Source organism: Chitinophaga sp. CCNWYY40 (genome assembly GCF_037483205.1).
Lineage (GTDB): Bacteria > Bacteroidota > Bacteroidia > Chitinophagales > Chitinophagaceae > Chitinophaga > Chitinophaga ginsengisegetis.
On record NZ_JBBHLF010000003.1, the window covers coordinates 346,029 to 461,371 of the forward strand.

Below are 115,343 nucleotides of genomic sequence, written 5' to 3' on the forward strand. Positions count from 1 at the left end.
CTGGAAGTACATCCCGGATGACAAAAACCGGTTTGCCGTGGCAGAATACCTGGGTAATACCGATAGTCTTATTATCCTGCAGGTACTGAGCAGAAGACGCCTGCTCAGCAATGCCATGAAACCACACCTGGTAGGTATCAACTTTATTACTAAAAAAGTGGCATTTGATCTTGAGGGAGATGAAGATGAAGACGAATACCGCATACTCCCTACCAGCATCAAACGTAAAAGCGATGGCACCTTCCTGGTAATGGGGCCTTATTGCGATAAGGATGCGAACCCGGTAAAGTCCGCCAGCAAAGGGCTTGCTGTTTATGAAATGAATACAGCAGGGAAAACTCTCTCCAGAAAATACAACAGCTGGGAAACTGATTTTGCCAAATACCTTCACACTTCCGGCAAAGGAAAAATAGATGAAATAGGTTATCTCTGTATTCATAACCTCATTCTCACAGCAGATGGTAAACTAACGGTAGTAGGCGAAGGCTATAAAAGGCAGGTTAGCGCCGGCGGTACAGCCCTGAAGGCATTAAGCATTGCAGCGGGAGGAGTTGATGCATTTAATGCTACAAAAATCACCATCACCGATATGGTGGTCATGACATTTGATGAACATTTTAATGTAACCGGCGCCCAGATATTTAATAAAACGAATAACGCCGCCGCTACCCCACCAGGTATAGATTATGTAAGTCAGCATATGATTGCACTGGCGCTCAAAAGCACTGGCGCTTTTGATTATGATTTTACTACCAGTGATGAAGATAACGAAACGTTCTCTATCTGTTACAGTGACTATGAAAGAACCGGTGATTACAAGGGCCAAACGTTCAATACCATCCATTATAACGGCAGTAAATTCAAGCAGGATAAGATCAAGTTAAAATCCAACGCCAGCAAGCTGAAAGTATTCCCCGCAAAGCCTGGATCTGTAATGATCCTGGAATATTTTAAGAAAGAAAAACGTATTGATGTGCACCTGGAAAAGATCAGTTAACAATACATTCATCTTAATGAAAAAGCAGCGAAGGTTTCTTCGCTGCTTTTTCATTATAGCAAGACCAGTTCTGCTGAATTGTTTGGCAAATACCCGCACCTGTTTTATCTTCCCTTAAATTTTTAATTTTCATGAAAAAGATTGTAGCAGTTCTCCTGTCAGTATTTGCTTACAGCGTTTGTTTTTCCCAGGAAGATGGAACATGGGTTGAGCCCAGCAAAGAAAGCCAGGCTTATCACGAATACCGCCTGAAAATAAGCAGACCTCCGGATGGATTGGGAAAAGTACTGGCCCTGATTGCCAAAGCCGGTCATGATGAAGACGAGAACACTTCTTTGCCCCAAAAGGAATACATGGCGTTATCTATGCGGGAAAAGCTTACTTATCACCTGATCCACGCAGAATCGTATAGCCAGAACTGTGATGCCATGCCACCGGTTCCGGATGAGCATAAAAAGATTTTCGCACAATTGCCGGACGCCTTCGGGGAATACAGCTGGAGCCAGCGTCAGCAGAATTTCATGAAGGCTAACCGCGACTCCGTCATTGCGTTAATGAGCGCTTCCATCCAGCGTAGTAACCGGGTTGGCGTTAACTATAAAAAGGCGATCATCGACATCAATGGCCGGGAAATGATTCCCTTGCTGATCAGCACCTATAACAGGGATCATAAGGATCATGATATCCTCACCCTGCTGATGATATTAATGAAGAATAATGAGTATGCGCCCTTCCTCTCCTCTGCTTCCTACAAAAAGCTGTACGCCGATGAAGGAACCAGTTACCAGGCATTCTTAAATTTCAATACCGCCAATGAAGCGTTGATCATTGAACGGGCTACTGCATTTTACAATGGGCTTCCTAAAAAAGGTTAGTATTGGGTTGCTGGTGCTGAGTGGCTATGCCAGCTCCGCGCAAACGCCGGGCGGATACGTATTGGTACCCGCCGGCACCTACCGCATAGGTGGGCCACAACATACGCTTAACCCGGAAAGACAAGCGAGGGTAGATAGTTTTAATATAGCCGTATATGAAACCACTAACCGGCAGTTTGCCGCGTTTGTGGCGGCCACCGGTTATATAACCGATGCAGAGCAACGGCACGATGCGCTGGTATTTGTACCGGGATTGCGGGAGTTTGAATGGAACAATGACTCCACCGCCTGCTGGCGTTTCCCCAATGGGGTGAGTGCCGGTGGCATTGAAAACAAAATGGAGCACCCGGTTACCTGTATCAGCTATAAAGACGCGCAGGCTTATTGCCACTGGGCAGGCGTAAGACTTCCAACGCTGGAAGAATGGGAAATTGCTTCACGTGCCGGCGCCCGCACCACTTATTTTTTTGGAGATAAAAAAGCGCTCATCGGCCGCTATGCCAATATCTGGCATGGGAAAGACCACCTGCAGGCTGATAGTTCAGACGGATATATGTATACAGCGCCTGTTGGCAGTTTCCAACCCAATGCCTGGGGGTTGTATGATATGTATGGCAACGTTTTTGAATTCTGTTCCGGTCATATAAAGCCCGGTGAAAGCCCAACCCTGGCCCATGCCCGCGGCGGCTCATGGTGGTGCAGCCAGCGCTCCTGTTCCTTCTTCAACTCCGTAGATATTGGGCGTGTTCACCAGCGGGCTTCTTTCAGCAACCAGGGTTTCCGGACGGTAAAATAATTATGGCTTCACTTCTACCGGCAAATCTGTTTTGATGGCTTTGGCCGTCATGCTTTGCAGCAATACAGCCGGTTTAAAAGGCACCTGCCACTCATTTCTATTCAGCTTTACGTCTTCACAGCCGGTGAGCCGGAAAGCAGGCCGTGGTGCGCCCTGTGGCAAATAGTCTTTCATCCAGGAAATACGGTTACGGGTAAACGATAAGTTGCCTGTGCTGCGGGCTGTTAACACCGGGTAATCGTAAACCCTGAATTCATTATCTTCTATGCGGATGTTATGATGCACCATATAGCCTTTCAACAGCTGGTGGTTTTCCGGCGCTATGGCAATCACATAATTATTATCGGGCGCCAGGTTATACCCGCAGCCTTCGAAGGTGTTGCCGGTGATCAGCACATCCTGTACCGGGCCGGATTCAAACCAGCTGGCGGCATCATCGGCGATGAGGATGGCGTGCATACCTGTTCTGTAAAACCGGTTATGTTCTATCACTACTTTTTTACGGGTGGTTACCAGCAGTCCTCTTGTATTCACGGCTTCAAACAGGCAATTCCGTATCGTCAGCGACGGTGTCCAGGTGATGTTTTCGAGGCAGTCGCCGGCAACAATCCCTTCCGGCAGATCCGTGCTGAGCGTCACTTCCATTTCCCTTTCACTGAGCATGCGCGCGGCGGCGATCCGTCCGTTTGCATATCCCTGTAACGTGGCAGCATGTACGAAACTGATACTGTCGCCCGCAAAGAAAGCCTGGAACCCATATGTCTGATGATGCATAAACCGCAGTTTCAGTACCCGTGGCGCCACTTTCTCCGCAATTACCAGGTGAGTGCCGTGTACATTCACCGGGTCGTCGTGCAGGCCCTTGAAATGCGAATCTGTAATGGTGATGTTTCCTTTGCAGCCGGAGAAGTGCATGCCATCTGCAAAAGCGGCCATTATGCGACCACTCTTTTCGCCTGGCATGATCTGTATATGGCTGTAGTGAAGATCTTCGGAGAACTGGGATACAATGCCGAGGCCATGCATGTAACGCATGTTGATATGCTCCAGCTGTACATTGCGGCAATGCTGAATAAAGGCGCCTACCTGGTCACGGATGCCATCCCTTATCGTAAGCACGTTGCCAGGCCCGCCTTTGAAGCCGGAGAAATCGCCGGTAAACTGTACGGTATTGGGAGCAATAGTGGTGGCCGTACTTTTTTTAAATGGCGCCCAGGAGGAATAAGTGTATACACCTTTGGCGGTATCCGCCAGCACTGCATGGAATATTTTCATGCCCCATTTGGGACCATACCATTCGAGGCGCTGATTAATAATAGCATACTTTGAAGCGGGGTGTACAGCCGCAACAACCATTTGCGGCGTAACCGTTTTCAGCGTCATTTCCGACATGGAAGGGCGTTCCATATCCACGGTCACATGGCGCATGGTGATGTTCTCACACTGGTCAAAAACCCAGGTGGTCATCTTTCCATGAAAAACAAACTCCGCTCCATTCCCTTCAATGGTAAGGTCTTTGAAGTTTTCAAAAAACAACCCGATGGTTTTTGTTTTCTCCGGCACTTCTGTTTCGCTGGAAGTGTTGGAAATAAAATATACTTTCTTCACGGCGCTGTCGGGGTAAAAATCATAACGGCCGGGCGCAAACTCCAATATGGCGCCGGGTTTGTTCTTACACGCTGCAATTGCCTGCTGTACCCGCGTAGTGGCATCTGTGAAGGTATTGGGTGCAAGACCAAAACTATTTACGTGTATCCGTTCCTGTGCGGCAGCGGTGAAAGTAAAAACGATTCCTGTGCAGGTAAATATCTTTCTGAAAATATTCATTTGCTGATGATGATAAAAATTCTTTACGTGGAATGATGATGATACTGTTTTGCTGCAAACGCATACTATTTTAAAGCCATTTTCTGCGCTGCTGCAGGCAAGAGGAAAGCTACTAAATATGCCGGTTATGAGGTAAATAATTTTCTGCTGCGCCAAACAAAAGTGGCGGAAAGGTGTTCATAAGGGAAAGGCATAATTATGAAAAAAGTATTGCTGTTTCTTTACTGCCTGCTTCCTTTGCCGATAAATGCACAGCAACAGGTGTTAATTAACAATGTGCAGCTGTTCAACGGGAAGGACAATAAAACCGAAACCGTTAATGTACTGATCACCGGCAATGTGATCACCCGCATTTCCAAAGATCCGGTTGCTACCAATAAAAGCATGATGGTGACCATCATCGACGGGCAACAGCGGTTCCTGATGCCGGGCATGATAGATGCCCACTGGCACAGCTTCATGTGCGCCAATACCATGACGGATATGATGATGGGCGAACAGAGCTTCCTGTTTATCCGGGCGGCCAGAGAATCGGAACAAACCCTGCTGAGAGGCTTTACCGCTGTAAGGGATCTGGCCGGGCCGGTATTTGGCATTAAGCGCGCTATTGACCAGGGTCTGCAGCCTGGTCCCCGGATTTATGCCAGCGGCGCCATGATTTCCCAGACTGCGGGACATGGCGATTTCCGTTTACCTACAGATCCTCCCCGTATGTCGGCCCGGGAAATATCCAGACCGGAAGCGCTGGGCGTAGGCATTATTGCCGACGGCAGTGATGAAGTGCTGGTAGCCACCCGTGAACAGCTGCGGCATGGCGCATCACAAATAAAACTCGCAGCAGGCGGCGGAGTTGCCTCTCTTTATGATCCGCTGGAAGCGACCCAGTATTCCGTGGAGGAAATGAAAGCGGCGGTGCAGGCGGCGGCCGACTGGGGCACCTATGTTACTGTGCACGCCTATACGACAGCAGCCATTAAGCGGGCCGTTGCTGCCGGTGTGAAGTGTATTGACCACGGGCACCTGATGGATGAGGAATGTGTGAAACTCCTGGCCGATAAAGGCATCTGGCTCAGCATGCAGCCGTTTGGTGGTCCCAACAGCAATACCTACAGCGATCCCAAACAGGCGGCAGACAGCAAAATGGTAGGAGAAGGTACGGATCACATCTACCAGTGGGCAAAAAAATATAAAGTAAAGCTGGCCTGGGGAACAGACATGCTTTTTAACCCTGCGGCAACAAAAAACCAGAATCAACAGGTAATCCGCATGAAAAACTGGTTCAGCAACTTCGAAATCCTTAAAATGATCACCAGTGATAATGCACAACTGCTGGCATTGTCCGGTCCGCGGAATCCTTACCCCGGTAAGCTTGGCGTACTGGAAGAAGGCGCGCTGGCAGATATGTTGCTGGTAGACGGCGACGTATTGAAAAACCTGGAGCTATTGGGCGATCCGGAGAAAAACCTCCTGCTTATCATTAAAGACGGGAAAATATTTAAGAACACCATTCCCCGTCCATGATATCAGAACAGGAACCAGATCATGGCCACTGCCGCGGCAGTCATCAGTAATAGTGTGAGTCCGCCGAGGATATTGGACAACTTTGAATTGGTATACTCTTTCATGATCTTTTTATTGTTGCCGATATGCATGATCATCGCAATCAATACCGGCGCCGTAAGGCCATAGGCAATGGCGGTATACAACAGCGCTTTAATGGGGCTCACCCCGAGAAAGTCGAGCGATAAACCTACGAGCAGGGAAAAGATAATAGATACATAAAACGGTTTGGCCTGGGAGAACTTCTTATCCAGCCCCGCCTTCCACCCGAGCGTTTCCGCGAGCATATACGACTGTGAACCCGCCAGCACCGGGATGGCCAGCAACCCCGTTCCTAATACACCCGTTGCAAAAATCAGGTAGGTAAGTTTTCCTGCCAGCGGTTCCAGCGCTTTGGCGGCCTGATCTACCGTATCTATCTCTCTCATACCAGCCGGAAATAATACGCTACCCGCAGTGAGGATGATGAAGAACATCACGATATTGGAAAACAACATCCCCGTGTTTACATCTGTCTTCATTTCACTCAGCACCCTTTTATCCACCACAATCCCTTTGCCGTTATGCGCCTGGTCTTCCGCTTCCATAGTCGTTTGCCAGAAAAAGAGATACGGTGAAATGGTAGTACCCAGTATTGCAACAATGATAGAGAAGAAATCTTTGTTATATTGAATGGTGGGGATGAAAGTATGTTTTGCTATATCGCCCCAGTTTTGTTTTATCATAAAGGGCACCACTATGTATAACAGCAGCGACATACAAAGCCATTTCAGGATCATGGCAATTTTTTTGTAAGAAAACCGGATGATCACATACATCATCACGGCGGTGATTCCCACACAAAAAACGGATACCGGTATTGCCGGGAAGACCATATGGCACACCGCTCCCATACCCTGGATATCCGCGCCTATATTCAGCGTAATAGCCGGAAAACTGAATAACAGCATGATGTAAAGTACCGGCCTGGGATAATTCTTTTTTAAGGTAACCGTTAAGCCCTCGCAGGTAACGAGCCCGATGCGGGCGCACATGCCCTGGATAGCCGCCATCAGCGGAAAAGTGAGCAACGACGTCCATAAAGTGGCCAACCCGAACTGTGCGCCTGCCTGCGAATAGGTAGCAATACCAGACGGATCGTCATCGCTGGCGCCGGTAATTAAGCCGGGACCCAGCTTTTTAAAAAACGAGATGGGTTTATTAGGGGCGTCCTGTTTATCCATGAACCTTGTCATTAATGGGTATATGGTAAGTTAATGGAAATCCGGGATATATAGCTTCCGGCGTCATCCATTGTTTTTACCAATCATGATGATCTGATAATACTATTTATTTAATTGATGACTTCATCCGACCTTTGCCCAGTTATAAAACATTTTCATATGGTCATTAACCGCTTAGATCATTTGGTGCTGACAGTAAAAGATATATCAGCCACCTGTCGTTTTTATGAAACAGTACTGGGCATGGAAGTGATCACCATTGGTGATGACCGTAAGGCACTGCGTTTCGGACACCAGAAAATAAACCTGCATGAAAAAGGCCGGGAAATAGATCCTAAAGCGCTTACTCCCACTATGGGATCGGCGGATCTGTGTTTTATTGCGGATACTGCAGTGGAGGAAATTTTAGTTGAGTTAACCGCGCTGAAAATAAATATCCTGGAAGGCGGGATTGTAGAAAGAACCGGCGCTACCGGCAAGATCCGCTCCATCTACTTCAGGGATCCCGACGGCAACCTGCTGGAGGTAAGTAATTATATTTCAAAATAAACATTCCGGGTAATATTGTTTTTATGCAAAAAACGGTATATTTTTATGCAGCTAATGAGAATCATCCTGTTTTGTTCAGCTTTGACCCGCTGTAACCGGACATGGACCCTATAACCAAAATTTGAACATGCTATAACTGACTTGTTTTTGCTAATCACGACGCTTAATTATTTTATCTAAATCTGTACTGTAGGCCCAACGACTGTAGCATAGCCAACTACATACTGGTTTTTATTAACCTTTTACACAGCAGATGTTGCGATGGACCCCGGTCCGTCCAGAGGTGGTATTTCTATCAACAACAAAATCTTTAATAATGTTACAAGCCTTTATGGGCTTATCTATTCTGTATATATACTTTAAACCAAAATCTGTATAACTATGAATAAAGCAGGCGTCTGCACCTTTCAAGACCCGATTACTTATTAGACCAAAATCTGACGCGTAGTCGCCTGCCCGCAACATTTTCTTATATATCTAAACCAAATTGAAACCGTATGAAAAAAGGTTTACTACTATGGCTTTTGCTGGCCATTGGTGTGGTGCATTCCTATGCCCAGACCCGAACGATTACTGGTAAGGTAACAGATGCACAGGACGGACAGGATCTGCCCGGTGTATCTGTAATTATCAAAGGCACCAAAACAGGTGTTGTATCAGGCGCCGATGGTAAGTTTTCCATCCAGGCGGATGCCAATACCATCTTATTATTCTCTTTTGTTGGCTATGAAACGAAAGAAGAGAAACCCGGTAACCGCCAAAACATCACTGTTGCTTTATCTGGCAGCAATAAAGTATTGAGTGAAATACTTGTAACCGGTTATGGAGAACTAAAAAGAAAAGATGTGACTTCCTCTGTGAGTCATGTGTCAGCCGGACTTGTTAATAACCGCCCTGCCACCAGCTTCGACCAGGCGTTAACAGGCCGTGCTGCCGGTGTAAACATCAGTACCAACTCCGGTGTGCTGGGTGATAACGTAAACATCCGCATCAGAGGTGTTAACTCCATTACCAACAGCTCTCAGCCATTGGTAATAGTAGACGGTATCCCGGTAAACTCTCTCAGTAACCTGAACGTTTTTAACAGTGGTAATGGTACGCGCTATAACCCGCTTGCAGACATCAACCCCAACGACATTGAATCGGTGGATGTGCTGAAGGATGCCGCTGCCAGTGCTTTGTACGGTTCCCGCGCTGCTGCCGGCGTAATTATCATTACTACCAAAAGAGGTAAAAACGGTACTATCAATGTAAACTATAACGGGTATGTGGGCGTGAGCAATGCGGTGAGATTACCTAAACTGCTGAATGGCGACGACTTCACTATTATCCAGAATGAGAAAGCAAAGAACGCTACTAAAACAGGCGGTGTTACTCCCATCCTGGCAAAAGATATCGATGTAAACGGCGATGGTAAACCAGACAGAACTGACTGGCTGGATGAAGTGTTCCGCACCGGTGTTATCCAGAATCACCAGTTATCACTTACCGGTGGTACGGAGAAAGCAAAATTTTATGCGTCCGGTGAATATGCTGATCAGCAGGGCATGGTGCTTGTGAACCGTTTACGCAGGGGTAGCATCCGTATGAACCTGGATGTTACGCCTAAAAAATGGCTGAAATCAGGTATCTCTTTATACAGTTCCAAATCACTGAACAACGGCGTATTGTCTGACGGATACCTCGCAGGCTCCACCTTCTCCGCTTACAACGCCATGCCAAATGTACCGGTGTATGACAAAAATGGTAACCTGTATATCAAGTCCAGCAACGGGGATCTGGCGGATGGTAATAACATCACTACCAATAAACTGAACCGCTTCTTCCACCCGCTGTCCAACTTACAATTCGGAAGAAATGATAATACTGCCACCCGCGTATTATCCAGCGCTTACGTGGAAATTGAGCCGATCGCCGGTTTGAAAATAACTTCCCGGTTTGGCGTTGACCTGGTGCAGAACTTTGAAGACCAATACAGCGGCCCGTTACAGGCAGGTTTGGGATTGGGCAACAATGGCCTGGTACAGGAAAATCTCTTCAGACAAAACCTGTGGAACTGGTCTAACTTCGCCACCTACACAAAAGCAATTAACAACCTGCATTTCATCAGCGCTACCATAGGTCAGGAATCCCAACATACAGAACAGAAACAATTATACACCGGACAGGGTAACCTGGCAGATTCTTATTTTAAAGAAATCTATGACGGTTTATTTGCCGGTTCTGATAACAGCTATACCGGTGGCGGCAGGGTTGCCAACTCGTTTGAGTCTTACTTCGGTAAAGTAGGTTATAACTACGGATCAAAATACTATTTTGATGCGACCCTGAGAGCGGATGCTTATTCCGACTTTGGTTCCAATAACCGTCGTGGTTATTTCCCTGGTGTATCTGTAGGATGGAGAATTTCTGAAGAAGGCTTCTTTAAAGATAATATTTCTGTGATCAACGATCTGAAGTTCAGGGCCAGCTATGGTATGGTGGGTAACTCCAACATCCGGGCATACGCATTCCGTTCCCTGTATGGCGGCGGACAGTATGGTGATGTCAACGGATTTGGCGTTGCACAGATCGGTGACCCTAACCTCCAATGGGAAAAATCAAAGAAACTGGATATAGGCGTGGACGTTACCCTGCTGAAAAACAGGATCACTTTTGTGGCAGATTACTTCCACAGTAATATCGACCACCTGATCCTGGATGCGCCCATACTGGCTACCGTTGGTACTCCCTGGGATCCTGTTACAGGTGCGGTGGGTTCCATCCTCACTACCAACATTGGTACCATGTGGAACAAAGGACTGGAACTGACCTTAAATACCCAGAACATTTCCACCAGGGACTTTACCTGGAATTCCAGCATCAACTTCACCATTATTAAAAACAGGGTGACTGCTACTGCCGACGGATCTGATATCATCAAAGGAAACAACCGGGTTAGCGTTGGCAAAACCCTCGGCGTGTTCAAACTCATCGAATGGGGTGGCGTAAACCCGGATAATGGTAATCCAATGTACTACAACGCCAAAGGCGAACTGGTGATGTACAACTTAGATCCCAATGTACCTACTGCCAGAAAATGGACCTCTCCTGACGGCACCAAACCAATGAGCGCTGTTACTGCCTCTGATGCGCAATACCAGGAAAAATCCGGCTACCCTACCTGGTATGGCGGTTTCAATAACACCTTCAGCTACAAAGGCATTGACCTGAGCATCCTGCTGCAGTACAGCGGTGGCAACTATGTATACAATTCTACCAGGGCTGCCCTGATGAGCAACTATTTCCAGAACAACCTGGAAGATATCAAAAACAGATGGACTCCTGAAAATAAAAACACGGATGTTCCCAAACTGGTACTCTCCGATGCTCCAACCAACCAGGCATCTACCCGCTGGATGGAAAAAGGCGATTTCCTGAGAGCGCGTGAAATCAGCCTCGGTTATACTTTCCCTGGTATCAAGGAAAAAATCGGTTTGAACAGCCTGCGTTTATATGCCCTCGTGCAGAATGCCTTTATCATTACCAAATATAAAGGCGCCGATCCTGAAATCAATACCAACCGTGACAGCAATATCAACTACGGAACAGATAACAGGGGTATGCCTTTACCAAGAATATTCATGCTGGGCTTAAATGTTGGATTCTAATTGTTAGCGATTAAAAAACTGAATTATGGAATTAAAATATAAACCGAACTCCCGGAAAAAAACAAGCATTGGTTTGGCCATCGGCGCAGTAGCGATCGCATCTACGATGCTGTTTTCCTGCTCCAAAGTAAATGACCAGATCCCCTTTTCCAAACTAACGCCGGATGAGGCATTCAGCACACCGGAAAGGATTGAAAAGTCGGCCATTGGTATGTATGATGCCCTGCAGAATGGAGAGTTCCTGGGTGGCCGCGTACTGATCTACTCGGACGTAAGATCGGTGGATGTAAATATCTCCTCCTACTTTGGCAACGTACCTACCTTCAATATGCTTTCCAACAACGTGTATGCGTTCAACTGCTGGTCAGGTGGATACCGGACTATTTTTGAAAGCAATTATTTTTCACAGAACCTCAAGGATCATGAAAGCGTAGTTGGCGCAGAAGTGGCAGCAGGCTATTACGCAGAGGCCAAATTTATCCGTGCGCTCACGTACTTCTTCCTGGTAAATACCTACGCACAAACCTATACTTTCCAGCCAGATGCCGGGCATATGGGCGTACCCCTGATACTCACTGCTGCAAAGGATGGTGGCGAAGCCATTGATCCGAAGAATAAAGTTCCCCGCAACACCGTGAAGGAAGTTTATGACCAGATGATAAAAGACCTCACTGAAGCCGCAGCCGTATTGCCTGTAAGCACCGGGGATGATTACAATGACCGCAGCCGTGCTACCAAAGGCGCCGCCCATGCACTGCTGTCCCGGATCTACCTGTATGAAGGCAACTGGGCCAAAGCCCGTGACTATGCAGATAGCGTGCTCCTGTCGTCCTATGGATATGACCTGGATGCCACTCCTGCTGATGTATGGTCTTCCGGAAATTACCAGGCTTCCCTGGAACGCATTTTTTCCGTAGCCATGAGCTCCGGCGATAACCCCAATACCAATAACGCCATCGGCCAGCATTACGGCAGTTCAGGCAGGGGAGATATCACCATCAGCCAGACCTACCTGACGCTCCCCAATTTCGATCGTTTCACCGATCTGCGGGCGAAACCACTGTTTACTTATGCCATCAGTGGCGGCGATACCACCGCATTTTATACCAAGAAGTTTTTTGGCGCCAGCACCGTAGATGCCTGGGTACCTGTTGTACGCCTGGCAGAAATTATGCTCACCAAGGCAGAAGCATTAGCGAGGTTAACTCCCGGCGCTGCTAACCCGGAAGCCATCACCCTGCTGAATGCCATCAGAACAAGAGCGAAGGCAAAAGTACTGGCGCCGTTAACGCAGGCGGAGCTAATCAACGATATCCTTCTGGAACGCAGAATAGAACTGGCTTTCGAAGGGCATGGCGAATTCGACTTCCTGAGAACACACCGTGCAATCCCCGCGCACGGCGGTATTGACGCACAGGAGTGGAATGACGATGCCGTAGTTTTCCCACTGCCAAATGCAGAAGTGGAACGTAATCCAAACATGAAACAGAATCCTGGTTACTAAGCCGCAACGCTTATTCATAACAAAGGGGCTGGCCAGTAATCTGGCCAGCCCCTTTGTCTTCTTTCTAAAAAAATTATTGTAAGATAATTTTCCTTACTGCTTTCCCAAACCGTTCTACTACATAAATATTTCCTTCTTTATCTGTGCAAATACCATTGATGTTGTTGTAAGTAGCCTGGTTTAATGTTCCGTCGTCGTTGCCTGCTATAGGATTGCTGCCACCTTTCCAACCGGTGATCCGCGTAACCTGGTCGTTGGCGATTAACCGGATGGCATTGTTATCTGCCACATATATTTCGCCGGTTACCGCATTGCGGGCCAGGCCGGTAATGCCACTGAACTGTGCCCCGGTAAGCGAGCCATCGTTATAGCCGAACTGGTTGCCGGCATACAGCGTTTTAACGCCGCCTGCAATTTTGGAAACAAACGGGTTGTCCCAGTCGCCACCGAAAAACAAAGCTCCACTGTTATCCACTACCATTGTACCCGGTGCGCTCTGGTATACACTTGGCGCCAGCGCACTGGCATTGCCGGCACCATCGAGGCGGTATACACCGGAGTATTGCGCGCCTATGTAAACCGTACCATTTTTATCGATGCCCAAACCAATGGGCGTAAATGATACACGGGCGATTGTTGCTACAGCACCGGCCGGTGTAATTTTGCGGATGCTTCTATTGTTCTGATCACATACGTAGAGGTTATCCTGCGCGTCCATTACGCAGGCTACCGGGTAATTGAATGCCGCGGCCGTTCCGTTGCCATCTGCATTCCCGGTGGAGCCATCTGTTTTCCCTGCGAAAATGCTCACGGTTCCGGTGGTGGTTACTTTCTTTATCACGTTCAGATCAAGTACGAATATATTGCCGCGGGAATCTACTGCTACACCTTTCGGTTCGGTAAAAACAGTTTGCGACGGACCACCCACAATGGTGATCACGCCTGCCCTGCGGAATACCGGACCTGTGGCATCCAGTGCGCCCACTTTTACTTTCAGCGCGCCGGTGCTTACCCCAACGGGCACCACTACACGAAGCGTGCTGTCCGTGGCCGTAGTTACCGATACCACTACTCCATTAAAGCTAACAATGTTCTCCGCCGCATTGGCGCTGAAACCGAGTCCTTTCACGATCACCTCCGTACCTGCGAGACCGTTATCCGGTATCAGCTGTAAAATGCCCAGCGACTGCTCTTTAAACAACGGTCCTTCCGTCTGCTGTCCGTTTACAACGAGCTGCATTTTCCCGGCGCCTGCTCCGGCAGGTACTTTTACGCTTATACTTTTATCGGCGGCTGCAGTAACAACGCCGGTGTGCCCGTTGAAGGACACCGTTACCTCATCGGTGAAGGTGCTGAAGTAATCGCCTGCGATGTCCACTGTAGCGCCAGCCGGCGCGCTCAATGGCGTTACCGTTCTGATCACTGGTTTGGGCAGCACGGTAAATACCTGGCCAATTGTTTTCTGCCCGTTGATGCTTACTGCTACCGGTCCTGTAGCTACGCCTTCCGGCGCTGTTACCACCAGCTTACCGGCGGTGGCGCTTATTACCGTAGCTGCTTTACCATTAAAGGTTACGTTGTTGCCGGTAGCCAGCGTATTAAAGCCTTCCCCGTTAATGGTTACCGCCGTACCGCTACCACCCTTCAGCGGCTTGATGCTGCTGATAAACTGGAACGTAAAATCGGGGCCACTCACTTCTTTTCCATCTACCATTACCACTACCTTACCGGTACCTGCGCCTTCCGGCACAGCTGCTACCAGCAATGTATCAGACGCACCGGTGATCAGCGCTTCCTTTCCGTTGATGGTTACCTTTGCCGGCGCTTCCATGCTGCTGAAGCCGGCGCCACGGATAGAAATATTCGTACCTGCGGGACCGTTAGCCGGACTGATACCATGTAAACTCAAAGCCTGGTAAGTGTAGGCACCCAGTTCCATTTTACGGTCGCCGGATTTTACGGAAAGCGGACCCGTACTGCCATTGTCCGGCGCCAGTACTATCAGCACAGAATCGCGTGCATCCAGTACCCTGGCCTCCGTGCCGTTAAAGCTTACCAGTACTTCTTTATTAAGTCCTTGCCCCTGCAGGGTAACAATGGTACCTGCATTTCCACTATTGGGCCAGAACGTTTTTACATTCATGGCCACCGTGTTATTATCTCTATCTTTCTTGCAGCCTGCTGCCAGTAACAACATTACCGACAGCAGGTATAAAGCATATTTCATTGTCAGATGATTAACATTGATTAAAAAGAGTACCGTAATCCCAGCTGCACCTGTGCCCTGGAGTTGAGGAAATCAACTGAGTATGGCTTGCCCGGGTTTTCGAAGGTATACACCGGGTATCCGCCCGGGTTTTGCCCTGCCGGGAATACCGGTGTTAAGCCGGTGCTGGCAGTGGAGTTAAATGTATTGGGAGAGAAATATACCTTGCCCCAGTTGCTGTTGACCAGGTGCGTTAGATTCACTACGTCTGCAGTAAAAGTGATGAACTGCTTTCCGCCGAAATGATACTCCTGTGCAAAGTGCAGATCGGCCTGCACATTCCACGGCGTGCGGCCGGCATTACGCTCTGTGAACTGCCCGCGGCGGCTGCGCAGGTATTTATCCCCATCTATATGAGCATTAAAAGCAGCCGCCTGCTGTTCCGCAGAAATGCCTTTATCGCGGAAGTAGTTGATCGCTTCATCTACATACGGAATGTACAATAAGCTCACCTGCTGTGGTAATCCCTGGATGCTGTTGTTCACCACACCATAGGTAAACGGGCTGCCGGATTGCGCAGTAGCAAATATTGTAATAGTACTCACCCAGCTGTTGCTCCATGCTTTATGATAAGTAACGTTGCCGACTATACGGTGACGTACATCAAAGTTGGACCATGCCAATCCCGGGTTGTTGGGACTCAGCGCCTGGTTCAACTGCCAGTTGCTTTCCATAGAGTTGCGGATACCGTTGGAGATATCTTTGGAACCTCCATAAGTATAAGCCAGTGACGCCTGGATACCTGAAGGGAAGCTGCGGTTCACGCTACCGGTAAAGCTGTAGCGGTAGCCTTTCTTTGTATTGCTTAACAGGTAGGCGTTGGAAAAATGCGGATCTGTGGTGCCGCTGTAAATGGGTTGCTGCCGGTCTTTATCATAAGGGTAATATTTCGGATCATCTTTGATGTTCACCTGCTGAAACAGCACATCCTTCAGTGTTTTGGTGTACATCGCTTCCACCGTGTATTTAAATCCTGCCGGGCTCACATAATCCAATCCTACGCTGCTGCGCCATACCTGCGGCATCACGAAGTTATTGTCAATCACATCTACCTGTGTTTTGCCTGCATTCCGGTTATTCATCTGTGCGCCGTTCTGCTCAATGAACTGTGCAATACCGTTGGGATTTGGTTGCAGCGGATCGCTGCCGGGTACAAATACTTTTGTATCTGCCTTCTGATCAAAGGAGCCGTAGTTGATGCCATTATTATAATATGCGTAGGCGATCCAGGCGAAAGGAATGCGGCCGGTGAACAGGCCGGTACCACCGCGGAGGATAAGGCTTTGATCGTTTTTCCAGTCGTAGCGGAAGCCGAGCCGTGGCGACAGTTGCACTTTACCCAGGTAGCCGTTGTTGATACGGTTAAGCGGCGTATAGGCGTAGGTGTTACCAAAAGATCCATCGGTGTATGCGTTCTGTGTTTTATCGCTCAGTGCAGGTTTCTCCGGCAGCCAGGTATAATCGGCGCGTATACCGGGGATCACTTTCAGTTTGTCTGTTACCTGTATTTCATCCTGTGCGTATACGCTATGCATGTATACATTAAACTGTGCTTCCGGATGTGCGAGGATATATTCGCGGCTGTTGTTGGTATAGTTGTAACTACCGCGAACGCGGTAAGGATTGTTGTTCAGATAGTCTTCAATGCTGAGGTAATCCACTCTCCCGTTCCAGCTGTTAACAAAGCCATAGTCGATATGATACAGTTCATTGTGCGTACCAAGTAACACGGTATGTTTTCCTTTTCTGAAGGTAAGGTTATCAGAGATTTCGATGGTACGTTGTTTCATATCAAAGATGCTCGCCTCACGATCGGTACCGAGGTAGATGGTGGTACCGGGTGTGCGGCCGGCGATCTGCACCTGTGGCAGCGATGGATCTGAACCGGGGTTACGCTTGTCGTGTACCAGGCTGAAACCGGCGATGAAGCTGTTGGACCAGCGGTTGTTGAACCTCGACTTTATTTCCATCACGGTAGAACTCTGGTTATTGACCTGTTGATAGGCCATGCTGCTGAACCGGAAATCCTGTTGATCCCGGTCCATGTTCATAGCTTTCGACAGAATGGTATTATTGCGGAAGGAGAGCTGGTGTTTATCGTTGATGTTCCAGTCGATGCGGTTAAAGAATTTTTGCGAGCGGGAGTACGCCGTATAATTACCGGCGGTACCCGGATCGAAGGCGTTGCCATAGCGGCTCAGCGTGGCGTTGCGGATATCGTCTGCATCTTTCACGGTGAGGATCTGCGCCGTTTCCGGTTGACCCACCAGCAGCTGCGCAGGGTCCTGGCGGGAGGTTATTTCTTCATTGGTAAAAAAGAACAGTTTATTTTTTATGATAGGGAATCCGATCCGGGCACCTGCCTGGTAATCATAGAAGTCGCTGTTTATTTTGCCGTTGGGACCTTTGCCGGTGAGGGCAGCATTACGGCCAAAGCCATACACCGAGCCGGTTACCGTATTGGTACCACTGCGTGTAACAGCATTGATACTACCGCCGGTGAAGTTCCCGATCTTCACATCGAAGGGGGCCAGGTATACCTGCATGTCTTCAATAGCATCCAGCGATACCGCGTTGGTGCGGGTACTGGATCCGGGCATACCGGAGCTGCCGGTGATGCCTCCTGCGGAGGGGCTGAAGCCAATGGCATCGTTATTAATGGCGCCATCGATGGTTACGTTGTTATAGCGGAAGTTGGTACCGGCAAAGGAATTATCGCGGCTGCTCTGCGGAACCATTTTGGTCATGTCCTGCAGGCTGCGGGAGATGGTGGGCATGTTTGCCAGTTGTGTGCGGCTGATGTTTTGTCCTGCGCCGGTGGTATTGGCGGAAGCGGCTTTTTTTGTGCCTTTGATGGTTACCGCAGCAAGATCTTTACCGGCAACAGCCATTACCACGTTGAGTTGCAGGGGTTCACCGAGGCGAACGTTCAGTTGTTCCCTTTTCTGCGGCTGCATGCCCATCATGGTAATGCTTACGGAGTAAGGGCCGCCGATACGCAGGCCCGGCAAATAGTAGCGGCCATCGGCGGTGGTGATTACGCCATACTTTGTACCGGAGGGCTCATGTATGGCCAGTACGGTAACACCGATAAGCGGTTCATTTTTATCGTTGGTGATCTTTCCGCTCAGCGTACCGTTTGTTTCCTGCGCGTATAACAGGCGGCTGGTTGCCAGCAGCACGGTGAGCAAATAAGCTATGTATAAAATTTTCTTCATCACTACTGATTTTCTTTTAATACCTGGTCTATGATGTGGAGTACCCCGTTGCCGGCCATGAGATTTTCTCTTTTCACCTCTGCCGGTACTTTGTTGCCGGCTCCCTTTATGGTGATGCCTATGTATTTCACACCTGTATCATCTTTTACGAGTGAAATGCCTACGTTATTACCGTTTTGCATCGCTTGTTCCGTTTGATCGGAACTGCCGGTGGTAAGGATATAATCGTAGATAAATTTCCGGCCTGCAAACAGGTGGTATTCCAACAGATCGCGTAATGTTTTTGCATCTGTTTTATTGATACTGTCTACAGAAGGAAATCCTGCGTTGCGGAATGCCGAATTGGAAGGCGCAAAAAAAGTATAGGTGGCACTACCGGAGATCCCTGTTTTCATACCTGCCTGTTGCAATGCTACGTTTAGAAAAGTAAGACTGGTATCTGTAGCAATCGCATCTGACAGCGTTTGATATACCAATGGTTGCAACACATTATCAAGTACCTGTATCATACCGTTACTGGCGGGCAGGTTGTACGCGAGGACGGGGCTGCCATTAATCGTCAGTACGGTATCTTCGCCTTTGATCCAGTGTGTAACAAACATTTTTGCGCCGGTAATCGCCGATATTTCCTGATTAAACTGATAAGGCAGTTTATTCAACTCCCAGGTACCGTTTATAATGTGATAGGACACCAGGTTATTGAGAATGACTGCACTTTGGGTTAGTACCTGTTGGTTAGTTGCATACCCGGCTTTTGCAAATGCGTTGTTATCCGGCACCATCACCGTATAAGGCCCCGCTTGCGCCAGCATGTTACGGTAACCGGTTCTGCCCAATGCGGTATTAAAGGAAGAGAAGTTAAATTTATTATCGTCGATGATGTAGGTGAGGCGATTGATTTCATCCGGACCTGCTGTGTTATCTTTATCCTTTGTACAGGCTGACAATAACAGTATCAGCAAACCTGTATAAGTGAATTTTTTCATTTGGCTGCTTTTAAAAATTATTGTTTAAAGAGATCTCCTACTTCGTGAACAACACCATTGATCACTCTTATATCCCTGCTCTTTAAACTGATGTAAGGATAGTTGGTGCCTATTCTTCTGACGCCGGGCTGACCGTTGTTGTTAATAAACGATAAACTGATCCGTGTTGGCGGGTTGTTATAAGGCTGTCCTTTAAAAAGCATTAGTCCACTGAGTTGGGCAGCATTCAGCGTAAGGTCGTTGCTAAAGAAAACCGGTCCTACGCGGGCCTCTATACCACTCAGCTGGGAGGCGTTGAATATTTCCGGTCCGCATGCCATCAGAATGGAATCCATAGCAGTTACCGGCTGTTGCCAATACATATTTTCATCATAGTCGGGAGAAGGCAACGGCCAGGAACGGAGGCAGTATTGCAGGATATCATCTGCATTATGAAAACCATTTTTTATAAACGCATCGTTGTTGGGTGCGAACAGGGTGAACTGTGCCAGCGATGATGATGATTTCAGCAGTGGCAGTGAACTATTCATCCAGATGGACTGGTACAGGCTATCGTTCACAAGTAATGCAGCTACATACAGGCTGAAACGCGGCTGACTTTGCAGGTACTCCCACATGGACTGCTGTGGTTTGCTGATCAGGTGATCAATGGGATATATTACGCCATTGGTACCTTCCAGTTGTTGTCCCCATTTGCTGAGGGCCACACCATTGACTATCAGGCTATCGCCGGATTTTGCCAGGAACTGGAAATCCACGTAATCATTGTACCAGTTTTCCCTGTCGGCGAAAGAACGGGATGACAGTGTTGCTGCCGGCGTACTGCCTTTTACGGCGGTAATATTTTCCGGCAACAGGCGGGCGGGCATTATGTAGTAGGATAATAATTCATCCAATACGGCCACATCTGCCGCCTTTATTTTTTCCAGTGTCCAGCCTGCTTCGTCAAAAGCTTTATCCGTGGGTACAATGAGGGTATAAAAGCCTGCACCATCCTGGTTTACTTTCTGATCCATACCCGAACGCTGCCATGCTTCACGGAAACGGGTAAACGAAGAAGCAGCCAGTTGTTGTTGCCATGTTTTATCCGGACCTGATTCATGCGGCACAGGTTCACCTACCGGTTCCGGTTCTATGTCCTGTTTGCTGCAGGCCGCAAAAGCCAGGAGCAGTAATAAGAGCAAAGATATTTTTGATGTCATCTGTTTCGTTTTTATTGCTTCATTAAATCCGGGTTCAGGAAAAGGTCATCTATTACATGTACGATGCCGTTGCTACATTTATGATCTGCATTTGCGAGACCGTTCAGGTAGTTTACATTGGAGGGGCCGTCCTCGTTCGGGTACCAGTCGGCCGCTTTCTTTTTTAAAACACTTATAAAAGAAATTTCCTGACCGTAATAACTATTATACGAATACCCGAGTGCAATGCCATACCCTCCTGCTTTGATGGCTCCCTCACCCAGTGTAGCACTACCTGCAAGCAGATAACCATCTGTAGAAAAGACGTGCATAGGTCTCATTTCTACCGGGTAAATAGCAAAGGTGATGGCCTTATAATCAGCAGGATTCATGCTGGCAATCTTTTCAGCTGTGAGTCCGTATTTCAGGAAGGCGCTATTGGCCGGTGCGAAAACCGTTAATGGTTTATTTGTTTTAAGACCGTCCCATAAATTGAATTGTTTCATGGCAGCAGCAAATAAAGTTAAGCTGGTATCTGCGGCGATATAGTCCTGTACGGTGCCCCGGGTGAGCTTCAGCGGCTTGGCAAGGATATGCAGCACCCCATTGGCTAAAGCGATATTTCTTTTACTTTCCTTGAGGATCAGCGCACCATTTACAAACATGTCCAGGTCTGGCGAGATAGTGGCTGCTTTCAGGGTAGATACATATATTTCGTCTCCGGAAAGGGTAAGATACCTGTTATCTATTTGCTGTGGGAAGGTGGTGGTAAAGTAGCGGTTACGGATCATATGATAACGGAGCATAGACCGCAGACTATCCACCTCCATTTTAGCGACATCTCCCGGACCTGTAATACCCATTTTATTGAATGCCGCATTATCCGGCGCAAAAAAGGTAAAGGGGCCGCCCTGATTCAGCGTATCCAGCAGGCCTGTTCTTTTCAGGGCAGCAGTTAAGATGCTCAGGTCATAATTATTTTCAATAAATGCACCCATTGCGCGCGGCGTGGTTGTTCTGTCAATGGGCGGAATGAGATTATCTTTCCGGCAGCCCGTTACGAGCGCCAGCAGCAGCGATACTGCCATGAACTGTTTTATGATAGAAATATTCAGCATATCGAAATAATAAAGACGTTAATAAACCGGCGGTGCAAACTTGCGCTGGATGGTAGTTACATACATCCTGCGGTTGATATACTCCACCGTATTGACCGTAGCAAATGAGCGGGGATTATTGGTACCGGAATGGATACTCACTACCAGCCCTGTACGCAGATCACATTTTATCCTGAAAGGCAGATAGGCATTTCTGCCGGATTCACCATAATCGCCCATGATCACGGCAGCATAAACACCTACCGGTATAAAAGCCGGGTAGCCCAGGTTTTCCGGGGTAAAACCGGGGGCGTAAAATCCGAACTGCTGGCTCATGTTGCCTGTGAAGATTTTATTGCTGCTGGTATCCGCAAATAAAGGGAAGCTGTAATAAGGCGTTACTTTAGGTTCCAGGGAATAAATGATCTGTCCTACCGGTATGCCCTTGTAACCCGGCAGCGCCACGGGAGCGCCATTTGCCGCCAGTTTATTGAGCGAGTAGTAAACGTTCATGGTGTCGCTTAGCTTGGTGTTGGACAGGTCCTCATTTGGCACTGCATCGGGCGCTTTCGTATAAAAATTGGCTGCGCTGAGGTTATAGAAGTTTACATATACCATAGAATCAGCGAAGGGTTGTTTCGGAAATGTTTCCTTACGCAGGTACATAAACGGTTGCTGGCTGGTATATTCTTTTATCAGTGCATGCATCGTATATACTTCCCCCGCACTCAGGTCTATCGTGGTGTCAATCAACGTAACACCCCGTTCCATTTTATCCAGTTCAAAGTAGGGTGTGTTGTTCAGTGGCCGGGTACGGAAAACAATATGATGCTTACCTGAGGGCACCTGCGCCCAGCTCGAAAGGTCATATCCATTCACAATGGGAGCTGCCAGCACTCTTTTAGTACCCGGATATTCTTTTTGCCACAGTACATTACTGGCGGCATCGGGATAAGGTCTTGCCCAGTCGCTGCGCCGCTCCAGGAAGTCGCCTGTGATAGCAGCGCTGACAGGTACCCCGGCATCATCCATTACGGGATCTACCAGGAAGGTGAGAAATGGTTGCGGCGCATCTTTGTTATCAAGATTGGTAGTAAATTCAAGGCAGTTGAATACCCGCAGGTAGGCGGGATTATCCAATACCACATAGTCCGTTTTGCGACAGCCGCTGAAGAACAGTGCGGCCAGTAGTAGTGGCAGTAAAAAGTATTTATTATTCATAAGACTACTCAATTGTTATGTTTCACAATAATCATCCGGGCTTTTTCTGTAGCATTGGCGGCGGTGCTACCCAGCAGCACTACCGTATATATGCCTGGTTCGCTCTGTGGTAATTCCGGTGTTTTATATAATTCCGGGCGGGCAATAAAATCACGGCTTTTCAGCGGCGTGATGTTGCGCAGCCAATCGCCGGGGGCAATACCGGGCCTGGAGGCGTAGGCCATTACCGGTTGCGAAAAATTGACCATCTGCATCACATAGGGAAGATCGGTTACTGCTTTTGCGAAATAAATATGTTGATACGCCAATGCGGAAACCGCACTAAATGGCTGTCCGTTACCCTGTGTAAAAGCGACCTCTTCCAGGTCCGGGCAGAAATTCATGAAGCGGATCCAGAAAGGATACACAGCTTTCAGTATACTGTAGGTACCATCATCCGTAGCAGTACCGTCATAGTATTTTCCACTGAGGTTATTGGCGGAAAAAGTAATTGCGGCGCTGCCATCTTTACGGGTATACAGCCAGGCTGTAAAATTATCAGCGGGTTGCATGGCCAGATTACTTTCGGCTAATACCTGACCGTTTTCATCCAGTGCTTTTACTATATGCGTACCCGTTATATACCGACTGTAGGTGGTTTGTTGGGTAAAGGCTAATGTACTGCCCATCGGCTGCCCGTCTACCTGCCAGGTAATCTTTTTCCCTGCGGCTACATTCACACCCTGTAAACGGGCGTAAGTGATATTCAACGGTTCAGGAATATCTGCAATAATACGGAAGGTGTTATTTTCTGATTTGTAGGTTTCCCCATTAGGGTTACCGGTTGGGATGTTAGCCTCGTAGGTACTTGATACTACGATGGTATAAATACCTCCGGGCTGAAATGTTTTCAGTGGTGCGTAGGTAAGCCAGGTATCTTTATTACCGCCGATGCCGGGTGTACCGTTTATATCCATCAGGGTGCCGGTAGCCGGGTTGAAAAGATTATAAATGGTTCCGCCGGCCGGTACTTCTTTTCCTTCGTTATTCAATACTTTGAACTGGTAGGTACCATAGGGTATTTCCACATAATCAGAATATTTGCCGGGGGCGATGTTGCTGAGGCCGGGCACACCGGTGCCGTCGGCCAGCGTGAGCGACATAGGCCCGGTACGGAAAATACCCGGAGGAATACTTCCGGTAATCGTGGAACTGAGATTCAGCAAACGGACCTTAAATACAGCCGGATCTGCCGCCGGTGATATACCCCGTGGGATCACGAATAAAGAGTCCTGAAAACCGTCCGGATTGGGTCTGAAACGTACAAAGTAATAATCGTTCGGATGTGCATCATCCTCTTTTGCGCGGAAGGGCCGGGGCGCCGGCACCGCATTTTTAACAGACAGACTGCTGAACATTATACTATCTACCCAGCCGCTGGCTTTCACCTGCTCCCGGGGAATACTATATGTTAACCCTAAACGGCCTGTTTCCGGGAAATATGCGGTACCGCGTGTTTCATTAAGGCCATAATTTCCTTCTTTATCGGGCTGCAGGTAGCTGGTGAGGCGTTGTCCGTTCACCGACAATTCCGTGGCGCCTACCAGGTTAACCACGCGGATGCCGGAGGCGCTCATCGGGTATTGCACCACGCGGTTATCATAGCTGTAGTCGAGCTTTTTGCTGCAAGCGCTCATCATTACCGCCACCGCTATGAGTATATAAGTAATTTTCATTTTCATCATTCAAATTTTTACAGGTTAAAAGTCAATCCCAGCATAAATTCTGTTCCGCGGTAAAAACTTCTGCGTACATATTTCTTTCCGTAAAAATTCCCTCCTGTACCTGGGTTGGCGTATACTTCTTCCACTGGCCTGTCGAGTATATTTTTTGCATATCCTTTTAAGGTGAGGCGTTTCAGCAATTTTTGCGAGCCCACGAAATCCAGTACGGGATTAGGCCGGGAGTAGAGATCCGGCGTACCATCGAGGTTTACCTGGATGAGGCGCTCTCCTACCATGTTAAAAGTGGCCGTGAAATCGGTGCCTGATTTCGTGTTGTTGTAGTTCAGGAATACATTCACAGAATACGGCGCCTGTTCAAACAGCGGGCTGTTGGCCGGTGCGCGGCGATCAATAGCACGGGAAGATTCCAGGCGCTCTTTTGTTTTTTTGATTTCACTTTGCGCCAGCAGCAGGTTAGATCCCAGGAAAAGGTTTTTCATGGGCGCCCACAGCAGACCGAGGTTTTTTACTACTTCCAGCTCTATTCCATACACGCGTCCTTTGTTGGGATCGTTCTGAAACTCTATCGCAGGGAATTCGGGGAACCGTGCTTCCAGTCCGGACGAATTTTGTTTAAACACCTTTGTTAACTGGTTATCTATCTCCTTATAAAAAACCGAAGCAGACAATACCTCACCCGGTGCGGGGAACCATTCCCAGCGGAAATCGTAGTTAGTGGTTTGCTGGTTTTTCAGGTTGGGATTACCTACCACCAATGCAAACTGGAAAGGGTCAAAATCAAATACGTTGGTGAGTTCCCTCAGCTCCGGCCGGGCCAGCGTAGTGTTGTAGCCCAACCGGAAGTTCATATTCTTATTCAGTGTATAGGTAAGGTTAGCAGAGTAGTAAGGTTCGTAATCTGTTTTGTAGATAGAATTTGGTTCGGTATATACCAGGTTTATTTTGTTACCGCCGGCATCTGTAGCAGTAATAGAGGGATCCAGGAATACATTGGATGTATCTACTGCGGCTTGTATATCCGTCATTTCAAACCGTACCCCACCGGTGAGGCGCAGCTGTTCTGTCAGATGCAGGTCCAGCATACCATAAAACGCGCGGGTTTCATAGTAGCCTTTATAGTTATTAGGCGACTTCTGGATGTTGTACAGGAAGCCGCCACTGCGGGGGGCGCCTTCTTCATTATAGGAAGCAGGCGGACGGATACCAATACGATCGTAACCTACCAGCTGATCCAGCTGACCATTTACTTCATACAGCGGCAGTGCGCCGCCGGCAGAATAATTGGAACCCGGAAGATAGAGTACATTCTCTGAAAAACGCCTTCTCCGGTGCAGGTAGTTCACACCTGTTTTAAACTCCTGTTTTTTACCGAGGACTTTAAAAGGCAGTGTGATATCTGCTTTATAGTTGTAATTATTTTCCTTTAACTGGCGGAAACGGCGTCCGTTGGGATCAGCCTGGATGATACCGTAGGGGCCATATCCGTTTACATAACCTGATACCAGGGAATACAAGCCAGGTGAAGCCACAATGGGCGGCGTAGTGCCCGGTATATCTACTGCGCCGGGATGACTGGTACCGCCATTTACGCGATAGTCCGCCAGGTTTACAAAGCGATAGTCCGGATCATCCTGCGCCGACGAAGAGGTAGCGAGGTTGTAGCTCAGCTTTGGCGCGTATTCTTTTTTTGTGAACTTATGCTCCCCCTGGAGGTTGAAGGTGTTGAGTGTGCGATAGCTTTGGCGTAAGGAATACACGAGGTTATACACCTTTCCGGGCAGGCCGGTATATTCGTAGGCGCCGTGCAGGTTGCTGGCGCGTGTTTCCGCACCACGGCTACCCAGGTACTGCATACTTATTTCGTGCTGGGGGCTGAAGCGGTATGTGAGTCCACCCAAAAATCCATAGTTGAGTGTTTGTGTGCCGGTGTTTTCCTTATAATTTAAATACTTCCCAAGATTGATGTTGTTGGGGGTAATGTAGTTAGGGATTACACGGGGACTGTACAATGCGCTGTTGCCTGTTAACACGCCCTGGTATACGCTGTACTGGGTGAGCTGGCCGTCGTAAATATCGTTGGTGCGGTTATAATAATTGGCGCCGGCTATTAATCCTACCTGGTGTTTCTTAAATACCGTATAGCTGTTACCGTAAGTAACCGCATAGATCTGGTTCAGCGGCGCCGATTTATATTTTGTAGTGAGCACGGGATCGAAGCCGTGCATGATACCGCTGATGCGGTTGGCTTCCGCCAGCAGGGCCGGATCGTTGCGGCTGTTGGCGATTTTGCGCTGGATATCGCCCAGGCCGTTAGGGTACTGGTTGGACAGCTCCCGGAATTCCGGTGATAATCCTTTTGATTTTACCTTTTGCCCGAGAAAGCCCATGTCGCTGTTATAGAAGCTGTTCACTTTGCTGCCGGTTTGCGAGTTCATGCCGGTTTGCGCCGTGATGGTGAGCATTTCCCTGTCGGGCACCGACTTTGTTTTGAGCTCCACGATACCGGCAGCGGCATCGGCAGGTTTATCGGAGGTAGTGGTTTTGTAGATGGTGATATTGTCCAGCAGGCCGGCGGGCACCAGATCGAGTGGGATAGCGCTCCTGTCGGGATCGGAAGAGGCCAGGCGGATGCCGTTGAGCTGCCCGATCACGGAGCGGTCGCCGAGGCCGCGGATGGCTACATACTTATCGTCGGTAACCGTTACGCCCGATACACGTTGCAGGGCCTGGGTAGTGGTAATGCTGGCTGTTTTTTCGATGTTTTGTGCAGAGATCCCATCGGAGATCATGGCGGAGTTTTTACGGTCGTTGAGCAGCATTACTTCCGTGTTGGAGCGGCGGCGGGCATCTACCGTTACGCCGCTTAGTGTTTTGCTGTCGGGTTTCAGTTGCACCGATAACACCGGCGCGCTGCCGGCTTTGATCATTTTGGTAGCGTAGCCTACATAATAGATCACCAGTACATCGGTGGTATCTTTTACTTCCACCGAAAAGCGGCCGGATTCATCGGCCATCACTACACTGCCGGTACTTTGCGCCATGATTTCCGCGCGGGCGATGGGGGTGTTTTTTGTTGCGTCTGTAATGATCCCGCTGATGGTACGTTTCCGGGGTGCTGTTGATTGTTTGATAATGATTTTTCGTACCACTACTTTCCTGCCATCTACCGCTTCAAATTCCAACCCGGTATTTTGTAATAACCAGGTGATCACTTCCGCTACGGTTTTATTATTGAGATCGGCCGTATATTTTTTTTCCACCGCCTTCATATCGGCAGGATTGTAGAAGAAGGTAATGCCGCCCTTCTGCTGCACTGTCATGAAACATTTTGCGATGGGCTCATTCCTGAAACTGATGCTGATCTTTTTCTGCAGGAAGCTTTCCTGTGCCATTGCCGGCAAAGTAAAGCATAGCAGGACCCACATACATCCGTGTAAAATTTTTTCCTTCATTCGTTTGCGATTTAAAAAAGAAGATCCGTTACCAGCAGCTGTACGCCGATGGTTGTTAGCATTCCCGTTATGTTTGATGCTACTTAATTACGATGATGCCATTTTTGTTTTTGTGAATAGTTAGCCGGTACGACAGGGATATCACTTTCAGGATATCGTTCATGGTGTCGGTTTCCTCGAATGCGCCGGTGAATTTCAGGTCGCTGATAGCCGGCGCGGCTTTTATTTTTACGCCGTACAGCAGTTCTATTTCCCTGAAAACATCGTTCAGCGCTGATTCATTGAACAACAGCTTTTTGCTGGTCCAGCCGGTGTTTACTTCCGTTTGTTTATAGATATAGATGGTTTCCTTGTCGTATACCAGCTCCTCGTTTTCCGTGAGCTGCTGTACCGCCGCCCCGGCGGTGACCGCTACCCTACCCGTTTTCACGCTTACCTTTGGCTTTTCGATGCTGCTACTATCGGCCACTACGAAACTGGTACCCAATACCTTTACGCTTAAATGCGGACCGGTGATGATGAAAGGCGCTGTTTGCGGGGTGACTTCGAAGAATGCTTCCCCATTGACCGTGATGTTTCTTTGTTTGCCACGAAAGTACCGGGGATAAATAAGCGTGGTACCTCCATTGAGAATAGCTACCGAGCTATCCGGCAGGATTACCTTTTTTACCTGGTACTTCAACGCCGTAATGCTTTGCATGGGAACAGGATCCAGCCAGTTCTGCAACGCCAGCCGGTAGGTATAGGTAGCCCCGGTGGCTATGAGGATTAAGGCTGTAGCCGCATACCGCCATACCCTGATGCGTGGCGGCGCGATTTCCCTTTTCAGGTTATTCCACACCTCAAGGCGTTGCTCCTCCACATCAGCGGGCACCTGCTTTTCCTCCCAGGCTTTATCGAGGTAGGTGTTCAGCAACGTGGCTTCCCTGTGGGTGGCATTGCCCGACAGGTAATTACTGACCAATCTTTTAAACTGTGTGATATTCATCCGGAACATTCTTCTATAGATATGTTCCTTTGGAGGAGGTGTTTGTCCCGAAGAAGTACGTTAAGGAATTATTAACTCATTATTTCCGCGAGGATCAGGGCAGCTGCGATATGGTGCCGGAGCGCCTTCAATGCTATGTGCAGCTGGTTTCTTACTGTTTTTTCGGAGAGATTTAATTTCCCGGCGATTTCTGTGATGGATAGATGATGCCGGCGACTCAGCAGGAAGATTTCCCGCGTTTTTTCCGGTAAGGTGGTTAACTGGTTATCTATTTCTTTAAATACATCGGCGGTTTCCATCTTTTCCCAGATATCGTTTAACACCGGCATGATATATTCCTGCACACGGTCCAGCTCCTCCGGCCGGTTCATGATTTCCTTTAGCTTCTTGATAGACTGGAAGCGGACAGCCTGGTGGAGATAGTTTTCGAGGGGGCTGCTCAGATTCAGCTTTTCTTTCCGCGACCACAGGGAGATGTATACGCCCTGCACCACATCCTTTGCGTCGTCTTTATTGCCGAGGATTTTGAGGGCGAAGGCGTAGAGCGCCGGCCAGTGTTGATTGAAACACCTTTCGAATGCTTTTGTGTCACCGGTACGGATAAGCGCTATATCATCATGAGCATGCAGCATGGCATTGGTTTGAGCAACGGGGCGAAATTAGGGGATTTTGTTGGGGAGGTGGTTTAAGGTATTGTTATGTTTTTTGTTGGTGGGTGGGTTGCGGTGGTGTGGTATATTTTTTCCCTTTCTTTAACTTTTATATGAGATGCCTTACAGAAATATCTTCTTGCTGCCTGCATTCCTATGGGAAAGCAGAAAACCATCATAAAAGAGCAGGCGCAGTTTAAGTTTCAACGATTATGAAGAAAGCAAAATTCGCATTAATGACGGTGGGCATGATGTTCATAAGTGGCGGCGCCTTAGCGTACAGGGCCATGCGAGCAAACCTGGTTGGCTGGACTAATGGCGACGAAGCCGCGCAATGTAACCTGCCGACAACGATTTACAATACACAGCTGGCTGCCATCGGAGTCGCCGGTAAGGTTTAGTATTTCGGCGTTGCCGTATCCGTGCGCTACGACCTATACGGACCCGGGGTGAGTATTTTTATACCTTCAATGATTTGCGAGGGTATTTTTACTTTATGCGTGGAGATTGCAGGGGCTGTTGGTAAATTCAGTACATGATTAGAGCTAGGATTCTATTGTTGATTGTTGCGATGGCTGGAGTTACCGCCGGATTGCCGACGTATTATTATATGCCGGCGTATGAAGGAGGCGCGTGTACGGTGCGGACGATTATGCATAGGAGTGTGGTGGCTGATACGACGGTGTCTGGGAAGAAGGTGTTGCTGGCGAAGGAGCCTGGGGTTTGTAGGGTGTATGTTATTATTGGAGAGTAAATTTTATTGTTATGAAAAAAGCAAGAGTTGCGATTGGAGCGGTTAGCGCTGGCGGGATTCTCGCGTGTCTACTGAGTTGGCCTAGTAATCTGAAGAAATGTCCAGAAATTTCAACAACCATTCTCAACCCTAAGAATACTAGAACAATACCTAACCAGAAATCAGTACCAACTATATATCCACCACAAGCCGATGAGGAACAAGTTTGGTTAGCCTTAGAAATCAAACAATCTTATTCTATCAAATAAATTAGGCAGGTCTATCCCTATATATAAAAAATTTTAAAAAATGGTACAGGAATATCAGATACCTGATAAATTTAGTCAGACCGAACCCAAATTATAGGGTTGTCATACGTAACATTAAGTTTCAAGGATTAGTCTATTTATCAGATATCGCCTTAACGCTATTTCCACAGTTGTCCATTCAAATAATAGATTTTCATTAAAAAGATCTCCCTTTTCACTTGGGAACAACAGTTAGAGCTAAATCACTCGGCACCTTTCCTACCCTATCTAGATATTCTTTCCAAGTTTACCGCAGAGTTCCTTTCAATGAACAATTAGTAATGGTCTTAGATCATACTAGACTTATTGATCCCTAAACCCAAAAGACTCAATTACATTTCTGCATACAGTAAAGATACTTAAAATGCAATTCTATCATAATATAGTTTTTAAGGGAGTACGAAAATAAAAAATATAACAATAACATTGATCCTGTCATACTTCTCATCTTACTTTCCGTCAAAAAATTTATTTAGTAAGTGTAAAAATGTTCATAAGTAATCCAATAATAAACTGCGCAGTTTCATTATATGAATCCACCATTCAACTATGCGCTAAATGTCACCCTAGCAGTACAAGTAGTAGTTGGAATCTGAAATGCCGAAGAGTATAAAGTGGTAATCCAACCTCCCACAGTTACCGGCGTTAATTGTAAAAATTTCCCTACAACACATCCGACATGGGGTTGACCATCAATTATCGTTTGACCTAATGAATAAAATTGTCTTACTTGCCTATTGGCTTTAAATGCCAACGCACCACCGATAATTGTAAAAACAGCTATAGTAGCTAATGCAAACTTTGCTCTTCTCATAATAATAAATATTTTCAAATGAAAAAATCTCTTGTAAGCGCGCCTACTAGTTCAAATTGAAATAATAGTATGATCAGCCACAATTGCGGTAATAACTATATACGTTAATACAAAACACAAGTCTTGAACTGATGTAGATTAGAAGTCATCTCCTAATTTATACAAACCAGGAGATGACCCTTTACTATTGGGAAAACCTAGCAGGACATGCTTTTTCAGAGTCCTTATAGATATTTCATCCTAATTAACCATTATTTGTAACTCTAGCAGTACAAGTAGTGGCACCAACACTAACTGTAGAAGAATACAGTGTTGTAATAAAACCACCGGCCTGTACAGGTGTCAGTTGCAAGGTCTTGTCAATAACACAACCGCTTGCAGGTTGACCATCAATTATGGTCTGACCGAGTGAATAAAAGTGGTTTACTTGCCTATTAGCTTTAAATGCCAATGCACCACCGATAACTGCTAAAACGGCAACAGCTGTTAATGCGAATTTTGCTTTTTTCATAATGATAGATGCTTTTTGAATCAAAAAGCTAAACTTAATTTTTGTAAATATGCCTACTCGTTTATAATGGTTTTCGGCTTCGCCATTTTTGATAGATTTCTTACTTATAAGAACGCTATCTATGTTGCGCAACAATTTACTTCCCACTTATTGATTTTATCTGATCATATTTTACATTTCCTACAAATGCAGCATTTAGTTTCTTATCACTATTATAGATAGCTAAATATGGAATATTCTTTGCTTTATAATACTCTCCAAACTTAAATTTAAAATCGACGCCAATTGTTATATTGGGATATTTCCCAAGATGATAAGCATCAATAAATCTTCTGATGTCCAAAATATGATATGGAGAAATTAGATAAAATTGTATATTCTCCATGTGCCGCATATTAGAAACTATCTCAATCATTTCTAGTTGGCAGTATTCACAATAAGGTCCAAAGTAAAATAGAACCGTTGGCTTACCAGATGGGATTGACGCAATGTTAATAATGGTACTACTATCTGGAAGCAATAGTTCAATATTGGGTAATAATTCTCCTTCATGTCCAGTTATAAATTCCTTGATGTACTCTTTTGATTTGTTTTCACCTAATAATGGATAGTCGACGATTGAATTAGCTCCTATATATATTAGAAGACCTGAAATAAGACTTACTAAAATGACAAAAAATCTCTTTCTTTTCATACAACCTCATTACAGATTAAAAAATCGGGTGCTAAACAGCGGTAAGTTCCTTGTTAGAATCTCCAACCTTAGTACCTTTTCCGGTATCTTCCAGAGAAGACCCTTTAGCAGCTTTCACAAGGAACTCCACCAGCAAGAATGTAAAAGACAATGACACTAATATGGGGAATAACTGGAACCTAAGTGCTATCGGTGAAGCAAAGACGCTGAATCCAAAATTCACTACCCATAAAGAAACCACAAGCGCTAATCCATTCTTCAATTGCGGGGATTGCTTATGCCCTTGCAATAGTATAAAACTGATTATGCTAAGAACAAACACAACATTCATTGTCCCAGTCAATATAGGGTAGAAATCAAGTGTATTAACCTTGAAGTTCTTAAAGTGACAAGATATCTTATTGCTTTTATAGTTGAACCATATTTTAGCAGTTTCATTTACGCTATCAATTCCAGTACTATATTGATTTAAAAATTCAACTGGTGGTGCGTAATACTTCACTGCGTTTGGGATAAGATAGTATTGAGCAAACTCCCTCGGATATGATTTAATTAAAAATGAACCATACTCTTTCATTAGTGGAGCTACAGTAGACCATTTTCTTAAAGCGGTAGCCGTTGAATCATTTTTAAACTGATTCTCCATATACTGCGAAAGAGGTGAACTAGGATCCCACATATATACCGTGCTCGCAATCAGCGCTTCTGCAGGATGAGTTCTTATATCTCGACTTGAATCAAAATAATTACGGACCATTTTATCCAATCGTTCCAATTCAGGGGGAACTTTCTTTCTCTGAGCACTATCAACATACCTATAGGCGTACAACGCGTTATTTGCCATCTGCCAACCCGTAAAGGGCGTAAACTGCTTATGACCTGTTATTTCTTTATATTTTTTGCTCGTTGTTTGCACAAATAACGCAATTAATATGAGACTAATGCCAAATCCGATAAGATTCATCATTACTTTACGTCTAGCTAACAACAAGGCTATCCCGCCTATTATAGGATAAAATAACGCATTGTACCTTACTGTAAATGCCATAAAAAGTATCAACGCATTAACAACAATTAAACCCCTTGTTGGTTTATTCATTATCCATATCAATAGCGTGAACCATATTAGGCTAAGGCCTAAGAAGAAAGCATCGCTGGATATATAGTTAGCCAGATAAAGATATACAGGATTAATTATCATGAATGAGAATAAAAGTATCCTCGTTAATCTTGCCGAGCTATAAAAATAAAATAGCGTAAAAACTAATGCTAAAGTACTGCCCTCAAGTAGCAAATACTGAAAAGCAACGACTGCCGTATCAGAATGCGTAAAGACGCTGATTAATCGAAGAAATTTGGAATAACCAATTGGATACGTATTCACAACAAAATTATGATATGCCGACTCTAAATAAATATATGAATCGCCATTTATGAATCCGGCAAAAGGATAAAAAAACTTGAAAACAACAAATTGTAAAAGAATGACGAAAACACCAATTGCTAAAAATAATCTATTTTCTTTAGACCCCAATAGATACTCCTTAAACCCTGTTATAGGGAAATAGCCCTTCTTAATATTTTCTTGGTTATCAGCTTTCCTATCCGATATAGTTATTGCTTCTTGGTTATTTAGAGCCATAAATTCTGTATATCAATATATATTAATTACTTAAAAAAGTATTTCTTTATATAATCTATCTTTTATTTACGTGACGGCGCAACACAGGGTTACAACTGTTCTTCTTAATGAAAATCACAAAGAATAAACAATTACTCGCGTAATAACAGAGAATTGGGATCACGCTAAGTATTATCTTTCCGAAGCTCCATCCTTAACGAAAGAGATTCTGAAACAAACAAACTATCCTTAATGCACTAGTGCCACCTTCATGCGGAATTGATGTTGACATGGTTTAAGAGATTTTGAGGGTTCTCAATCTATTCTATGCGGACATACAATAGCAAGTGAATTAAATCACCATTAGACGAGTGTATATATTAATGGTCCAACTCACTCGTTAGATCAAAATTAAATTTCCTTACTGCAATCTCCACACAGCGTGGTTCTTTTTTTAAAAAAACTATTGGACATAACAAATGAAATCATTCACTGCTATTTGAATGCATTTAAAAGGTTGAATTTACAAGCTATCGACATTTGCTATATGAAGCAGTTAACAATTTCATTACTTGCAATTTTGTTAGCCTTAGAGGCATTAGCTCAGACATCTAATAGAGTTAACATTAATGGGCAGATAATTGATGCTGCAACACGTCAACCATTACAGGGAGCTACAATAAACTGCTTACTCGCAAAGGATTCTACCCAAAAAATCCTGACATTTAGTAACAAAAATGGGCTTTTCCTTTTGGACAGCCTTCCAACCGACAATTACTTCTTAAATATTACTTTCCTTGGTTATCAATCACTGGTATATCCAATAAGAGTACCACCTGGAAATATCATTATTAACTTAGGATCAATTGAAATAAAAAGCACTGGTCTTACTCTAGCAGAAGTAGAGGTTATTCAAACAAAAGTACCAATTAGATTTACAAAGGACACTATTGAATTTAATGCCAGCTTTTTTAAAACAAAGGTCAACGCCGTAGTTGAAGATTTATTAAAAAAAATACCAGGTATTCAGATCGACAATGATGGCACCATCCGTGCAAATGGAAAAATCATACAGAACATAATGATAGATGGACGTCAACTTTTCAGCGGTGGTAGCCCCAACACAATTAGCAAAAACTTACAAGCAGATTTAATAGATAAAGTCCAATTAATTGAGAGCACTCACGATCAAGAAAAAAAACACGGAATAAACGATAATCAGGCAGAAAATATCATCAATATAACAATCAAGAAAAGCAAGTACAATTTATTATCCGGAGAACTAACTACTTCTTATGGAACTTCTGACAGATTTGTAAACAAAATCAATCTAAGCCGATTTAATAAAAATCAACAGTTAATGTTATTAGGGGACGGAAACAATGTCAATGGAGTATTTGACACTAAAAACCTGGGAAGTAGGGGGATTCAACGAAACTATAATGGAGGAGGAAGTTATAGCAATGAAATAAGTGAAAAAGTAATAATTGGTATAAACTATCTAGTAAGCAACAATAAAGGTATAGAGCGACGCTCAAGTATAAGGAATACAATTATTAACGACTCGAGTCTTCTCTATAACCAGCAAACAAATAATCAAACCACCAACTCTAGTCATGACGGATCTTTTCAAATTGACTATAAAATTGATTCTCTACAAAGCATTACCGCTTCTCAACAGATATCTTTCACACAAGCAGGCAATCAATTCTCAAATAATTACGAGTCAAGTGGAGAGCATTCTCGGAAAATAAATACTGGTGAAATAAACAATAGAGACAAAACTCAATCCTTAAATATGTCAAGTAGCTTGAGATATGATAAAAAGTTCAAAAAAAAAAATAGACTATTGAGCATTACAATCGCGTATAGCAAGGGTTCTGGTGGGGACAATGGGGTTAATATGTCAAACAATATGTATTTTCCTAGTAATTCGGAAATCGTATCTGATACCGTCAATCAGAATGCCGTAAGAAACATTGATAACCAGCATTTTTTTTCCATGATAAACTATACTGAGCCAATCACAACTAACGGATCCTTAGAATTGTCATTCGTGGAGGATTATGCTTACAACACCTCCAATATAGGTATATTTAACTTTAATAAAGCAAGTGGATCATATGATATTCCAAACGATAGCTTGAGCAATAGATTTAAGAACACTCCAACTCAACATTATGCAAAACTAAGTTGGATACATCAAAAAGAAAAATTTGACTATTCCATTTCTTTGGCCTCTCTGCTATTTATCATGAAAAATAGCGATGTTACGTTAAACAACTATTACACAACTCAGTCAAATACTTTACTGCCAGAAGCTAGCTTAAGCTATCTTTTGGACGGAAATAAACGATTACGCTTTTCTTATCGGAAGAACCAAGATTTTCCCCAAATTTCTCAATTACAACCTATTCGAGATAACACTAATCCATTACATTCAAAAATAGGCAACCAATCTCTAAATCCAACACGTACACACAATATAGATCTATCATATAATGTATTTAACATTTCATCTCTTCGAAGTTTTTCTCTTAGCTTTAATGGTAGAATTCTACGCGATCAGATTATAAATGCTTCATGGTACGACTCTTTTGGGAGGGAAACGGAACAACCCATAAATATGAATGGAAGCTATATCTTTAATATTAGCATAGATAATGTAATCCCTCTAAAACAAAGACAAAATTCACTCAATTTTAATACAAGAGGGATTATAAGCCGTTCTATGAATTATACAAACGGAACGAAAACATTCCATAAAGACTTCTCACTGAATCAATCAATTGGATTTCATTATGAATACAAAGAGCTATTCAAATATACTTTTTCAAGCAGTCTGAATTACAACAAAGTAAGCTACTCTAGTGAACAAATTAGCAGTTTTCGGTATTTTAACGGCTCCATTTTTTTCACAGGAGATATTAATCTTCCATATGGCATAACCATTTCAACCAATATCAACTACCTATGGGCTACAGGAAGAATGGAAGGCTATAACTCAAATCCTTTCATGCTTCACGCATCTATTTCCAAATCCTTGTTCTCTCATCAGCAAGCAAGTATCAAGTTACAAGGATTTGATCTATTGAGGCAAAATATCAACACAACCCGTATCATACAAGATAACTATATAGAAGACATTAAGACAAACTCCTTACAACGTTTCTTTATAATTGGCTTCTCCTTTTTCCTAGGCAAAAGATAAATCGCTTATTCATAATGCTTATTAAATTCGAATTAACCAGTATTCTGCGTGTAAACTGCAGGGAGCATTCGTAAATTCAATTAATAAATAGAGTCAGAATACGATGCATCTCGGAATGCACAATCAAAGCTTCATTCAAAAACAATTTTCCGATTATTCATAGAAACCTAAAACCTGATAATAAACAAGACTGGCTAAATAGTCTCATCTAAACAGACTCACTAATCTATTATTACATCTTTCAAATACATTCCTCGTGCTTCAAGTCACAAATGGGCGTAATTAGATGATTCTTTGTAAATAAAAAATACTGATTGGAAGAAACTCTTCTAGCTTACTGGGGATTTAGTAAATGCTAATATTGTTGTTTATAACTAAACAATATCTAATACATAGCTACCAATAATTGTCCATACTATACAGGACATATAAGTAAGTATTAAGCTATAAGCAATTACTAACAAAGTATCACTTCCACTTTCAAAATGGTAAACAATATTACTTAATATTCAACCTAAATTACAAAAAATAAAATTTTATGAAAAAGGCTAAAATCATACTGACCGTTATTGTTGTTTTAGGCACTATCGGTGGATCACTCGCATTTAAAGCGTCTAGAACGTATAATATCTTCTATTCATTCGGCACAACTATTAGAGCTGGAGAAGAACTACAAGGCTGTGTATTAAGTATTGCCTTGAGGCTAACGGCTGTCCCTGTGGGTGGGTTCATAACAACACTTTACTCATCCGCATTCACTGAACAAACAAATACGTGTACCGCAAGAGTAACAACATCTATGTAAATAAATACAGAAAATAATGAACTCAATCAATTTCAACCTCAAAGCACATTCTAAATCTGCTCAGATTCCAATTATTGGCTATCTGATGATGATAAACAAACCCTTCAGCCTATTTATTCTCAACAAAATAATACTAAATTATCGCAGATAACTGATATGCGTTTACGATTTCATCAAACTGTATAAACATATAAAATCGAAATTCATAAAGCGATCCGATTTCATATGTCTTAGCTAATATGCTGTTTACTAAATGATAAGAATTCTTAGCATTGACAAATCAAGTTTGCCATCAACTTAATAGTACTCCGCGTCAGATGCAGTTAAACAAAATGAGTCAGCTGCTTCCTAGATGACTGTCTCAACTGATATGAAGGTCCGCAGCCTGGAGAATATTTTAATCACGTCAACGAACAACACGAAACATCCTAAAAACAAATCTTTCTTTCAAAATGACGACTCTATACTAAAATCCGTTTACTTGGTATTAAGAGATATTTCACAATATAGGCGATGCGCACTGGAAAATAAAGGCATGATACCAAAACACCTCCTAACCATTTTTGAAAAAAGGGACAAAAACTTAAATTGAATCCTGATTTCGACACTTACACCTTTATTGCGGTTGCATCAGAAATTGCTTCGAAACATAGCCACCCATTCTCTCACTTGAATGCTTCTTATCTACCGAAATATTGAATCAATCAATAATCCTTTCCCTGGAGATTTAATCTTATAATCCAGCTTATATCCACTATCCCTCTCCTCTGAAATTCCTTTGGTCATCCAAACAGGTGCAGGAGTTCCTTTTAAATAATGATTAAAAAACTGAAATAATCTAATACTAAAATCGTCCGCAGATTTACCGCCTATTCCATGATTACCGTCAGAGTATTCTAACAACCATACTTTCTTCCCTAATCGCCGCAGTGCCGTAAATAGCTCTAATGCCTGAGAAAAAGAACAAATACCGTCATTCGTAGTATGCATTAATAACAATGGTGTAGTCACCTTGTCAGCTCTAAAAATGGGAGAATTCTTAATATATGATTCCGTTTTTTCCCATAATGTGCCACCCATTCTTCCTTGACCAATCTCAAAATAACTATTCAAACTTGTATACCTGGCTGGTACGTCTCCGTAGGCACTGATGAGATCAGAAATTGAAGACGACGAGTACGCAGCTGCAAATAAATTTGTGTGAGTAACTAAATAATTAGTTTGCAAGCCTCCAAAACTGCATCCTCCTATTCCCATACGTTGACTATCAATATAAGGCAATCTAGAAATGTAATTAGCTGATGAAAGCACCGCATCATATGTACTTTGCATTGGATCCCCTATCTTATAGTCAATATCGGGAGTAAAAATTAAAAAACCATTACTTACAAATGTAGGAATATTCAAATTACACATTCCCGAAAGACTTTCAGGAAGAATGTACGCGTTCAATCCAAATGACTTTTTCTCATAATAATAAAATATGACGGGATAGCTATGCTTATCATTAAAATTCTCAGGCTTGTAAAGAACACCTTGTGAAATAGAACCATCAGCCCTCTTCCAACTATGCAATTCAGTTGTATACCAATTATATTCGGCTTCCGGATATACGTAACTCTGTTGAGTAAATTTAATAAAGTCAGAAGTAAAAAAAAAATTAGGAGACTCGTTCGCTCTCATCCTTGAAACTATAAATTTATTCTCATCTCTAGCTTTAACAGGATAACGACCTGCATTATCTGTATATGGATTATCTATCAGATGATAAATACAATTATCCATCGTCAATAATTGCGGATCGCCGACTTCCTCTATTCTCTTTTGAAAGAATCCATTCTCTTTGCTAACTAGATTAAGAGCATTTAAAATGAGTGTTTCCTGATTAGAAAATGCTCGATTTGAAAGATTTGGCAACCCCAAATAAAATACAATATTATGCTTTAAACCGTATCCATTAGTAAGATTCCGTGGCTTTCTTTTGCCTAATGGATCAACTATCCAAATATCAAATCGATCATAAATCAATACGGACACATCATTATTCAACCATCCGGCAATTCCCCTTGGAGCTCGGAAAAGATCTTCCCTATAATAACCAATCCAAGAGGTTTTTATTCGTGGCGTTATGTTTCGGCAAATACCAGAAGTGATATCAAAGCTAAAGTAAGCAATTGAGTCTTTGTCATAATATATCACATATTTACCGGAGGGAGAAACTTCAATTATATCCGATCCTTTAAGCTTTATATCGTCTCTTCTTTTGTTTCTAATTGATCTCAATAAGTAAGAATGCTGAGCCGATGAACTCCATAGCCGATCTCCCGGACTTGAATTACCTGAAGTATGTTCTACTAGATACCTTGAACCATCGTTACTTCTATTTAATATCAATTCATTATCCTTACTAATTTGGGCTATGCAACGATCTTTAAGAATAAATACAAATGAATACGAAATTGGAAACTGGCTATCAACAATCTCTGCGGTAGGTAACTTTGAGTCCAAATAACTCCATATAGTTATAGGAGAACTCCCATTAGCATTATCAATTATCCTCCCTAATTTCTTAACAGTAAAATAAATACAATCTCCCTTTTTGTTTATCTCCGAAATATTATCTAAGACCATACTACTATCTATGCCAATTAAGGAATCATTAACAGCCAAGACAGGTTTAGAATCTCCTAGTTTATAGTACCATAAGGATTTATCATTTTTTGCCTTATCAAAAAGCAGAAATGCAAACATAGTGGTAGATTGATCAAACAATAACTGAACTAATCCCATACCTTTCCATATATCTTTAACTTCGTCTTTGGGGATATCAAGTAAGCTTATAGACTGAATTAACTCATTATTCACAATTTGCTCCCCCTCCATCACCAGAAATTTACCATTCTCACTGAATGAATATCTTTTAATTGACTTATATATTTTGACTACTCCAGTTCGAAGATTTCTCATTCCTAGCTCTCCAGCCGGAGTAGTAAATGCAACCCATTCACTACTTCCATTATTAGGAACCTTAAAAAAAATTACTCCTGCAAATTTTTGAATAATATTCTTATCCAACCTTACTACGTTTAACGTATCCTTATTTCTAAACAGGGCTATCTTACTATCATTTGTAAACTGAACATATACACTCCCCGGTACTCTTATTTCCCAGTTTCCTTCACTTTGTTTTAAAACCGTCGTATCTCTTCCTTTAAGTCTACTTTTGACATAGTAGGAGATATATTTTCCATTATTTGATATTTTAGGCCCATCTACATATGTCCATTTATTATAAGCAGTTGAATCAACCAACGGCTTGGTTAGCGGGTGATGATCTTTAATCTCCAGCAAATTGGACTGACAGAAAGCTTCCAACGAAATACATATCCAAATAAACAAAAATATTACATTTCTCATCAATAATAATTTAATCGTAAGATCAATGATAACATTCAATACAAAATTCTAAAAATCAAAAGCATACCACTCGATTTCAAATTAAATCTTTTTCAGTGCAATACAATAGCAGATAAGAGTACCCAAAATACAGTCTTTTACTAATTATATTTACAAGACCAAATGAAAAACCCCATTTGATTTGAGAAATAAGATAAAGAGACCAAATCTCACTTGGTATTCAAACAATATATGAATACACATTAAAATACCTCCGAGTACCACTCAGGTTTTTTTTTGCCATTATCCAATTAAAAGGGACTGCAAAATGGTACCCTAGTATAAAACATGTGTATTATATATATGTTAAAACACCAGCTTCTATAACGGAGATAAACTGATTCTATATGATTAAAATGCTACTTGGATATTGCTCCTCACGGCTTCCTTTAATGGTAATAATGATCGTAACAGACATTTACTGCACATCTCCCTCATTCGGGAGTACACTCCGCCAAACACCTAAAGTCACCATATCAGCCAATAATATCCCATTAAGCATTGTCTTCAGAAGAATACATCAACAGACTGGGATTATCGTCTCCAATAATTTTGATGAAACTAAACTCAACGAGAAAAAAAGGGTAACAGTAAACTTCTTCCAAGCAGAAATAAATGAGGTGATGAAATTCCTTCTAAGCGACAATAGCAACAATCTATTGTTCAAGGTAAGCGATAAAAAAATATTGATTTATAAGAACAAAACGACTTTTCCGAAAGATACAATTTCATATATATATGAAATAATCGGCAAAATAACAGATACCGAAGGAAATGCAATACCAGGCGCTTCTGTAAAATTAAAAAATAACACCCACGGAACTATTTCCAATACCGATGGAAGTTTTCGTTTAACAAAAATAGAGAGAGGCAGTATTGTAGTAATTAGTTCAATCGGATTCGAATCGAAGGAAATCATTGCAGATAAAAAAGACGTTCTAATACTCCTGAAGACACATACCAATGTATTAGATGAAAAAGTGATAATCGCATATGGAAACACAACAAGGAGATTAAATACTGGTAATGTTAGTAGTTTAAAAGCAAAAGATATTGAAAAACAGCCCGTGAATAACCCTCTATTGGCATTGCAAGGACGCGCACCTGGAGTATTTATTGAACAATCAAATGGTCTACCAGGAGGCGGTATTACCGTACGCATACAAGGTGTAAATAGTTTATCAGCTGGTAGGGATCCATTTTATGTAATTGATGGGGTCCCTTATATTTCACAACTACTACCTACGACAAATGTAATAGGGGGCTCATCAGGAACACGTGGCACATATGGAAATCCACTAGCGTATATTAATACCGCCGACATCGAAAGCATAGAAGTCCTAAAAGATGCAGATGCTACGGCAATCTATGGCTCAAGAGCAGCTAATGGAGCAGTACTGATTACCACAAAAAAGGGGAAAGTGGGGCCAACTAAAGTAAATTTCCTTTTCCAAAGCGGTTGGTCGAAAGTGCCGCACAAAATGAATCTCTTAAATACAAAAGAATATCTTGAAATGCGTCATGAAGCCTTAAAAAATGACGGTCTTACCATCTCTGAATTTGACTGGGATTTAAATGGTACATGGGATACTACGCGGGATATAAATTGGCAGAAGGAACTCATAGGAAATACAGCACAACAAACAGATGCACAACTTAGTGTATCTGGTGGAAATGCTTATACTCAATATCTATTCGGGGCTGGATATCATAAGGAAACCACAGTGTTCCCTGGGGCCTTCTCGGATACCAAAGGGTCTGTCCACATTAACTTGAATAGCAATTCCGCTAACCAGAAATTCAGAATTCAGGTTACAGGATTCTTCCTTTTTGATGATAATAAACTTCCATTAACAGATCTTACTACAAGCGCCCTAACATTAGCTCCCGTCGCACCAGATCCATACAACTCAAATGGCTCCATAAACTGGGCTCCTGACGCTAATGGAGCAAGCACATATTTCACCAATCCAATCGCCCCCAATGAACTAAAAAGCAGTAACAAAACTACTAATCTAACGGGCAATACCACGCTTAGTTATGAAATAATACCTGATTTAACTCTCGAAAGCAGCTTTGGCTACAATAGCCTTTTTACAAATGAAATAACAAGGTCCCCTGCTTCTATCTACCCGCCTGAATTCGCGGCTTTTTTCCCAAACGGAACAGTTTTTCTAACTAATAGAATCACTTCATGGATAGTAGAACCCAAGCTAGGATACAAACGAAAAATCAGCAAGGGCTACCTGAACTTACTCCTCGGCGGCACCATAACCCAACAAAACAACGATCAACAAAGCATTACCGCTAGTGGATTTAATAACGAACTTGTTATGGAAGACTTAGCATCTGCTACAAGCATCACAGGCAAAACCATCAATTCGGTATATAAATACAACGCTTTCTATGGTAGAATCACCTATAATTGGCTTGATAAATATGTCTTGAATCTTACTGGTAGAAGAGATGGAAGCTCCAGATTCGGTCCAGAGAATCAATTCCATAATTTTGGGGCAATTGGAGGAGCTTGGCTATTCTCACAAGAACCCTTCATTCAAAGCAATTTACCCATACTAAGTTTCGGAAAATTAAGAGCTAGCTATGGCACAACAGGAAACGATCAAATTGGCGATTATACATTCATGGATATCTACCAACCAATCTTTATTACGGGAAACGCCTATCAGGGCATAATTGGACTTGCTCCGAATCGGCTTACAAATCCTTATTTGCAATGGGAAGAGACAAAAAAACTACAGCTCGGAATTGAGCTAGGATTTTTAAGCGATAAAATTATTCTCACAGCAAACTATAATCATAATCGCTCCAATAATCTGCTAACATCATCAAGATTGACTACAGTCACTGGATTTACTGGAATCAATCTCAATTTCCCTGCAACTATTCAGAACACTGGCTGGGAATTCACATTAACAAGTACCAATATAAAAAAAAGAAACTTTTATTGGTCAACAAACTTCAATTTAACTATTCCGAAAAATCAATTATTGTCATACTTTGGAAAGGATAAGAATCAATATATATATATCGGCACCCCTGTTTCAACTATAGCCTATTTCAACTACTCCGGTCTTAACGACACTACTGGCATTTATGAATTCATTGACGCAAAAGGAAACCACACATATTCGCCTTCTGATCCTTCAGATAAAACAGTCACACTAAATACCGATCCTAAGTTATACGGTGGTCTTCAAAATACTTTTACCTACAAGGGGCTTTCGTTAGATATTTTCTTCGCTTTTACAAATAGATCTGCAATAGACAATGTCACATATAGTTTGAGGGGCCTTGTGTATCCTGGCCAATTTAATTCAGGAGCAGGCAATCAAGCAGCAGTTGTTATAGATCGTTGGCAAAAAAAAGGAGATAAATCATTATTGCAGCCATACAGCACTGGGAACACTGGAAATCTGGACAATCTTCTCCATAGCAATGCAATTGTCGCAGACAACTCCTATATCAGACTTAAGAACGTCTCCCTTTCATGGCAGTTACCTGATAAATGGAAAAAGACATTACACTCTCAGAATGCAAGAGTCTTCGTAAATGCTCAAAACGTTTTTACAATCGCAAACTGTAAAAACCTGGATCCAGAAAGTGGTTTGTCATTACCTCCTCTAAGAGTAATTGTTATAGGGGCTCAGATTACCCTCTGATTAAAACAGTTCAAATTAAAATGTTCAATTATGATATTCGCAATAAAAAAGATATCGATATTAAAACCTAAATATTCACAACTTATACTAATTAGTTTTATTCTATTTCATATAAGTTGTAAGAAATTATTAGATGTTAACCCACCAACAACAAGTATAAATGGTAATAATATTTATACAAATGATCAAACCGCTTCAGCAGTTCTAACAGGCATCTACACAAATATCAGCGCTACTGGTATAACAAACAGTGACTTATCTGCAATAGGTTTTATAACTGGGCTTTCCGGTGATGAACTCACACTCTATAGTGGATCTGCCGACCTACGGCTTAAGGCTTACTATCAAAATAACCTAAGGAGTATCACCTCATATACAGAATTTTGGACAAAAATTTACAAAATACTTTATACTGCAAATCTTTCAATTGAAGGCCTTAATAATTCCACGCTACTGACTCTTCGAGTAAAACAACAATTACTAGGTGAGGCAAAATTCATCCGAGCGTTTTGTTTCTTTTACCTTGTTAATCTATATGGCGAAATTCCAATATCAACAACTACAAATTACACAGTAAATAATGTTCTCGTCCGTAACTCTATAGACCAAGCGTGGTTACAGATAATTACAGACTTAAAAGATGCTAAAGAATTACTATCTACCACCTACCTTGATGGAACTCTTATAAGGGAGACACCTGAGCGTATTAGACCAACAAAATGGTCTGCTATTGCGCTTTTAGCCAGAAGCTACCTGTATACCAAAGATTGGAAAAATGCAGAAGAACAAGCTACTGAAATTATTAACAAATCAGATCTTTATAAATTAGACTCATTGGACCAATCATTTCTAATGAACAACAGTGAGGCTATCTGGCAATTGCAACCTGTTAACATTGGCTCAAATACAGAAGATGCAAAAACGTATATTATACCGCCGACCGGACCATCTTTCCTTACACCAGCGTACATTAGCTTGCAACTAATAAATAGCTTTGAAACAAATGACCAGCGAAAAGTAGTATGGATAGATACCGTAACTGTTTCCGGAATCCTTTACTACTACGCATATAAATACAAATCTGGCAAGTTAGATGAACCTCTAACAGAATATAATACAATCCTTCGATTGGGAGAACAATATCTAATCAGAGCAGAAGCTAGAGCACAACAAGATAATCCGAACGGATCAAGAGATGATCTTAATGTCATTAGGGTTAGGGCCGGATTAGAAAAATTAAATATAACTGAAAAAAAACTATTGCTCACAGCCATTTATCATGAGAGGCAGGTTGAATTATTTACAGAATGGGGGCATAGATGGCTAGATTTAAAAAGAACCAACACCGTTGATGATATTATGAGTCAAGTGACCCCAAAGAAAGGAGGGATCTGGAATGCAAACTGGAAATTATTCCCAGTTCCTTCATATGATATTGTTTCAAACTCAAATTTATATCAAAACCCTGGCTATTAACAGTAAATGATCAAACAATCCATTAATATTTAAAATAAACCTTGAATAAACAACACCTAATGAGAAAAAAAATTGTAGTATTGGGAATACTAGCTTTTGTAGTAATAAACTGTTATGGGCAGCATAAAGAAAGCCCGTCTGACAGCTATCAGATATCTCCTATACAAATGCAATCAAGATGGGCCAAAGAGGTCAACGTAAAGAATGTGTTAAACGAGTACCCGCGCCCTCAATTACAACGAAAAAATTGGATCTCACTTAATGGTTTATGGGAATATTGTATTACGGATTCCAATGCAACATCTCCTGCCAAATTTGAAGGCAAAATATTGGTGCCTTATCCAATCGAATCTGCCCTTTCAGGAGTACAGAAAAAATTGATGCCAGATAATTTCTTATGGTACAGAAAGAAGTTTCAAAGACCTAAAACAAATAGTAAGGAACGTATACTTTTAAATTTTGGAGCGGTCGATTGGCAAGCTACTGTTTTTGTTAATAATAAATACGTGGGAGTGCACAGTGGTGGATACCTAAGTTTCTCGTTTGACGTCACGGATTATCTAAAATTAGGTGATAACGAAATTCTAATAAAGGTTTACGACCCAAGTGACAAAGGACCAAATCCTCATGGTAAACAGGTGCTTAATCCCGAGAATATTTACTATACCTCATCTAGTGGAATCTGGCAAACAGTTTGGCTAGAAAAAGTACCTAGCACATATATTAGTAAATTAAAAACGACTCCAGACATAGATAGAGGAATATTAAATGTTGATGTCAATATAATCGGGAAACTGGAAAATACAAGCCTTGAGATTATTGTATCTACAAATGGAAAAGCAATTAGCACTAATAGAGTCCGCATTACCACAAAAAATAAAAACAATTCCATTAGTATACCCAATGCTAGATTATGGTCTCCTGATGATCCGTTTTTATATGATCTTTCAATCAGAATATTAGAAGGAAAAAAAACGTTGGACGAAGTAAAAAGCTATTTTGGCATGCGTAAAGTAAATATACAGAAAGATGAAAAAGGTGCAGATCGTATTTTCCTTAATAATAAATACACCTATAATCTCGGCCTTTTGGACCAAGGCTTCTGGCCAGAAGGCCTCTATACAGCTCCGACCGATGAGGCACTGTCCTTTGATATCAAAACAATAAAGTCATTGGGATTCAATACTATTCGTAAACATATAAAGATAGAATCTGAAAGGTGGTATTATCATGCTGATAAAATTGGAGTATTAGTATGGCAGGATTTTGTAAATCCGCCGCATGGGCTCCCTGAAGGCTCTCGATCAATTTTCGAAAACGAAGTTCAAGAAACATTGGAACAGCTACATAATCATCCAAGTATTATAACATGGGTTCTCTTCAATGAACGTTGGGGAGCATATGATCAGGAAAGATTAACAAATTGGGTAAAAAAGTATGATCCAAGTCGAATAGTCAATGGACATTCGGGAGAACTACTATATGTGGATAACCAATTACGTGAACCGGCATCCAACCCGTGGGTTGGAAGTGATATGACAGATGTGCATTCCTATCCCAACCCAATAAATGTTCCCTCTTTACCCAATAAAGCGAAGGTCATAGGTGAATTTGGAGGCATTGGAGTTTCAGTACCATCTCACGAATGGGATGATATGCAGGGTTGGGGATATATGAAAGTTTCTCCGGCAGAATTTAAAAAGCAGTATGTAAACATTATGCAGGAATTGAAAAAAATGGAACTTGAGGGACTGAGTGCATCTATATATACACAACCCTTTGATGTAGAAGGGGAGGAAAATGGATTGCTCACTTACGATCGTGAAATAATAAAGATTCCTGTAACAGAATTAAGAACGATACATCAACAATTCGTTCCCCAAACTAGTGGATTTACTCTTGATACTAATTTCATCATTGCGGCGAATATAAATACCAATGATAATGATGATCGATATCAAGATTACATTAATGAATATCAACAAGGGAAACGTGATTCTACTTTCCTAAGGAGACTTACATTAATGTCGATACGCAAAAAGGATCTGGTCAACACAACTATAATAGGGAATAGTTACATTGATATACTATCCAATCCTTTCTCAAAAGAGAATCTATCCTTTATTTGGAAAATAACCAAAAGAAGTAAAGATAGAGGATTTGAAATTTTCTGGACACAATCACAAAAGGTAGATTCAGTACTTTGGGAAAACGCATCAGTCAGCAAAGTGAAGGCAATAATTGATGCCGAAGAAATAACTCCTTATAGGTCAAATCCGGATTGGGATGCTATACAGAATAAAGTAGTAACTAAATACGGGGCTATTGGAGAAGAATTAGTATTTGGTAAACGAATGATATACTATGGTTTTGACGCCAACCCCAGAGATTGGGAAAAGTACTCAAAATACTACGTCCTTTATTTTGAAAGAGCATTGAAACGGCCGGAATACCTTATCAACAATATGACCTGGTTTATATACGAGAACGAAAATGACCCTAAAATATTGGAATTCGCACTTGGTGTAATGAAATATGCAATTGAAAAATGGGATCAATCGCCAGAATCCTACGATACATACGCACATTTACTCCATAAATTAAACAAAACAAGTGAAGCCATTCCATGGGAAGAAAAAGCTGTCAAACTGAAAAAAGGCGCCCCTGACGAGAAACTCTACACAGACGCCCTTCAAAAAATGAAAGCCGGCCTCCCTACCTGGCCACAAAATAATTAAACTCTACGCGGTGTAAGTGGGTGGATGGTTTACACCCCTTACGCACTCATGTGTCGGTCGCTAATATTCCTATTGGTGACCCATTTTTTCTTAAAATCACACTCAAAATGTCAAATAAATTATTTTTTCATATCAATAGTACGTAGGCAAATTTGCATGTGTACTATATATGATTAACCTTAAAAAAAGACAAAAGCAAAATTTTAAGATACAAAACTGAATAGGCCAGATTGAAATAGTTTGTTGCTATCCTATAAAAACACTTCAGTCAGCCCGGTCAGCAGGCAAAACAATAACAGACATTTTTACTACCACTTTCAAAAAAAATAATGTTATGAAAGCGCCCAGCAACTTACCCCGTATACCTTTAAGAATCGATGAAGATGACCAGGATTTCATCTCTATTGACAGTTTACCCCCGGAATACCAGCACCTGGCTATGCCGGCAGCAAAAATCTCTTTCAGAAGCGATGACTATGTGGATATCATCAGTCAAACCATCAAATTTGGCAGGTTCACACTCCGTACACATGAAGTATATAATAAGGAGCACGCCATTATGCTGATCCCTTATACAAAGATTGAGCTGTTGGCCCTGCATTTTATGGCTGGTGGCGAAGTGGTAGCGGAGATTACAGATAATGGACCGTATATGATGGCCAAAAGGGAAATGACCCTGTTCAAACTGGAACCCAGTGCACATAAAGCACCCATGAAACCGTGGGATAATATGTTCAGCTTCCATATCAATATCACACCGGAAGACCTGGCGGAACTGGCACTGGAATACCCTGAACTGGCAGCAATAGTGAAGAAAACAGGCCAGAAAGGAAGTGCGCCTGTTAACGCAGAGCCGTATCACATCAACCTGGCGTGTACAGATCTTATTGATGCGATCTGCAACTGCAAGTTTGTAGGTAAACAGGCAGAAGTATTTATGCACAGGTGTTGCCTGGAGCTGTACTTCAATTTTGCGGCGCAGGATAAACTGGAGGACGAGCCCATGCGGGTGTTCCCGTTATATGTATCCGAAAAACTAGAAGCCTCCATCAAATACCTTATTAACGTTACCAACGAAAAGTTTTCGATGGCAAAAATGGCAGTGCTGCTGGACCTCGGCACCCAGGAGTTAAGAGAAGCCTTTATAGATAGCTTTTTTATGACGCCGGAGCACTTTCACTTCCAACGCCAGATGATCCAGGCATATGGCACCGTAACTACATCTGCAGAATCCCTTGAAAAAGTTTGTACTTCCATAGCAATGAACAATGTAAACGAATTCACTACCCTGTTTGAATCCTATTTCAACTGTTCCATCGCTATCATTCGAAATAGTCAATGAAGAGATTGAATATCCCCATTTTGATTTTTTAGGTTGTTAATATGCCGGATCAATCCTGATCCGGCCATTCACTTGTCCCTCAAAATAGCCCTTGCTTTTTGCCGTCAGAGAAAGATTCCTTAAATTCCTTTTTCTTTCTCACCGCTAAAAGCAAGGGTTATGTCATTTCAGCAACGTACCATCTTTATTACCGGCGCAAGCCGTGGCATAGGCAAAGCCATTGCGCTGCGCCTCGCCAGCCGGGGAGCCAATATCATCATTGCCGCCAAAAGCGTGGAAGAAGATCCAAGACTGGGAGGAACCATTTACTCCGCCGCCGCAGAAGTAGAAGCCGCCGGTGGTAAAGCCCTCGCTGTACAGGTAGATATCCGGGAAGAAGCACAGATAGCCGCCGCCGTGCAACAAGGAGTAGAGAAATTTGGCGGGATTGATGTAGTGATCAACAACGCATCCGCCATTCAGCTCACCAATACAGAAGAAACCCCCGCCAAACGTTTCGACCTGATGTACAATATCAACGTACGCGGTACCTTTCTCGTAACACAACATTGCCTTCCTTATCTGAAAAAAGGAAATAATCCGCATATCCTTACGCTGTCGCCACCAATAAACCTCGATCCAAGATGGTTTGGACCACACGTAGCGTATACCATCAGCAAATACAATATGAGCATGCTGGCAATGGGCTGGGCAAATGAGCTGGAGAAATACAACATTGCCTCCAATGCACTGTGGCCGGCAACAACTATCGCTACCGCCGCAGTAAAAAACCTGCTGGGAGGCGATTCGCTGATCAACAAAAGCCGTACACCGGAAATTATTGCCGACGCAGTGGAATATATCCTGCAACAACCCGCGTCGTACTCGGGAAATACACTGATTGATGAAGAGGTGTTGAAAGCGGCTGGTATCACCAACTTTGATAAATATGCAGTGGTGCCGGGCGGCAAACTGCAGCGGGATTTGTTCCTGTCATAAAAAATGGCCCGGTAAAAAAACTTTACCGGGCTTTTCCCCCTCCCTACTCTGGGAATATGCGCGGCATATCCCTGAAAATAAATTGTTTGTATAGTTGATCCGCAACAGGATAAATATCATTGGGGATAATCGCCGTTTCCCCATCCTCCGATGTTTTGTACAACGCGCACCGGATGGCGCGCCAGCAATCAGACGTTTTATCATATAACAACGCTTCCATAGTGGCCTGTTGGCCCTGCATAATAGTATCCTGGAACAGCAGGCTGTAATCGCTCCAGGAAGCTTTCACCATTTCATCGTCGGAGAACTTCAGCCAGTGACGTACATGCGGCGTTACTTCATCCCATTCCCTGATGCGGATCAATATAGCCACCAAGGTGTGTACGTAATCTGTTACATGCGGCTCCAGTTCTACCGCACGACGGGAGAACTTCGTAGCCTGATCTAACCGCGTATTCAGTTTATACAGGCAACGGGCTACCCGGTTCAAATCGCGGGGCGACAAGCGGAGATAGTTGGAATTGAGTTGCTGTTCCATAAACAACAGCAGGGAAAGTGCGGTGGATGTTTCGCCCTGATCTACCAGGAAACGCAGGTAGGAAATTTTTGCATACAGCAAATCGTAGCTACTCCCCTTCTGATCTACGGCCTGCTGATACCAGGTATGGGCCAGCCGGTAATCCGTAAGACTTTCCGCATACAGCTCCGCCAGGGCACACATAGGCAGGCACTGATCATTGTAGGGAGCGGACATAGCGGCTTTATACAGCTTTTCTGCCTCCGCATATTCCCCGGTTTCTTTGTAACAATGACCCACCAGCAGTTGTAAGAAAGATACCTGCTGCACAGACGCCGGCGCATGTTTAAACACGGCAATAGCCGCTTCATAACGATGCTGATCCGACAATGTTTTAATCAGCAGCTGGCTGGTGGTTACGCAGTCGGGAACATTTTGCAGGTGCTGCTTCCAGAGAGCGGCAGCAGTATGATAATCTTTTACCTGGTAGTAGATAGCTGCCAGCTCTTTGTGTGTATTAAATTTGATGAACTCAAATTTCTCGGCCCACTCCAAACCGTTACTCAGCAAAGAAAGATCGCCCGCTTGTGCGGCCACGGTATGCAAAGCATCCAGGTAAGCTTTTGCCAGCAGGGCGCCCTGCGGAAAATAGTCGTCGGACAAGGTAAATGCCTGTTCAAAATAATGGATGGCCATCCGTAGCTCATCTATCGCATAATTGCTATATGCCAGTATCAGGTATAAAGAAATTTGTTCCTGCTGTTGCCGCCTGTTACCTTGCAATGTTTCAAGGTAAGCGATATCCGTTTTTTCCAGCATGCCCACCGGCCGGTGTGCCTGATGCTTTTCGTTCAGCTGCTGCAGAAATGCCGGTAAATCCTTTTGAATTACATGGAGTAGTGCTTCATTCATAACGATTGGTTGGGGGTTAGTATCCTTGCCGCGCGCCATACGTGCAAATAATAATACACCCCAATCAGGCGGAAGGTACCATAGCTTACCTCCCCGCATAACTCCCCGCCGATGACGTTACCGGCCGCCGGTTCACCACATGCAGCAGATACTCACCGGAACCGGTTTCCATAACATACCGGCCCTCTTTATATCCCTTTTCTATGGCCACTGCTACTCCATTTACGGTAACATCTGAAGTGGATTCCGCAGGAAGATAAATAGTAGCATGAGTGTTGGCAGGTATATGTACCCGCAGTGTAAACGTGTTGTCTTCTTTCTTCCAGTCGCTCACAATTTCACCATAGGGGGAAAGATAGCTGGCTTTGGCGGCGGTAACATCGCCAACAGGTTCCGGCCGGATCACGATATCGCGGAAGGCAATACTGCCGGGCGCTGGTCGTATACCGGCAAGACCGCTGTAAAACCATTCCATCAGGTGGCCCAGCATAAAGTGATTATTGGATGCATCGCGGTAGCCCTGCCAGGATTCGGTGAGTGCAGTAGCGCCTTTGGCCAGTTGCAGGCCATAGCCGGGAACATCGCTGCGACTGTTCATATCAAAGATTACATCCGAACGGCCTTCGTCGTCCAGTACGCGAAGCAGGTAACGGTAACCGATATCGCCGGCAGTGAGACTGTTGTTATGCTGACGGATATCTGCCACAATATTTTCCACGATATCGGTTTTGTAACGCGGATCTGCCAGCTGCATGTATACCGACATGGCGTTGGCGGTTTGACTACCCGTAGCATATTGTTTGGTACTATCGTTGAAGAAGGCGCGGTTATAAGCTTGCTTCACTGTTTCACTTTGCGACAGGTATTTTTGTGCATCCTCCTTTTTCCCCAATACCGTGGCTACTTTCGACAGGATGCTGAGATCATAATAGTATATAGCCGTAGCCGTTATACCCTTCGGGGTGAGCTGCGATTCGCCGGGGAATTTCGGACCAATGTCGTACCAATCGCCCAGGCCGTGGGAAAGAATATGATGATTTGATTTTTGCGAAAGATAGTTTACGTAACGGGTCATCATCGGGTAACTTTCTTCCAGTACAGATTTATCGCCGTACCACTGGTACATGTACCAGGGCAGGATAATGCCGTTGCTACCCCATTCCGGCGAGTCGCGGAAACCGTCATCGAAATGTACATACTCCGGCGCAATGTCGGGGATCAGGCCATCTGCGGTTTGCGCATGGATCATGTCGCGCACTACTTTCCTGCAAAGTGCGGCAATGTCGTAATTGTAACGGATAGAGCTGCCCACCAGGTGCGCTTCTTCCAGCCATCCCAGTTTTTCGCGGTGCGGGCAATCGGTAAATACGCTCGCCGTGTTACTGCGGATGGCCCAGTCGATCAGCTTAAAAGTTTGATTGAACAATTGATTGGAGCAGGTAAACTGCCCGATGGTAGCGGCTGCATTGCGGGTATGCAGGCTATACAGCGCTTGTATTTCCGGCAACCCCGAAGGATTGCTGCTGCCGGCGGGCACCGCGCCATCAATTTGTATATACCGGAAGCCATAGTACATAAACTGCGGCTGCCAGGATTCCATATTCTGTCCCTTTAAAGTATAATTAAAAAACACCGGGCTGCCTACGGCAGATTGATCTGCCAGGCCTTTATCGGTGATCAGTTCCGCCGGCGTAATACGTACCACCATTCCTTTTTTCCCTTTCAGGGAGATGGCAGGAATAGCAGACGCATTTTGCCCCATATCGTATACCCAGATGTTAGTACCGGTTTGTGTTACTTTAAGCGGCGTAAAGCGGTCGAATATTTTCAGCGGCGCTGCGGTTTGCGCATCCAGTTGCGGCGGGCCGGGTACAGCTACTGCGGGTTGCCAGGAGGCATCATCAAAGGAAGGCGTGTCCCATCCTGGTTGTTCCAGGGTAGCATTGTAATCTTCCCCGCCGTAGATGCTGGAAAAAGTAACGGGGCCGGGGGCCGCTTTCCAACTGGTATCGCTGATAATATTTTCGGTGGTGCCATCGCTGTATTGCAGATGCAGCCGGCAAATGAGCTGTGGATAACCAAAGGCGCCGGTGAGTTTACGGTACCTTTCTCCGGGCACATAAAAGAAGCCGTTGCCCAGCATCACACCAAGTGCATTGGTACCGGTGTGTAACTGCGACGTTACATCAAAGGTAACATAGAGGGCATGCTGATCATATTTTGTCCAGCCGGGATCGAGGAAATGATCGCCTGTTTTTTTCCCGTTGAGATGAAGATCAAACTGACCCAGTCCGCTGATATAAACAGTGGCCCTTTGCAGCGGTTTGGCGATATTAAATTCTTTTCGCAGCAGGGGCAGTATATCTTTCCGGTTACGGTATTTTTTGTCGCTGTCGTTGGTGATGGCAGGAACAATGCGTGCCGTATCCGGCATTTTCTCATAGCCAATCCATTGCGCTTGTTGCCAGTCGCGCGGAGAAAACAGCCCCGTATGCCACTGTGCCGTTTCACTCCACGCGGAAGGTTTTCCCTGCTGATCCCATACCATTACTTTCCAGTAGTAGGTGGTGGCGGGCAAGAGTGGCTTGCCATTGTAAAGCACCTGCACCGACTGGTCCGACAATACTTTTTTTGAATCCCAGGTACGCCCGCGGTTTTTCTCCAGCGCAGCGGGATTGTCGGCCACCAATATGCGGTAAGCAGTTTGCCGGATGTTGGTTCCTTTGCTTTGCAGTTGCCAGCTGAGAGCGGGGCGTGTGGCATCGATACCAATGGGATTGTGCTGGTATTCACATAGCAGCTGTTGCAATGAAACAGATTGTGCAACAACGGTATTGGTAATACCCAACAGTAGCAACAAGAACCATGATTTCATCATCATCAGCTGTTTTGAGGATCAAATATCTATGATCGCCTTTATCACTTCATTGCGGGGATCCAGCCAGGAAGCAAAGGTGGTTTTCACTTCCCCGAATTTCACCCGGTGTGTAATATATTTATCCGGACGCGCCGTTCCTTCTTTGATGCAGCGGATCACCTGTTCAAAATCCTCGCGGGTGGCGTTGCGGCTGCTCATCAGCGTGGTTTCCCTTTTATGGAATTCGGGATGGGGAAACTGCAGCAATTCTTTCTGTAATCCTATAAGCACATACCGGCCGCCGTGTGCCAGGTAATAGATGCCGTTGTTAATGGCTTTCTGGTTACCGGTGGCGTCGATCACTACTACCGGCATATCGCCGCCGGTGATGGTGCGCAGCTGACCGGCTACGTCGGTGGCGGCATTAATGGTATAAGGAATCCCCAGTGTTTCCCGTGCAAATTCCAGCCGTTTATCCTGGATATCGGTGGCTATTACCTGTGCGCCGGCAATGCGGGCAAATTCCATTGCCGCCAGCCCGATGGGCCCTGCTCCTATTACCAGCACAAACTCACCGGGTTGAACGGCTGCACGGCGGATGCCATGCGCGCTTACCGACAGGGGTTCCACCAGTGCCAGCTGTTCGGCCGTGAGGCCGTTGCCATGCACCAGCAGCCGCTCCGGCACCGAAATGAATTCGGCCATGCCGCCGTCTTTATGCACACCCAGCACTGCGATGTTTTCGCAGCAGTTGGGCTTGCCGTTGCGGCAGGCAATACAAACGCCGCAGTTTTCGTAGGGGATAATGGTTACCAGCTCCCCGACATGGAAATCAGTGGTTTCCACTGCGTCCAGCGCCACAATTTCGCCAGCCAGCTCATGTCCCAGGATGCGGGGGTAGTTAAAATAGGGCTGGGTACCTTCAAAAGCGTGCAGATCGGTGCCACAAACGCCTATTTTCCGGATACGGATAATAGCATGACCCGCCTGCAGCGCGGGCATTGCCTGCAGACCATATTCAAAATTGCCGGGAGTAGTACAAATGAGTGTTTTCACTATAATTAATTTAGAAAAAAAAATCCGTACCCGGATGTTTTATTTTCACATACGGGCAGGACGAACGATATTCAAAGAAACAGGTTTAAGGTAAATATTTATCATAGTATATTATCATCTCTGTAAGATATATTGCCTTTTTCGGTAAAAAACCCTTAAATAACAAGTAATCTGTCATTCGGACACTTAATATTTGTGCGTTTGCAAATTTGTATAATTTGGGTATTTTTACTTTTATGCGCGACGATATCCCCGAATTGCAAAGCAGAATATACAGCGGTGATACACAGGCATTTAAAGAATTATACGATTGCTTCTGCGCGCCATTATTCCAGTTAGCCCTGGCCATTGTTCATTCCAGGGAAATGGCGGAAGAAATAGTAGCAGATGTGTTTATTGCCGTTTGGAGAAAAAAGAAAAGCCTGCACCAGGTAAGCAACCTGAAATGGTATCTCTATGCAGCCACCCGCAACATTGCGCTGAACTATCTCCGTAAATATACCTCTAAAAAAACGCTGCATCTCGATGAAGCCAGTTTACCGGAATACGAAATAAATCCTGAAGCGCAACTTATCAGCAATGAAATGATGCAGCATATTAATATGGCTATCAGCGAGCTGCCACCGCAGTGCCGGCTGATCTTTAAACTGGTGAAAGAAGATGAGCTCAAATACAGGGAGGTGGCCGTACTGCTTAACATCTCCATAAAAACAGTAGAAAACCAGGTGGGCATCGCGCTGAAAAAACTCACTAAAATGAGAGCATTCCTCACTACGCCGCTGCCTGGCGATCAGTAACCCCTTCTCAAAAAAAAATTCTTCCCTCTTTGGGGGTATTCTCTCCTTCCGGTTGTCTTATACCCCGAAGCGCGCGTTCATTCAACCATTTTCAATCGTACTATGAGCAACGACCGTATATGGATATTACTCGGTAAACAGTTCAGCGGTGATATTTCACCCGAAGAACTGTCTGAACTGGAAACATTGCTGAAAGATGATCCGGAGGCAGCCGCTTCGCGGGAACTTGCCGCGGCTATCTGGCAGGCGCCTATGCAGGAAGTACCCCCTGCTCATGACAGTAAAGAACGTATATGGGAAGCGGTGAGTCCGCAACTGCAGCCATCCCGGCGCCGCAGTGTTGTACGCAGACTGGCAGCAGTTGCGGCAGCAGCAGCGGTATTAACGGCAGCATGGGTGCTGTGGCGTTCTACAACACCGGCAGTGCAACAACTCAGCTCCGCTCCCGGTGGAAAATCAAGGGTAGTACTTCCCGATGGCTCCACGGTATGGCTTAACAGCAACACACAACTCAGTTACGAAAAAAAAGGCTTTGGCAAACAACACCGCGAAATTACGCTCACCGGTGAAGCATTTTTTGATATTACAAAAAGTGAAGGCATTCCTTTTATTATTCATGCGGGAAAAGTAAACATCCGCGTACTCGGCACCGCGTTTAACGTGAAAGCCTATACGGGCGACAGCGCCATTTCTACTACGCTGGTGCGTGGAAAAATTGCGGTATCGTTCGGCGAAAAAACCGTGGTGCTGCAACCCGAAGAAAAACTAATGGTTCCGGCAACCCGCCTGGCGCCTGTCTTCCAGCAAAAACACCTGGAAAAAGACAGCAGCGGACAACTCCGGGAAATATCCTGGCTCAATAACAAGCTGGCATTTGACAACGAAACCTTTGCCGGGCTGGCGGTGAAAATGAAGCAGTGGTACGGCGTTACTTTTTATTTTGAATCTGCCAACCTGAAACAACTCCGGTTTTCCGGCATCATCGATACAGAATCAATAGAAGAGGCGTTGAAAATGCTGCAGCTATCGCGCCATTTTAATTTCCGGGTCAACGGGAAAGAGGTCCACATCAGTAACTGATATCACATTCTTCATCTTCAAAAATAAATGCTATGACATAAAAACATTACAAAGCACTCACTGTACTTTACTTTCCTTCACCCTCTTACATTCCATGTTATGAAAATAATGTTCCTATGGACTTTTAATAAAAGTCTGCATGGCGGGCTGCCGGGCATACTCATCCTGGCTTTGCTGTTAACCGGCATTACACCCGTATACGCCACCTCCGCCACCCAGGAAAAGATCAGCATCTCCCTGGAGAAAGTCAGCATTAAAACAGTGCTGAAAGCTATTCAACAAAAAAGCCGCTGCCGGCTCATCTACAACGACGATATTTTACCGGAAGAACCGCCGGTATCCATTCATGCAGAAAATGCCACGGTAGAACAACTGCTCACAAAAACCTTTACCGGCACCACACTGCGTTACACTGTGCTAAACGACAACGCTATTGTAATTGCCTCCGGCAATATAAGCGCCGCCAAAATAAGCGGCATCGTAAAAAATGAACATGGCGATCCGCTCATTGGCGTATCCGTAAAAGTAAAAGGCACCAATATTGGCACCATGACCAATGAACACGGTCGTTTTGAACTGCAGGCCGCTGCCGGCGTTACGCTGGTATTCAGTTATGTAGGTTATGAACAAACCGAAGTGGTAAGCACCGCCGATCCCATCAACATTATCCTGAAAGAAAGCGCCAGCGGCTTAAATGAAGTAGTGGTGGTAGGTTACGGCACACAGAAGAAAACTTCTTCTACCGCAGCTGTAGCAGCAGTGCAGGGAAAGGAACTGGCCAAATCGCCGGTGACCAACATCTCCAATTCGCTGGCAGGAAATGTTTCCGGTATCAGCATGCGTCCCAATGGCGGTCAGCCTGGCAGGGATAATCCCGATATCCACATCAGGGGTATTGCCACCACCGGCAACAACTCACCACTGATAGTAGTGGATGGGATCATCCGTAATAACATCAATGAAATTGCACCCAGCTCCATCGCCTCCGTTACCGTGTTGAAAGATGCCGCCGCAGTAGCCCCGTATGGATTGGGCGGCGCCAACGGCGTAATTCTCATTACCACCAAACGCGGACAAACAGGTATGCCTTCGCTGTCGCTCAACGCCTACTATGGCTGGCAAACGCCCACCTATTACCCAAAGATGCTGAATGCACAGGACTATATGCGCCTGCGTAATGAAGCCTATATGAATGAAAATCCAGGTGGCGCACAACAGCCTTTTTCCGAAGAGCTTATTAATACCTATGCAGACCTGAACGCTAAAGATCCCGACAAATATCCCATCAGCAATACCAAAGACCTGGTACGCATGCGCGCACCTATTCAAAATTATAACCTGCAGCTCAGCGGCGGCACCAAAGTAATCAGGTATTATGCCGGTCTAGGTTTCCTCAAACAGGACGGGATGTTTGACCCAATAAATTACAAGCGTTACGATTATAACGTGAATATGGAAGTAAGCGCCACCTCTACTACTACGGTATCGCTGTCGCTCATTGGCGCCATCGAAAACACCAACAGCGTGGATGCCGCTACTACACCAGGACAGCTGTTCCGCAGCGCATACAAACTGATCCCCATTACCAACATGTACTACAGTAATGGCCTCTGGGGCGAGTTTGCGGGCAACACGCCGGTAGGGATCCTGAAAGCAGGTTATTCCCACCGCAAAGCTACTTCCCTGCTCACTACCCTTGCTGTGGAGCAACAACTGCCTTTCATTAAAGGGTTGAGTATTAAAGGAACCTTTAGCTATGATCCTAACGACTTCACCGTTAAAGGATGGCATACACCGTTTTATTTTTATTCACAGAACACGTCCACTAACCCTTACAGCTATACGAAACAGATCTCCACATCGGAAGGAAGTGCTGCTCCATACACCTGGCTGAACCAGGAGTACTCGAAAAACCAATACTTCACCTACCAGGGATTCCTGAACTATCATAACACCTTTGGTAAACACGACTTCACCGGGCTGCTGGTAGCGGAAGCCCGTAAGAATGACTCCACCGGCTTTTCTGCGCGGCGCAATAATTTTGCGGTAAACATCGACGAGCTGGGAATGGGCAGCTCCAACAAAAATGATTTTGATAACAACGGCTCCACGATTACCGGTAGCCAGCTTGGATTTGTATACCGCTTAGGGTACATCTACGATCATAAATATCTTTTTGAAGCGGCCGGCCGGTATGATGGTCATTACTACTTTGCTCCCGGCAAGCGCTGGGGTTATTTCCCCGCCTTCTCCGCAGGATGGATCATCTCTGAAGAAAACTTTATGAAAGACCATCCCTCCCCGCTGACCTATCTTAAACTAAGAGGCTCCTGGGGAAAATCGGGTAACCTGGCCGGCGCGGCATTCCAGTATCTGAATGGCTATAATTTATACGGCAACGCCTATGCTTATGGCAATGGCAATATGGTACAGGGTTCCAACATCACCCGGGAAGCCAATCCCAACATCACCTGGGAAATATCTACTAAAACAGATATCGGTATAGACGCTACTTTATGGAAAGGTTTGCTCACCCTGGAAGTAGATTATTTTCATGAAAGAAGAACAGGTATGTTATTGCCTCCGGCCGTAACGGTGCCGGTAGAATATGGCCTGAACCTCTCCGATGAAAACCAGGGCATTATGGAAAACCGTGGTATCGATATTTCCGCCGGTACCAGTCACCGTTTCTCCAATGGCCTGCAGGTTAACCTGAACGGCAATTTCAGCTATGCTAAAAATAAAATGATCCAGGTGTTTGAAACCTCGGCCACACGCAATAATCCCAACCGGAGCAGAACAGGCCGGCCTACCGGCACACAGTTCGGCTATCACGCACTGGGATTGTTTTCCCTGGAAGATGATAAAAACAAAGATGGCATCATCAACACCGAAGATGGATATAACGTTACCCAGTTTGGCGTACTGCATCCCGGCGATATCCGCTATGCTGATATAGGCGGCCCTGATGGTAAACCCGATGGTAGAATTGACTCCTACGATGAAACGGTGATCGGCAACCCGGTGTATCCTTTCATCACTTACGGCTTCACCCCCAGCGCCTCCTGGAAAGGATTTGACCTCAGCCTGTTTTTCCAGGGTTCTGCACTGGCCAGCCTGAACATCCGCGGTTTTCAGACAGTGCCCTTTAACAACAACAATAGTAATTCTGCCTATGAATACTATAACGACCACTGGACACCCAACACACCCAATGCAAAGTACCCGCGTGCGAACCAGTCGCCTTACGCCAATAACACGCAGAACTCTGATTTCTGGATGATGAAAACAGGTTATCTCCGGTTAAAAACTGCCGTGCTGGGATACACGCTTCCGGCCAATATTTCCAAGGCTATGAAGATGCAGAGCGTTCGTGCTTATTTCTCCGGGCAAAATCTGCTCACCTTCAGCAAAATGAAATTCATGGACCCGGAAGTAGGCTACACCGACCTGGAAACAGCTTATCCTAACCAGAAAGTATTTGTGTTTGGGCTCAATGTCACTTTTTAGATTCATCCTGCTAAATCAAAATATTATGATCCGCTTCATACATTTGTTGTCCGCCGTCATACTGTTACTCAGTATCCTGTCGTGCAAAAAGGAATTCCTGGAAAATACCGACAAGTCGAAACTCACCGATGAAACCCAGTGGGGTACAGAAGGGAATGCTGATCTTTTCCTCAACGATATCTACAGCGCATTGCCCAACTACTGGAACCAGCCGGAAAACCTGGATAACTTCACCGACGACAACGACGCTGGTTTTTATTACACCTCCTACAACTGGAAACAAGGCATTGTGGAACCGTCTTCCAACGACTACACCATTTGGGGAGGCATCACCGGTTCCGGCGATCTGACCAACTGGACCACTATCTTCACCAATATCCGCAAATGCAACACCTTCATTACAGAAGTGCGTAAAAACGCTGCAAACTTTTCCCCGGAGTGGCTGAACAAACGCCTCGATGAAGCCCGGTTTATCCGCGCCTTTTTCTACAGCGAATTGTGGATGCACATCGGCGGACTGCCCATTATCACCGTTCCCGCAGACAGGCGCACAATGGACAGCGCAGCCATCTATACGCCCAGGAACACCTTTGCAGAAACAGTGGACTTCATCACCACGCAACTCGATTCCATCGCCAAAGACGGTTACCTGCCCGCTAAATATAACAAGGGCGACGCAGATGCCGGTCGTGCTACCCTCGGCGCCGCGCTGGCGTTAAAAGGATGGGTGGAACTATATGCCGCCAGTCCTGCATTCAACGCTCCACAACCAGCCGCAGGCAATGATCCGCACAAAATAGCCGGTTACAATAACTACGACGCACAACGCTGGGCAAAAGCCGCCGCCACCTTCAAACAATTCATTGATCTTTATGGCAACGGCAAAGCGTATGAACTGTTTCCCGATCCTTCCGCCATCTGGTATGAAGCCAATGAATACCATTCAGAAGTGGTGTGGGACCGGCAGGTAGTAGCCAACACCATGGGATCTTCTTTTGAACAATATGGTGGCCCCGTGTGGATTAACGGCGCTTATTATACCTGGGGCAACTACAACCCCACGCAGGAACTGGTAGACCAGTTCAATATGGCCAATGGCAAGCCTATCACCGATCCCACTTCCGGCTATGATCCGCAGCATCCTTATGTAGGCCGCGAGCGACGCTTCTACGACTGGATTGTATATGACGGCGCCCCCTATAAAATGACCTGGATGGACAAAGCCGACGTCATATACACCCGCATCGACAAAGTACATCCGTCCAAAAACCAGATTGACTTTGGTACCGACGACGTAAGCAATACCGGTTATTATTTTAAGAAGCGGCTCAACCCACTGGTACGCCCCGGCGGTGGTGCAGTAAGCGGCGCCAACTTTATTTATTACCGCTACGCGGAAGTACTGCTTGGATATGCAGAAGCGCAAAATGAAGCCGCAGGACCGGATGGTACCGTATATAACGCCATTAACCAGATCCGCAAAAGGGCCGGTTTACCCAATCTGGCACCGGGGTTATCCCAGGCAGAGATGCGGGCCGCTATTTATCACGAAAGACGCGTGGAACTCTGCTTTGAGAACAAACGCTTTTATGATATCATCCGCTGGAAAACAGTGAGTACCGTGATGAATGTGGATAAACACGCCATGAAGATCACCAACACTTCTCCAAACGATAATGCGGGAGTATGGAAATACGAAATTGTACCACTGAATCATCCGCATGTGTTTACCGCCAAAATGTACCTGAACCCGGTACCACAGGATGTGATAGACCGTAACCCGAAGATTGTACAAAACCCTGGATACTAAGTATTAAAAAGTTGCAGGCATGTCCTGCAACTTTTGTTTTATCTTGTTCCTGCTAAACCCGGTAAACATATGGTACCAGTCAGGAATAGTTGGGTAGATAACTTGCGTTCGTTTATTACTCTTTTAGTTGTAGCCCATCATTCTTCGCTGGCATACACCACATTTGCATCTTTTAATAAAAGCGCCTATATCCTCTCCACCAACCCCGTGGTGGATACTGCGAGGTGGAAGGGGCTGGATATCTTTGAAGATTTTAATGATATCTTTTTTATGTCGCTGATGTTCCTGATCAGCGGCATTTTTGTGATGAACAGTTTGCGTAGCAAAAGCATGGGGAAATTTATCCGGGACAGGTTTTACCGGTTGTTTATTCCTTTTATGATCGGCGTTACCCTGCTGATGCTTATCGCCTACTACCCTTCCTTTCTTTTGGCTACAGGGCAACACAATATAAAGGCTTATGTAATAGATTTTTTTACGGTAGAAGCGTGGCCGGTAGGACCGCCCTGGTTCATCTGGGTATTGTTTGTGTTTAACCTAGTTTTTGCCTTGTGCTACCCGTTGGTAAAAAACGGGGTGAACAAAGCAGGTAACTGGCTGGCGATGCAAAAGCAACGTCCGGGAAAATTATTTCTTTCCTGGTACATCTATACTTTATTACTCTATATTCCTGTTATCCAATTTGTATCCCCGTATGCATGGACGGGCATCGGTCCTTTCGATTTCCAGATCAGCAGGGTGTTCCTGTATGCCGGCTATTTCCTGCTGGGAGCAGTGATCGGCGCGCCGGGGCTGGCCAACGGCATCTTTGGAGATGGATCTGCCTTTGTAAAAAAATGGCCGCTGTGGGTAATCAGTTGTCTGGTGATATACGCCGGGCTGAAACTCAGTGAAGCCCCCATCATCCGGATGATCGGCAACCACCAGCTGAACGAATTACAGGCCACCCTTATCTACAGGTTGATATGGATATTATCCTGTACAATGAGCTGTATTGCTTTTTTAACCCTGTTTAAAAGTATCCTCAATAAAACAAACCCGTGGTGGGAATCACTTTCCGCTAATGCCTATGGTATTTACCTGGTGCATTATATTTTCATTGTCTGGTGCCAGTACAGTTTGTTGAATGCGCCATTACACGCGTTCCTGAAGTTCCTGATCACGTTTGTGGTGACGGTAGCGCTGAGTTGGAGCGTGGTGTATTGGGTGCGGAAAAATGGGGTGGTTAAAAAGTATTTGTAACCTATATTTTTGCAATGGTTTTATGCACATTTTTCTTCTCTTTCCTTCGTAATTCTTTATTTGTGCTGATATTATAGGCTTTTCCTTTTTCCGCCAGCAAAAACCAGCTGAGTGCGGATATGGTATTGTTTGAATGCAGTTCCAGCCTGATAAACAGTTCATCATTCGGGAATTCCTTATTGTGAAAGTTCTTCTTCGTAATTTTTCTTTCTTTTCATGATTAATCGTTTTCCAGATATTCTATAAAGAAATCTATACACGATTATTATAAAATCTGTACTATCAAATAGTAAATTCATCACGTTAATGATGTCTGTGATTTTGTTAATAATCAACATTTAACTTGTTGTAAGAGGAACGCATTTGTAGAGCATCTGAAGTTATCTATGGATATACCGGGAGATAAAGATTAACGTACACATGGGGACTTATACCCTCTTACCTCGCGGATGCTTCGCCGGTGCCCCGGACTTGCGTATACCATGCACAATCAATACTGTTAGCATGCACTCCCAATGCACTCCTGATGCACTATCAATGCACTGTCAATGCACTATCTCCCCTCTGCAACCGGCTCACCTCGCTCTACCATCCCCCTCAACCCCTCCGTCATCCACACCCTTACCCCGCCCTTCGCATCCAGGTACACCAGGTACACATCCATATCTTTCCGCTGCTCCAGGAAGTGTTTCGTACCCTCCACGCCCATCACCATAAAAGCCGTGTCATATCCATCTGCGGTGATGGCATCTTCGGAAAACACAGTAACGCTTAACAGCGAATCCGGTGTGGAGTACCCCGTTTTAGGATGAATGATATGCCCGGATATGGTGCCGTTCTGCTCATAATGATCGCGGTAATTGCCTGCTGTGGTAGCGGACCGGTTGTGCAGCCGTACAGTAGCCAGCTGCTGATCAGGATGCAATGGGTTATCGATGCCAACAGTCCATGACACGCCGTTTTTAAGCCCTTTACAGCGCACTTCTCCTCCCATCTCTACCATGTAGTTGCTGATGCCGTTACGGTCCAGTAAAGCGGCTAAAACATCCACACTATAGCCCTGCGCAATACCATCGAAGTCCAGGCTCACACCTTCCTTTAATTTGCGCACGCCTGTTTCATCAAAACGGATATACGAAAAGCCTACGTATTGCAACAGGGAATCGGCCTTTTCCCACCACGGGGTATGTGTTCTTTTTCCCTGCCGGTAAGCGGCGGTGAGGGGCATTACGGTGGGGTCGAAGGCGCCACCGGTAGCGGCGTATATCTCGGCAGATTTTTTTAATACCGGGTAAAAATAGGGTAACTGGAATTCAAGGGAGGAGGCGCGGTTGAATAAAGAGATCTCGGAGTCTTTCCGGTAAATGGATAAGCACTGGTCGATATCCTGCAGGGTTTGGGTGATTTGCGGCGTAAAATCCCGCTGCTGCGCATCGGCATATTGAATATGCCAGGTGGTGCCCTGCGCGCTGCCTTCCAGGTGTATCAGGGAAGGAGCAACGGCGGTATGCAGCAGCAGCAGGATATAAACGGCGTACATCTTTAATTTTTAATCAGGTCCATAAATTCGGTGAGGTGATCGGTGTATACACTTCTCGGGCTGCTGTGGTATTTGTTGGCTACATAGGCGGCAAAGCCTACTACTTCTCCCATCATGCCACAGGTGCGCATTACACGGGTGCTGCCAAAGGCTACGTGCGTGGTACTGATATTCCGTCCTGCCATAAACAGGTTGCTGATATTTTTAGAATACAGGCAACGGTACGGAATGGTATACGGCGCTACCCTGATATGTTTGGTGCCGGCAAAAAACTCCTGTCCTTCAAAATATTTTTTGTTGACAGGATCCGGGAAATGCAGGTCGATGGTCCAGGTGGCGGTGACGGTGCCATCGGGATACATTTTGCCTTCCTGGATATCCATCTGTGTAAGCACATGATCCCCGATGATCCTCCGGGATTCGCGTTTACCACCGATATAGGCTACCCACGCGAGTTGTTGTTTGCCGTATTTCTCGGGCTTGCTGTTTTTGAGATACGACCAGTTACCATAAATGGCGCGCAGGTTATGATCGCGGAGCTGTTCTGCTTCGGTGATGGTATTGAAATTACCAAAGCCGGTTTCCCATTCCCAGTCGGCTTTAGACGCATCGATATGATATTCGTCTGAAAACTGCAGCGCCCATGGCGTGGCGGGGAAGGAAGTAACGCTGTCTGTTGGCAGGGAAGCCCATAAGTTGGAAGTACCCAATGTAAAGCTATCCGGCTTTTCCGCAGCGAGCGATTCGCCTGTTTCTGCCTTGCTTTCACGACCCATTCTGAAGGCGGCGCCGGCAAGATATCCTACCGTACCATCGCCGGTACAATCGGAGAAGTAAGTGCCGGTAAAACGTGTTTCCTGGTTGCTTGCAATATCACGACCGGTAACCGCAACAATGCGGTCGTTCTCCTTTTCTACTTTGAACACATAGGTATTGAGGAACAGGGTGAGATTTTTTTCTGCTTTAACGATTTCAATTTTACGGGCATCGCCATATTCGTTTGCATCGGGGTTCCCATTACCCGGATCGCCGTTATCCATTTCCCTTACAATACGGCCAAGCTTAGGATAGTAATTTTTGTCGATATCTCCCTTCAGGTGCACCCGTATTTCTGAGCTGTTGTTACCTCCGAGTACGGGCCTGTCCTGGATTAACGCTACCTTCAAACCCATGCGGGCAGCGGAGATAGCAGCACAGGTGCCGGCAATGCCACCACCTACTACTACGAGGTCAAAAGGCCCGGCTGCTTTTGGCGTGGCCGTTAAGTGCAACAGGTTACGGCGTAATGCGCTTAATGCAGCGGCATCATCCGGTGGCGTGAACTTGCCGGTGGTGAATAACAGCGCATCACAGCGGCCATTAAAACCAGTGAGGTCGCGCAGGGCAATTTTTGTTGCACCGGCAGGAACAGTGATCTCACCGCCATCGTACCATTTCCATTTGTCGTTGCCACTTTCGCCAAACACCGTTTTCACCGGCGCATCATTTATCACCACCTGGAATTTTCCCGGTCCTTTCGGGAAGGGGGCCCAGTCTTTGGTACGCACCCATACATGGTAAGTACCTTTCTCCGGAAAATTGACGGTAGTCACGGCATCTTTTACCGGACGGCCCATGCCGTGCGCCATCAGGTAAGAGGAGCCCATTACGGGAAACGACTGCTGGTCAATTACCCAGCCACCTTTTTCTGCGAAGGATTCTGTTTCCACAAATATCCGCTGCTGCGCCTGCAGCCATTGTGTGCATACACACAACAACAGGATGATCAACCAGCTATTTTTCAGTTGGATGAAGCGTTTGTTCATATTCATGCATCTTAATTTTTACGGAATGATTCACCGGCTGCCGTTGTAACAGCAACGCATGGATAGCGGCTGCCCGTGTGGCATCGGTATTTTTTAACTGATCTGCCAGCTGCTGTATCACCGGCTCCGGCAAATCAGGAGTGGCCTGCAATGCAGCCAGTATTAAATGGAACTGTTCTTCGTTGGCGCTGCTGCCGGCGACGGCGAGTTGCTTCGCCATTGCAGCACTCAGCGGCACGGTGGCCAGCTTGCGCAGTATTGTTAATTGCAGGGGATAGCCGCTTTTAGTATAGGTATCCCACAACCACGATTGTGCTTTAGCGCCGGTAACAAAACCGGGATACACCTGTTGTAAGGTATAGCGTGCAATAAAAATGTTTTTGCCATTGATCAATGTACGGATATCTTTCTCAAAACCCGGCGCTATCCTTCCATTTTTATCCATGATCTTTTCAAGTGCCTTATACTGGTAAGTATGATTTTGGGAAGATAGAAAACGGTGCAGCAGTGCGGGATTGAGATACGTATCGGTAATGCGGGTAATTTCATCTGTTACTGGTCCGTGTGCAATATGCCACAACGTATAGCAGGTATATACCGCGCCGGAGATCACTTCATTTTTAATGGTTTTAAGCGTAGCGCCGGTACGGGCATCTACCGAATCGCTGAGATTTTCCGTTCCCGGTACAATAAGGTCGGTGATAGCCAGGTCCGCGAGCAATGAATTAGGACGCGCCAGTATGTCGTGCAGCTTTTCATAATCATCGCGCTTGAATTCCCGGTGATCCAGTTTTGTTAATACTTCCTTTGCGGGCAGGTCATAACGGACATAATTGCCCAGCAGATCCCAGTAAAGGTTGATGTATACCGGTTTACATTCTCCCGTATAACAAACGGGCGTAAAAATATTCCGGTAATAATACAGTGGCCTGTTATCAGCATCCAGCGCCAGTTGCAGCTCGTAAGTGGCCGTATCGCTGATCCGGTATGTTTTATACGTGGCAGCAACCGGCAACAACGACCGGTTACCCAGCACGTCTTTCAGGGTATCAGCGGGATTCATCCCGTTTGTTACCTGGCAACACCAAATCAGTAAACAGACCACTGTATATTTCATGTTCGTCGCTTATTTATATTCCAGCCATGCAGTAGCGTGACAATTTTTATTGGTCGTGAAACGGATCCACCGTGCCTCGAAACCACCGGGGAATTGCCAGTTCAGCGTTTCTCCCGGGGCAACGGTAACGGTTTTATAATTCATCCAGGCGCCATTGCCTACGGGGTCAATGTCTACGGTAAATTCAACGGGCGCGGTGGCATCATGTGATAATTGCAGCTGACGCTGTGAATAAAAACCTACCAGGTAAGGATCTGATGGTTTGCCTGCTTCCACTGCAGCATCTTTCCACGGACCGCCACGGCCCACCGGCCGGCCCAGTTGCCATAGATCATCAATCGCGCCTGCCCACACCATTGCTTTTTTATCAGCCGATACAATGACATGTTCACCGGCTTTCGTGTCGGGCGCAATGCCCGTCATTACCAGCAGACCGCGGTAAGCGGCGTAGTCGTTGATCCGGAAAGGATGTGACGCTACCGGTCTTATTTTCGCATAGCCGTCGGCGTTTTCCGCAGGTAATTCATAGAAGGTGCCCATACAATTAAACAGGTCCCTTTCTGTTGATACCTCGCGGCAAATGCGCAAAGCCGCTTTGCCGGTAAGACCTGCAAAGGCTTCGTTGCCCAGTGGCAACCGCCATCTGCGGCCTTTATCGTCTACTATCAATACAGAGCCTGATTCAATGGTCACTGCCTGTTGCGGGATAGCGAATTTCTGCCGGATAAAGTCCGCTGTTTTAGGATCGTCTTTTTTCACGAGGTCCATGCTGGCATCCAGCTCGTAATAGCCTTCCACGGTAGCATCCCCGTTTTTATACGACTGTGCGAGTATGCCAAGTGCGCGACGGTCGTCGCCCAGGCCATATAATAACCCGCCATTGGAAACGGCGTCCGTTACTTTGCTTAGTCCGTTAAAAAGCGCTGCCGGCACTGTTTTGCGGGCATCATTGGCAGCATAAAAGAAATGCGCCGTAGCCACTACCGGTTGCGCGGCGGTAATGCGGATCCATTCTCCCGGCATGTTTTCCGGGAAAATAATGTCGCCGGTTTTACCGGGTGCCACGGTTACTTTTTGTGCAATGCTCCAGATGCCGTCGCCTTTATCTGTTTCCAGCGTGAACTCCACGGGACGTTTGCCGTTATGGGTGATCCGCGCGCTGCGGTGAGGCCATCCGGCAAAGAGGAAAGGTTCGGAAGGCTGCGATGGCGTTATTGCTTCATTGAGCCACACGGCGCCTTCGGCGGTGTTGGGTCCCAGCTCATCGGGTTGTTGCAGGGAAGTAAACCATAGATTGGAATTGGATTGGCCTGGTCCTTCGATGTTTCCTTTGGCGGCCCGCTTGTTGAGAAATTCTTTTTGTGCGGCATCGTCACAACCAAACACCAGTTGATCCTGCCAGCGGGCAAAGTCGCCGATCACTTTCAGGTATGCACTACGGGGACGGATACCCGCAGTATGCCCGGTAGAAAACTGTCCGGGGAAATGCCAGAACAGGCCGTGCATCGTCATGAGATAATCCGGCTTATTTTCTGTGCCGATGTCGCGGATACGCGGCCACTCGGTGTTCCAGCCATGCGCGCCATCGTAGCTATGACTGGCCTTTGGCAAACGGAAGAAGGACCATCTGCCCTGGTCGCGCAATCCGAGTAATACAGATTTATGATCCCAGCCCGTAGCCCATATGGGATCGGTGGCCGGATTTTTATTTCCGGAGATGCCACCCGGACCAGTAATTTCCGTGAACTGGTTCCGGCGTACAACTTTCCAGTCTTTCCCGTTCCATTCCGATAATGACCCCGCTTCAATATCAAACTGGGTCAGCGCTTTGGGTCCGGGTTCACCATTGTTGGAATAAATCATTACGCCCTGCCCCGAATACAAGCCTTTACCATGCGCTCCCGGCAATAAGGCGGAAGGTGTATTGGCGGTAGTGTCTGCGCCTTTTTTGCTTTTTACATTTCCATCTTCATATAATAAAACAGGTTGAAGGGTTTTTACATCTACTTCGTAAAAACCTTCTTCCATGGTACCATAATAAATTTTACCGGCAGGATCTGTAAGATGCCGTGCATTCCCGGTATGCCGCCCTGGCATGGCCGTGTAGGGTATTGTGCGTACCTGGCCATTTTCACCGATGGCATACGGCCCTATAAACAACTGGTGACTTTCCGGGTGAATCATCCGGTTGGCCGGTGTGCCGCCAATGCTTTCGCTGCGCACCACCTGTTTCAGATCCGGCGTTATTTCATACAGTTTATCGGACGAGCCATAAGGCAGGTGCGGACCATAAGTAATTACCCACAACTTCCCCGCCCACGGCACTACTGCACCGGTGCCACACTCTCCTTCCTTATTATACATGGCCAGCTGCGGATAAATACCGCTGAACGATCGCGGGGCTGCGGCTTTTTCACTTTTACACGCCGCTCCCGATATACCGATGGCAACTATTACTGCGGCCAGTCTGTTCTTTTGTTTCATACGATCGCTTAATAGTTTGGATTCTGGGTTAGGTGACTGGTCAATACTTCTGTAGATGGAATAGGCCACAGATACTGGCGCGTGGCATCAAACTTACGCACAGTGATCTGTTTTATCAGGCCGGCGTTATACATCGCGGTAAAATCGGCTATACCATCTTCATCAATAGCAGGCGTTTGCGGGAAGAACCATAGTCCCGGCTGTACTATTTTTGTACGTAGCTCTGCGGGTTCCAGCAAACCATAGTTTGCTTTGTTCAGCACTTTTTCCGCCAGCTTCCAGCGGATGATATCCATGTAACGGATACCTTCCAATGCAAACTCCATTCTTCTTTCGGTACGGATAATTTTACGCAGGCTGGACTGATCCGCGGCGGTAACCGCAGGATACGCACTGGTATTGGTGTACACGGTACCATAGGCGCGCGCCCTTACTTTGTTAATGGCATCGCGCACCAGCTGATCTGTTTCTCCTAACTCTGTTTTGGCTTCTGCATATATGAGCAATACATCTGCAAAACGGATCACAATATTATCGGCTTCCATTTTCCAGGAGTTGAGGAGCCAGTCGCCATCGATACCTTTTTTCCATAACAACCCGTTGAAAGAGGCGTATTGTGCAATAGCACGGGTATCTTTATTTTCCACGTATTTATTATCTGATACTGACCTCACTTTCAGGGAATCCGGATGCGGCTGGAAAACGTATCCCAGGTGCGGGGTCTGGAATTCCACGATGGTGGCGGCACAGCGCGGATCGCGGTTATCAAACGGACGACGGGGATTAAATAAAGGTGATTCATCTACCGGTAATCCATCTTTACATAAAAAACTACAAAAGAGATCCCAGGACGGATCTTTGGCAGCCCAGCCGCCGGCGATGCGCGACACATAATTCTGGCAGTCGTCGAAAGTAACTTTTAGCGTCACTGATCTTGGCAGTCCAAAAACAGTTTCGGTAGAATTCTTTGTTTTCGACAGGAACAGGTTTCCAAAATTATCGTGCAGTTTATATACATCCAGATCGATACATGCTTTGGCAGCATCGCGTGCAACGGCCCAGTCGCCCATATACAGTGCAATACGTGCTTTCATGGCCAGGGCAGCGCCTTTGGTGGCACGCTTCAGTTCCGATGCGCCATAGGTAGTTTTTAAGGTAGCTGCGGCGAAATCAAAATCTTCATAGATCTTTTTTAACACCGTTGCTTTATCCATTTGCTTCAGCTGCAGTGCCTGGTCGATGTCGAGTGTGGAGTCGGTATAAATGATGTTACCGTAATGCGATAACAAACGGGAATACATACACGCTCTTACAAAGCGGGCTTCCGCGGTGTAGTTGTTTATCTGGTCGGCCGATAGTACCTTATTTGCGCGGGAAATGCTTTGCAGGATGTTGTTGGCGCGGGCTACGGCTTTGTAGGTATCCGTCCACCACTTCTTTACAAAATCTGTTTCACCATTGATAGTAGCGCCGGTAACAGCGGTGGTAACGTCGCGGTATATCCAGTCGTCGGTCCAGTCGTCATCGTCCTTCATCCAGAAATTGATTTTATACAATCCGTTGAGCGACATTTCTATTTCTTCCGCATTGGAATTCCAGGTTTCGCTGGAGCCATCGGACAGCGGGTTCAGATCCAGGCTGCCGCAGGCGCTGAAGAAAATACAAGTGATGCCGGCTATGAGAATAAGTTGCTTCATGTTCGTGGAATTTAGAATTTAACAGATGCGCCAATAACATAACTGGTGGTAATAGGATAACCTAGCGATGGTTGTTCAGGATCCCAACCTTTCGGGAAATTATGCACAGAGAACAGGTCGCTAACGCTACCGTATATACGAACGCTCTGAATGCGGATCTTCTTTACCCAGTCATTGGGCATGGAATATCCTACGTTGATATTTTTCAGGCGTAAATAGGCGCCGTTGATCAGCCAGAAGTCGGACATGGCGTAGTTATTACCTGCAGAGGTATTGGTATAGCGCGGATACCTGGCGGCTTTATTCTGTTCCGGCGTATTGTATTTGCTCCAGGAATTGCCATCGATGATAGCCGGGAAATTGCCAAAATTTTCATAGAGTGGCCGTACCATATCGGTAGTGAGGCGGGAGTTTTGTTTGCCTATACCCTGGAATACAACACCCAGATCCCAGTTGCGGAATCCGCCCTGCAAACTGATGCCATACTGATAACGTGGCAGCGAACCACCCAGCAGTACGCGGTCGTATTCAGGGGATATTTTGCCATCGGGCACACCGTTGGGGCCACTCACATCACGATAGCGGATATCGCCGGGTTTCACGTTGGCATTGAGCGTTGCCGACTTATCCACTTCATCCTGTGTTTGATAAATACCATCAGATATATAGCCATACCATTCATTGAATTCACTGCCTTGTCTTTTTATAGAATCGCCGACGAATTGTGTTCCTCCAAGATTGCCCATTTTGGATACAAAGTCGGATACGTTCACGGATACACTATAAGTGAAATCACCGATGCGATCGTTCCAGCCCAGTTGTGCTTCCCAGCCGGTAGTAAACATTTTACCCGTGTTCTGGTAAGGATTGTCGAAGCCGATATAATCAGGGATTTCCAGCTCCAGCAGGATATCTTCGGTTGTCTTCTTAAAATAATCACCGGTAAAACGCAACCTGTTATCAAGGAAATTTACATCTGCACCCAAATCCCATGAGTGGGTGGTTTCCCAGGAAATATCACGGATGGCATATTGCCACTGTGCAGCAGATTGTGCAGATACGATGTTGTTGCCTTTATAAAACAGGGAATTATTTTCAAAGCGCAGCAATGCCTGGTAAGGATAGTTACCGATGCGTTCATTACCCAGTGAACCCCAGGAAGCACGGAGCTTTGCAAAGGATAACCACGGCGCGGTAGACTTCATAAATTTCTCTTCTGATATCACCCAGCCGGCAGAGAAAGACGGGAAAGAACCCCAGCGGTAGCCTGCGGCAAAACGGGAAGACGCATCATAGCGGATATTTCCCTGGAACAGGTATTTATCTTTATAGCTATAGGTAACTCTTCCAAACCAGGAACGGTATGCATTTTCATATGCGCCGCCACTGTTGTCGCGAAACTCCAGCGGGCCCAGGTTCAGGTAGGGATAGTTGCTGAGGATATATTGTCCGCGCGATGCACCCAGGTCTTCATTGAATGCCTTATAAAATTCATATCCGCCCATCAGGCTAAAGCTGTGGTCTTTGATCTGTTTATTATAATTAGCGACAAACTGGGTGGTGTAGCGGTAGCTATCGTTACGCGCTTCTTCCAGTTTGGTTTCGGTAAGACCTTCAATATATCCTGAAATAGCGTTTGGATTATTGAAAGCAGTATAGGGCACCTTGCGGGTAAATTTCTTTCCTTTATCGAAGTTGATAAAGGGAGATACGATACCGGAAATTTTCAATCCTTCTATGGGCGTAAAATCGATACCTACTTTTCCGCCAAGCTGGTTAAACCAGTTGTTGTTAAAGCCGCCATATTTTGTTTGCACGTACACGTTAGCGCCGTCTTTTCCCGCGCCGATGCGGCCGTCGGACCACATGGCAGCATAAATGGGCGGCATGATGCCCATCTTGTACATCGGATCAATGGTTGGCTGTTTAACGATGGTGCGTTTGTAATTCACATCCACGCTGGCAGTGAGGTATTTATTGATGATGATATCGTTGTTGATGCGTGCGGTAAGCCGGTCGTACGAGCGGCCCTCGTACAGCGCGCCGATTTTATCATATACCAGCGACACCCTGGAGCGCAGGGATTTCCCGGCGCCGGCGATGCTCAGTGCATGGCTTTCACGGGGAGCGCTGTTATTGAGGATCATACCTCTGAAGTCGGTATCGGGGTACTGATCCGGATTCTGCGCATGCAGTGCGGCGTAGTTATCCACAATATCTTTGGTGTAAATAGGGTATTCGTTGGCGTTATTACCGTTGTCGTTCCACCGCAGCTCATTGGTGAGGCGCATATAGTCTACCGCATTGGCATAATCACGCAGTTTGGTGGGCTTTTCCACGCCGTATTCATAACTGTAGTTCAGATCCAGCTGCCCGTTCTTCGCACGTTTGGTAGTAACGAGGATCACGCCGGCAGCCGCCCTGGAGCCATAAATAGAAGCAGAGGCGGCGTCTTTCAGCACGGAAATATTATCAATATCATTTGGGTTGATAGAGTTGATATCATCAATGGGTACGCCATCGAGGATGATGAGCGGTGAAGCGCCGGCATCAGAAATAGTAGTGATCCCTCTTACGCGGATTTGTGCCACGGCGCCCGGCGCGTTGTTGGTGCGGGTAACCATTACACCCGGAACAGCGCCCTGGAGCGCCTGCGACACCTGTGTGGTTTTGCGGGAGGCGATGGCATCGCCTTTCACGGTAGACACGGCGCCGGTGAGGTCACTTTTTTTCATGGTGCCATAACCAATTACCACCAGTTCATCGAGGGCGGTGTTGGCGGCTTTGGTAAGACGGATGTCCAGCTTATACTGGCCGTTCACGGTAACTTCTTCTTTATTAAACCCGATATAGGAAAAAACGATCACGGCGCCATCGCTGATGTTGGTGAGCCGGTATTCGCCGGTTTCGTTGGTAATAACAGCGTTGCTGGTTCCTTTCTGCAATACGGTCACACCGGGCAGCGGTGTATTGGAGTCGTCTGTAACCCGGCCGGTGATGGTCATCTGCGGGATCATTAACTTCAGGATGGGAGGAAGCGTGAGCAGCTGTTGCTTCCTCACGGAGATGGTTTTATCCAGGATGGTAAAAGTCATCCCCTGGTCTTTCAGGGCAGCATTGAGCAAAACCGCCAGCGGCGCGTTTTCCACGGAGATGGTCACGGGCTTGCTGTTTTTCAGCAGCAGGTTGTCGTAGAACACTACGTATCCCGTTTGTTTTTTGATGGCGGCAAACACTGATTTGAGTGATACCGACTTACCTGAAAAGCTTACCGTTTGCGAAAGGCCGGTGGCGCTTACGTTCAGGAGCAGTAACGTGAACAGAATCGTTAACTTCATAGCTAACAGCATTTTGGTTGAGCATAGCGTGCGATGCCGGGAAACCCTGCTGCCTGTCCGGGAAATAACGCTCCGGGTAATAGCAACAGCTGTCCGGCTGCAAAGAGCGATACAATTAATTTGCATACATTTGCATTGTTTGGTTGAATGAATAAGGAGTCTTCGCCGACTTTTTTGTTTGTGTTATCCAGACGCCGCCGGAAATGTTATCAGCGTTTCCGGCTTTATTGTGCATAACAGGTAGAATACATAAACTTCAGGAGCCTATGCAGTGGAATTTGTGTTTCTTAGTTTAGTAGTAAATCAGTAACGTGGTTTTTTATTTCAGAACAATAATATTTTTTCCCTCTATCTTAAATTTCACCCCATTTTCCTCCAGTATTCCCAGCACTTCCGTTAAGGGCAAAGAGCGTTGCATACCGCCGCCAAAGCTTCTTTCAGGAATAGCTCCTTCATAAGACACTTTAACGTCGTACCATTTTTCTATTTGCCGCATCACCGTAGGCATATCTGCATCGGTAAACTGGAAGAACCCGTTTTTCCAGGCAATGGTTTCATCGGTATCTATATTTTCAGTAACGTGTAATACTTCATCTTTCCCTACCCTCGCCTGCATACGCGGACGGAGTATGGTGGTGTTTTTCCCGGCAGCCACGCTCACAGCGCCATCTACCAGTGTGGTGCGGATAGCCGGTTCCTCCGTATAGGCATTTATGTTAAACCGAGTACCCAGTACCGTTATTTCTGTGTTGCCGGCCGCCACCCGGAAAGGCATACTGGCATTGGCAGCTACCTCGAAATAAGCTTCTCCCTTCACCGTTACTTTTCTTTCCTTACCGGTAAAGGCCGCAGGGTAAGTAATGGCAGATGCGGCGTTCAGCCATACCTGGGTGCCATCGGGCAGGGTAAGGTGGTACTGGCCGCCACGGGGGGTGGTCATAGTATTATACATGGCTTCGCCGTTACCGTTGCCCACATAAGCCAGTTCGCCGTTGGCCTGTTTGATGATTTTTACGGCGCCCTGTTGACCGAGCACGCCGTTGCCCGCACTGTCCAGCGCAATAACGCTGCCATCGGCCAGGGTGAGCATAGCGCGGTTGCTGCCGGGCATCACTTCATTTTTATACCGCTGCTGTTTGCTTTCCGCTACCGGCGCCAGCGCCGGCTGATGCTGCCATGCCCATACGCCGATGCCACCAAGCACGAGGATACTGGCAGCCGCCCACCATATTTTATGGTAGCGGGTACGTACCGGCACTACAGGCACTTCCGGTGCGCGGCCAAACATGGCTGCCACAATGCGGTCCGACATTTCATCGGGCATCATGATCAGCGGCACATGCGATTCCCAGGCTTCGCCCAATACTTCTTCCAGCACGGCATCATCCGTTTGCCGGCCGATCCATGCCGCCAGCTCCAGCTTTTCTGCCGGTGTACAGGTATTATCAAAATAGCGTGCTGCCAGGTAGCTGATCCTTGCTGAAATCATGCGGTGTTTTTACATTAATGCGGAATCTGTCTTACAATAGACACCTGAGCGGGAAAATATGACTAGTGTAATTAAAAATATTTTTTTCAGCGGAAGCCATCGATGATCATGAGCAGGCAGGAAGCGCCCGTAATGGAATGCAGGTGCGGCCCCAGTTGCTGACGGATGGTGCGCAGGGCGGCAATCATATGGTTATTAACGGTAGACGGGGAGATATTGAGCTGCCGGGCAATTTCATCGTGTTTCAGCCCCTGTTCCCGGCTCAGCGTATACACCAGTTTTTGTTTTGGGGGAAGATGATCCAGCGCGTATTGTAACTTTTCCCTTACTTCCCGGACACTCAGGTTATCCGCGGCATCGGCGGGCGCGGCCCCGTTAGTCACCCTGGTGAGTTCGGCGAGGATCAGGGTTTCTTTCGCCATGCGCCGGAACGCATTCAGCGCCTGGTGTTGCGCCATCCGGTAAATATATCCGCCAAACTGTTCGATGTTCACCAGGTTTTCGCGGTCTTTCCACAACTTCAGGAATACATCCTGTATCACATCTTCCGTCATCTCCGGAGATTCCGTCAGGCGCAGCAGGAAGCTGTACAACTTATGCCGGTACAGGAAAAAGAGTTGAGTAAACGACTCCTCATGGCCCGCAGCAGCCCTTAGCAACAAGTTCTTCTCAATGTTTACATGCTCCATGAAACAGGAAAGTGGAATAGTTTTACATAACGTCGTGGTATTAAAAGTAAAGAAAATGATGGAACAGGGAGAAAAAAATAAAAAAAGGGCGGTCGTTGCCGACAGCCCTTTCCTGTAAACTCGTTTTTGTTACTATAATTCTCTTACCCAGATATTGCGGAAACTCAGCGGCTCGCTCTTATCGCCATGTGCCTGCAGCTTGATAGGGCTGGGACCATGCGCCTGGCGGTAGGCTGCCTGACCGATGTATTGGGTAGGGCCTTTCAGCTCGTAGCCATTTTGTACTACTACCCCGTTAAAGGTTACGGTTACTTTTGCGGGAGATGTCAACGCGCCATCTGCACCAAATACGGGCGCTGTCCAGATCACATCATACGTATTCCACTCCCCTGGCTTCAGGGTAGGGTTAGCCAGTGGCACGGACTGTTTGTAAATACTGCCAGCCTGGCCATTGGTATATGTTTTATTATTGTAGGAGTCCAGTACCTGTAATTCATAACCGGCATCTCCTTTACCGATGGAAGCCAGGAAAACACCGCTGTTGCCCCTGCCCTGACCAGTACCGGTGATATTGGCGGGAACGCGCCATTCGATGTGTAACTGGTAGTTGGTAAACGCTTTCTTTGTTTCAATATTCCCTACCTTCTTGTTCACCGTCAGAACGCCTTTGCTCACCAGCCATTCTGCGGGTTTCTCGCGGTCGTCGGTCATTACCCACTGATCCAGGTTGCTGCCATCGAACAGGATGATGGCATCCGAAGGCGCTTCACCACATTTTTTCCCGGGCTTTACTTCCGGGGGCACCGGGGTATACACTTCTGTATCTTCAGGCTTTGCTTTTTCCTGGGCATTGGCGGCGCCAATTCCTCCGGCCAGCAGCATGGTAACTAAGATTCTCTTTTTCATAATCAATATTTAACTGGAACTAATTTATGGGTCAAAAATGTAACCGGCGTCACAATAATATATAAAATAGTATCGGTAAGCAAGCATTTTTATGTCAGCGGCAGCCGGTTTGGTAACATACAGTTAACACTAAAAAACATTCTTTGCGGATTGATTACACTTAATTAATACGTGCTGTCATTACAAATGAAACGGGTTTTTCAGTTTATCGTACTATGCTTATCTGCCTTCCCGGTAATCGCCACCGCTGCGCAGGACACGCTGCAAATGCAGCTCGCCGCCGCCGGAAAGCTCAGCCAGGAATCACCGGATGCCGCCTTTCTTGCCCTGCGCAAAATGCATGATGCAGCTATCAGTAACAAAGATGAAGCCACTGCCGGCAAATGCCTCCGCCAGATGGGAAAGATCTGCTTCACCCTGGGCCACTACGCCAAATCGCTGGAATATTACCAGCAGGCGGCCACCCTTTTTACCGCCACTGGCCATAAAGCGGCCGAAGCAGCCGTGCTCAATGACATGGGCCAGCTGTATTACCGCAATATTAATAAGCCGGGCGCTAAAATGCAGTACGATAAAGCCCTCCAGCTATACCGCCAGGTAAACGATCCGGCCGGCATGGCTGCCACCTATGGTAACATCGGTCATTATTATGAAAAGCAACAACAATACGACAGCGCCCGGTACTTCCAGCAACTGGCGCTGACCCAATACCAGGGCGCACGCGATACCTTTGGTATGGCCGGCATCTACGAAAACCTGGGCACCATTTATGAAGACCTTGAGAAATACGATACCGCGCTATCATCTTTCCGCATGGCCCTGCAACTTTTTGAGGCAAGCCACGAACGCATAGCAGGCATTGAAGTACTCAATAATATAGGAGACGTACTCCGGAAAACCGGCGATGTTAAAAACAGCCTGCCCTACTCCAGGGAAGCACTGGCCCTTGCACTGCAAACCAATAATAAATACCAGGAAGCGGCAGCCTGTAAAGACATTGCCAAAGCATTCAATCTCCTCGGACGGAACGACAGCGCCTTTTATTATATGGAGTACAGCCGCAAATGCCTGCTCGACATCTACTCTGCCCAAAACAACCAGCAGATGAACTTTCTCCAGATCCTGTACGACACCAATAAAAAGAACGACGAAATCCTCCAGCTGGAAAACAGCCATAAAATAAACCGCATCATTTACACCGCTGTAGTGATTGTGGTAGTACTACTCATCATCCTTTGCCTCCTCACCATCTCCCGCCAGAAGCTGAAGATCAGCCAGGCGCAGACCGTATCTGAACGGAATGCTGAAATAAACCGGGTGCAGAAAGACCAGCTGGAACTGAAAAGCAAACAACTGGCCACCCACACGCTGGATGTGATCCAACGGAACCAGTTCCTCGATGAGCTGCGTAACACCCTCTCCGAAATGGTGCAGGAAGATAAACGGGACCAGAAAAGACAACTGCAGCAACTGGTACTGAAAATTAACCAGACCGTGAATCACGAGAAACAATGGAAAGAATTCACCGGCATCTTTGAACAGGTACACCAGGTGTTTTTTGATAAACTCAATGCGTTGTACAGCGATCTTACCAACAACGATATCAAATTACTGGCGCTCCATAAAATGAATATGGACTCAAAAGATATGGCGACCATTCTTGGTATTTCACCCGACAGTTTACGGGTAGCAAGATATCGTCTCCGGAAAAAATTAAACATCCCGGAAGGTGATACGCTCAACACTTTTGTGCAAAGCCTGTGATGCATAACGTTCCGGTAACGTTGCGGTAACATAATGGTAATGGCGATTCCTGTTACAAATAAATACTTAATTACCAATCATTTACATCCTGTTTGTATACGCTGATCACGCTTTGTTTACGGCGTTGTTAACGCTGTTTACGTTTTGCTTACGCTGCTTTTTTGCATTTTTTTTTGCAGCAGCCCACATTTGCGATGCAGTTCGCCACTAACACGAACGGCATCAAATTCACCAAAGATGAAGACACTTTTAACAACGCTTTTATGTCTGCTGCTGAGCGTCACATTTGCCAGCGCCGGCAGTCTGAAAGGACACGTGTACGATCAGAAAACGGGCGAACCGCTGGTAGGCGTCACCGTTGTAATGGACCAAACCAAACTGGTTGCCCTCACTGGTCTCGACGGTTCCTTTGAATTCAAAAAGATTACGGCAGGAAAATTCACCCTGCACATTTCCCATCTTACCTACAAAACATTAACAAAAGAAGTGACCGTACTGGAAAGTGATAACCCGGCGCTCAACATCTACCTCAGTGAACGCAGCAGCAAAAACCTGAGTGAAGTAGTGATTGCCGGCGGCACCAAAGCCTCCTCAGAAAACACGGCCCGCAAACTGGAACAGAAATCCATCCAGGTGATGAACGTAGTATCCGGTCAGGCTATAGAAGTATCGCCCGACCTCACCGTGGCGAACGTGATCCAGCGCGTTTCCGGAATCTCCATAGAACGCAGCAGCAACGGCGACGGACAATACGCCATTCTCCGCGGCATGGACAAAAGATACAACTACACGCTTATCAACGGGGTGAAAATACCCAGCCCGGATAATAAATACCGGTACGTGCCGCTCGACATCTTCCCGTCTGAGTTGCTGGACCGCCTCGAAGTATACAAGTCCTTAACGCCAAACATGGAAGGCGATGCGGTGGGCGGCGTAGTGAACATGGTGATGAAAGACGCCCCTGGCAAATTATCGCTCAACGCCAACGTAGCTACCGGCTACAGCCAGATGGTACTGGACAAAGGCTTTACTTCTTTTGATGCCAGCCACATACAATCCAAATCACCTTACGAAGCCCACGGTAAAAGCTATAACGCCACCCCGGCAGATTTTGCCACCGGCACACTGGATTATAAAAACAAAAACTTCGCGCCCAACCTGGTAGCAGGATTATCTTTCGGCCAGCGTTTCCTGCACAATAAACTGGGCGTGATCCTCGCCGGTAGCTTCCAGAATACCTATCGCGCCACTACCAGCACTTTCTATAAGAATGATATGGACACCGGGCATTACTCCGTGCTTACCAGTATGCAAAACCGGCAGTACAGCGAACAGCAGCAACGCAGCGGCCTGCATGGAAAGATCGACTATGTGTTTAATGAAAACAATAAGCTGTCGCTTTACAATGCCTACATGAACCTGCAAAGCTATCAGACCCGTGAAGGCATCACCACCAACTTCTCCGATGGGATATTTGATCCGGTGGCCGGCAATGCGCAACTGACGTTTGAAAGCCGCTCCAGGAAAACCACGCAGCAGATTTACAATTCCACCCTGCATGGTGATCATCATATCATTCCCGGCAAATTAAAACTGCAGTGGTCTGCCGTATTCTCCTCCGCCAAAAATGAGGTACCCGATAATACCACCATCGCATTAAACGGGGTACGTAACAACTTCAAGGAAACACGTACTACTGTTGAGAACAATGGTACCAACCGCCGTTGGGAACGCAATACAGACGATGATATCGCGGGTTACCTTGATCTTACTTACACCGCCAGGATAGCCGGAACAAAAGTAGATTTCTCCGCAGGTGGCCTGTACCGCGACAAACAACGCAGCAGCTTCTTTAATAACTATACATTCAGACCTTCCAATATCAACGCATTGTATGGTAAGGATTTTACCAGCTATACAGATATTGTATGGGAGATCCAGAACCCCGGCGGCGCAGTAGGCAACCCGCTTACTTACGATGCTTCCGAAAAAACAACCTCCGGATATGGTATGTTTAAATTCGAAGTATCCGAACTGGAAATAACCGGTGGCGTACGTGTGGAACATACCAACCAGGGTTATCATATGTTTTTTCCACAGGGAGAAGACCGTCCTACCGGCAGCCAGGTGTACACCGATGTGTTGCCCAGCCTGAACCTGAAATACGAATTATCCGAACACCAGAACTTACGTGGCTCTTATTTCCGCTCACTGAACCGTCCAGGCTTCTTTGAAATTGTTCCTTCCAAAATTGTGCTGGAAGACTACCAGGAACGCGGTAACCCTGATCTGAAACGTGCTATCGCCGATAACTTTGATCTGCGCTATGAACTGTTTCCGAAACGTTCCGATCAATTACTGGTAGGCGTATTCTACAAAAGAATCCAGGACCCTATCGAAAATACCATCCGTGCAGATGCCACCCGTCCGCAGGACCAGTACTATTCTGCCGGTAACTTCGGTACCGCCCGCAACTACGGCCTGGAAATAGACTATATCAAATTCTTCAGCAAAATAGGTTTCAAAGCCAACTACACTTACACCCACTCTTCCATCACTACTTCCAAAAGTTTGCGGATAAGAGATGAAAAAGGCGACGTTAAAACCATCGCGGCAGATCAAACACGTCCGCTGTACGGACAGTCCGAGCATATCGGTAACCTCTCCGTGTTGTACAAAGACATACAGCATGGATGGGATGCACAGCTGGCCGGCGCTTATACCGGTCCACGCATCGTTACCGTTTCCCAGTACATCGACAATGACCTCTGGCAGAAAGGATTTATACAGATGGATGTTTCTGTAGAAAAAAGGTTCAGGAATAACTTCAGCATCTTCGCCAAAGCAGGCAACCTGCTGAACACGCCGGCAGAAATATTTATCAAAGGAACTGACCCTGCCAACACCAATATGCCGGGACAGGGAAAAGCCAATGAAACCCTGATCAGGAAAGAATATTACAAACAAACCTACCTGCTGGGTGTACGTTACAAATTATAAACTCATTCCAAAATATTCATCATCATGAAATATAAAAATATTCTCTTTTACGCTGCATTGATACTGACCATTGTCAGCGGCTGTAAAAAAGCAAACAGCGATGTAGACCTCAGCGAAAGCATCATTGGCTCCGGCACCGTTCACGGCGATGTGTGGGGCATCTGGCCCAAAGGCAGCATCCAGCGCGTTTCCGGCGATATCACCATCCCGGAAGGTAAAACGCTGGTGATTGAAGAAGGCGTATTAGTAATCATGGATACTCTCGTAAAACCGGAAGTAATTGTAAAAGGAAACCTGTATTCAATGGGAACCGCTGAACAACCGGTGAGATTTACTATTGAAGAAAACTACCGCACCGACAGCCGCAAGTTTGGTAAACAATGGGGCGGTATCCTCGCGGCTAAATCCTGTGCAGAGCTGCTGTTGGACAATACCATCCTTGAATACGGCGGTGCTGTTACCACCGAGTCGTCTGCTTCTGTGAAACAAGGATTGTATAAAGCTGTGAGCGGCGAAGCATTACCTGCATTATGGTACAGCAATGTGAATGGTAAGCTGGTAGTGACTAACTGTATCTTCCGCAATTTTAATGAAGACTGCACCTACATTGAAGGCGGCAAACTTATCTTCTCCAATAATAAATTTTACACCACCGGTATCACCGGCGGAGAAGGTATTAACATCAAATCCGGTTGTATCGCGGATGTGAGTTACAATCTCTTTTACTCTACCAATACCAACGCGCTTAAATTATCCAACTCCGGCGAACGCACGCCACAGGCGCACGTAATTGCCTATAACAATACCATGCTCAACACCGGCTGGAGAAGGCCTACAGTAAAAGGTGGCTCCGTGTGGGTGGAAGCTACCGTGTTTGTAGAACTACACAATAACCTGTTTGCCAACACACGGTTTGGTATTAAGAGAGATACCAAAAAAGTAGAGGACAGTCGCTCGGTTATCAGCAACAATCTTTATTATGGCTTTAACCAAACTACCGTCGATCAGTTCCAGCCCGCAAAAGATATCATTAGCGGCGCCAATGATGTTATCGGTACAAAAGCCGGTGAGAATGATCCGAAATTTGTAAATTATCCGTTGAACACACCGACCGATAGCCCGGATTTTAACACCAGCTGGGACTTTCATTTACTGGCCGGCTCACCTGCGCTGGGCGCCGGTACCACTGCCTTTACCCGTAACTTCCCGAACGGACTGGTGCTGAACGGCATTAACTACGCCTCTCCTGCTCCTTCCTCTTTTATTGGCGCCTTTGGTACTAAAAACTAAAACAGCGATCTCACAGTAATGACTACACGCAATATATTATTCTCCACAGCAGTTCTTCCCGGACTGCTGTGTTTTCTTGCCTGCGCAAGACCGGTAAGCCGGGCTAACGGACAGGCATACACGGACACCACTACTATTCAGCCCGCGGTAATCACCGAACAGGTAAAGTTTGATTCAGACGATCCTGCTATCTGGGTAAACCCTCAAAACCCCGCCCGGAGCCTGGTGATAGGCACTGATAAATCGGCCGAGGGCGCCCTCTATGTGTTTGACCTTGAAGGAAAGATCAAACAGGTAGTGCCCAACCTGCAACGTCCCAACAATGTGGACATTGCATACGGATTACTCCTCAACGGAAAACGTATAGACTATGCCGTTACCACCGAGCGCATCACGCATAAGCTCCGCTTCTATTCATTGCCCGATATGCAACCCATCGACGATGGCGGCATCCCGGCATTTGAAGGCGAAACCGGCACACAATACCGTGATCTCATGGGAGTGGCGGTTTACACTAACAAAAAGAACGAACACTATGTAATTGCAGGACGTAAAACCGGTCCGCAGGATGGTACCTATTTATGGCAATACCGCCTTACCGATAACGGTGCCGGAAAAATAAAAGCCACGCTGGTACGTAAGTTTGGCCACTACAGCGGTAAAAAGGAAATAGAATCTATTGCCGTAGATAATGAAGCCGGCTATGTTTATTACTCTGATGAACAGTACGGCGTACGACAATATTATGCCGACCCGGAAAAAGGTAATGAAGAATTAACAGTTTTCGGTACCACCGGTTTTACAGAAGATCATGAGGGTATTTCTATTTATAAAACCTCTCCCACCAAAGGATATATCCTGGTATCTGACCAGGGTGCCAACAAATTTCATATCTTCAGCCGGTCAGGAACAACGCATACGTTGCTGAAAGTGGTGAAAGTAAGCGCCGGCCACAGCGATGGCTCCGATATAGTAAATGTGCCACTGAACAATACTTTCAAACATGGATTATTTGTAGTGATGAGCGACGACCGGACCTTCCATTATTATCGCTGGGAAGATATTGCCGGTAAAGAGCTGGAATCAGCGCCAATAAAAAAATAGTGTCCCATATATGAAATCTATCTTTCTCGCTTCCCTGTGCCTGTTCGCCGGTTTACACCTGGCGCAGGCACAGGATGCTGCTGTTACGAAAGCGCCCATCGCTGCAAAGCTGATCCGTGGCCCTTACCTGCAGGCAGCCGGTACGCAGCAGATGCTGATCCGCTGGCGCACCGATGCGTCTGCCCGCAGCCGTGTGAAATACGGCACCGCGCCGGATAAGCTGGATCAGCAGGCAGATGATGCCAACCTGGTAACAGAGCATAAAGTACTGCTTACAAACCTGCAACCCAACACCCGCTACTATTATTCCATTGGCGGCTACAAGGATGTATTGCAGGGCAACGCAGACAACTACTTTATGACCCTGCCCGAAGCCGGTAAAACAGACCTGTACCGCATTGCCGCGCTGGGCGATTGTGGCGACGGCTCTCCCAACCAGCAACTCGTAAAGGAACAACTGGTAAAGTACCTCGGCAACAACTACCTGAATGCATGGATATTGTTAGGTGACAACGCCTATCCCAACGGTACGGACGCGGAGTATCAGAGCAAGTTTTTTAATGTTTATAAAGATGACCTGCTGAAGAAATATCCTCTGTTCCCGGCGCCCGGAAATCATGACTATCATGATACCGATATCTCTGCCGCCTTTGCACAGCAATCGCACCAAACAAACTACTACCAGAACTTCTCCATGCCATCGGAAGGAGAATCCGGCGGGTTGCCTTCCCACTCAGCTTCTTTCTATTCTTTTGATATCGGGAACATCCACTTCCTGTCGCTCGACAGCTACGGTAAAGAAGACAGCGCTTACCGCCTGTACGACACTACCGGTCCGCAGGTAACCTGGATAAAGAAAGATCTCGCCGCCAATAAAAACAAGGGTTGGGTAATTGCCTACTGGCACCATCCGCCGTATACAATGGGTTCCCATAATTCTGATGAAGAAGATGAGCTGGTACACATCCGGGAAAACTTTATCCGGATACTGGAACGCAACGGCGTAGACCTGGTACTGAATGGACATAGTCATGATTACGAAAGGTCCAGGATGATCAAAGGACATTATGGCCCCGCCAACAGCTTTGATCCTGCCAAACATAACGTGAGCAATTCTTCCGGCCGCTACGACGGCGGCAACAATTCCGCACCGTATATCAAAGACAGCATCCGTACCACCGGTACCGTATACGTAGTGAGCGGCTCCGCCGGGAAACTGGGCGGCAAACAAACCGTTTACCCGCATAACGCCATGTATTTTGCAGATGCAGAACACGGCGGCTCCAGCATACTCGAAATACAGGACAACCGCCTGGATCTGAAATGGATCTGCGCAGATGGCACCATCCGCGACCAGTTTACCATGATGAAAAACGTAAACCGGAACACGGATATCCGGATTAAAAAAGGAGAAGCGGCCACATTAACGGCTTCTTTCATCGGTACCTACAAATGGAATAACCGTAAGGAAACCACCCGGAGTATTACCGTAACACCTACCGCATCTACCACAAAATATACCGTAGCAGATGCGTACAATAATGTAAAAGATACCTTCACCGTATATGTATCGAAATAAGATCATCTGGCTGTTATTCAGCCTGCTGGTAGCTTATAGCTTTACACCCTCCACGGAAGATCGCGGTGTTACCCATACTATTGCCATTTTCAGGGAAGGCGCCAACGGATTTTCGGCGGCTTCCCTGGAACTGGAACAAGCCATACAGGCAATTGATAAAGATGATACGGCCAGCATTACCGCTGCCAGGGAAGCACTGAAAAAGTGCCGGTTACAATATAAAAGGATTGAGTTTTTCCTCGATTACTTTTTCTTCTCTTCCTCTATGGTATATAACCGCCCGGCCAAAACGGAAATAGATGAACCTTACATGGAATACCAGGCGCCATCAGGGTTACAGCAGATAGCGGTACTGTTGTTTGAGAAAGATCCTTTCTCCCGGAAAAAAGAACTGGTAACAGAAGCACTGGTAATCCGTAACGCCGCAGCCGATCTTACGTCGTTGCTCTACCAGTTCACCACCAGCGATAAAGCCATTATGGAAAGTATCCGCCTCGAACTGGTACGCCTGTACGCAGGAGGCATCACCGGCTACGATGCACCGGAATTAAAAACAGGGATCGCAGAAACCGCACAATCCATGCGAACTATCCAGGCAGTGATGGAACCCTGGCTCAGCACCTCTTCTCCCGAAACAAAATCCGTGGCACATTACCTGGCCCTTTGTATACAATACCTCGACGCACATTCCGGCTTCGACGATTTCAATAGGTTGGAATTCCTCACCACCTGCGGGCTGCCCTTGCAGGAAAGCACCGGCGCACTCATACGTGCATTACAGTTAGACCTGCATACCCGCAGCGCGCTCAACTACAACGCACCCAACCTCTTCAGCAAAGATGCTATAGACCTCAAAGCATTTGCTAACGGCGCCGTATATACGGAAAAAGAAAAGCTGTTAGGGAAGCAATTATTCTTTGAAAAAGCGCTTTCCGGTAACAACACCCGCAACTGTGGTACCTGTCACCGCCCGGAACTATACTTCAGCGATGGCCTGCGCACCAGCATGGCACTGGATAATAAAACGACGGTGAGAAGAAATGCGCCGGGTCTCACCTATTCTGCGTTCCAATACGCACAGTTCTGGGACGGCAGAGCCGGTACCTTATCAAAACAAATACTGACCGTAATCAGCAACCCCGAAGAGATGGATGGCCATCCCGCTGTGATCATCAGCCGGCTAAAAGACAGTGCGCATTACCGCAACGCCTTTGCTGCCGCCTATCCTGAAGACACCGCCGCTGTAACCATGCCGCACCTGGCCACCGCTATCGCGGCGTATCTAAGTACCCTCGCACCCATGAACAGCGCAATGGATGAATATTTTGCCGGCAACAAAAAAGCATTGACGCCTGCACAGATCCGGGGCTTCAACTTATTTACCGGGAAAGCGCAATGCGCTACCTGTCACTTTGCACCACTGTTCAACGGGCTCACACCACCCTTGTACCAGTTCACCGAATTTGAAAACCTGGGCATGCCTGCTAACGATGATCTCCAACATCCGCAACACGATACCGATGCCGGCAGGTTTGAATTTTTCCCGATCGCATATTACCGGCGGGCCTTCAAAACGCCCACGGTGCGTAATAGCGCTATGACCGCCCCTTACATGCACAACGGCGCGTTCCGTGATCTTGAAAAAGTGATGGAATTTTATAATGCCGGCGGCGGCAATGGAGTGGGTATGGCTGATCCGTATCAAACACTTTCTTCCACACCGTTGCATCTCAACGAAACAGAGATAAGGGACCTGATTGCGTTTATGCATGCGTTGACGGATAAGCCCATCGCAAAGTAGCCCGGTATTACGTTTTAATGACAAACATCTCCCTCCTCCTCATTCTTTGATTTATACAACTCTTTCTGCTATTTTCACAATTTCCGGATCAGCCGTTCCCCCTACCTTTGACCCATCAAATCATAAAAAAATGGAAACAACACAAATATCTCCCGCCACCACCTTTCTTTTAGGAGGTGAGTTCAATATTAACCGCGTGGGTTACGGCGCCATGCAATTAACCGGCAACGGTGTGTTTGGTGATGCAACCGACCGTCCCAACGCCATTAAGGTACTGCAACAGGCAGTGGCTTCCGGTGTAAACTTTATTGATACCGCAGCGGCTTATGGTCCTGGTACCAATGAACGCCTCATTGCAGATGCCCTGCATCCATATCAAAAAGGGCTCATTATCGCTACCAAAGGCGGCTTCCAGCGCCCCGGCCCCAACCAGTGGGTACCTGATGGCCGCCCGGAATGGATTGCCAAAGACATCGATGCCAGTCTCAAGAACCTGAAAACAGATGTGATAGATCTCTGGCAGTTGCACCGCATAGACCCCAACATCCCGGTGGAAGAAACTCTGGCGCCGGTAGTGGCCGCCGTGAAAGCGGGTAAGATTAAGCATGTAGGGCTGTCTGAAGTAAATATTGAGCAGATCCAACAGGCAGAAAAAATAGTCCCCATTGTATCGGTACAAAACCTGTACAACCTCGGTAACCGCCAGTGGGAATCCGTACTGGATTATACTGCTGAAAAAGGCATTGCCTTTATTCCGTGGTACCCGCTGGCTTCCGGTCCGCATACGCTGGAAGAAAAGATCAGTAAAATTGCCGCCCGCCACAACGCCACCACCGCGCAGATTGCACTGGCATGGCTGTTGAAACGCGCCAGCAATATCCTGCTGATCCCGGGAACTAAAAGCATTGCCCACCTGGAAGAAAATCTTAAAGCAGGAGCAATTGAATTATCTGAAGAAGATTTTCAATTACTCAGCAAATAACAATCAGGTGATTTTAAGAAAGGGGAAGGCGTGGTCGCTTTCCCCTTTCTTATTTAAAGTCCGTAAACCGGCTTCAGGAATTTTATTTTCCAAAACTACTTACCTTTGGTAACTATCTGTTCAACCTTACCTTGAGGCCGCTACTAACCCTCCAGGTAAGTTAAAATATATGCAAGTGGATAAAAAACGTCATCCTTCACCGGAAGTATGTGCCGCCTCTCTCGCTGCCGTGGGAGACGCGATGTACGCCATCGGTGGCAAGTGGAAACTGAAGATTATTGTGGCCCTTATTGACCACAGGCGGCGGTTTAATGAACTGCAGCGTTTAGTGGAAGGGATTTCGGCAAAGGTGTTGTCGAATGAGCTGAAAGATATGGAGATGAACGGTTTTGTGAGAAGAATACCGGCAGCGGAAGGCAGTACCCTTATGGAGTACGAGCTGACTGACTACAGCGATACCCTGGGAGATGTGCTCCATTCATTAACCGTATGGGGAACAATGCACCGGAAAAAGATCACAGGGCGCAGCATGGAAATACCCGCCCTGGAAGTGGCATCAGTTGATTAGCGTGGCTTTCACGGGCAATTGCAGCTGATAGCCTTTGCTGCCCATGTATACATATCTTTTCACGGCTGTAAACCGTATTTTCTTTTTGCCTTTCAGCAGGCTTTTCACTTCATCCGGAAGCTGGTCGGTGTCCGTAGCAGTGGCGGTTCCTTTTAACGTGATCACAATATCACGGAAGTACTTTTTATCGCCCGCAGACACCGTGTACCCGCTGCTCCAGCTGGATAACCCTTCTTCTGCTTCGGTTCTTTCCACACCATAAGCGGCCATCACCTGCTGGTAACCGCCATTGATACCTGCAATCAGGAAATAATCCCCGTCGAACGGACCGCCACCGGGTCCATTACTATGTTTAATCATAAACGCATACTGATCATTGCCTATCAGTAATGGCTTTGGCGTAGGGCATTTTGAAAAAGCGCCATACGCTCTGATGGCAGGTTGAAACATCCGTAACTTCCAGCCTTCATCGGTGAGTACAAACTTGGCGAGGCCCAGTAAGCCACCGGTGAAGCGCGAGGTCTGGAAACCTTCTTCATCAAATACAGAATGGTTAAAGCTGATCACTTTATACTGCAAACCCGTGGAGTCTTTAAAATCCATTTCGTTGATCAGGCGGGTGGCCACGCCTTCAGGATAAGGGAAGGCGGGATTACCATCTTCGTTTACATCCGGGTAAGGCTTCGGCTTACAGGTTTTACATTCCCAGTTGATCAGTTCATTCCTGTAATTATCTTTAGTAAGATTATAATATTTTCCTGGGAACAATTGCAGCAATGCCTTCTGTGCATTAAAAGTGCCTGCCAGTAACAGGGTGCGGTTTTGTAAAATAGTATCGGGCACATTCTTCTTTTTCAGGTATTCATCCGACTGCGCAAAACTGGCAGTTATCCATCCCGCCAGGAGGCATACCATAACAAACAAACGTTTCATCATAACTTTAAGCAAATATCTGTGCCGGCAAAGGTAATACTCCCGGCGCAAAAACGATATCCGGGGAAAACAGTAATTTAGTTTCCTTAATCCTGTTAACTGATTACCACGATGAACCGCTTCGACCGCTTAACCGCCATCCTCATACATCTGCAATCCAAAAAACTGGTGCTGGCCCAGGAAATTGCCGACCGCTTTGATGTGAGCCTGCGTACTGTTTACCGCGACGTACGTTCGCTGGAACAGGCCGGGGTACCCGTTATCGGCGAAAAAGGACTGGGTTACTCCATTATGGAAGGTTATCGCCTGCCACCGGTAATGTTTACCGAAGAAGAAGTAATTGCTTTCCTGATGGCAGAAAAAATGCTGGAACATCATGCCGACCTGCAAAACAGCGAACGCTTTAAAGGCGCGATGTTCAAAGTAAAAGCCGTGCTGCGCAATGCACAGAAAAAAGTGCTGGAAGACCTGGAAGAAAATATTGCCGTTAAGCATAAAGTATCCGAACATAATCACCTGCTCAATGATACCCTTCCCCTGCTCATCAGGGCAGTAGGTGAAAAGACAGTGCTGCATATCCAATATGCTACCGAAACCGGCATTAATGAAAGGGATATAGAACCCATCGGTATCTTCCGGGAAAATGGCAGCTGGAATGCCATCGCCTTCTGTACCACCTCCAAAAAGTATCATCCTTTCAGAACAGAGCGGATGCTTTCTGTAAAAGATACCGGCCGGCCATTCCACCGGCAACACATCTCCCTGACCGAATACCTGGCAAACAAACCTAAAGATAACGGACAGTCGTTCCCGGTAGTGATCAACGTGCATAACGATATGGCCCGGTATCTTACAGAACAGAAATATAACTACGGCTTTAACAGTGAGAAAGCAGGTAAAACGCACACCCGTATGGAATTTGAGGCGCCCTGTATACAGGCATTTTCCCGGTGGTATATCACCTTCGCTGATCAGGCCGACATTATTAGCCCTGCTTCCCTTAAAACCCTGGTAAAGGACCGGCTGAAGGAAATGCTGAAAAAAGTTTCCTGACCCGTTTTCCCAACTGACATACCGTTGTCACACCCCACCGGTAATTTTGGAATATGAACAGTCAGCAGATCATACAACACCGGCTGCATCAGCAGCAGCTCCTCCATTCCCGTTTTACCCGGCCCGCCGACCTGGTACGCTGGATGGGCTGCATACAGGCCCAGGATTATGCAGGCGCCAAATGGGCCATCGGCAACCGTATTAAAGGCAGTACCGACGCCTCCATTGAAAAGGATTTTAACGAAGGAAAAATCCTGCGCACCCATATCCTGCGCCCCACCTGGCACTTTGTGGCGCCGGAAGATATCCGCTGGATGCTGCAACTGACCGCTCCCAAAATAAAAGCCTTTAATAAAAGACTGCACGTAAAACTGGGCATCTCCGACAAAGACCTGAAACGGAGCAACAACATTATCACCAAAGCGCTCAGCGACCATAAATTCCTCACGCGCACAGCCCTCCTTCCATTGCTCGCCAAAGCAAAGATCAACACCGATGATATCCGGCTGGGATTCCTCCTGATGGATGCGGAGCTGGAAGGACTCATCTGCAGCGGCCCCCGCCAGGGAAAACAATTTACCTATGCGTTGCTCTCCGACCGCGTACCCGATGCGCCTGCACCTGGCCGCGAAGAAGCTATCGCCCGCCTCACCCTATGTTACTTCAGCAGCAGAGGCCCCGCCACCATCCAGGATTTCCAGTGGTGGAGCGGGTTAAATATCGCCGATATCAAAACAGGACTGCACCTCAACAAAGAACAACTTTCCCATACCGTTGCTAACGGGCAAGCCTATTGGTTTGCTGCGGGCGCACCGGCAAATAAACGCACGGTTTCCTCCACATTCCTTCTGCCCAGCTACGATGAATACGCCGTGGCTTATAAAGACCGCTGCGATATCCTCCCTGCCGAGCACCAGTCCACCGCCGGTTATGGCATCTTTAAACCTGTAGTGGTGGTGAACGGGCAGGTGAGCGGCATCTGGAACCGGAAAGAAAGCAGTCGGCATATTACTGTGGCCACACAACTGATCTGTCCCGGCAAAAAAGCAGCAGTAGACACCGCAGCTGCCGCCTACGCGGCTTTTATGGGGAAGAAGCTGCAAAGCGTCACCTCCATATAAAGCCCAACGGCAAAAAGTGCCTGATATTTGGTTACTTTGTTTGACTATAGACTCATATTAAGAAAACGATAACCAGATTATCAGATGATAGACGATATTCAACTTCAGCTAAGAACGGTGAATGTAACCCGCTACGTAACGCCGTTACGTGAAGGTGGTTCGCTGCCGGCCATCGCCGAAGCAGACGACGGATTCCTGTATGCCCTGAAGTTCAGGGGCGCAGGCCAGGGCGTAAAAGCACTCATCGCAGAATTAATCGGCGGCGAACTGGCCAGGATACTCAAACTGAAAATACCGGAACTCGTATTTGCCAATCTCGATGCTGCTTTTGGCCGTACAGAACCCGATGAAGAAATACAGGACCTCCTGAAAAAAAGTGTGGGCCTCAATCTTGCCCTGCACTATTTATCCGGCGCTACCACCTACGACCCTACGGTAAATACCATTGATGCGTTAACAGCGTCGAAGATCGTGTGGCTGGACTGCCTCCTGACCAATGTAGACCGCACCGCCCGCAACACCAATATGCTGATGTGGCGCAATGAACTGTGGCTTATTGATCATGGCGCCTCGCTCTATTTCCATCACTCCTGGCAAAACTGGCAGGAACAATCCCTTCGTCCTTTTGTACAGGTAAAAGATCATGTGCTGCTGCCACAGGCCAGTGAGCTGGAACAGGTAGATGCCGCTTTCAACCTGATCCTCACGCCGGAGCGGATACGCGCCGTTGTAAACATCATTCCCGAAGAATGGTTGCGTAGTGAAGATAGCAACGATGTTACACCGGAAGAAAGACGCCAGGTATATTTTGAATTTTTAACAAACCGGATCAGCCACTCCGGAATTTTTGTAAAAGAAGCACAACATGCAAGACAATCACTTATATGAGTACGCTGTAATACGGGTGGTGCCAAGCGTAGAGCGGGAAGAATTTCTGAATGTTGGTGTTATTCTCTATTGCAGGCAACAAAAATTTTTACGGGCAGTATATACATTAAACGAAGAAAAACTACACGCACTTTCTCCGGAAACGGATGTTAACACCATCCGCCCCTACCTCGACGCCTTTGTGGAAATTTCCAAAGGCAGCAAAGCAGGTGGCCCGATCGGGGCGCTGGATCTCGCCAGCCGCTTCCGCTGGTTAACTGCCACGCGCAGCAGTGTGGTACAAACATCGAGGGTGCATCCCGGGTTTTGCAGCGCTGATGCGGAAGATACGCTGATGCGGTTGCACCGGCAGCTGGTACTTTAAATAACGCAAAAAATGCAGATGCCGGGTAAATAACCCGGCATCTGCATTTTAAGGCAATCGTTATTTTGTTCCGAGATTTTTACGGACCAGCTGCACAAAGGCATCTGGTGTAACTACCCGTACATTTTTGTTCAGGCCAGTTATTACTGTACTTATGGCCGACATATCTTTTGTCCAGGTATGTACAAACACCAGTGTATAACCTGAACGGCTATACGGGTCTGCAGGTCTGGCGTTGATATTACTGATCACAGTAGCTTCTTCTTCCAACCCTGCCCATAGGTTATCGCCGGCTTCTATAACAGGTTTCCCGTTGGCAGAAAAGCGGATACTGCCACCGGGTGCTTCTCCGTAACCGGTATACAGCAGGGCATCTATATTAGGTTGTGCGAGATATTTATCCCACAGATCCATTCTTTCCAGGGCGCCCTGATCCAGGATATTCACGATATTCAGATCGGATTTTGCCATAAAGGTATTCAGGCGTTGCACGTACTGGTCGAGTGCGGCGGCCGGCATTTTGCTGGGAAAAGTATATCCACTTCCACTTGGTCCGGCTACAAAAAAATCCCTGCCTTTATCTGTATTAGCTGCCTTTTCATAGTACCACCGCATGGCGGCAGGCGCCAGGTCCACCAGGGAAGGGCTGATAGTATAGCCCATATTGAATGTGCCTCTCAGCGGATGGCTGAAGTATTGCTGCATGCTCCACAGATCGTAGCCTACATTATCGCCGTCACTCAGCAGGAAAGTAACGTAGTGTACATTTTGTTCTGCCGCCGGTGTGGTGCGGCCCTGCTGCTTCAACGGCGCTTCGTCATACACACTGCTCAATGGCGCAAGATTAGCGGCCAGGTCTGTTGGCAACATTACAACGCCGGCAGCAGCTGCATTTGCCACCATCGAAAATTCTTCCTTCCCGTATCCGAAGCAAAAGGCTTCCGGCTGCAGGGCTTTTAGCACATCGGCGCGCCAGGGCGTTTCGCCGTCGTAAAAAGTAAACGCATTGGTGAGCGTAATGTAATCCCGGAGGTGGTGATCAATAGCAGGGTTCTGTTCTGCTGCCAACGAGCGGCTGAATGTTGCAGGATAATGTTCCCATACCCACTTCTCATCACGTGCACGCATATCCGCTTTCTTTATCTTTATACCGGCAGTGATAACAGCCGTTTCCAGGCTGGCATCCACTGCAATGGCATTCATGGGTCCGCACAGGGAATTTGCGGCAGTGAGAGAGCGGATATTTTTAGTGCGGTTGTACAGCACATAGCCACTCACTTTAGGGGCGAAGTGCCGGAGTAGTTCCGCCCATGACGTATAGTTAGTAATCCTTATTTTATATTTTTCGGAAAGATAATTTTTCCATACGGAAGAAGCGCCTCCCTCATCAATATAGATCTGTTCACCGGAAGTTTTCGCTACTACTCCCTGGAGTGTGGCGATCAGCACTTTTTGTTCGGCGGTGAGCGAGCTGGCCGGGATCACACACAGCGCTGTGAGGGCAGCGCCCTTCTGATGGAGTACCCCTTTCTTCAATACAACGGTATCTGCTCCCGGTGGTGGTACTACGGCTACTTCGGTAGTATTCTTTTTGCCACAGGCCGTAACAACGGCCAGCATGGTGGCTATAAAAAAGATAAAAGTATGGCTATTTCTCATATAAGAAATGTGATCAGTTGGTGATAAAAAATAAATAGAAACAGTGTGGCATTTGCGTTAAAACACCTGTACTTCCGCGATGTTGGTGCTGGAAGTGCCGTATACTTTTGTTACGGTGAACTTCACGTACCGCGCCTGTTTTAGCGTAGATACAAAATATTTGTACCAGGGCTGACCGGGATCATGCGGTATATCTTTTAATACAGCCACTTCTGTCCAGGTGGCATTATCCGTACTAACGGAAACGGTTATATCCTGGGGTTGACCATGACCATCGGTTTGCCAGCTGCCCTCAAAATAACGGTCCATGATACCGATGCCATGTACCGCTTTCTCTTCTCCCATATCTACTATAAAATAATGGGGAGGACCGGGCTCACCACCCGACCATTTGGAATTCCAGAAGGTGGATGGATCATTGTCTATCGCTCTTGCGGCCAGCCCGTTTCCACCGCCTTCCGCTGGTTCTTCCGTGGAAAAACCGGCAATGGTCCATTTAGCCTGATCATAAGGTATCATGCTGTTCAGATCCGCTGTAGCATTTACCACATAATAAGTAGTTTGTTGGTAGGCACTGGCGTTGGCTCCTTCAATGCTTTCAATACTAACGGGGATCATATAATCCTGGAAGGGATTTATTTTTCCTTTGGCGTGGATTGCCAGTCCTGTTGCAGCAGTAATAGAAGTGCCTTTAACAATAGTAGCAGTAGCAGGCATTTCGTAACTGCCTTCAGGTAATACGCGGTAATCAGTGCCATTCTGTTCATTGAAGAAAGCCACCTTTTCCGGGTCTGCCTTGAAGTGTACCACAATATCACTTCCCGCTACCGCATTGGTCACAGTAGCATATTCAGCGCCGGTTATAACCGCGCTCACCGGTATGGTGTAAGGCGTATCTGCCATCTCAAACGTGACCTTTACTACACCCAATGCGTTGGGCATGTACACAGTTGACGTGGCGACACGATCTTTCTTACAAGCGGTGAAAACAATAAGACCTGTGATGAGCAGGAAAAAAATATAGCTGGATAATCTGTTCATAAAATCGGAATTAAAGAAGGTTGCTGCAAAAATCAATACCCGGGATTCTGCCCGTTCTGCCAGTTGTCTTCCCCACCGCTCTGGGCACGGATCGCCGGATTACGATCCAGTACATGCTGCGGAATAGGCATGATGTACATCTTTGGCAGGAACAGGCGGTTGCTCACATTCACCGGCGTATAAGTGAGGGTAGCCGTTCCCGTTATGACCATGCCTTTTTCCGGCCGGTTTAACACACCTGTTGAACCATCCATCATACGGTCCGCTATTTTCCAGCGCAGCACATCCCACCAGCGCCTGTCTTCAAAAGCCAGTTCCACCCTGCGCTCACGGCGGATGATATCTCTCATCTGCTGTTTATTCACTGTTCCGTAGGTGGCTTCTACTGTGGGCAGGTTACCGGCGCGTGTGCGCACCTTATTCACCGCCGCCAGCACTTCCGCAGTAGGTCCGTTCACTTCATTTTCTGCTTCTGCGAAACTGAGTAACACTTCTCCAAAGCGGAAAAACATATAGTTCTGGTAAGAGGTGCTGTTGGCGCGGTTATCACTCCCCAGAATCTTTTCGTCCAGCCGCTTACAGGCATAGTAACCTGTATGGGTAACATCACTGGTATATCCCAGATCAATTTCATTGGCAGTTTTTCGTCCGAGCCCTACTACCATGCGAAGGGTATCACCCTGCCAGGGCGAACCATTAAAGAGAATAGTCTGATAAAATCTTTTTTCTCTTCCTACGTATGGTTGCTGTGGATTATAGCCCGAACCCGGTTCATGAATCGCCTTACCGTTGGCCATCGAAAATTCATCCACCAGTTCCTGTGTAGGCTGAAAATTACCCCATGCCTGCTGTACACCGTTTACAATGGTAGGTCCTTCCTTACCTTCCAGCTGTCCGCCTTTTCCTTCCATATACTGCCTGGCAAAAATGGATTCTGTACTGTTGTTGCCTACCCGGAGGAACAGGTTGCGGAAGTCGGGATAAAGGTCATATACTCCAAGATCTATTACCTGCTTATTGGTTTTCGCGGCCAGTTTCCATCTTTCAAGGTCGCCGCCGGGATTGGCCACATCACCGGAATTGCGCAACGGGCTGGCATAAAACAGTTCACACCATCCTTTCAGGGTAAGTGCAGCCCCTTTGGTGGCCCTGCCGGGTTCTGACTGTTTTTCAGGTAAGATGTCTGCAATTTCCCCCAGTTCTTTATCGATGAATTCAAATGTTTGTTTTGAGGTACTTCTTGGTACATAAATATCATCCCCCTGGGTAAGATTATCCAGCACATTGGTAATAACAGGCACGCCACCATAAGCCATCCATAACCAGTGATAGTACATAGCTCTTAAAAAGCGCGCTTCGGCGATCCTTTCTTTTTTATAATCCTCCGGCAACGCAGATGCGCCCACTTTCGTGATAAAGAGATTGCATTTCCGGATCTTCTCGTAATTCCCGGTGCGACTGTCGTTGTTACTTTCTTTTCCCCAGTACCACATATCCCACGGTCCGCGGGGCAGGTTGGAAGGCGTGATATTAGCTACCCGGATACTGCTGTAACCGGCCATCCAGGTAACGCCTACATCCGAATTATCCGTATACTGTTCCAGGTGTTCCGTTTCATTATTCATATCCGGCAACTGGTTATAAATATCATTGAGAAAGAGATCGGCATTATTGGTAGATGCCCATACGGCATCATCTCCCACCCTGTCACGCGCCTGTACATCCAGGAAATCTTTTTTACAGGAAATGAACAGGAGGGTGGCAGTCAGTATTAAAAGGTATTGTTTTATCTTGAACATGGCTGTTGACGGTTTGGATATTAAAAGGTTACGTTCAGTCCGAATGAAAATACCTGCTGCTGGAAATAATATTGTCCGTTAGAAGAACGGGCTTCAGGATCAATCATCTCCTTCATATTCGGCGTCCATGTCCATAAGTTCTGTCCGGATACATACACGCGGAGTTGTTGCATATACCAGCGTTTGGTGAGGGAAGACGGCAGGGTGTAACCAAATTCCGCGCTTCTCAGCTTCAGATAGGATGCATCCCGCACCCACCAGGAAGAGAACCGGGTATTATAGGCCACTGGCTGATTGGTAGTACGCGGATACAATGCATCCGGGTTGGCAGGCGTCCAGTGATTATCATAATATAACTTGCTGGCAGATCCTTGCTGGTCGAAAGGATACACCAGGTTGCCACCTACCGGCAAACTGATCTGCGCGGCGCCCTGTAACAAGAGGTTCAGGTCGAAACCTTTCCAGGAGATAGCAGGAGATAAGCCGAAGATCATTTGCGGTACGCCATTGGGGCGACCGATCACGGTTTCATCATTATCATCTATCACGCCGTCGGCTTTACCATCCGGGCCACTCAGGTCTGCATATTTGAGATCTCCCGGCTTCACCGGTGCATTGGCCAGCGAAGCAATACCTGCTTTCAGCGTTCCATCTGCATTAAAATCATCGGGTTTATAATAGCCCAGCGCCTTCAATCCAAACTGGGTGCCATTGGCCCGGCCGGTACGACGGCGGTTGGGATTATTAAAAGTGGCATCCGATTCAAATACCTGTAACAGCTTATTTTGTGCATAGGTAAAGTTGCCGTTTACTTCCAGCTTTAACCCGTTGGAAAAAATATGCGCAGTACCCACGCTCAGCTCAATCCCCTGGTTACTCATGATGGCGGCATTTAATTCAGACAGCCCTGTACCGTATTCTGCCGGCACTGTTACCGTGGGCGGCACCAGCATGTTTGAACGCTTTTCATAAAAATAATCCACGCCGAACGAGAGGGCGCCATCCCACAAAATTCCATCTACACCTATATCTGTTTTCTTTGCCCGCTCCCAGGTGATAAAGGTATTTCCCTGGATCGTTTCATAGATCCCTGTAGTAAGCGCATTACCTAATACTGCTGCGTTATTATAAACGGCATAACCACTCATATACTGGAACGGACCGCCGGCAAGATTACCGGATTCTCCATAGGAGGCCCGGACCTTCAGCAAATTGATCCAGCTGTAATGATCCTTTATAAAGTTCTCCTGGCCTATATTCCAGCCCAGTGAAAACGCCGGAAAGAAACCGTACTTACGACCGGGAGCAAAATAATAATGACCGTCATACCTGCCGGATACTTCCGCCAGGTACTTACCGGCGTAACCGTAACTCAACCGGTATACATAACCCACCTGCCGCTGTTCAGAAGAGGATCCGCCATTACTGATATCACCGTTGGCCACCCCTCCCCTGTCCAGTTCATCAATATCTATCGGGTAATTCCTCCTGCTGGCATCTACGTTCCAGCCTTTCTGAATGCGAGATTCAGCTACGCCGAGGAATGTAATATCGTGCGCCCCGAAGGTGTTGTGGTAGTTGATATACCCCTGATAGGTAAACGCTTTATTCTGGCTGTTGCTCAGCTGGAGCGACGGTTTCGCAGGGCCAATCAGCCGTTGCGTATATTCGTATGGGTTAGTGCTGAAGTTTACGCTGTAGGTTGGTATAGGTGTTTGCCATACTTTGGTGTACGTGGTATAGGGATCGTAGCTGGCCACTCCTTTAATGCTAAGGCCCTTCAGGAAAGGCAGTTGCTGCTCTATTGAAAAGGTGGTCATAATCTGCGTATTCTCGTTTTTCACATAGCCACTATGGTTAATGGTACCCACAAGTGAATTGGTAATATAACTTCCCCACAATCCATTACTATAGTAAATAGCAGATGTAGGCGGCGTTCTGAATGCCTGGTACATAATTCCTCCGCCGGCGGCAGCATAGCGGTTGTTGGCATCTCCGTTGTAAGGATCGGCATAACCGGAATACTGCTGGTTTTCCACCCAGCCACTCAGCGATAGCCCTACGCGGGTAGTGCTGGTAGCCTGTACATCCAGGTTGGCCAATACGTTATATTTTTTCAGGTTGGTGGTAGAAAACTGTCCGTCCTGGTTAGTATAACTGAAGGCGGTGAAATACCTGACTTTTTCTGTTCCGCCGGAAAGCTGCAGATTGTGATTGGTGAGCAGAGCATTTCTTTGTATAACATCACGGAGCCCGCTGCTGTTGGGGTATTTGTCGGGATCGGCATCTGCTGCGCCGGTAACAGTTTTTCTATATTGCTCTACTTCTTCCGGTGTAAAAGCAGGATTTAATCCGCTGTTCCGGTTGGCTTCATTGGTTAATAATGCATACTCCCAGGAATTAACCATTTTGGGCATGCGTGTTGGATTTTGGATGCCTGCATAACCATTATAGGACAGCGTAGGCACACCGGTTTTACCTTTCTTAGTGGTTACCAGTATCACGCCGTTGGCGCCAGCCAGGCCATAAGGCGCTACTGCTGCCGCGTCTTTCAGGATGGTGACAGACTCAATAGAGGCCGGATCCAGCCGCGAAAAATCACGGTAAATGCCATCCACTACCAGCAGGGGGTTGGCGTTGCCTAACGTGGAGGTGCCTCTGATACGAAGCCGGGAGCCGTCCTGGCCAGGTTCGCCGCTGCCCTGGTCTGCAATAATGCCGGGCGCACGTCCTACGAGGTTATTGGTAAGATTGACCACCGGCTTTTGTGCAAAATCCTTTCCCTTCACAGTAGATACCGCTGCGGTAGTAGTTGCTTTCTGTTGTGTGCCATAACCCACTACAATGACTTCTCCAAGTGCAGTGGAGCCTTCTTTCAACTGCACATCGATACGGGATTGTCCGCCAACAGGTACTTCTTTCGTAACATACCCGATAAAGGAAAATACCAGGATAGCATTTTCATTGTTGCCGGCAGGGATATTGAAGTGCCCTTCCGCATCGGTATTAGCGCCTGTAGAGGTGCCTTTCAGTCGCACATTTACCCCCGGAAGCAATTCACCTTTGGTAGAGGTAACTGTGCCGGCTATACGCTTTTCCTGCACCACCGTTTTGGGAGGAGCCGGCTTTGGTACAATAAAAATATACCGGTCGTTTTGCCGGTAGGTGAGATTTGTTTTTGCCAGCAGGAGATCGAGTGTGGCAGCAACGGTCCGTGTGCCCGCAGGCAGGTTTACCTGCCCGATGCGGCTTAGTTCCGCAACCCTGTAACCAAAACGGAAATCTGTTCGTTGCTCAATTTCTTTTAACGTGGCTTCGAGGCTTTTGCCGGAAACACCCAGTGCAATTTTTGTCTGGTGGATATCCTGGCCGTTTGTTCTGCCTGCCATCAGTAACTGGCAACCAAAAAGCAATATGGCCAGTGTTATCGTGGAACATCTCATAATCCAAAGGATTGTTTTGTTCAGGATAAGACGCTCATAAGGGCGCATCCGTCCCTTACTTACTGAAAAAATCATAGATTTGTTTGGTTTTAATCGGTTGACATACTGAGTTTAAAAACCATCCGGTTATAGGTGCTTGCCTGCACCTGTAACCAATTTTCAGGTATCGTCGTGGTTGCCTCCACGGCGATACTTTTTTAAACTGATTTCATAACGTATTTTTTTGCCGCTGTAAAGGCTAATCGAAGTGGAACTTTTTCATGGTACGTGATTATGATGATGAATACAAGTAAACCGTGTTAACATCCCTTTCCACTGATAATAATAGTGCTGCCTCTCATTTTCCACGAGCATCCGTTCAATTCGCAGATCATTTTCATCACTTCCCCGATACTTTCCCCATGCAAAAAAGAAAGGGAAAAACGGCAGTTGCGGATGGCGTCATTCCCCAATTCCACCTGCACATTATACCACCGGCCAATGATGGCGGCGGCCTGCTCCATTGTCACATCGTCCATAATAAGTTCTCCTTTTTTCCAGGCCAGCAGGTTTTCCGCATTCACTGTATCAATTTTTGCACGCCGGCTTACTGCTTCATATTCCAGTTTTTCGTTGGGATGTAATACGCCTAATGCCGTAGTTCCCGCTGCCACACTCACTTTTCCGCTAACCACCGTTACCGCCAGCGGCGCCTGCTGGTAGGCCTGTATATTAAACACTGTTCCCAGCACCTTCACCGCCACATTACCACTATGCACAATAAACGGCTGCTGATCCCTGCGGGTAACATCAAAACAGGCTTCTCCCTCAACATACAATTCCCGGGTATTACCGGTAAAGGCAACAGGATATCGCAGTTTACTGCCGTTATTCAGCCACACCTCGGTGCTGTCTTCCAGTACCAGCCGTACCCGCTTGCCTGCGGGCGCCCATACTTCCTCATATACCAAAGCAGGTTTCCGGGATGGTTTCATGAGCAGCCAGGCGGCCAGGCCAGCACCGATCAGTACCAGTATCCCCGCGGCATAGGCGAGCCAGCGATGGGGTTTTAAAACAGGAACATCCTCCGTTTGGGAAAAACGGGGGTTCTCTTTAATCTGATCATAGAGTGACCGGGCTTCTCCGGGCGACAGCTGCGTGGCCGGTGTGAGCCCCGACCAGGTTTTGTCGAATGGCGACTGAACGGCATCATCAGATTCAGCCTGCCGCAACAGCAACATCAATTCTTCAAATTCCTGTTCATTGATGGTGTTGCCTGCCAGTTTTGTCAACAAAAGATGTATACGATGTTCATCCACGTGAAATACAATTTATCCCGGGCAGAAAAAAGCCGGTATAATGCAATACACGCAGGGGATACCTGTCGGGTAGTCAAAAAAAATATTTTTTTTTAAAATAACAGGGAGAATGCCAGGAAGCCAAAAACAATTTCGGCTTCGTTAAAATGGGTACGCAATACCTTCAGCGCAGCCATCATGTGATATTTAACAGTATGAGGAGAGATATTCATACGAACGGCTATTTCTTCATAGGTGAGCCCTTCAAACCTGCTTAAACGGAAAATTTCCTGTTGCTGGGGAGGCAATATATTCAATATCTGTCCCGTGATCCTTTCGAGATCTGCGCCCAGCACGGTTTCTTCCGTATCATTATGGTAGGCAGGAATAGATTCCCAGAGTTTCAGGGAAGCTGCACGGCTGCTGGCGGCCTGCCGTAACAGGTTTAAGGCAACCCGTCGTGCAATAGTATATACATAAGGGGCAAGGGCATAGTCCACACTCAGCTTTAACCGGTGTTCCCAAAGTCGCAACATCGTTTCCTGCACCACTTCCTTGCCCTGGTCTTTGTTCTTCAGGAAATGACAAGCCAACCCGTATATCTTCTGACTAAACCGGTCAAACACTTCACGGAACGCCGTCTCATCTCCCGCCTGTAGCCGAAGAATCAATTGCACATCCGGTGATTCCCTAGTATTTTCCAAATCCGGTAGTATAAAATAATAATGGTGGTTGATCTGATTTGTTGACTCCTTAAATGATCCTTCGACGCTATAACCCGAAAGTAAACTTTTTTTTCAAAATCGTACATCAACAAACAGGAAAGACCGGCGAAGGAAGCCCCCACCGGTCTTTGCTTACACAAAAGATATTAATTATTTATTGCCTTACAAAAGTATACGTCTTCCCCGCCTGCGTATCCAAATCATACAATATCGTATTGGGCAAAGACAACTCCTCCACCTTTGCTTTGTTGCTCACCAAAGCAGGAGCAGTGGGCGCTACTTCGAAGAAAGGATTGGTTTGAGCGCCACCAGCTGCTTTCAGTTGTCCGTTTTCCTTCAACGCATTGGGTACGCGCAGGCGGCAGTTGCCACCAAGCGTGGAACGGATTGTGATTTTACTCAGCTGACCATTTTCCCACACCATTTCCTTGATCTCAAAACCACCACGCGCACGTAAGCCGCTCACACGGCCATTCTTCCAGTCGTCCGGAAGGGCCGGCAACAGGTGGATAGCGCCATCCTGGCTTTGCAGCAGCATTTCACAGATTCCTGCGGTGCAGCCATAGTTCCCATCAATCTGGAAAGGAGGATGCGCATCAAAAAGATTGGGATAAGTACCACCGCCGCTGTTCTCTCCTTTATTTACGCCCGATGGGGTAAGCTGGTCTTTAATCAGTTTCCATGCATGATTGCCATCCAGCAAACGCGCCCAGAGGTTCACTTTCCAGCCCATCGACCAACCCGTGGACACATCGCCTCGTTGCAGCAACGAGGTGCGCGCAGCGCTGAACAAAGCAGGCGTGCGGTAGGCCGAGATCTGGTTGGCTGGATACAATCCGAATAAATGTGACACGTGACGGTGTTTGTCGTTTGGATCATCCAGATCCTGCAACCATTCCTGCAACTGGTTATACTGCCCCACCTGCATAGGTGGCAAACGCTTACGTGCCGCCTTCATTTTTTCCACCAGCGCTTTATCAGTTTGTAAGATTTCTGCGGCATGGATGGTATTGGTAAACAGATCAAATACCAGTTGATTGTCCATCGTGGTGCCTGCCGATATCGATACGCCGGGATAGGCTTTCGGATTATTTTCCGGCGACATGGAAGGCGATACCACCAGCCATTTATGTACCGGCTCTTCTACCAGAAAATCCAGGTAAAACTGCGCGGCGCCTTTTAATGCAGGATACACGGTTTGCAGGTATTTCTTATCGCCATTAAACAAATATTTCTCCCACGTATGCCGGCTTAACCATGCGCCACCCATTGGCCACAAACCGTAATAAATAGGATCTACCGGGCCTGTAATACGCCACAGATCTGTGTTATGATGCACTACCCAGCCACCGGCGCCATACATTACCTTCGCTGTTTCCCGGCCGGTAACAGATAAGTCCTTCACCATTTGTATCAATGGCTCATGCATTTCAGAAAGGTTTGTTTCTTCCGCAGGCCAGTAATTCATTTCTGTATTAATGTTGATAGTATACTTACTTCCCCACGGTGGATTCATCAGCGGGTTCCAGACTCCCTGCAGGTTTGCCGGCTGACCACCCGGTTGTGAAGCGGCTATCAGCAGGTAGCGGCCAAACTGGAAATACAGTGTTACCAGCTGCGGATCGTTGCCATTCCTGAAATCCCTGAGGCGGATGTCTGTTGGATTTTTGATAGAATCGGTGGTACCTAAGTCCAGCTGTACCCGGTTAAAGAAGTGCTGGTAAGTCGCTATGTGATCCTTTAAAAGATTTGCGAAATGCTTGGGCCATACCTTCGACATATACGCCGTGGTACGCTTTACTTCATCGCCGCTCAGATCAGCATAGTTTACAAAGTTGGTGGCAATTGACACGTAGATAGTTACCGCATCGGCGCCGGTAACATTGACAGTGTTACCATCGGCGGCAGTTTTACCACCACTGGTTTTAAATCTTACCTGCGACTGGAACTTCACCTTACCCGGCACACCGTCTTTATCCCCGCTGATACCGGATAACACCAGTTCATTATTTCCGCTGGTGACTATATTCGATTTTTGCGGGCTCTTCATGCCGGCGTTAAAAGTAATGCTGCCGGGTTTACTGGCGGTAAGCTGTATAATAATCGCCTGATCCGGTATAGAGGCAAATACCTGCCGGGTATACTTTACCCCGTTTACGGTATAGCTGGTAGCGGCTACCGCTGTTTGCAGATCCAGCTCCCGTTCATAACCGGTGTATTGCTCATGACCGGGAAATGCCAGTTCCAGGTCGCCCACCGGCTGATAGCACATGCCGTTGATCTTTTCTGACTGGATATTTTTTGCTGCTATATCGCTGGCCTCTTTCATTTTGCCATCGAAAATCAGCTGGCGGATTTCCGGCAACGCGGCCAGCGCATGTGGATTTTCATTGCGGTTGGGGCTGCCGCTCCATACCGTATTTTCGTTTAGCCGTATCAGTTCACTTCCGGGATTACCATATACCATTGCAGCCAGGCGGCCGTTGCCTACCGGCAGTGCCGCTTCCCATACTTTGCCTGAGGGACGGTCGTACCTGAGTTTCAGCTCCGTGCGCTGCGCCAACGCGGGCAGCGATGTTAGCAATGCTATAACGCAAACGGCTATAGTGTGTTTGTTCCTTCGCATGAGTTTTTACAGTTAAGTGGAATAAATTACTCCGGCGGTTTTCTTTCAAAACGCCGAACTGGTTACCGGTCTTATTGCCGCCCGGTCATTACGCCTGCGGCATTTCTTCCCCGGAAAAATCCGCTTGCCGGATCAAAATACAATTTATAATTGCAATTCTTTACATACAGCATCCTTTCATATTAATAACTAATCCCCTGCCGGATAGCAGGGGATTATGATGATATTCTCCGTTGATCTACCTGGCAGATTGCTCCAGTTCTTCCAGCGTCCAGAATTTATCACGACCGGCGGTAGCCGCTCTCATTTTCTTTACGCTTTCCACGTCCACTACCGGCGACCTTCCCTTTTCATTTTTCCCGAAGTTATACCGCACATAACTTAGGATAGAAGCCACCCATTCGTCGGTGTTGGTAGCGCCAAAGGGCGCCATTACATCGGTGTAGGTTTTGCCGTCGATAGGACCGGATAAACCGTTGAGCAGAATTTTCATCATCAGTTCCTTATCGCCGCTTACCCGTTTGGAACCTACAAAAGGCGGTGCGGCAGCAGTACCGCCGCCAACTACAATGCCTTTGCCATCCGGACCATGACAGGTAGAACAAAGCTGTTTGTAAATATTAGCCCCGTTCAGAATAAGATTACGATGCGCTGCCGGCATGTTGGCCAGGCGGCCGCCAAACAGTTTGGTGTTGTTATTTACTTCCACGCTGTTAGCAACGCTGCTCAGCATTTTTGTGTAAGCGGAATTACTCACCATCGCGGTTTGCAAAGCTTTTGCTTTTTCGGATTTACTTACAGATAACGACAACACCAGCTGTATCTGCACAGCGGCTGCAGGATCATGTTGCAGCGAAGCCAGTTTGCTGATTACGGCTTCATCATTCTCTTTCAGATAGGTTTCGCTGATCCATACGGCAGCTTTTCTCACCTGCGCAGCTGTATCGCCAAAGGCGGTAAACAATGTTTCTTTATCAATGGCATGCAAACCTTCCAGTGTCCACAGGGCGTGAATACGTGCCAGTGCACCGGTGGTTTTTCCAATGGTGGTATGTTTACCCGTGGCAATAAGTTTTAGTGCAGGTACTACAGACAGGTCGCCATTGGCAATAATTTCCTTCTGTGCGTTTTCTCTCCACCAGCCATTGGGGTGATCAAGCCAGGTGATCAGCGTACTGCCAGGCGCATCCAGCAATTTAGGATTCGCATCTGGCTTATAACCGTCATGTACCAGCCGGTAAATTCTGCCGCGGCCAATATTTTTGTCCAGTCCCTTTTGCAGAATGCGCGGGCGCAGGAAGCTGCCTTCAGCTGTCCAGGTGGCTTCCTGGATAATGCCGCGATACATATCCACGATATACAAACAGCCATCCGGACCAGTGGCAGTATTCACCGGGCGGAAGTTCATATCATAGGAAGTGATAAATTCCTGCTGGCCGTCGTATGCGTTCTTCAGCGTAATCTTACCATCCACTTCAGATACTTTCGTACGGCGGATCAGGCGGCCTACCGGCTCACAGATGAGCAGGTCGCCTTTCAGATCAGCGGGCAACGCATCTCCCCTGAACACCGACTGCCCGCAGCTGGCGGTAAAGTGATTAAGTGTCGTATCGGGGCGTAACCTGTTCATACCGCCCTGTACATCCGGGGTGGCAATGATGGGCCATACCGCCAGGAAATCGCGGTCGTACTGATCGTTGGGATTCAGGAAACCGTAGGCAGGATTGATCTGGAAACCCAGTGCCGGAATTTCGGCGCCTGCACTGGAGAAATACAATCTCCCGTAATCATCATTTCCTAATCCCCACTGTCCTCCGGGTGAATTGGTTAAACTATCCGGTACCAGTTTCCCGCTCACATAACGATAACGTACCGGGTCGCAGCTTACATAAATCCAGTTGTCCATATTCCATACGAGGCCGCTCTTCTGGTGTTCCAGGTTGCGGGTATCGGGCTTATCGTTTTTGTACACCAACTCGCTGGCATCTGCCACGCCATCGCCGTTGGTATCTTCATAACTCCTGATATTATAGGTAAAGGTTTCATTTACCAGCAGCTTATGTCCTACACACAACATCATGCGGGGCAGTACCAGGCTGTCGATGAACGTGGAACTTTTATCCATCGTACCATCGCCGTTGGTGTCTTCCAGTAAGGATATACGGCAGATGGGCTGTCGCTGCCCGGTACCGTTGATGTCCTGCATGTAAGTGCGCATTTCTGCCACATACATCCGCGCGTTGCCGTCCCATACAATCGCTACGGGTTCTTTGATCATTGGCTCGCTGGCCACCAGCTGCAGGTGATAACCGGCCGGCACCTGGATGGATTTCATACTTTCCTTTACGGTTTGATATGCCGGGGAAGGATGCGGGTTCACTATAATATTGCCGGCTGCATCTTTTTTGATACCGCTGGTTTTACTGGATACCCTGCATTGATAAATAAACAGGCTGAAGCCCGCCAGCATCATTGCCAGTAATGAATTTCTTTTCATGAACGCGGAACTTTATTTAGCATTTAAAGAGAGAATATAAGTGACCATTTTCTTCGCATCTGCGGCCGTCAGCGCGGGGTGCGCCGCCATTGGCACTGCTCCCCAGGTACCGGAACCGCCGTTGATAATCTTGGACGACAACATCTCGACGTTTGCAGCAGAATACGGATACTTCTTTGCCACATCAGCATAAGCCGGTCCTACTACTTTTGTGTCCACTTTATGACAGGCAAGGCAATCAGATTTAGTCAGCAACATTTTGCCTTCTTCAATATCCTGTGGTTTTATAGCCGGTGCAGTAGTTGTTTTGGGAGAAGCTTTGACAGTCGCCTTTTTGGCAGCCGGTTTCGTTTGAGCATTAACGGTACCCATGACACACATCACTAAAAAAAGAGGAATAGCTAAACGTTTCATATCTCAATAAAGAATTATAAATAATGTGGAATAGAATGTTGGTGCAAGTAAAGCGGGAGGGCATAATAAATGATTAATAAAAGATTAATCCGGGTGGTTTCCGGAAAAAAAAGACAAAAAAAAGCCGTTAACGCATTAATAAACGCGTTAATTTCCCCGGAGCAGGGTGCTCATGATAAGATAAGAATAATTTTTCCGGAACTGCTAACGCTATTCTGCCCGCATACTTTTCACCGGGTCTGCCAGCGCGGCTTTCAACGCCTGGTAGCTGATGGTGCCAATAGCGATGATACCCGCAATAATGCCGGATACGGCAAATACCCACCAGCCGATACTGATCCGGTAGGCAAATACCTGCAGCCATTTGTGCATAAAATACCAGGCTACCGGTGTGGCTATCACAAAAGAGATTAATACCAGTTTAAGAAATTCTTTTGATAACAGGTTCACGATATCTGTTACAGATGCGCCCATTACCTTACGGATGCCGATTTCCCGCGTACGTTGCATAGCGCTGTAGGAGGCCAGTCCGAGTAAACCAAGACAAGAAATAATAATAGCCAGTAAGGCAAAATTGAAAAAGAGTTTACCAAACCGTTCTTCCGTACGGTATTGCCTGTCGAAGAACTCGTCCAGGAAATAATAACTGAATGGCCGGTTAGGCATCAGGCTTCTCCACTTACGCTCAATAGCCGCGATGGTACCCGACAGATCTCCCGGAGCTACGTTCACTGACACCACTTCACAATCCTGCGGTTCCATCCGGATGGTAAGCGGTTTGATATCCTGCTGCAGCGAGCGGAAATGAAAATCCTTTACCACGCCTATGATGGTGCCTTCGTGGCCCCATTGCCGGTAGCCCCTGCCGATAGCCTCATCGGGAGTAGCGTAACCAAACAGCTTTGCGGCCGCCTCATTGATCACCAGGGCATGGGAAGAATCGCTGCCATAGTCGCGGGAGAATCCGCGCCCGGCTACTATCTTCATTTTATATTGCTGCAAAAAATTGTAATCTACGGAATACAGGTCCAGGTTGGCTACCTGCATATCCCCTTGTTTATTCTGTATTTCTGAATAAGCGCCATTGGTTTCTCCGCCGGGAATACCTGATGAAATGGTAACGGAATTTACTTTCGGAATATCTTCAATAGATGTTCTGAATGTATGTTTTGCCGGGTCGCCATGTGTATCTATCACCAGCACCTGGTCCTTATTAAAGCCCAGGTCTTTACTATGCACATAATGCATTTGCAAATACACCACAATAGTACCTGTGATCAGTGCAATGGAAATAGCAAATTGTGTTACCACCAGTCCTTTGCGAAGAAAAATACCTTTGGTACCGGTAGAAAACCGGCCTTTCAGCACCGTTACCGGTTTAAAGGACGACAGCACCAGCGCCGGATACACACCTGCCAGTAAGCCAATGCCAACGGCGGCTGCCAGCAATGCCCCGATATACCAGGCATTGGCAAATAAACCGGTACTGACCGTTTTTCCTGCCAGCAGGTTAAAAGATGGCAGCAATGCTACGAATAATACCACCGTGAATACAAACGCCATTAAACACAACAGCACACATTCCCCGATAAACTGCCGGATCAGCTCCACCCGCGTAGCGCCCACCACTTTACGTATGCCGATCTCCTTTGCACGCTCTACCGACCTTGCAGTGGTGAGATTGATGAAGTTAATACAGGCGATAAACAATATAAAAATGGCAATAATGGAAAAAATGTACACATTCGTTATACTACCGTTTTCAAAAGAGTCCCGGTCGGAATGCAGGTAGATCTGTTCCAGCGGCTGCAGCAAAACGGTATAAAACATTTTGGCCTTTCTTCTCTCATCGCCATTGTGCCGCTCTACAAAGTCCGGGAACTTGGCTGTCAGCGCGGCAGGATCTGCATTAGGCTTCAGCAGCAGGAAAGTATTTGCGCCAAAATTGCCCCATGCCTTATCGATACGTGGGTTCATACTTACCAAAGTAGACATCGACACCAGCATATCTGCTTTGATCTGGGAATTTTGTGGCATGTCTTCCATCACACCTGTAATGGTAGCCGGTACCAAAGCGCCGGTCAGTTGCACGGTTTGTCCTACGGGATCTGTATCCCCGAAATATTTCTTCACCGCTGTTTTACTCAGCACCACACTATTCACTTCTTTCAGCGCTGTGGCAGGGTTACCATAAATGAGTTTAAAATCAAATACCCGGAAGAGAGATGAATCGGCAAACAACGAATGCTCTTCCTGGAAACTCAGGTTGCCTTTCTTTACCAGCAAATTGGCTCCGCTAAACCGTGTAAATGCTTCCACTTCCGGGAAATCGTGCTGCATATCCGGACCAAACGGCCAGGGCGTACTTCCGCTCCTGATCATTTCACTGGGCGTTTTTATATCACAGATAACGCGGTAGATACGATCTCCTTTGCTGT

General features: G+C 46.4%; 73 protein-coding genes (2 of these 73 cut by a window edge). 33 read left to right on the plus strand and 40 right to left on the minus strand.

Annotation, left to right across the window (positions count from 1 at the left end; all coding sequences use genetic code 11):
- The 3 genes from V7S65_RS11995 to V7S65_RS12005 form a co-directional block, all read left to right on the plus strand.
- Positions 1 to 997, plus strand: partial view of a DUF6770 family protein gene (locus V7S65_RS11995; protein ID WP_339545767.1) — the 3' portion only. The gene continues 572 nt to the left of window position 1, outside the view; the window shows 997 of its 1,569 coding nt (coding positions 573-1,569); its start codon lies off the left edge, out of view; its stop codon occupies positions 995 to 997.
- 131 nt (positions 998 to 1,128) lie between these two features.
- Positions 1,129 to 1,872, plus strand: a complete 744-nt coding sequence (locus V7S65_RS12000) for a hypothetical protein (RefSeq protein ID WP_336386972.1) — start codon at positions 1,129 to 1,131, stop codon at positions 1,870 to 1,872.
- Entirely contained in the window at positions 1,850 to 2,668 is an 819-nt protein-coding gene (locus V7S65_RS12005) for an SUMF1/EgtB/PvdO family nonheme iron enzyme (protein ID WP_336386971.1), read from the plus strand. Before V7S65_RS12000 ends, V7S65_RS12005 begins: the two co-directional genes overlap by 23 nt.
- Here the strand turns inward: V7S65_RS12005 and V7S65_RS12010 are convergent, their stop codons facing one another.
- Entirely contained in the window at positions 2,669 to 4,495 is a 1,827-nt protein-coding gene (locus V7S65_RS12010) for a right-handed parallel beta-helix repeat-containing protein (protein WP_336386970.1), read from the minus strand.
- A gap of 198 nt (positions 4,496 to 4,693) precedes the next feature.
- Here V7S65_RS12010 and V7S65_RS12015 point away from each other — a divergent pair, with 198 nt between their 5' ends.
- Entirely contained in the window at positions 4,694 to 6,016 is a 1,323-nt protein-coding gene (locus tag V7S65_RS12015; protein WP_336386969.1) for a metal-dependent hydrolase family protein, read from the plus strand.
- 2 nt (positions 6,017 to 6,018) lie between these two features.
- Here the strand turns inward: V7S65_RS12015 and V7S65_RS12020 are convergent, their stop codons facing one another.
- Positions 6,019 to 7,278 (minus strand): NRAMP family divalent metal transporter, encoded by a 1,260-nt coding sequence (locus tag V7S65_RS12020; RefSeq protein ID WP_079470118.1) that lies wholly within the window; start codon positions 7,276 to 7,278, stop codon positions 6,019 to 6,021.
- Positions 7,279 to 7,437: 159 nt separating this feature from the next.
- Here V7S65_RS12020 and V7S65_RS12025 point away from each other — a divergent pair, with 159 nt between their 5' ends.
- The 3 genes from V7S65_RS12025 (at position 7,438) to V7S65_RS12035 (ending at position 12,981) form a co-directional block, all read left to right on the plus strand.
- On the plus strand, positions 7,438 to 7,827 hold the full coding sequence (locus V7S65_RS12025; RefSeq protein ID WP_336386968.1) for a VOC family protein: 390 nt from the start codon (positions 7,438 to 7,440) through the stop codon (positions 7,825 to 7,827).
- A 497-nt stretch (positions 7,828 to 8,324) separates the two neighbouring features.
- Positions 8,325 to 11,477, plus strand: coding sequence for a SusC/RagA family TonB-linked outer membrane protein (locus V7S65_RS12030; RefSeq protein ID WP_336386967.1), 3,153 nt, complete (start codon positions 8,325 to 8,327; stop codon positions 11,475 to 11,477).
- A gap of 25 nt (positions 11,478 to 11,502) precedes the next feature.
- Complete coding sequence (locus V7S65_RS12035) at positions 11,503 to 12,981, plus strand: RagB/SusD family nutrient uptake outer membrane protein (RefSeq protein WP_111577487.1); 1,479 nt, start codon at positions 11,503 to 11,505, stop codon at positions 12,979 to 12,981.
- A gap of 73 nt (positions 12,982 to 13,054) precedes the next feature.
- Here the strand turns inward: V7S65_RS12035 and V7S65_RS12040 are convergent, their stop codons facing one another.
- From V7S65_RS12040 to V7S65_RS12085, 10 genes are all read right to left on the minus strand, one after another.
- A complete protein-coding gene (locus tag V7S65_RS12040; protein WP_336386966.1) occupies positions 13,055 to 15,208 on the minus strand; it encodes an IPT/TIG domain-containing protein in 2,154 nt (717 codons plus the stop codon).
- A 20-nt stretch (positions 15,209 to 15,228) separates the two neighbouring features.
- Positions 15,229 to 18,465: a TonB-dependent receptor gene (locus tag V7S65_RS12045; RefSeq protein WP_336386965.1), complete on the minus strand. Its 3,237-nt coding sequence runs from the start codon at positions 18,463 to 18,465 to the stop codon at positions 15,229 to 15,231.
- A 2-nt stretch (positions 18,466 to 18,467) separates the two neighbouring features.
- Positions 18,468 to 19,451 carry a fasciclin domain-containing protein gene (locus V7S65_RS12050; protein ID WP_079470124.1) on the minus strand — a complete coding sequence of 328 codons (984 nt, stop codon included), beginning with the start codon at positions 19,449 to 19,451 and terminating at the stop codon, positions 18,468 to 18,470.
- Between the two features lie 17 nt (positions 19,452 to 19,468).
- Complete coding sequence (locus tag V7S65_RS12055; protein ID WP_336386964.1) at positions 19,469 to 20,653, minus strand: fasciclin domain-containing protein; 1,185 nt, start codon at positions 20,651 to 20,653, stop codon at positions 19,469 to 19,471.
- 11 nt (positions 20,654 to 20,664) lie between these two features.
- Positions 20,665 to 21,750, minus strand: coding sequence for a fasciclin domain-containing protein (locus V7S65_RS12060; RefSeq protein WP_336386962.1), 1,086 nt, complete (start codon positions 21,748 to 21,750; stop codon positions 20,665 to 20,667).
- Positions 21,751 to 21,768: 18 nt separating this feature from the next.
- On the minus strand, positions 21,769 to 22,950 hold the full coding sequence (locus V7S65_RS12065) for a hypothetical protein (RefSeq protein ID WP_336386961.1): 1,182 nt from the start codon (positions 22,948 to 22,950) through the stop codon (positions 21,769 to 21,771).
- A gap of 8 nt (positions 22,951 to 22,958) precedes the next feature.
- Positions 22,959 to 24,671 carry a hypothetical protein gene (locus V7S65_RS12070; protein WP_336386960.1) on the minus strand — a complete coding sequence of 571 codons (1,713 nt, stop codon included), beginning with the start codon at positions 24,669 to 24,671 and terminating at the stop codon, positions 22,959 to 22,961.
- An 11-nt stretch (positions 24,672 to 24,682) separates the two neighbouring features.
- Positions 24,683 to 28,126: a TonB-dependent receptor domain-containing protein gene (locus V7S65_RS12075; protein ID WP_336386959.1), complete on the minus strand. Its 3,444-nt coding sequence runs from the start codon at positions 28,124 to 28,126 to the stop codon at positions 24,683 to 24,685.
- Positions 28,127 to 28,205: 79 nt separating this feature from the next.
- A complete protein-coding gene (locus tag V7S65_RS12080) occupies positions 28,206 to 29,114 on the minus strand; it encodes a FecR family protein (RefSeq protein ID WP_336386958.1) in 909 nt (302 codons plus the stop codon).
- 71 nt (positions 29,115 to 29,185) lie between these two features.
- Positions 29,186 to 29,746: an RNA polymerase sigma factor gene (locus tag V7S65_RS12085; protein WP_336386957.1), complete on the minus strand. Its 561-nt coding sequence runs from the start codon at positions 29,744 to 29,746 to the stop codon at positions 29,186 to 29,188.
- Between the two features lie 266 nt (positions 29,747 to 30,012).
- On the opposite strand from V7S65_RS12085, the gene V7S65_RS12090 reads away from it, so the two are divergent.
- Together V7S65_RS12090 and V7S65_RS12095 are read left to right on the plus strand one after the other, a co-directional pair.
- A complete protein-coding gene (locus V7S65_RS12090; RefSeq protein WP_336386956.1) occupies positions 30,013 to 30,165 on the plus strand; it encodes a hypothetical protein in 153 nt (50 codons plus the stop codon).
- Positions 30,166 to 30,529: 364 nt separating this feature from the next.
- Positions 30,530 to 30,766: a hypothetical protein gene (locus V7S65_RS12095; protein WP_336386955.1), complete on the plus strand. Its 237-nt coding sequence runs from the start codon at positions 30,530 to 30,532 to the stop codon at positions 30,764 to 30,766.
- A gap of 586 nt (positions 30,767 to 31,352) precedes the next feature.
- Here the strand turns inward: V7S65_RS12095 and V7S65_RS12100 are convergent.
- From V7S65_RS12100 to V7S65_RS12115, 4 genes are all read right to left on the minus strand, one after another.
- A complete protein-coding gene (locus tag V7S65_RS12100) occupies positions 31,353 to 31,619 on the minus strand; it encodes a hypothetical protein (protein ID WP_336386954.1) in 267 nt (88 codons plus the stop codon).
- Positions 31,620 to 31,863: 244 nt separating this feature from the next.
- Positions 31,864 to 32,277 (minus strand): hypothetical protein, encoded by a 414-nt coding sequence (locus V7S65_RS12105; RefSeq protein WP_336386953.1) that lies wholly within the window; start codon positions 32,275 to 32,277, stop codon positions 31,864 to 31,866.
- Positions 32,267 to 32,824, minus strand: a complete 558-nt coding sequence (locus V7S65_RS12110) for a TlpA family protein disulfide reductase (RefSeq protein WP_336386952.1) — start codon at positions 32,822 to 32,824, stop codon at positions 32,267 to 32,269. Before V7S65_RS12110 ends, V7S65_RS12105 begins: the two co-directional genes overlap by 11 nt.
- Before the next feature lie 31 nt (positions 32,825 to 32,855).
- Positions 32,856 to 34,466: a hypothetical protein gene (locus tag V7S65_RS12115; RefSeq protein ID WP_336386951.1), complete on the minus strand. Its 1,611-nt coding sequence runs from the start codon at positions 34,464 to 34,466 to the stop codon at positions 32,856 to 32,858.
- 478 nt (positions 34,467 to 34,944) lie between these two features.
- Between V7S65_RS12115 and V7S65_RS12120 the strand changes: the two genes are divergently transcribed.
- Positions 34,945 to 37,656: an outer membrane beta-barrel protein gene (locus V7S65_RS12120; RefSeq protein WP_336386950.1), complete on the plus strand. Its 2,712-nt coding sequence runs from the start codon at positions 34,945 to 34,947 to the stop codon at positions 37,654 to 37,656.
- A gap of 538 nt (positions 37,657 to 38,194) precedes the next feature.
- A complete protein-coding gene (locus V7S65_RS12125) occupies positions 38,195 to 38,461 on the plus strand; it encodes a hypothetical protein (RefSeq protein ID WP_336386949.1) in 267 nt (88 codons plus the stop codon).
- 684 nt (positions 38,462 to 39,145) lie between these two features.
- Here the strand turns inward: V7S65_RS12125 and V7S65_RS12130 are convergent.
- Positions 39,146 to 41,878, minus strand: coding sequence for an alpha/beta hydrolase family protein (locus V7S65_RS12130; protein ID WP_336386948.1), 2,733 nt, complete (start codon positions 41,876 to 41,878; stop codon positions 39,146 to 39,148).
- A 386-nt stretch (positions 41,879 to 42,264) separates the two neighbouring features.
- Between V7S65_RS12130 and V7S65_RS12135 the strand changes: the two genes are divergently transcribed.
- The 5 genes from V7S65_RS12135 (at position 42,265) to V7S65_RS12155 (ending at position 52,131) form a co-directional block, all read left to right on the plus strand.
- A complete protein-coding gene (locus V7S65_RS12135) occupies positions 42,265 to 45,597 on the plus strand; it encodes a SusC/RagA family TonB-linked outer membrane protein (protein WP_336386947.1) in 3,333 nt (1,110 codons plus the stop codon).
- Positions 45,598 to 45,627: 30 nt separating this feature from the next.
- The gene (locus V7S65_RS12140) at positions 45,628 to 47,073 is read left to right on the plus strand and encodes a RagB/SusD family nutrient uptake outer membrane protein (RefSeq protein ID WP_336386946.1); all 1,446 of its coding nucleotides are present in this window, start codon (positions 45,628 to 45,630) and stop codon (positions 47,071 to 47,073) included.
- Between the two features lie 59 nt (positions 47,074 to 47,132).
- Entirely contained in the window at positions 47,133 to 49,811 is a 2,679-nt protein-coding gene (locus V7S65_RS12145; protein WP_336386945.1) for a glycoside hydrolase family 2 protein, read from the plus strand.
- A 334-nt stretch (positions 49,812 to 50,145) separates the two neighbouring features.
- Positions 50,146 to 51,153 carry a hypothetical protein gene (locus V7S65_RS12150; RefSeq protein WP_111577510.1) on the plus strand — a complete coding sequence of 336 codons (1,008 nt, stop codon included), beginning with the start codon at positions 50,146 to 50,148 and terminating at the stop codon, positions 51,151 to 51,153.
- A gap of 159 nt (positions 51,154 to 51,312) precedes the next feature.
- Positions 51,313 to 52,131: an SDR family oxidoreductase gene (locus tag V7S65_RS12155; protein ID WP_079470143.1), complete on the plus strand. Its 819-nt coding sequence runs from the start codon at positions 51,313 to 51,315 to the stop codon at positions 52,129 to 52,131.
- Between the two features lie 43 nt (positions 52,132 to 52,174).
- Here V7S65_RS12155 and V7S65_RS12160 read toward each other — a convergent pair whose 3' ends face one another.
- From V7S65_RS12160 to V7S65_RS12170, 3 genes are all read right to left on the minus strand, one after another.
- Positions 52,175 to 53,560 (minus strand): tetratricopeptide repeat protein, encoded by a 1,386-nt coding sequence (locus tag V7S65_RS12160; protein WP_336386944.1) that lies wholly within the window; start codon positions 53,558 to 53,560, stop codon positions 52,175 to 52,177.
- 85 nt (positions 53,561 to 53,645) lie between these two features.
- The gene (locus V7S65_RS12165) at positions 53,646 to 56,435 is read right to left on the minus strand and encodes a family 78 glycoside hydrolase catalytic domain (protein ID WP_336386943.1); all 2,790 of its coding nucleotides are present in this window, start codon (positions 56,433 to 56,435) and stop codon (positions 53,646 to 53,648) included.
- Positions 56,436 to 56,456: 21 nt separating this feature from the next.
- A complete protein-coding gene (locus tag V7S65_RS12170; protein ID WP_079470965.1) occupies positions 56,457 to 57,473 on the minus strand; it encodes a zinc-binding alcohol dehydrogenase family protein in 1,017 nt (338 codons plus the stop codon).
- Between the two features lie 236 nt (positions 57,474 to 57,709).
- Between V7S65_RS12170 and V7S65_RS12175 the strand changes: the two genes are divergently transcribed.
- The 5 genes from V7S65_RS12175 to V7S65_RS12195 all read left to right on the plus strand — a co-directional run bounded on the left by V7S65_RS12175 (position 57,710) and on the right by V7S65_RS12195 (position 65,912).
- Positions 57,710 to 58,270: an RNA polymerase sigma-70 factor gene (locus tag V7S65_RS12175; RefSeq protein ID WP_336386942.1), complete on the plus strand. Its 561-nt coding sequence runs from the start codon at positions 57,710 to 57,712 to the stop codon at positions 58,268 to 58,270.
- Positions 58,271 to 58,372: 102 nt separating this feature from the next.
- Positions 58,373 to 59,350: a FecR family protein gene (locus V7S65_RS12180; protein WP_336386941.1), complete on the plus strand. Its 978-nt coding sequence runs from the start codon at positions 58,373 to 58,375 to the stop codon at positions 59,348 to 59,350.
- A 99-nt stretch (positions 59,351 to 59,449) separates the two neighbouring features.
- Positions 59,450 to 62,860: a TonB-dependent receptor gene (locus V7S65_RS12185; RefSeq protein WP_336386940.1), complete on the plus strand. Its 3,411-nt coding sequence runs from the start codon at positions 59,450 to 59,452 to the stop codon at positions 62,858 to 62,860.
- A 25-nt stretch (positions 62,861 to 62,885) separates the two neighbouring features.
- Entirely contained in the window at positions 62,886 to 64,670 is a 1,785-nt protein-coding gene (locus tag V7S65_RS12190; RefSeq protein ID WP_336386939.1) for a RagB/SusD family nutrient uptake outer membrane protein, read from the plus strand.
- Between the two features lie 69 nt (positions 64,671 to 64,739).
- Positions 64,740 to 65,912, plus strand: coding sequence for an acyltransferase (locus tag V7S65_RS12195; RefSeq protein ID WP_336386938.1), 1,173 nt, complete (start codon positions 64,740 to 64,742; stop codon positions 65,910 to 65,912).
- A 553-nt stretch (positions 65,913 to 66,465) separates the two neighbouring features.
- On the opposite strand, the gene V7S65_RS12200 is transcribed toward V7S65_RS12195, so the two are convergent.
- From V7S65_RS12200 to V7S65_RS12240, 9 genes are all read right to left on the minus strand, one after another.
- The gene (locus tag V7S65_RS12200) at positions 66,466 to 67,452 is read right to left on the minus strand and encodes an FAD:protein FMN transferase (protein ID WP_336386937.1); all 987 of its coding nucleotides are present in this window, start codon (positions 67,450 to 67,452) and stop codon (positions 66,466 to 66,468) included.
- A 2-nt stretch (positions 67,453 to 67,454) separates the two neighbouring features.
- Complete coding sequence (locus tag V7S65_RS12205; RefSeq protein ID WP_336386936.1) at positions 67,455 to 69,263, minus strand: FAD-dependent oxidoreductase; 1,809 nt, start codon at positions 69,261 to 69,263, stop codon at positions 67,455 to 67,457.
- The gene (locus V7S65_RS12210; protein ID WP_336386935.1) at positions 69,226 to 70,374 is read right to left on the minus strand and encodes a hypothetical protein; all 1,149 of its coding nucleotides are present in this window, start codon (positions 70,372 to 70,374) and stop codon (positions 69,226 to 69,228) included. Before V7S65_RS12210 ends, V7S65_RS12205 begins: the two co-directional genes overlap by 38 nt.
- Positions 70,375 to 70,383: 9 nt before the next feature.
- Entirely contained in the window at positions 70,384 to 72,858 is a 2,475-nt protein-coding gene (locus tag V7S65_RS12215; protein ID WP_336386934.1) for a hypothetical protein, read from the minus strand.
- A gap of 8 nt (positions 72,859 to 72,866) precedes the next feature.
- Positions 72,867 to 74,555 carry a RagB/SusD family nutrient uptake outer membrane protein gene (locus V7S65_RS12220; protein WP_336386933.1) on the minus strand — a complete coding sequence of 563 codons (1,689 nt, stop codon included), beginning with the start codon at positions 74,553 to 74,555 and terminating at the stop codon, positions 72,867 to 72,869.
- An 11-nt stretch (positions 74,556 to 74,566) separates the two neighbouring features.
- Positions 74,567 to 77,893, minus strand: coding sequence for a TonB-dependent receptor (locus V7S65_RS12225; RefSeq protein ID WP_336386932.1), 3,327 nt, complete (start codon positions 77,891 to 77,893; stop codon positions 74,567 to 74,569).
- Between the two features lie 319 nt (positions 77,894 to 78,212).
- Positions 78,213 to 79,382: a FecR domain-containing protein gene (locus tag V7S65_RS12230; protein WP_336386931.1), complete on the minus strand. Its 1,170-nt coding sequence runs from the start codon at positions 79,380 to 79,382 to the stop codon at positions 78,213 to 78,215.
- Between the two features lie 86 nt (positions 79,383 to 79,468).
- A complete protein-coding gene (locus V7S65_RS12235; protein WP_079470153.1) occupies positions 79,469 to 80,071 on the minus strand; it encodes an RNA polymerase sigma factor in 603 nt (200 codons plus the stop codon).
- Positions 80,072 to 80,203: 132 nt separating this feature from the next.
- The gene (locus V7S65_RS12240; protein WP_079470154.1) at positions 80,204 to 80,977 is read right to left on the minus strand and encodes a 3-keto-disaccharide hydrolase; all 774 of its coding nucleotides are present in this window, start codon (positions 80,975 to 80,977) and stop codon (positions 80,204 to 80,206) included.
- Positions 80,978 to 81,163: 186 nt separating this feature from the next.
- On the opposite strand from V7S65_RS12240, the gene V7S65_RS12245 reads away from it, so the two are divergent.
- The 8 genes from V7S65_RS12245 (at position 81,164) to V7S65_RS12280 (ending at position 93,065) form a co-directional block, all read left to right on the plus strand.
- Positions 81,164 to 82,741, plus strand: a complete 1,578-nt coding sequence (locus V7S65_RS12245) for a tetratricopeptide repeat protein (RefSeq protein WP_111577523.1) — start codon at positions 81,164 to 81,166, stop codon at positions 82,739 to 82,741.
- Between the two features lie 237 nt (positions 82,742 to 82,978).
- Positions 82,979 to 85,741: a TonB-dependent receptor gene (locus tag V7S65_RS12250; RefSeq protein ID WP_336386930.1), complete on the plus strand. Its 2,763-nt coding sequence runs from the start codon at positions 82,979 to 82,981 to the stop codon at positions 85,739 to 85,741.
- Positions 85,742 to 85,765: 24 nt separating this feature from the next.
- Positions 85,766 to 87,031, plus strand: a complete 1,266-nt coding sequence (locus V7S65_RS12255) for a right-handed parallel beta-helix repeat-containing protein (protein ID WP_079470157.1) — start codon at positions 85,766 to 85,768, stop codon at positions 87,029 to 87,031.
- A gap of 18 nt (positions 87,032 to 87,049) precedes the next feature.
- Positions 87,050 to 88,135: a phytase gene (locus V7S65_RS12260; RefSeq protein WP_336386929.1), complete on the plus strand. Its 1,086-nt coding sequence runs from the start codon at positions 87,050 to 87,052 to the stop codon at positions 88,133 to 88,135.
- Between the two features lie 10 nt (positions 88,136 to 88,145).
- Positions 88,146 to 89,714, plus strand: coding sequence for a purple acid phosphatase family protein (locus V7S65_RS12265; RefSeq protein ID WP_111577525.1), 1,569 nt, complete (start codon positions 88,146 to 88,148; stop codon positions 89,712 to 89,714).
- A complete protein-coding gene (locus V7S65_RS12270; RefSeq protein WP_336386928.1) occupies positions 89,701 to 91,515 on the plus strand; it encodes a cytochrome-c peroxidase in 1,815 nt (604 codons plus the stop codon). Before V7S65_RS12265 ends, V7S65_RS12270 begins: the two co-directional genes overlap by 14 nt.
- Positions 91,516 to 91,645: 130 nt before the next feature.
- Entirely contained in the window at positions 91,646 to 92,497 is an 852-nt protein-coding gene (locus V7S65_RS12275; RefSeq protein WP_336386927.1) for an aldo/keto reductase, read from the plus strand.
- Between the two features lie 169 nt (positions 92,498 to 92,666).
- Positions 92,667 to 93,065, plus strand: coding sequence for a winged helix-turn-helix transcriptional regulator (locus V7S65_RS12280; protein ID WP_336386926.1), 399 nt, complete (start codon positions 92,667 to 92,669; stop codon positions 93,063 to 93,065).
- Here the strand turns inward: V7S65_RS12280 and V7S65_RS12285 are convergent.
- The gene (locus tag V7S65_RS12285) at positions 93,054 to 94,001 is read right to left on the minus strand and encodes a hypothetical protein (protein WP_336386925.1); all 948 of its coding nucleotides are present in this window, start codon (positions 93,999 to 94,001) and stop codon (positions 93,054 to 93,056) included. The two genes, V7S65_RS12280 and V7S65_RS12285, sit on opposite strands and share 12 nt — an antisense overlap.
- A 108-nt stretch (positions 94,002 to 94,109) precedes the next feature.
- Between V7S65_RS12285 and V7S65_RS12290 the strand changes: the two genes are divergently transcribed.
- The 4 genes from V7S65_RS12290 (at position 94,110) to V7S65_RS12305 (ending at position 97,424) form a co-directional block, all read left to right on the plus strand.
- Positions 94,110 to 95,051: a helix-turn-helix transcriptional regulator gene (locus tag V7S65_RS12290; protein WP_336386924.1), complete on the plus strand. Its 942-nt coding sequence runs from the start codon at positions 94,110 to 94,112 to the stop codon at positions 95,049 to 95,051.
- Positions 95,052 to 95,104: 53 nt separating this feature from the next.
- A complete protein-coding gene (locus tag V7S65_RS12295) occupies positions 95,105 to 96,172 on the plus strand; it encodes a winged helix DNA-binding domain-containing protein (protein WP_336386923.1) in 1,068 nt (355 codons plus the stop codon).
- Between the two features lie 84 nt (positions 96,173 to 96,256).
- On the plus strand, positions 96,257 to 97,060 hold the full coding sequence (locus V7S65_RS12300) for a HipA family kinase (RefSeq protein WP_079470165.1): 804 nt from the start codon (positions 96,257 to 96,259) through the stop codon (positions 97,058 to 97,060).
- Positions 97,038 to 97,424 (plus strand): DUF3037 domain-containing protein, encoded by a 387-nt coding sequence (locus V7S65_RS12305; protein ID WP_079470166.1) that lies wholly within the window; start codon positions 97,038 to 97,040, stop codon positions 97,422 to 97,424. The genes V7S65_RS12300 and V7S65_RS12305 overlap by 23 nt, the downstream gene beginning before the upstream one ends.
- 60 nt (positions 97,425 to 97,484) lie before the next feature.
- Here the strand turns inward: V7S65_RS12305 and V7S65_RS12310 are convergent, their stop codons facing one another.
- The 10 genes from V7S65_RS12310 to V7S65_RS12355 all read right to left on the minus strand — a co-directional run.
- Positions 97,485 to 99,083: a GxGYxYP domain-containing protein gene (locus V7S65_RS12310; RefSeq protein ID WP_336386922.1), complete on the minus strand. Its 1,599-nt coding sequence runs from the start codon at positions 99,081 to 99,083 to the stop codon at positions 97,485 to 97,487.
- Positions 99,084 to 99,140: 57 nt separating this feature from the next.
- Positions 99,141 to 100,124, minus strand: coding sequence for a BT_3987 domain-containing protein (locus V7S65_RS12315; protein ID WP_336386921.1), 984 nt, complete (start codon positions 100,122 to 100,124; stop codon positions 99,141 to 99,143).
- Between the two features lie 32 nt (positions 100,125 to 100,156).
- Positions 100,157 to 101,923 carry a RagB/SusD family nutrient uptake outer membrane protein gene (locus V7S65_RS12320; protein ID WP_336386920.1) on the minus strand — a complete coding sequence of 589 codons (1,767 nt, stop codon included), beginning with the start codon at positions 101,921 to 101,923 and terminating at the stop codon, positions 100,157 to 100,159.
- A 20-nt stretch (positions 101,924 to 101,943) separates the two neighbouring features.
- Positions 101,944 to 105,366: a TonB-dependent receptor gene (locus V7S65_RS12325; protein WP_336386919.1), complete on the minus strand. Its 3,423-nt coding sequence runs from the start codon at positions 105,364 to 105,366 to the stop codon at positions 101,944 to 101,946.
- A gap of 299 nt (positions 105,367 to 105,665) precedes the next feature.
- Positions 105,666 to 106,664, minus strand: a complete 999-nt coding sequence (locus V7S65_RS12330; protein WP_336386918.1) for a FecR family protein — start codon at positions 106,662 to 106,664, stop codon at positions 105,666 to 105,668.
- Between the two features lie 92 nt (positions 106,665 to 106,756).
- Positions 106,757 to 107,347, minus strand: a complete 591-nt coding sequence (locus V7S65_RS12335) for an RNA polymerase sigma factor (protein WP_336386917.1) — start codon at positions 107,345 to 107,347, stop codon at positions 106,757 to 106,759.
- A gap of 175 nt (positions 107,348 to 107,522) precedes the next feature.
- Complete coding sequence (locus V7S65_RS12340; RefSeq protein ID WP_336386916.1) at positions 107,523 to 109,994, minus strand: glycoside hydrolase family 95 protein; 2,472 nt, start codon at positions 109,992 to 109,994, stop codon at positions 107,523 to 107,525.
- Between the two features lie 238 nt (positions 109,995 to 110,232).
- Positions 110,233 to 112,491, minus strand: coding sequence for a DUF7133 domain-containing protein (locus V7S65_RS12345; RefSeq protein ID WP_336386915.1), 2,259 nt, complete (start codon positions 112,489 to 112,491; stop codon positions 110,233 to 110,235).
- A 12-nt stretch (positions 112,492 to 112,503) separates the two neighbouring features.
- Entirely contained in the window at positions 112,504 to 112,905 is a 402-nt protein-coding gene (locus V7S65_RS12350; protein WP_336386914.1) for a c-type cytochrome, read from the minus strand.
- Positions 112,906 to 113,115: 210 nt separating this feature from the next.
- Positions 113,116 to 115,343: the 3' portion of an ABC transporter permease gene (locus tag V7S65_RS12355; RefSeq protein WP_336386913.1), read on the minus strand. It continues 151 nt past the right edge of the window; 2,228 of the gene's 2,379 nt are visible here — the last part of the coding sequence; its start codon lies beyond the right edge, outside the window; it ends in the stop codon at positions 113,116 to 113,118.

Coding starts and splice junctions, on each gene's coding strand:
- V7S65_RS12000 (WP_336386972.1), top strand. CDS start 1,129: ATGAAAAAGATTGTAGCAGTTCTCCTGTCAGTATTTGCTTACAGCGTT.
- V7S65_RS12005 (WP_336386971.1), top strand. CDS start 1,850: ATGGGCTTCCTAAAAAAGGTTAGTATTGGGTTGCTGGTGCTGAGTGGC.
- V7S65_RS12010 (WP_336386970.1), bottom strand. CDS start 4,495: ATGAATATTTTCAGAAAGATATTTACCTGCACAGGAATCGTTTTTACT.
- V7S65_RS12015 (WP_336386969.1), top strand. CDS start 4,694: ATGAAAAAAGTATTGCTGTTTCTTTACTGCCTGCTTCCTTTGCCGATA.
- V7S65_RS12020 (WP_079470118.1), bottom strand. CDS start 7,278: ATGGATAAACAGGACGCCCCTAATAAACCCATCTCGTTTTTTAAAAAG.
- V7S65_RS12025 (WP_336386968.1), top strand. CDS start 7,438: ATGGTCATTAACCGCTTAGATCATTTGGTGCTGACAGTAAAAGATATA.
- V7S65_RS12030 (WP_336386967.1), top strand. CDS start 8,325: ATGAAAAAAGGTTTACTACTATGGCTTTTGCTGGCCATTGGTGTGGTG.
- V7S65_RS12035 (WP_111577487.1), top strand. CDS start 11,503: ATGGAATTAAAATATAAACCGAACTCCCGGAAAAAAACAAGCATTGGT.
- V7S65_RS12040 (WP_336386966.1), bottom strand. CDS start 15,208: ATGAAATATGCTTTATACCTGCTGTCGGTAATGTTGTTACTGGCAGCA.
- V7S65_RS12045 (WP_336386965.1), bottom strand. CDS start 18,465: ATGAAGAAAATTTTATACATAGCTTATTTGCTCACCGTGCTGCTGGCA.
- V7S65_RS12050 (WP_079470124.1), bottom strand. CDS start 19,451: ATGAAAAAATTCACTTATACAGGTTTGCTGATACTGTTATTGTCAGCC.
- V7S65_RS12055 (WP_336386964.1), bottom strand. CDS start 20,653: ATGACATCAAAAATATCTTTGCTCTTATTACTGCTCCTGGCTTTTGCG.
- V7S65_RS12060 (WP_336386962.1), bottom strand. CDS start 21,750: ATGCTGAATATTTCTATCATAAAACAGTTCATGGCAGTATCGCTGCTG.
- V7S65_RS12065 (WP_336386961.1), bottom strand. CDS start 22,950: ATGAATAATAAATACTTTTTACTGCCACTACTACTGGCCGCACTGTTC.
- V7S65_RS12070 (WP_336386960.1), bottom strand. CDS start 24,671: ATGAAAATGAAAATTACTTATATACTCATAGCGGTGGCGGTAATGATG.
- V7S65_RS12075 (WP_336386959.1), bottom strand. CDS start 28,126: ATGAAGGAAAAAATTTTACACGGATGTATGTGGGTCCTGCTATGCTTT.
- V7S65_RS12080 (WP_336386958.1), bottom strand. CDS start 29,114: ATGAATATCACACAGTTTAAAAGATTGGTCAGTAATTACCTGTCGGGC.
- V7S65_RS12085 (WP_336386957.1), bottom strand. CDS start 29,746: ATGCTGCATGCTCATGATGATATAGCGCTTATCCGTACCGGTGACACA.
- V7S65_RS12090 (WP_336386956.1), top strand. CDS start 30,013: ATGATGTTCATAAGTGGCGGCGCCTTAGCGTACAGGGCCATGCGAGCA.
- V7S65_RS12095 (WP_336386955.1), top strand. CDS start 30,530: ATGAAAAAAGCAAGAGTTGCGATTGGAGCGGTTAGCGCTGGCGGGATT.
- V7S65_RS12100 (WP_336386954.1), bottom strand. CDS start 31,619: ATGAGAAGAGCAAAGTTTGCATTAGCTACTATAGCTGTTTTTACAATT.
- V7S65_RS12110 (WP_336386952.1), bottom strand. CDS start 32,824: ATGAAAAGAAAGAGATTTTTTGTCATTTTAGTAAGTCTTATTTCAGGT.
- V7S65_RS12115 (WP_336386951.1), bottom strand. CDS start 34,466: ATGGCTCTAAATAACCAAGAAGCAATAACTATATCGGATAGGAAAGCT.
- V7S65_RS12125 (WP_336386949.1), top strand. CDS start 38,195: ATGAAAAAGGCTAAAATCATACTGACCGTTATTGTTGTTTTAGGCACT.
- V7S65_RS12130 (WP_336386948.1), bottom strand. CDS start 41,878: ATGAGAAATGTAATATTTTTGTTTATTTGGATATGTATTTCGTTGGAA.
- V7S65_RS12135 (WP_336386947.1), top strand. CDS start 42,265: ATGATTAAAATGCTACTTGGATATTGCTCCTCACGGCTTCCTTTAATG.
- V7S65_RS12140 (WP_336386946.1), top strand. CDS start 45,628: ATGATATTCGCAATAAAAAAGATATCGATATTAAAACCTAAATATTCA.
- V7S65_RS12145 (WP_336386945.1), top strand. CDS start 47,133: ATGAGAAAAAAAATTGTAGTATTGGGAATACTAGCTTTTGTAGTAATA.
- V7S65_RS12150 (WP_111577510.1), top strand. CDS start 50,146: ATGAAAGCGCCCAGCAACTTACCCCGTATACCTTTAAGAATCGATGAA.
- V7S65_RS12155 (WP_079470143.1), top strand. CDS start 51,313: ATGTCATTTCAGCAACGTACCATCTTTATTACCGGCGCAAGCCGTGGC.
- V7S65_RS12160 (WP_336386944.1), bottom strand. CDS start 53,560: ATGAATGAAGCACTACTCCATGTAATTCAAAAGGATTTACCGGCATTT.
- V7S65_RS12165 (WP_336386943.1), bottom strand. CDS start 56,435: ATGAAATCATGGTTCTTGTTGCTACTGTTGGGTATTACCAATACCGTT.
- V7S65_RS12175 (WP_336386942.1), top strand. CDS start 57,710: ATGCGCGACGATATCCCCGAATTGCAAAGCAGAATATACAGCGGTGAT.
- V7S65_RS12180 (WP_336386941.1), top strand. CDS start 58,373: ATGAGCAACGACCGTATATGGATATTACTCGGTAAACAGTTCAGCGGT.
- V7S65_RS12185 (WP_336386940.1), top strand. CDS start 59,450: ATGAAAATAATGTTCCTATGGACTTTTAATAAAAGTCTGCATGGCGGG.
- V7S65_RS12190 (WP_336386939.1), top strand. CDS start 62,886: ATGATCCGCTTCATACATTTGTTGTCCGCCGTCATACTGTTACTCAGT.
- V7S65_RS12195 (WP_336386938.1), top strand. CDS start 64,740: ATGGTACCAGTCAGGAATAGTTGGGTAGATAACTTGCGTTCGTTTATT.
- V7S65_RS12200 (WP_336386937.1), bottom strand. CDS start 67,452: ATGTACGCCGTTTATATCCTGCTGCTGCTGCATACCGCCGTTGCTCCT.
- V7S65_RS12205 (WP_336386936.1), bottom strand. CDS start 69,263: ATGAATATGAACAAACGCTTCATCCAACTGAAAAATAGCTGGTTGATC.
- V7S65_RS12210 (WP_336386935.1), bottom strand. CDS start 70,374: ATGAAATATACAGTGGTCTGTTTACTGATTTGGTGTTGCCAGGTAACA.
- V7S65_RS12215 (WP_336386934.1), bottom strand. CDS start 72,858: ATGAAACAAAAGAACAGACTGGCCGCAGTAATAGTTGCCATCGGTATA.
- V7S65_RS12220 (WP_336386933.1), bottom strand. CDS start 74,555: ATGAAGCAACTTATTCTCATAGCCGGCATCACTTGTATTTTCTTCAGC.
- V7S65_RS12225 (WP_336386932.1), bottom strand. CDS start 77,893: ATGAAGTTAACGATTCTGTTCACGTTACTGCTCCTGAACGTAAGCGCC.
- V7S65_RS12230 (WP_336386931.1), bottom strand. CDS start 79,382: ATGATTTCAGCAAGGATCAGCTACCTGGCAGCACGCTATTTTGATAAT.
- V7S65_RS12235 (WP_079470153.1), bottom strand. CDS start 80,071: ATGGAGCATGTAAACATTGAGAAGAACTTGTTGCTAAGGGCTGCTGCG.
- V7S65_RS12240 (WP_079470154.1), bottom strand. CDS start 80,977: ATGAAAAAGAGAATCTTAGTTACCATGCTGCTGGCCGGAGGAATTGGC.
- V7S65_RS12245 (WP_111577523.1), top strand. CDS start 81,164: ATGAAACGGGTTTTTCAGTTTATCGTACTATGCTTATCTGCCTTCCCG.
- V7S65_RS12250 (WP_336386930.1), top strand. CDS start 82,979: ATGAAGACACTTTTAACAACGCTTTTATGTCTGCTGCTGAGCGTCACA.
- V7S65_RS12255 (WP_079470157.1), top strand. CDS start 85,766: ATGAAATATAAAAATATTCTCTTTTACGCTGCATTGATACTGACCATT.
- V7S65_RS12260 (WP_336386929.1), top strand. CDS start 87,050: ATGACTACACGCAATATATTATTCTCCACAGCAGTTCTTCCCGGACTG.
- V7S65_RS12265 (WP_111577525.1), top strand. CDS start 88,146: ATGAAATCTATCTTTCTCGCTTCCCTGTGCCTGTTCGCCGGTTTACAC.
- V7S65_RS12270 (WP_336386928.1), top strand. CDS start 89,701: ATGTATCGAAATAAGATCATCTGGCTGTTATTCAGCCTGCTGGTAGCT.
- V7S65_RS12275 (WP_336386927.1), top strand. CDS start 91,646: ATGGAAACAACACAAATATCTCCCGCCACCACCTTTCTTTTAGGAGGT.
- V7S65_RS12280 (WP_336386926.1), top strand. CDS start 92,667: ATGCAAGTGGATAAAAAACGTCATCCTTCACCGGAAGTATGTGCCGCC.
- V7S65_RS12285 (WP_336386925.1), bottom strand. CDS start 94,001: ATGATGAAACGTTTGTTTGTTATGGTATGCCTCCTGGCGGGATGGATA.
- V7S65_RS12290 (WP_336386924.1), top strand. CDS start 94,110: ATGAACCGCTTCGACCGCTTAACCGCCATCCTCATACATCTGCAATCC.
- V7S65_RS12295 (WP_336386923.1), top strand. CDS start 95,105: ATGAACAGTCAGCAGATCATACAACACCGGCTGCATCAGCAGCAGCTC.
- V7S65_RS12300 (WP_079470165.1), top strand. CDS start 96,257: ATGATAGACGATATTCAACTTCAGCTAAGAACGGTGAATGTAACCCGC.
- V7S65_RS12305 (WP_079470166.1), top strand. CDS start 97,038: ATGCAAGACAATCACTTATATGAGTACGCTGTAATACGGGTGGTGCCA.
- V7S65_RS12310 (WP_336386922.1), bottom strand. CDS start 99,083: ATGAGAAATAGCCATACTTTTATCTTTTTTATAGCCACCATGCTGGCC.
- V7S65_RS12315 (WP_336386921.1), bottom strand. CDS start 100,124: ATGAACAGATTATCCAGCTATATTTTTTTCCTGCTCATCACAGGTCTT.
- V7S65_RS12320 (WP_336386920.1), bottom strand. CDS start 101,923: ATGTTCAAGATAAAACAATACCTTTTAATACTGACTGCCACCCTCCTG.
- V7S65_RS12325 (WP_336386919.1), bottom strand. CDS start 105,366: ATGAGATGTTCCACGATAACACTGGCCATATTGCTTTTTGGTTGCCAG.
- V7S65_RS12340 (WP_336386916.1), bottom strand. CDS start 109,994: ATGCGAAGGAACAAACACACTATAGCCGTTTGCGTTATAGCATTGCTA.
- V7S65_RS12345 (WP_336386915.1), bottom strand. CDS start 112,491: ATGAAAAGAAATTCATTACTGGCAATGATGCTGGCGGGCTTCAGCCTG.
- V7S65_RS12350 (WP_336386914.1), bottom strand. CDS start 112,905: ATGAAACGTTTAGCTATTCCTCTTTTTTTAGTGATGTGTGTCATGGGT.